The sequence below is a fragment of the Sphingomonas corticis genome (genome assembly GCF_012035195.1).
Classification (GTDB): domain Bacteria; phylum Pseudomonadota; class Alphaproteobacteria; order Sphingomonadales; family Sphingomonadaceae; genus Sphingomonas; species Sphingomonas corticis.
Genome location: NZ_JAAVJH010000009.1, coordinates 1 through 109,494 on the forward strand (window position 1 = coordinate 1; position 109,494 = coordinate 109,494).

The 109,494-nt window shown below is 71.3% G+C and carries 117 protein-coding genes and 3 pseudogenes (1 of these 120 only partly in view); 67 read left to right on the forward strand and 53 right to left on the reverse strand.

The features are described from left to right. Window positions 1-318: 318 nt before the first annotated feature. From HBH26_RS21355 to HBH26_RS13800, 3 genes and pseudogenes are all read left to right on the forward strand, one after another. Window positions 319-1,593, forward strand: a pseudogene (locus HBH26_RS21355) (GAF domain-containing protein); the annotation flags it as partial. A 27-nt stretch (window positions 1,594-1,620) separates the two neighbouring features. After that, window positions 1,621-3,138, forward strand: coding sequence for an ATP-binding protein (locus HBH26_RS21360; RefSeq protein WP_476712836.1), 1,518 nt, complete (start codon window positions 1,621-1,623; stop codon window positions 3,136-3,138). A 56-nt stretch (window positions 3,139-3,194) separates the two neighbouring features. Continuing rightward, window positions 3,195-3,371: a DUF2256 domain-containing protein gene (locus HBH26_RS13800; protein WP_168135218.1), complete on the forward strand. Its 177-nt coding sequence runs from the start codon at window positions 3,195-3,197 to the stop codon at window positions 3,369-3,371. Here HBH26_RS13800 and purH read toward each other — a convergent pair. Beyond that, on the reverse strand, window positions 3,343-4,929 hold the full coding sequence (gene purH, locus HBH26_RS13805) for a bifunctional phosphoribosylaminoimidazolecarboxamide formyltransferase/IMP cyclohydrolase (protein WP_168135219.1): 1,587 nt from the start codon (window positions 4,927-4,929) through the stop codon (window positions 3,343-3,345). The genes HBH26_RS13800 and purH overlap by 29 nt on opposite strands. Window positions 4,930-5,082: 153 nt before the next feature. Between purH and HBH26_RS13810 the strand changes: the two genes are divergently transcribed. The 3 genes from HBH26_RS13810 to HBH26_RS13820 are packed head-to-tail and all read left to right on the forward strand — an operon-like array spanning window position 5,083 to window position 6,813. Continuing rightward, window positions 5,083-5,715 carry a DUF2491 family protein gene (locus tag HBH26_RS13810; RefSeq protein ID WP_209308569.1) on the forward strand — a complete coding sequence of 211 codons (633 nt, stop codon included), beginning with the start codon at window positions 5,083-5,085 and terminating at the stop codon, window positions 5,713-5,715. Window positions 5,716-5,728: 13 nt separating this feature from the next. Next, window positions 5,729-6,145 (forward strand): DUF350 domain-containing protein, encoded by a 417-nt coding sequence (locus tag HBH26_RS13815; RefSeq protein WP_168135220.1) that lies wholly within the window; start codon window positions 5,729-5,731, stop codon window positions 6,143-6,145. Between the two features lie 5 nt (window positions 6,146-6,150). After that, window positions 6,151-6,813, forward strand: a complete 663-nt coding sequence (locus HBH26_RS13820; protein WP_168135221.1) for a DUF1190 domain-containing protein — start codon at window positions 6,151-6,153, stop codon at window positions 6,811-6,813. 81 nt (window positions 6,814-6,894) lie between these two features. On the opposite strand, the gene rpoZ is transcribed toward HBH26_RS13820, so the two are convergent. Next, window positions 6,895-7,239, reverse strand: a complete 345-nt coding sequence (gene rpoZ, locus HBH26_RS13825) for a DNA-directed RNA polymerase subunit omega (protein ID WP_168135222.1) — start codon at window positions 7,237-7,239, stop codon at window positions 6,895-6,897. Between the two features lie 117 nt (window positions 7,240-7,356). Here rpoZ and HBH26_RS13830 point away from each other — a divergent pair, with 117 nt between their 5' ends. Beyond that, complete coding sequence (locus HBH26_RS13830; RefSeq protein WP_168135223.1) at window positions 7,357-8,544, forward strand: phospholipase D-like domain-containing protein; 1,188 nt, start codon at window positions 7,357-7,359, stop codon at window positions 8,542-8,544. Window positions 8,545-8,815: 271 nt separating this feature from the next. On the opposite strand, the gene HBH26_RS13835 is transcribed toward HBH26_RS13830, so the two are convergent. After that, window positions 8,816-9,430 carry a class I SAM-dependent methyltransferase gene (locus tag HBH26_RS13835; protein WP_168135224.1) on the reverse strand — a complete coding sequence of 205 codons (615 nt, stop codon included), beginning with the start codon at window positions 9,428-9,430 and terminating at the stop codon, window positions 8,816-8,818. A 204-nt stretch (window positions 9,431-9,634) separates the two neighbouring features. Between HBH26_RS13835 and HBH26_RS13840 the strand changes: the two genes are divergently transcribed. Then, window positions 9,635-10,924 carry an MFS transporter gene (locus HBH26_RS13840; protein WP_168135332.1) on the forward strand — a complete coding sequence of 430 codons (1,290 nt, stop codon included), beginning with the start codon at window positions 9,635-9,637 and terminating at the stop codon, window positions 10,922-10,924. A gap of 2 nt (window positions 10,925-10,926) precedes the next feature. On the opposite strand, the gene ubiG is transcribed toward HBH26_RS13840, so the two are convergent. Next, on the reverse strand, window positions 10,927-11,673 hold the full coding sequence (gene ubiG, locus HBH26_RS13845) for a bifunctional 2-polyprenyl-6-hydroxyphenol methylase/3-demethylubiquinol 3-O-methyltransferase UbiG (RefSeq protein WP_168135225.1): 747 nt from the start codon (window positions 11,671-11,673) through the stop codon (window positions 10,927-10,929). A 51-nt stretch (window positions 11,674-11,724) separates the two neighbouring features. On the opposite strand from ubiG, the gene HBH26_RS13850 reads away from it, so the two are divergent. Beyond that, a complete protein-coding gene (locus HBH26_RS13850) occupies window positions 11,725-12,984 on the forward strand; it encodes an aspartate kinase (RefSeq protein WP_168135226.1) in 1,260 nt (419 codons plus the stop codon). A 35-nt stretch (window positions 12,985-13,019) separates the two neighbouring features. On the opposite strand, the gene HBH26_RS13855 is transcribed toward HBH26_RS13850, so the two are convergent. Beyond that, a complete protein-coding gene (locus tag HBH26_RS13855; RefSeq protein ID WP_168135227.1) occupies window positions 13,020-13,436 on the reverse strand; it encodes a secondary thiamine-phosphate synthase enzyme YjbQ in 417 nt (138 codons plus the stop codon). A 23-nt stretch (window positions 13,437-13,459) separates the two neighbouring features. Here HBH26_RS13855 and HBH26_RS13860 point away from each other — a divergent pair, with 23 nt between their 5' ends. Next, window positions 13,460-14,488, forward strand: a complete 1,029-nt coding sequence (locus HBH26_RS13860; RefSeq protein WP_168135228.1) for an NAD(P)H-dependent flavin oxidoreductase — start codon at window positions 13,460-13,462, stop codon at window positions 14,486-14,488. Between the two features lie 122 nt (window positions 14,489-14,610). On the opposite strand, the gene HBH26_RS13865 is transcribed toward HBH26_RS13860, so the two are convergent. Together HBH26_RS13865 and HBH26_RS13870 are read right to left on the reverse strand one after the other, a co-directional pair. Next, window positions 14,611-15,237 carry an HAD family hydrolase gene (locus HBH26_RS13865; RefSeq protein ID WP_168135229.1) on the reverse strand — a complete coding sequence of 209 codons (627 nt, stop codon included), beginning with the start codon at window positions 15,235-15,237 and terminating at the stop codon, window positions 14,611-14,613. Continuing rightward, entirely contained in the window at window positions 15,234-15,512 is a 279-nt protein-coding gene (locus tag HBH26_RS13870) for a DUF3572 domain-containing protein (RefSeq protein ID WP_168135230.1), read from the reverse strand. Before HBH26_RS13870 ends, HBH26_RS13865 begins: the two co-directional genes overlap by 4 nt. 65 nt (window positions 15,513-15,577) lie before the next feature. On the opposite strand from HBH26_RS13870, the gene HBH26_RS13875 reads away from it, so the two are divergent. Together HBH26_RS13875 and HBH26_RS21210 are read left to right on the forward strand one after the other, a co-directional pair. After that, entirely contained in the window at window positions 15,578-15,940 is a 363-nt protein-coding gene (locus HBH26_RS13875; RefSeq protein ID WP_168135231.1) for a response regulator, read from the forward strand. A gap of 257 nt (window positions 15,941-16,197) precedes the next feature. Continuing rightward, complete coding sequence (locus HBH26_RS21210) at window positions 16,198-16,599, forward strand: hypothetical protein (RefSeq protein ID WP_338057397.1); 402 nt, start codon at window positions 16,198-16,200, stop codon at window positions 16,597-16,599. A 222-nt stretch (window positions 16,600-16,821) separates the two neighbouring features. Here the strand turns inward: HBH26_RS21210 and rpmG are convergent, their stop codons facing one another. After that, window positions 16,822-16,989 carry a 50S ribosomal protein L33 gene (gene rpmG / locus HBH26_RS13885; protein WP_168135232.1) on the reverse strand — a complete coding sequence of 56 codons (168 nt, stop codon included), beginning with the start codon at window positions 16,987-16,989 and terminating at the stop codon, window positions 16,822-16,824. A gap of 164 nt (window positions 16,990-17,153) precedes the next feature. Here rpmG and HBH26_RS13890 point away from each other — a divergent pair, with 164 nt between their 5' ends. From HBH26_RS13890 to HBH26_RS13910, 5 genes are all read left to right on the forward strand, one after another. Further along, on the forward strand, window positions 17,154-17,474 hold the full coding sequence (locus HBH26_RS13890) for a hypothetical protein (protein ID WP_168135233.1): 321 nt from the start codon (window positions 17,154-17,156) through the stop codon (window positions 17,472-17,474). 10 nt (window positions 17,475-17,484) lie between these two features. After that, window positions 17,485-18,048, forward strand: a complete 564-nt coding sequence (locus HBH26_RS13895) for a TMEM165/GDT1 family protein (RefSeq protein WP_168135234.1) — start codon at window positions 17,485-17,487, stop codon at window positions 18,046-18,048. 64 nt (window positions 18,049-18,112) lie between these two features. After that, window positions 18,113-18,610, forward strand: a complete 498-nt coding sequence (locus tag HBH26_RS13900) for a ferritin-like domain-containing protein (protein ID WP_168135235.1) — start codon at window positions 18,113-18,115, stop codon at window positions 18,608-18,610. Between the two features lie 32 nt (window positions 18,611-18,642). Then, window positions 18,643-19,794, forward strand: coding sequence for a GNAT family N-acetyltransferase (locus tag HBH26_RS13905; RefSeq protein ID WP_168135236.1), 1,152 nt, complete (start codon window positions 18,643-18,645; stop codon window positions 19,792-19,794). A 114-nt stretch (window positions 19,795-19,908) separates the two neighbouring features. Beyond that, window positions 19,909-22,059 carry a M3 family metallopeptidase gene (locus tag HBH26_RS13910; protein WP_168135237.1) on the forward strand — a complete coding sequence of 717 codons (2,151 nt, stop codon included), beginning with the start codon at window positions 19,909-19,911 and terminating at the stop codon, window positions 22,057-22,059. 95 nt (window positions 22,060-22,154) lie between these two features. Here the strand turns inward: HBH26_RS13910 and HBH26_RS13915 are convergent, their stop codons facing one another. Then, window positions 22,155-23,351 carry a spinster family MFS transporter gene (locus HBH26_RS13915; protein WP_168135334.1) on the reverse strand — a complete coding sequence of 399 codons (1,197 nt, stop codon included), beginning with the start codon at window positions 23,349-23,351 and terminating at the stop codon, window positions 22,155-22,157. 53 nt (window positions 23,352-23,404) lie between these two features. Next, window positions 23,405-25,648, reverse strand: coding sequence for a TonB-dependent receptor (locus tag HBH26_RS13920; RefSeq protein WP_168135238.1), 2,244 nt, complete (start codon window positions 25,646-25,648; stop codon window positions 23,405-23,407). Window positions 25,649-25,753: 105 nt separating this feature from the next. Here HBH26_RS13920 and HBH26_RS13925 point away from each other — a divergent pair, with 105 nt between their 5' ends. Continuing rightward, window positions 25,754-26,371 carry a TetR/AcrR family transcriptional regulator gene (locus HBH26_RS13925; RefSeq protein WP_168135239.1) on the forward strand — a complete coding sequence of 206 codons (618 nt, stop codon included), beginning with the start codon at window positions 25,754-25,756 and terminating at the stop codon, window positions 26,369-26,371. 147 nt (window positions 26,372-26,518) lie between these two features. Here the strand turns inward: HBH26_RS13925 and HBH26_RS13930 are convergent, their stop codons facing one another. The 5 genes from HBH26_RS13930 to rpmF all read right to left on the reverse strand — a co-directional run bounded on the left by HBH26_RS13930 (window position 26,519) and on the right by rpmF (window position 29,468). Beyond that, the gene (locus tag HBH26_RS13930) at window positions 26,519-26,839 is read right to left on the reverse strand and encodes a MerR family transcriptional regulator (RefSeq protein WP_168135240.1); all 321 of its coding nucleotides are present in this window, start codon (window positions 26,837-26,839) and stop codon (window positions 26,519-26,521) included. A gap of 19 nt (window positions 26,840-26,858) precedes the next feature. Further along, window positions 26,859-27,158, reverse strand: a complete 300-nt coding sequence (locus tag HBH26_RS13935) for an integration host factor subunit alpha (protein WP_168135241.1) — start codon at window positions 27,156-27,158, stop codon at window positions 26,859-26,861. A gap of 71 nt (window positions 27,159-27,229) precedes the next feature. Further along, window positions 27,230-28,198 (reverse strand): beta-ketoacyl-ACP synthase III, encoded by a 969-nt coding sequence (locus HBH26_RS13940; protein WP_168135242.1) that lies wholly within the window; start codon window positions 28,196-28,198, stop codon window positions 27,230-27,232. Further along, on the reverse strand, window positions 28,195-29,256 hold the full coding sequence (plsX, locus tag HBH26_RS13945; protein ID WP_168135243.1) for a phosphate acyltransferase PlsX: 1,062 nt from the start codon (window positions 29,254-29,256) through the stop codon (window positions 28,195-28,197). The genes HBH26_RS13940 and plsX overlap by 4 nt, the downstream gene beginning before the upstream one ends. Window positions 29,257-29,288: 32 nt before the next feature. Further along, window positions 29,289-29,468: a 50S ribosomal protein L32 gene (rpmF, locus tag HBH26_RS13950; protein WP_168135244.1), complete on the reverse strand. Its 180-nt coding sequence runs from the start codon at window positions 29,466-29,468 to the stop codon at window positions 29,289-29,291. Between the two features lie 199 nt (window positions 29,469-29,667). On the opposite strand from rpmF, the gene HBH26_RS13955 reads away from it, so the two are divergent. Continuing rightward, window positions 29,668-30,054, forward strand: coding sequence for an MAPEG family protein (locus tag HBH26_RS13955; RefSeq protein ID WP_168135245.1), 387 nt, complete (start codon window positions 29,668-29,670; stop codon window positions 30,052-30,054). Between the two features lie 35 nt (window positions 30,055-30,089). Here HBH26_RS13955 and HBH26_RS13960 read toward each other — a convergent pair whose 3' ends face one another. Together HBH26_RS13960 and HBH26_RS13965 are read right to left on the reverse strand one after the other, a co-directional pair. Next, on the reverse strand, window positions 30,090-30,752 hold the full coding sequence (locus HBH26_RS13960; RefSeq protein ID WP_338057383.1) for an MBL fold metallo-hydrolase: 663 nt from the start codon (window positions 30,750-30,752) through the stop codon (window positions 30,090-30,092). Next, window positions 30,749-32,713, reverse strand: coding sequence for a S9 family peptidase (locus HBH26_RS13965; RefSeq protein ID WP_209308570.1), 1,965 nt, complete (start codon window positions 32,711-32,713; stop codon window positions 30,749-30,751). The genes HBH26_RS13960 and HBH26_RS13965 overlap by 4 nt, the downstream gene beginning before the upstream one ends. A gap of 124 nt (window positions 32,714-32,837) precedes the next feature. Here HBH26_RS13965 and pabB point away from each other — a divergent pair, with 124 nt between their 5' ends. The 4 genes from pabB to msrA (HBH26_RS13985) all read left to right on the forward strand — a co-directional run bounded on the left by pabB (window position 32,838) and on the right by msrA (HBH26_RS13985) (window position 36,837). Next, a complete protein-coding gene (pabB, locus tag HBH26_RS13970) occupies window positions 32,838-34,571 on the forward strand; it encodes an aminodeoxychorismate synthase component I (protein WP_168135246.1) in 1,734 nt (577 codons plus the stop codon). 71 nt (window positions 34,572-34,642) lie between these two features. Further along, entirely contained in the window at window positions 34,643-35,842 is a 1,200-nt protein-coding gene (locus tag HBH26_RS13975; protein WP_168135247.1) for an aminotransferase class I/II-fold pyridoxal phosphate-dependent enzyme, read from the forward strand. Between the two features lie 161 nt (window positions 35,843-36,003). Next, window positions 36,004-36,141 (forward strand): hypothetical protein, encoded by a 138-nt coding sequence (locus tag HBH26_RS13980; RefSeq protein WP_168135248.1) that lies wholly within the window; start codon window positions 36,004-36,006, stop codon window positions 36,139-36,141. A gap of 54 nt (window positions 36,142-36,195) precedes the next feature. After that, window positions 36,196-36,837 (forward strand): peptide-methionine (S)-S-oxide reductase MsrA, encoded by a 642-nt coding sequence (msrA, locus tag HBH26_RS13985; protein ID WP_168135249.1) that lies wholly within the window; start codon window positions 36,196-36,198, stop codon window positions 36,835-36,837. Here msrA (HBH26_RS13985) and HBH26_RS13990 read toward each other — a convergent pair. Both HBH26_RS13990 and HBH26_RS13995 read right to left on the reverse strand, forming a co-directional pair. Beyond that, entirely contained in the window at window positions 36,834-37,379 is a 546-nt protein-coding gene (locus HBH26_RS13990) for a YceD family protein (RefSeq protein WP_420824991.1), read from the reverse strand. The genes msrA (HBH26_RS13985) and HBH26_RS13990 overlap by 4 nt on opposite strands. After that, complete coding sequence (locus HBH26_RS13995) at window positions 37,376-37,903, reverse strand: ubiquinol-cytochrome C chaperone family protein (protein ID WP_239024806.1); 528 nt, start codon at window positions 37,901-37,903, stop codon at window positions 37,376-37,378. Before HBH26_RS13995 ends, HBH26_RS13990 begins: the two co-directional genes overlap by 4 nt. A 132-nt stretch (window positions 37,904-38,035) precedes the next feature. On the opposite strand from HBH26_RS13995, the gene HBH26_RS14000 reads away from it, so the two are divergent. The 8 genes from HBH26_RS14000 (at window position 38,036) to HBH26_RS14035 (ending at window position 46,074) form a co-directional block, all read left to right on the forward strand. Continuing rightward, window positions 38,036-38,509 (forward strand): outer membrane protein assembly factor BamE, encoded by a 474-nt coding sequence (locus HBH26_RS14000; RefSeq protein WP_168135251.1) that lies wholly within the window; start codon window positions 38,036-38,038, stop codon window positions 38,507-38,509. 160 nt (window positions 38,510-38,669) lie between these two features. Next, window positions 38,670-39,233, forward strand: a complete 564-nt coding sequence (locus HBH26_RS14005; RefSeq protein ID WP_168135252.1) for an RcnB family protein — start codon at window positions 38,670-38,672, stop codon at window positions 39,231-39,233. A 288-nt stretch (window positions 39,234-39,521) separates the two neighbouring features. After that, window positions 39,522-40,895, forward strand: a complete 1,374-nt coding sequence (locus HBH26_RS14010; RefSeq protein ID WP_168135253.1) for a glycosyl transferase family protein — start codon at window positions 39,522-39,524, stop codon at window positions 40,893-40,895. Continuing rightward, a complete protein-coding gene (locus HBH26_RS14015; RefSeq protein ID WP_239024807.1) occupies window positions 40,888-41,886 on the forward strand; it encodes a hypothetical protein in 999 nt (332 codons plus the stop codon). Before HBH26_RS14010 ends, HBH26_RS14015 begins: the two co-directional genes overlap by 8 nt. Window positions 41,887-41,948: 62 nt before the next feature. Further along, on the forward strand, window positions 41,949-42,863 hold the full coding sequence (locus HBH26_RS14020; protein WP_168135339.1) for a sulfite exporter TauE/SafE family protein: 915 nt from the start codon (window positions 41,949-41,951) through the stop codon (window positions 42,861-42,863). After that, window positions 42,860-43,618, forward strand: a complete 759-nt coding sequence (locus HBH26_RS14025) for a TIGR02186 family protein (protein WP_168135254.1) — start codon at window positions 42,860-42,862, stop codon at window positions 43,616-43,618. The genes HBH26_RS14020 and HBH26_RS14025 overlap by 4 nt, the downstream gene beginning before the upstream one ends. 64 nt (window positions 43,619-43,682) lie before the next feature. Beyond that, entirely contained in the window at window positions 43,683-45,320 is a 1,638-nt protein-coding gene (locus HBH26_RS14030; RefSeq protein WP_168135255.1) for an ATP-binding protein, read from the forward strand. Between the two features lie 76 nt (window positions 45,321-45,396). Then, window positions 45,397-46,074 carry a LemA family protein gene (locus tag HBH26_RS14035; protein WP_168135256.1) on the forward strand — a complete coding sequence of 226 codons (678 nt, stop codon included), beginning with the start codon at window positions 45,397-45,399 and terminating at the stop codon, window positions 46,072-46,074. A gap of 21 nt (window positions 46,075-46,095) precedes the next feature. Here HBH26_RS14035 and HBH26_RS14040 read toward each other — a convergent pair whose 3' ends face one another. Continuing rightward, complete coding sequence (locus tag HBH26_RS14040) at window positions 46,096-47,559, reverse strand: M23 family metallopeptidase (protein WP_168135257.1); 1,464 nt, start codon at window positions 47,557-47,559, stop codon at window positions 46,096-46,098. Between the two features lie 444 nt (window positions 47,560-48,003). Between HBH26_RS14040 and HBH26_RS14045 the strand changes: the two genes are divergently transcribed. The 8 genes from HBH26_RS14045 (at window position 48,004) to HBH26_RS14080 (ending at window position 55,372) form a co-directional block, all read left to right on the forward strand. Beyond that, entirely contained in the window at window positions 48,004-50,463 is a 2,460-nt protein-coding gene (locus HBH26_RS14045; protein ID WP_168135258.1) for a helicase-related protein, read from the forward strand. A 17-nt stretch (window positions 50,464-50,480) separates the two neighbouring features. Then, window positions 50,481-50,738 (forward strand): RNA-binding S4 domain-containing protein, encoded by a 258-nt coding sequence (locus HBH26_RS14050; protein WP_168135340.1) that lies wholly within the window; start codon window positions 50,481-50,483, stop codon window positions 50,736-50,738. Window positions 50,739-50,844: 106 nt separating this feature from the next. Next, window positions 50,845-51,186 carry a ferredoxin FdxA gene (gene fdxA, locus HBH26_RS14055; protein WP_168135259.1) on the forward strand — a complete coding sequence of 114 codons (342 nt, stop codon included), beginning with the start codon at window positions 50,845-50,847 and terminating at the stop codon, window positions 51,184-51,186. Between the two features lie 187 nt (window positions 51,187-51,373). After that, window positions 51,374-52,405 carry an alpha/beta fold hydrolase gene (locus tag HBH26_RS14060; RefSeq protein WP_338057385.1) on the forward strand — a complete coding sequence of 344 codons (1,032 nt, stop codon included), beginning with the start codon at window positions 51,374-51,376 and terminating at the stop codon, window positions 52,403-52,405. 189 nt (window positions 52,406-52,594) lie between these two features. Further along, a complete protein-coding gene (locus HBH26_RS14065; RefSeq protein WP_168135260.1) occupies window positions 52,595-53,128 on the forward strand; it encodes a CarD family transcriptional regulator in 534 nt (177 codons plus the stop codon). 64 nt (window positions 53,129-53,192) lie between these two features. After that, window positions 53,193-53,918 carry a head GIN domain-containing protein gene (locus tag HBH26_RS14070; RefSeq protein WP_168135261.1) on the forward strand — a complete coding sequence of 242 codons (726 nt, stop codon included), beginning with the start codon at window positions 53,193-53,195 and terminating at the stop codon, window positions 53,916-53,918. A gap of 54 nt (window positions 53,919-53,972) precedes the next feature. Next, window positions 53,973-54,686, forward strand: a complete 714-nt coding sequence (locus HBH26_RS14075) for a head GIN domain-containing protein (RefSeq protein WP_168135262.1) — start codon at window positions 53,973-53,975, stop codon at window positions 54,684-54,686. Beyond that, on the forward strand, window positions 54,674-55,372 hold the full coding sequence (locus HBH26_RS14080) for a GIN domain-containing protein (RefSeq protein ID WP_168135263.1): 699 nt from the start codon (window positions 54,674-54,676) through the stop codon (window positions 55,370-55,372). The genes HBH26_RS14075 and HBH26_RS14080 overlap by 13 nt, the downstream gene beginning before the upstream one ends. 9 nt (window positions 55,373-55,381) lie before the next feature. Here HBH26_RS14080 and HBH26_RS14085 read toward each other — a convergent pair whose 3' ends face one another. Both HBH26_RS14085 and HBH26_RS14090 read right to left on the reverse strand, forming a co-directional pair. After that, the gene (locus HBH26_RS14085) at window positions 55,382-55,921 is read right to left on the reverse strand and encodes a histidine phosphatase family protein (protein ID WP_168135264.1); all 540 of its coding nucleotides are present in this window, start codon (window positions 55,919-55,921) and stop codon (window positions 55,382-55,384) included. Continuing rightward, entirely contained in the window at window positions 55,918-58,698 is a 2,781-nt protein-coding gene (locus tag HBH26_RS14090; protein ID WP_338057386.1) for an ATP-dependent DNA helicase, read from the reverse strand. Before HBH26_RS14090 ends, HBH26_RS14085 begins: the two co-directional genes overlap by 4 nt. 227 nt (window positions 58,699-58,925) lie before the next feature. Here HBH26_RS14090 and sucC point away from each other — a divergent pair, with 227 nt between their 5' ends. The 6 genes from sucC to HBH26_RS14120 all read left to right on the forward strand — a co-directional run bounded on the left by sucC (window position 58,926) and on the right by HBH26_RS14120 (window position 64,560). Further along, on the forward strand, window positions 58,926-60,125 hold the full coding sequence (sucC, locus tag HBH26_RS14095; RefSeq protein ID WP_168135266.1) for an ADP-forming succinate--CoA ligase subunit beta: 1,200 nt from the start codon (window positions 58,926-58,928) through the stop codon (window positions 60,123-60,125). 196 nt (window positions 60,126-60,321) lie between these two features. Next, window positions 60,322-61,071: an electron transfer flavoprotein subunit beta/FixA family protein gene (locus HBH26_RS14100; RefSeq protein ID WP_168135267.1), complete on the forward strand. Its 750-nt coding sequence runs from the start codon at window positions 60,322-60,324 to the stop codon at window positions 61,069-61,071. A 120-nt stretch (window positions 61,072-61,191) separates the two neighbouring features. After that, window positions 61,192-62,121, forward strand: coding sequence for an electron transfer flavoprotein subunit alpha/FixB family protein (locus HBH26_RS14105; RefSeq protein ID WP_168135268.1), 930 nt, complete (start codon window positions 61,192-61,194; stop codon window positions 62,119-62,121). Window positions 62,122-62,359: 238 nt separating this feature from the next. Further along, window positions 62,360-63,004, forward strand: coding sequence for a peptidylprolyl isomerase (locus tag HBH26_RS14110; RefSeq protein WP_168135269.1), 645 nt, complete (start codon window positions 62,360-62,362; stop codon window positions 63,002-63,004). A 47-nt stretch (window positions 63,005-63,051) separates the two neighbouring features. Beyond that, entirely contained in the window at window positions 63,052-63,222 is a 171-nt protein-coding gene (locus tag HBH26_RS14115; protein WP_168135270.1) for a hypothetical protein, read from the forward strand. 108 nt (window positions 63,223-63,330) lie between these two features. Continuing rightward, window positions 63,331-64,560 carry a dipeptidase gene (locus HBH26_RS14120; protein WP_239024808.1) on the forward strand — a complete coding sequence of 410 codons (1,230 nt, stop codon included), beginning with the start codon at window positions 63,331-63,333 and terminating at the stop codon, window positions 64,558-64,560. A gap of 37 nt (window positions 64,561-64,597) precedes the next feature. Here the strand turns inward: HBH26_RS14120 and HBH26_RS14125 are convergent, their stop codons facing one another. Continuing rightward, a complete protein-coding gene (locus HBH26_RS14125) occupies window positions 64,598-66,058 on the reverse strand; it encodes a S41 family peptidase (RefSeq protein ID WP_239024809.1) in 1,461 nt (486 codons plus the stop codon). Window positions 66,059-66,185: 127 nt separating this feature from the next. On the opposite strand from HBH26_RS14125, the gene HBH26_RS14130 reads away from it, so the two are divergent. Beyond that, window positions 66,186-66,551 carry a hypothetical protein gene (locus HBH26_RS14130; protein ID WP_168135272.1) on the forward strand — a complete coding sequence of 122 codons (366 nt, stop codon included), beginning with the start codon at window positions 66,186-66,188 and terminating at the stop codon, window positions 66,549-66,551. A gap of 3 nt (window positions 66,552-66,554) precedes the next feature. Continuing rightward, a complete protein-coding gene (locus HBH26_RS14135) occupies window positions 66,555-67,229 on the forward strand; it encodes a phosphatase PAP2 family protein (protein ID WP_168135273.1) in 675 nt (224 codons plus the stop codon). On the opposite strand, the gene HBH26_RS14140 is transcribed toward HBH26_RS14135, so the two are convergent. Beyond that, complete coding sequence (locus HBH26_RS14140; protein ID WP_338057388.1) at window positions 67,226-68,059, reverse strand: HpcH/HpaI aldolase/citrate lyase family protein; 834 nt, start codon at window positions 68,057-68,059, stop codon at window positions 67,226-67,228. The genes HBH26_RS14135 and HBH26_RS14140 overlap by 4 nt on opposite strands. Continuing rightward, window positions 68,056-69,054, reverse strand: coding sequence for a UDP-glucose 4-epimerase GalE (galE, locus tag HBH26_RS14145; RefSeq protein WP_168135274.1), 999 nt, complete (start codon window positions 69,052-69,054; stop codon window positions 68,056-68,058). Before galE ends, HBH26_RS14140 begins: the two co-directional genes overlap by 4 nt. A gap of 62 nt (window positions 69,055-69,116) precedes the next feature. Between galE and msrA (HBH26_RS14150) the strand changes: the two genes are divergently transcribed. Continuing rightward, a complete protein-coding gene (gene msrA / locus HBH26_RS14150; protein WP_168135275.1) occupies window positions 69,117-69,659 on the forward strand; it encodes a peptide-methionine (S)-S-oxide reductase MsrA in 543 nt (180 codons plus the stop codon). Between the two features lie 78 nt (window positions 69,660-69,737). Here msrA (HBH26_RS14150) and HBH26_RS14155 read toward each other — a convergent pair whose 3' ends face one another. From HBH26_RS14155 to HBH26_RS14240, 18 genes are all read right to left on the reverse strand, one after another. Next, window positions 69,738-70,136 carry a flagellar export chaperone FliS gene (locus tag HBH26_RS14155; RefSeq protein WP_168135276.1) on the reverse strand — a complete coding sequence of 133 codons (399 nt, stop codon included), beginning with the start codon at window positions 70,134-70,136 and terminating at the stop codon, window positions 69,738-69,740. Further along, window positions 70,136-71,596, reverse strand: a complete 1,461-nt coding sequence (gene fliD / locus HBH26_RS14160; protein ID WP_168135277.1) for a flagellar filament capping protein FliD — start codon at window positions 71,594-71,596, stop codon at window positions 70,136-70,138. The genes HBH26_RS14155 and fliD overlap by 1 nt, the downstream gene beginning before the upstream one ends. A gap of 34 nt (window positions 71,597-71,630) precedes the next feature. Next, a complete protein-coding gene (locus HBH26_RS14165) occupies window positions 71,631-72,761 on the reverse strand; it encodes an EscU/YscU/HrcU family type III secretion system export apparatus switch protein (RefSeq protein WP_168135278.1) in 1,131 nt (376 codons plus the stop codon). Next, window positions 72,761-73,534: a flagellar biosynthetic protein FliR gene (gene fliR / locus HBH26_RS14170; protein ID WP_338057389.1), complete on the reverse strand. Its 774-nt coding sequence runs from the start codon at window positions 73,532-73,534 to the stop codon at window positions 72,761-72,763. The genes HBH26_RS14165 and fliR overlap by 1 nt, the downstream gene beginning before the upstream one ends. Window positions 73,535-73,645: 111 nt before the next feature. Further along, a complete protein-coding gene (gene fliQ, locus HBH26_RS14175) occupies window positions 73,646-73,927 on the reverse strand; it encodes a flagellar biosynthesis protein FliQ (RefSeq protein ID WP_168135279.1) in 282 nt (93 codons plus the stop codon). 125 nt (window positions 73,928-74,052) lie between these two features. After that, window positions 74,053-74,802 (reverse strand): flagellar type III secretion system pore protein FliP, encoded by a 750-nt coding sequence (fliP, locus tag HBH26_RS14180; protein WP_168135345.1) that lies wholly within the window; start codon window positions 74,800-74,802, stop codon window positions 74,053-74,055. Between the two features lie 146 nt (window positions 74,803-74,948). After that, window positions 74,949-75,215 carry a flagellar biosynthetic protein FliO gene (locus HBH26_RS14185; protein ID WP_168135280.1) on the reverse strand — a complete coding sequence of 89 codons (267 nt, stop codon included), beginning with the start codon at window positions 75,213-75,215 and terminating at the stop codon, window positions 74,949-74,951. A gap of 17 nt (window positions 75,216-75,232) precedes the next feature. Further along, the gene (gene fliN, locus HBH26_RS14190) at window positions 75,233-75,523 is read right to left on the reverse strand and encodes a flagellar motor switch protein FliN (RefSeq protein WP_168135281.1); all 291 of its coding nucleotides are present in this window, start codon (window positions 75,521-75,523) and stop codon (window positions 75,233-75,235) included. After that, window positions 75,520-76,461, reverse strand: coding sequence for a FliM/FliN family flagellar motor switch protein (locus HBH26_RS14195; protein WP_168135282.1), 942 nt, complete (start codon window positions 76,459-76,461; stop codon window positions 75,520-75,522). The genes fliN and HBH26_RS14195 overlap by 4 nt, the downstream gene beginning before the upstream one ends. Before the next feature lie 6 nt (window positions 76,462-76,467). Next, a complete protein-coding gene (locus tag HBH26_RS14200) occupies window positions 76,468-77,124 on the reverse strand; it encodes a flagellar basal body-associated FliL family protein (protein WP_168135283.1) in 657 nt (218 codons plus the stop codon). Between the two features lie 20 nt (window positions 77,125-77,144). Further along, window positions 77,145-79,304: a flagellar hook-length control protein FliK gene (locus HBH26_RS21215; RefSeq protein WP_168135284.1), complete on the reverse strand. Its 2,160-nt coding sequence runs from the start codon at window positions 79,302-79,304 to the stop codon at window positions 77,145-77,147. 38 nt (window positions 79,305-79,342) lie between these two features. Continuing rightward, window positions 79,343-79,765 carry a hypothetical protein gene (locus HBH26_RS14210; protein ID WP_168135285.1) on the reverse strand — a complete coding sequence of 141 codons (423 nt, stop codon included), beginning with the start codon at window positions 79,763-79,765 and terminating at the stop codon, window positions 79,343-79,345. Further along, the gene (locus tag HBH26_RS14215; RefSeq protein ID WP_168135286.1) at window positions 79,758-81,074 is read right to left on the reverse strand and encodes a FliI/YscN family ATPase; all 1,317 of its coding nucleotides are present in this window, start codon (window positions 81,072-81,074) and stop codon (window positions 79,758-79,760) included. Before HBH26_RS14215 ends, HBH26_RS14210 begins: the two co-directional genes overlap by 8 nt. Then, window positions 81,068-81,844, reverse strand: a complete 777-nt coding sequence (locus tag HBH26_RS14220; protein ID WP_239024810.1) for a FliH/SctL family protein — start codon at window positions 81,842-81,844, stop codon at window positions 81,068-81,070. The genes HBH26_RS14215 and HBH26_RS14220 overlap by 7 nt, the downstream gene beginning before the upstream one ends. Next, window positions 81,837-82,859 (reverse strand): flagellar motor switch protein FliG, encoded by a 1,023-nt coding sequence (gene fliG, locus HBH26_RS14225; protein ID WP_338057390.1) that lies wholly within the window; start codon window positions 82,857-82,859, stop codon window positions 81,837-81,839. Before fliG ends, HBH26_RS14220 begins: the two co-directional genes overlap by 8 nt. Next, on the reverse strand, window positions 82,856-84,574 hold the full coding sequence (gene fliF, locus HBH26_RS14230) for a flagellar basal-body MS-ring/collar protein FliF (protein ID WP_168135287.1): 1,719 nt from the start codon (window positions 84,572-84,574) through the stop codon (window positions 82,856-82,858). Before fliF ends, fliG begins: the two co-directional genes overlap by 4 nt. A gap of 4 nt (window positions 84,575-84,578) precedes the next feature. Next, complete coding sequence (gene fliE, locus HBH26_RS14235) at window positions 84,579-84,938, reverse strand: flagellar hook-basal body complex protein FliE (protein WP_168135288.1); 360 nt, start codon at window positions 84,936-84,938, stop codon at window positions 84,579-84,581. Beyond that, complete coding sequence (locus HBH26_RS14240) at window positions 84,935-86,206, reverse strand: sigma-54 interaction domain-containing protein (protein ID WP_168135289.1); 1,272 nt, start codon at window positions 86,204-86,206, stop codon at window positions 84,935-84,937. The genes fliE and HBH26_RS14240 overlap by 4 nt, the downstream gene beginning before the upstream one ends. Before the next feature lie 268 nt (window positions 86,207-86,474). On the opposite strand from HBH26_RS14240, the pseudogene HBH26_RS21220 reads away from it, so the two are divergent. The 4 genes and pseudogenes from HBH26_RS21220 to HBH26_RS14255 form a co-directional block, all read left to right on the forward strand. Continuing rightward, window positions 86,475-87,713 (forward strand): annotated as a pseudogene (locus HBH26_RS21220) (flagellin N-terminal helical domain-containing protein); the annotation flags it as partial. A gap of 123 nt (window positions 87,714-87,836) precedes the next feature. After that, window positions 87,837-88,115, forward strand: a pseudogene (locus tag HBH26_RS20790) (flagellin); the annotation flags it as partial. 268 nt (window positions 88,116-88,383) lie between these two features. After that, window positions 88,384-88,599, forward strand: coding sequence for a helix-turn-helix domain-containing protein (locus HBH26_RS14250; protein WP_209308571.1), 216 nt, complete (start codon window positions 88,384-88,386; stop codon window positions 88,597-88,599). Then, window positions 88,599-89,900, forward strand: a complete 1,302-nt coding sequence (locus tag HBH26_RS14255) for a type II toxin-antitoxin system HipA family toxin (protein WP_168135292.1) — start codon at window positions 88,599-88,601, stop codon at window positions 89,898-89,900. The genes HBH26_RS14250 and HBH26_RS14255 overlap by 1 nt, the downstream gene beginning before the upstream one ends. Before the next feature lie 11 nt (window positions 89,901-89,911). On the opposite strand, the gene HBH26_RS14260 is transcribed toward HBH26_RS14255, so the two are convergent. From HBH26_RS14260 to HBH26_RS14295, 8 genes are all read right to left on the reverse strand, one after another. Further along, window positions 89,912-90,625, reverse strand: coding sequence for a sigma-70 family RNA polymerase sigma factor (locus tag HBH26_RS14260; protein WP_168135293.1), 714 nt, complete (start codon window positions 90,623-90,625; stop codon window positions 89,912-89,914). Next, entirely contained in the window at window positions 90,622-92,691 is a 2,070-nt protein-coding gene (gene flhA, locus HBH26_RS14265) for a flagellar biosynthesis protein FlhA (RefSeq protein ID WP_168135294.1), read from the reverse strand. Before flhA ends, HBH26_RS14260 begins: the two co-directional genes overlap by 4 nt. A 4-nt stretch (window positions 92,692-92,695) precedes the next feature. After that, window positions 92,696-93,550: a lytic transglycosylase domain-containing protein gene (locus HBH26_RS14270; protein ID WP_168135295.1), complete on the reverse strand. Its 855-nt coding sequence runs from the start codon at window positions 93,548-93,550 to the stop codon at window positions 92,696-92,698. A 112-nt stretch (window positions 93,551-93,662) separates the two neighbouring features. Next, window positions 93,663-93,974 carry a flagellar protein FlgN gene (locus tag HBH26_RS14275; protein ID WP_168135296.1) on the reverse strand — a complete coding sequence of 104 codons (312 nt, stop codon included), beginning with the start codon at window positions 93,972-93,974 and terminating at the stop codon, window positions 93,663-93,665. Continuing rightward, on the reverse strand, window positions 93,961-94,197 hold the full coding sequence (locus tag HBH26_RS14280) for a flagellar biosynthesis anti-sigma factor FlgM (RefSeq protein WP_239024811.1): 237 nt from the start codon (window positions 94,195-94,197) through the stop codon (window positions 93,961-93,963). Before HBH26_RS14280 ends, HBH26_RS14275 begins: the two co-directional genes overlap by 14 nt. A 124-nt stretch (window positions 94,198-94,321) precedes the next feature. Next, window positions 94,322-94,816 (reverse strand): flagella basal body P-ring formation protein FlgA, encoded by a 495-nt coding sequence (locus HBH26_RS14285; protein ID WP_168135298.1) that lies wholly within the window; start codon window positions 94,814-94,816, stop codon window positions 94,322-94,324. Then, on the reverse strand, window positions 94,813-95,337 hold the full coding sequence (locus HBH26_RS14290) for a flagellar motor protein MotB (RefSeq protein WP_338057393.1): 525 nt from the start codon (window positions 95,335-95,337) through the stop codon (window positions 94,813-94,815). Before HBH26_RS14290 ends, HBH26_RS14285 begins: the two co-directional genes overlap by 4 nt. Then, window positions 95,334-95,993 (reverse strand): motility protein A, encoded by a 660-nt coding sequence (locus HBH26_RS14295; protein ID WP_168135299.1) that lies wholly within the window; start codon window positions 95,991-95,993, stop codon window positions 95,334-95,336. Before HBH26_RS14295 ends, HBH26_RS14290 begins: the two co-directional genes overlap by 4 nt. 180 nt (window positions 95,994-96,173) lie before the next feature. On the opposite strand from HBH26_RS14295, the gene HBH26_RS14300 reads away from it, so the two are divergent. From HBH26_RS14300 to HBH26_RS14370, 15 genes are all read left to right on the forward strand, one after another. Further along, a complete protein-coding gene (locus tag HBH26_RS14300; RefSeq protein ID WP_168135300.1) occupies window positions 96,174-96,509 on the forward strand; it encodes a flagellar basal body rod protein FlgB in 336 nt (111 codons plus the stop codon). A gap of 3 nt (window positions 96,510-96,512) precedes the next feature. Then, window positions 96,513-96,923 carry a flagellar basal body rod protein FlgC gene (gene flgC / locus HBH26_RS14305; RefSeq protein WP_168135301.1) on the forward strand — a complete coding sequence of 137 codons (411 nt, stop codon included), beginning with the start codon at window positions 96,513-96,515 and terminating at the stop codon, window positions 96,921-96,923. A gap of 2 nt (window positions 96,924-96,925) precedes the next feature. Further along, window positions 96,926-97,609: a flagellar hook assembly protein FlgD gene (locus HBH26_RS14310; protein WP_168135302.1), complete on the forward strand. Its 684-nt coding sequence runs from the start codon at window positions 96,926-96,928 to the stop codon at window positions 97,607-97,609. Between the two features lie 25 nt (window positions 97,610-97,634). Further along, the gene (locus tag HBH26_RS14315) at window positions 97,635-98,903 is read left to right on the forward strand and encodes a flagellar hook protein FlgE (protein WP_168135303.1); all 1,269 of its coding nucleotides are present in this window, start codon (window positions 97,635-97,637) and stop codon (window positions 98,901-98,903) included. 24 nt (window positions 98,904-98,927) lie between these two features. Continuing rightward, window positions 98,928-99,680, forward strand: coding sequence for a flagellar basal body rod protein FlgF (locus tag HBH26_RS14320; protein WP_168135304.1), 753 nt, complete (start codon window positions 98,928-98,930; stop codon window positions 99,678-99,680). Window positions 99,681-99,780: 100 nt separating this feature from the next. After that, the gene (flgG, locus tag HBH26_RS14325; RefSeq protein ID WP_168135305.1) at window positions 99,781-100,563 is read left to right on the forward strand and encodes a flagellar basal-body rod protein FlgG; all 783 of its coding nucleotides are present in this window, start codon (window positions 99,781-99,783) and stop codon (window positions 100,561-100,563) included. Then, window positions 100,560-101,246 (forward strand): flagellar basal body L-ring protein FlgH, encoded by a 687-nt coding sequence (locus HBH26_RS14330; RefSeq protein ID WP_420824992.1) that lies wholly within the window; start codon window positions 100,560-100,562, stop codon window positions 101,244-101,246. Before flgG ends, HBH26_RS14330 begins: the two co-directional genes overlap by 4 nt. Window positions 101,247-101,278: 32 nt before the next feature. Beyond that, window positions 101,279-102,373, forward strand: a complete 1,095-nt coding sequence (locus HBH26_RS14335; RefSeq protein ID WP_209308590.1) for a flagellar basal body P-ring protein FlgI — start codon at window positions 101,279-101,281, stop codon at window positions 102,371-102,373. Further along, the gene (locus HBH26_RS21225; protein ID WP_168135307.1) at window positions 102,370-102,708 is read left to right on the forward strand and encodes a rod-binding protein; all 339 of its coding nucleotides are present in this window, start codon (window positions 102,370-102,372) and stop codon (window positions 102,706-102,708) included. The genes HBH26_RS14335 and HBH26_RS21225 overlap by 4 nt, the downstream gene beginning before the upstream one ends. Next, on the forward strand, window positions 102,705-104,039 hold the full coding sequence (gene flgK, locus HBH26_RS14345) for a flagellar hook-associated protein FlgK (protein ID WP_168135308.1): 1,335 nt from the start codon (window positions 102,705-102,707) through the stop codon (window positions 104,037-104,039). Before HBH26_RS21225 ends, flgK begins: the two co-directional genes overlap by 4 nt. Continuing rightward, complete coding sequence (locus tag HBH26_RS14350; RefSeq protein ID WP_168135309.1) at window positions 104,039-104,932, forward strand: flagellin N-terminal helical domain-containing protein; 894 nt, start codon at window positions 104,039-104,041, stop codon at window positions 104,930-104,932. The genes flgK and HBH26_RS14350 overlap by 1 nt, the downstream gene beginning before the upstream one ends. A gap of 185 nt (window positions 104,933-105,117) precedes the next feature. Next, on the forward strand, window positions 105,118-105,981 hold the full coding sequence (motA, locus tag HBH26_RS14355) for a flagellar motor stator protein MotA (RefSeq protein WP_168135310.1): 864 nt from the start codon (window positions 105,118-105,120) through the stop codon (window positions 105,979-105,981). Window position 105,982: 1 nt separating this feature from the next. Next, window positions 105,983-106,891 carry a flagellar motor protein MotB gene (locus HBH26_RS14360; protein WP_168135311.1) on the forward strand — a complete coding sequence of 303 codons (909 nt, stop codon included), beginning with the start codon at window positions 105,983-105,985 and terminating at the stop codon, window positions 106,889-106,891. Between the two features lie 56 nt (window positions 106,892-106,947). Further along, a complete protein-coding gene (locus HBH26_RS14365; protein WP_168135312.1) occupies window positions 106,948-107,211 on the forward strand; it encodes a BrnT family toxin in 264 nt (87 codons plus the stop codon). Then, a complete protein-coding gene (locus HBH26_RS14370; RefSeq protein WP_168135313.1) occupies window positions 107,201-107,473 on the forward strand; it encodes a BrnA antitoxin family protein in 273 nt (90 codons plus the stop codon). The genes HBH26_RS14365 and HBH26_RS14370 overlap by 11 nt, the downstream gene beginning before the upstream one ends. Before the next feature lie 27 nt (window positions 107,474-107,500). On the opposite strand, the gene HBH26_RS14375 is transcribed toward HBH26_RS14370, so the two are convergent. Both HBH26_RS14375 and HBH26_RS14380 read right to left on the reverse strand, forming a co-directional pair. Continuing rightward, a complete protein-coding gene (locus HBH26_RS14375) occupies window positions 107,501-108,472 on the reverse strand; it encodes an isoaspartyl peptidase/L-asparaginase family protein (protein WP_239024812.1) in 972 nt (323 codons plus the stop codon). A gap of 22 nt (window positions 108,473-108,494) precedes the next feature. Next, window positions 108,495-109,494, reverse strand: partial view of an acyltransferase family protein gene (locus HBH26_RS14380; protein WP_168135314.1) — the 3' portion only. Its footprint extends 179 nt past the window's final position; 1,000 of the gene's 1,179 nt are visible here — the last part of the coding sequence; the start codon falls outside the window, past its right edge — the gene reads right to left on this strand; the stop codon is at window positions 108,495-108,497.

Genomic DNA, 109,494 nt, shown 5'->3' on the forward strand with positions numbered 1-109,494 from the left:
CTCTTGGGAAAGAACGGCCGCAGCCGCTCCATCTGCTCGTCGGTCAGCCAAAACAGGTCGCTCATTCCGGTCTCCTTGCGGAGCCTGAATCAGATCGCAACGCTCACATCAATGGGTCCTGACCCTAGACTCCCGTGAATGTCCTCCTCCTCCCCATCGCGCGGATGAGCGCGAGCGCCGATGTCGGTCGCCGATGAACCTGATCCCGCGCTCGCGTTCCTGGCGGGCGGCGGCGAGATGGGCGCGCGGATCCGCGCGCATGACTGGTCCGAGTCGCTGGGCGAGCCGCGATCCTGGCCGCAGTCGCTGCGATCGGCGATGTCGATCTGCCTCCACTCCAGCTTCCCCACTGCGATCTACTGGGGAGCGGAGCTCCGCCTGCTCTACAACGACGCCTGGCGACCCGTGGCGGCGGAACGTCATCCCCGGGCGCTCGGGCGGCCGGGCGTGGAGGTGTGGAGCGACATCTGGAGCGTGATCGACGCGCAGTTCGCCCAGGTGCTGCGCACCGGCGAGGGCTTCTCGACCTACGACCAGCTGCTGCCGATGGTGCGCGGCGGCGTGGTTCAGGAGACCTACTGGAACTACAGCCTCACGCCGATCCGCGGGGAGGACGGCACGGTGGCCGGCGTCTTCAACCAGGGGCATGAGACGACCGAGCGGGTGCTGGGCGAGCGACGCTCGCTCGCCGAGCGGGACCGGCTGCGCTTCCTGGCCGCGCTGGACGACCAGCTGCGCACGTCGCGCGATCCGGCCGGGGTGATGCACGCCGCGGCGGCGCTGCTGGCGCGCCACCTGGGCACGTCGCGCACCGCCTATGCCGACGTGGACGACGACAACGACCGCTTCAGCATCCGCGACGATTACACCGCCGCCGGCGTCGATACGTCGATCGGCAGCTACAGCCTGGACCTGTTCGGCCCGCGCGCCGCCGCCGACATGCGCGGGGGCAGCACGCTGGTGATCCGCGACGTGGCGGCGGAACTCGCGCCCGGCGCGGGGCGCGACATGTTCCGCTCGATCGGGATCGAGGCGATCGTGTGCTGCCCGCTGCTGAAGGACGGCCGCCTGGCCGCGATGATGGCCGTGCACCAGGACGCCCCGCGCGACTGGCAGCCGGAGGAGATCGCGCTGGTCGAGGCGGCGGTGGAGCGCTGCTGGGCCTATATCGAGCGCGCCGGGGCGGAGGCGCGCCTGCGCGAGATGAACGAGACGCTGGAGGAGCGCGTGTCCGCGGCGCTCGCCGAGCGCAAGATCCTGTCCGACCTGTTCGAGACAACGACCGCGTTCGTGCAGATCCTCGACCGCGACTATCGCTTCCTCGCGGTCAACAAGGCGTCGGCCGACGAATATGGCCGGGTGTTCGGCTTCCGCCCCTCCGCCGGCGACAACCTCCTCGATCTGCTCCGCGACACGCCGCAGCGCGAGCCGGTCCACGCCCTGTGGCGCCGGGTGCTGGCGGGCGAGACGTTCAGCCACGTCGCGGAGATGGGCGAGGCGCGGTTGGGACGCGCCTGGTACGACATGAAGTTCGCCCCGGTCCTGAACGCCGCCAGCGACATCATCGGCGCCAGCCTGTTCGGCTACGACGTCACCGGGCGCGTCCACGAGCAGCAGCAGCTGGCGGCGACGGAGGCGGCGCGGCGCGAAGCGGACGCGCTGTACCGCGCCTATTTCGAGCATACGGCGGAGGCGCTGTTCGTCGTCGGAATCCGCGACGACGGCGGCTTCTCGATCGAGGAGCTCAATCCGACGCACGAGCGGCTGACCGGGCTGAGCACGGACGCGCTGAAGGGCAAGCCGATCGAGGAGCAGCTGCCCGCCGACGTGGTGGACGCGGTATCGGCCAACTTCCGCCGCGCGGTCGCGGAAGGGCAGCCGATCAGTTACCGCGAGGTGGTCGACCTGCCCAGCGGGCGGCGTCACTGGGACACGATCCTCGTGCCCGTCGACGGGCCGGAGCGGCGGGTGACGCGCATCATCGGCAGCTCGCGCGACGTGACCGCGCGGGTGCAGGCCGAGGAGCAGCTGCGACAGAGCCAGAAGCTGGAGGCGATGGGCAGCCTGACGGGCGGCGTCAGCCACGATTTCAACAACCTGCTGACCCCGATCATCGGCGCGCTCGACCTGTTGCAGCGCAAGGATGTGGGCGGGGACCGGGAAAAGCGGCTGATCGACGGCGCGCTGCAATCGGCGGAGCGTGCGCGCGTGCTGGTGCAGCGCCTGCTCGCCTTCGCCCGGCGCCAGCCGCTCCAGGCGGTGTCGGTCGACATTGCGGAGCTGGTGAACGGCATGGCCGGCCTGATCGGGTCGACGCTGGGACCGCAGATCAAGATCGTCGTGGAGGTGGGAGACGACCTGCCGGTCGCCTCGGCCGATCCGAACCAGCTGGAGATGGCGCTGCTGAACCTGGCGGTGAACGCGCGCGACGCGATGCCGGACGGCGGAACGCTGCGCATCACGGCGCGCGGCGAGGATGTCGTCACCGGGCGGTCCGACCACCTCGCTCCGGGCCGCTACGTCCGCCTGTCGGTGGCGGACACGGGCATCGGCATGGAGGCGGAGACGCTGAAGCGGGCGGTCGAGCCCTTTTTCTCGACGAAGGGCATCGGCAAGGGCACCGGGCTGGGGCTCAGCATGGTCCACGGCCTCGCCGCGCAGCTCGGCGGCGAGCTGACGATCGCCAGCCGCCCTGCGCTGGGCACCAACGTCGAACTGTGGCTGCCGGTCGGCAGCGCGCCCGCGGCGTCCTCGCCGACCGGGGGCAGGGACGCTGCCGCGCCGCGGCGGAACGGCACCGCGCTGCTGGTCGACGACGAGCCGCTGGTCCGCGCCACCACCGCCGACATGCTGGCGGAACTGGGCTTCACCGTGGTGGAGGCGGGGTCGGCCGAGGAGGCGCTGGACGCCATCGACCGCGGCCTCCGGCCCGACGTCATCGTCACCGATCACCTGATGACCGGCCGCTCGGGGAGCGAACTGGCGGCGGAGACGCGCGGGCGCTTCCCCGACCTGCCCGTCCTGCTCGTCTCCGGCTACGCCGACGTCGCCGGCGTCGATCCCGACCTGCCGCGGCTGGTGAAGCCGTTCCGGCAGGTCGATCTCGCCGCGCGCCTGGCGGAGCTGACCGGCCGCTAGACCAGGGCGGGCGACGCCCGACGGGACACCGCCGATCGCTCGCGCGTTGGCCGGCGATGGCGCATCGAAAGCCCCATCTGCCGACGAAGACATGCGCCGCCTGCGCCCGCCCGTTCGCGTGGCGCAAGAAGTGGGCGCGCGACTGGGACGCTGTGCGCTACTGCTCCGACCGGTGCCGCGGGGCCGGTGCGTCGAAGAACGGCGTCAGTGGCGGAAGTGACGCATCCCGGTGAAGACCATCGCCAGCCCGGCCTCGTTCGCCGCCGCGATCACCTCGTCATCGCGGATCGACCCGCCCGGCTGGATCACCGCCGTCGCGCCCGCCTCCACCGCGGCCAGCAGCCCGTCGGCGAACGGGAAGAAGGCGTCGGACGCCACCGCCGAGCCGATCGTCCGCGGTGCGCCCCAGCCCGCCTTGTCGGCCGCATCCTTCGCCTTCCACGCGGCGATGCGCGCCGATTCCAGCCGGTTCATCTGCCCCGCGCCGACGCCCGCGGTGGCGCCGTCCTTCGCGTAGACGATGGCGTTCGATTTCACGTGCTTGGCCACGGTCCAGGCGAACAGGCAGTCGGCCAGCTCCTGCTCGGTCGGCTGGCGCTCCGTCACCACCTTCAGCTCCGCCGCGGTGATGCGCCCGGCATCGCGCGACTGGACCAGCCAGCCGCCCGCGATCGACTTGGCCGACAGGCCCGCGCGGCCGGGATCGGGTAGCTCCCCCGTCAGCAGCAGGCGCAGGTTCTTGCGCGCGGCGAACAGCGCGAGGGCCTCCTCGTCGGCGTCGGGGGCAATCACCACCTCGGTGAAGATGCCGGTGATCGCCTTTGCCGTCTCGCCGTCGAGCGGGCGGTTGACCGCGATGATGCCGCCGAACGCGCTCACCGTGTCGCAGGCGAAGGCCTCGGCATAGGCTTCGCCCAGCGTCGCCGCGGTGGCGACGCCGCAGGGGTTGGCGTGCTTCACGATGACGCAGCTGGGCTGGGCGTCGCGGAACTCTGCGACCAGTTCCAGCGCCGCGTCCGCGTCGTTGTAGTTGTTGTAGCTCAGCGCCTTGCCCTGCACCTGGCGCGCCTGGCCGACGCCGCGCGCGCCAAGGTTCGTGCCCGCGCCGGTCGCGGCGTAGAAGGCGGCGGTCTGGTGCGGGTTCTCGCCGTAGCGAAGCTCCGGCCCCGCGCGCTTCAGCGTCAGCGGCAGCGTCTCGGGGAAGCGCTCGCCCTGGTCGGCGAAGCCGAACCAGCTGGCGATCGCCGAATCATATTCCGCGGTGCGCGCGAACGCCTTGGCGGCCAGCCGCTTGCGCGTCGCCAGCGTGGTCTCGCCGCTCTCGACCAGCGGATAGTCCGCGGGATCGGTGACGATCGCCACATAGGCATGGTTCTTCGCCGCCGAGCGCACCATCGACGGCCCGCCGATGTCGATGTTCTCGACGATCTCGTCCCGGTCCGCGCCCTTCGCCACCGTCTGCACGAAGGGGTAGAGATTGACGACGACGAGGTCGATCGCGCCGATGCCGTGCTCCTGCATCGACGCGGCGTGGGCGGCGTCGTCGCGCACCGCCAGCAGGCCCCCGTGGACCTTGGGATGCAGCGTCTTGACGCGACCGTCCATCATCTCCGGAAAGCCGGTCAGGTCGGAGATGTCCTGCACCGCCAGCCCCGCGTCGCGCAGCGCCCGGGCGGTGCCGCCGGTGGACACCAGCTCCACTCCCTTCTCGGACAGCGCGCGGGCGAGATCGACGACGCCCGTCTTGTCGGAAACGGAGAGGAGCGCGCGGCGAATGGGGATGCTGGTCATGCGCGGCGCGATAGGCGCGGGGGGCGGGGAGGGCAAGGTTGGCGGCCCGCCGCGCCCGACGTCGTGTCGGCCTCTCCCCGGGGCGACGGATCGAGCGACCCGGCATGCAAAGCGCTTCACCTGCCCGGCCCGTCCCTCTAGAAGGGTACGGGCATGATCTGGAACCGGCTCTTCGGCGGGGAGGCTCCCGCGGCCAGCGGCGTCGCCGTGGTGCGCGACATCACGATCGGGCGGCAGGTGCGGCTCGACCCGCTGGCCTGGCGGCGGCTGGCGGGCGCGGCATTCACGCTGGATCGCGACACGCTGGAGATCACCGCGCAGGGCGTCGTGAAGCTGGACGAGGGCGGCTACGTCCACCGCTTCTACACCGACGACGAGCTGATGCTGCAGGCCGTCAGCCAGAAGGCGGATGGGTCGGACGCGGACGATTTCACGCTGTTCCGTCCGTGGACCTCCACTTATCCCGCGGGGCCGTGGGACACGACCTTCGACGAGCGGCTGAGGAAGGCCGTGTGGGACGAGCCCGGGCTGCCGCGCTTCACCCGGTTCTGGTATCCCGGCGACGATCGCGAGCAGCCGCCGGTGCAATTGTGGGAAGCGGTGCACTGGGAGCGCGACGCCCCGCCGGTAAAGCACGTGCGCCAGCGCTGCATGCTCTACGCGCGCGAGGTGGACGGCGCCGGGCAGGAGCTGCTGCTCGCCATCGCGATGCAGACGGAGGGCGGCGACCTGACGCACGAGATCATGGTCGGCCTGCCGCTGCTGCCGGCCGAGTTCGGCGCCTGACGGGGAGAGGGCAATGGGGTTCGACGCGCGCTACTTCATCGACGGGGCGGGGCATTTCGTGCTCGCCTTCGGCGTCGCCTGCGTGCTGCTGGCGGTGTTCAAGCGGGTCTATCAATGGTCCACCCCCTATGACGAGCGCGCGCTGCTGGCCGCAGGCAACAATGCCGCCGCCGCCGCGCTGGGCGGCGCGATCGTCGGCTTCGCGCTGCCGCTCGCCTCGGCGCTGACGGTGACGGCGGATCCGGTCGAGTTCCTGGCCTGGGCAGTGCTGGCCGGCGTGGTGCAGGTGGTCGCCGCCTTCGTCATCCGTCGCTTCGTCGTGCGCGACCTGACGCGGCGGATCGAGGAGGGGAACGTCGCCACCGGGCTCTACGCCGGTGCCACCTCGATCGCGGTCGGCCTCATCAACGCCGCCAGCATGACCTATTGAGGCGGATGATGAGCGATCCCTTCCTTCCCCGCCGCCGCAAGCGCTCCGCCGCGCCCGCGCTGACCGCGGCAGGCGCGCTGGCGATGCTGGGCGGATGCGACCCCGCGCCGTCCGAGCAGCAGGTCTCGCGCGAGCGCTACGGCGCGCCGACCGAGGTCGCCGCGTTCGCCACGCCGGCCGAGTGCAAGGCGAGCGGCGATTTCGCCGCCGTCACCTGCGACGAGGCCGCGGCCGCGGCAGCCAAGGACGACGGCGCCACGGCGCCGCGCTTCGAATCGAAGCAATTGTGCGAGGAGCAGTTCGGCGAGGCGATGTGCTTCCAGCGCGACGGGCAGCAGGCGTCCGGCGGGGGCGGCAGCTTCTTCGTGCCGCTGCTAACCGGCTTCATGATCGGGAACGCGCTGAACGGCGGCGGCTATCGCTACCAACCCTTGTACCGCAACCGCGACGACGGCCGCTACTACACGCCGTCAGGCGCCTGGCTGTTCAACGGCGGCTACGGCGGACGAGCGCACGGCTATCAGGTGGGATCGCGGGCGATCAGCACGCCGGTGACGACGCAGCGCATCCAGACGCGCAGCTCGGTCGTGTCGCGCGGCGGCTTCGGCGGGCGCGTGTCGGCGCGGTCGAGCGGCGGCTGGGGCGGCGGGCGCTCGTTCGGCGGCTGAGGCCCGATACTTCCCCGGCGACGAGAAAGGCCGGCCGCCCCATCGGACGACCGGCCCCCGAACTCCCGGCACCTCGGGCGATCAGCCGTCGTAGTCGGCACCCAGGTTCTGGTTGCGCGGCGGCGCGACCGCGGTGAGGCGCAGCGCTTCGGCCGAGGCGGCGAGGCTGCCGACCGCGTCCGCCTCTTCCTCGTCGTCGACGCGCACGCGCTGGAGGCCGGTGATCGCGGATTCGTGCAGATCGCCCGGACGGATCGTCTCCTCCGCGATCTCGCGCAGCGCGACGACGGGGTTCTTGTCGCGGTCGCGATCGATCGTCAGTTCCGCACCGCCCGACACCTGGCGCGCGCGCTGGGCGGCGAGCAGGACGAGATCGAAGCGGTTCGGGATCTTGTCGACGCAATCCTCGACGGTGACGCGCGCCATCGACGCACTCCTTTGATTTGAGAAGCTGGCGGAAGAACGGACGCAGGTAGGCCGCGACCCCGCCAAAGTCAAGAAAAGCGCGCTTGCGCCGCCGCGCGACGGGCCGCACAGCGGGGCATGGATGCGCCCGCCGACCAGCCGACCTTCACCGTCGACGGCAACCGGCTGACGCTGCTGGACACCGGGCCGCGCCGGCTGGACGCGGTGCTGGCGCTGATCGAGCGGGCGCACACCTCGCTGCGGATGATCTTCTACATCTACGCCGACGACCACGCCGGGCGCCGGGTCAACGCCGCGCTGACGGCGGCGGCGCGGCGCGGGGTGAAGGTGGCGCTGATCGTCGACGGCTTCGGCGCGGACCGGGCCGATTTCTTCCGGCCGCTGGAGGCGGCGGGGGTGGGTGTCTGCCGTTTCTCGCCGCGGTTCGGCCGCCGCTACCTGTTGCGCAACCACCAGAAGCTGGCGCTGGCCGACGCGGAGACCGCGGACGCGCGCATCATCACCGGCGGCTTCAATATCGAGGACGATTATTTCGGCACCCCCGCGGATCAGGCGTGGCGCGATCTGGGCTTGCTGCTGGAGGGACCGGCGGCGGCGCGGATGGCGGGCTATTTCGACGCGCTGGAGGAGGGGATCCGCGGCGGCGGGCGGGTGCGGCGGCTGAACAAGGCGCTTGCGCAGTGGAGCGAGCGGACGGGACGCCTGCGCTGGACGATCGGCGGGCCGACGCGGCGGCTGTCGCCATGGGCGCGTGCGATCAAGCACGACATGCGCCGCGCTCGCCGTATCGACCTGATCGCCGGCTATTTCATGCCCAGTCCCATGCTGCTGCGCCGGATCGAGCGCGCCGGCGTCGGCCGCGGGCGGCGCCATCGTGCCGAGGTGCGGGTGGTGACGGCGGCGAAATCGGACAACAACGTGACGATCGCGGCGGCGCGCTTTACCTATGCCGGGCTGCTGCGCCGCGGCGTGCGCCTGTTCGAGTACCAGCCGACGAAGCTGCATACCAAGCTGTACGTGGTCGACCGCGCGACCTGGATCGGCAGCGCCAATTTCGACATGCGCAGCCTGTTCATCAATCTCGAGCTGATGCTCCGCATCGAGGACCGCGCCTTCGCGGACCATTGCCGCGCCTATATCGACGGCGAGGTGGCGCAATCGGTGGAGGTCACCCGCGACGCCTATCGTGCGGCGACCGGCTGGTGGCAGCGCGCAAAGCAGTTCGCCGCCTATCTGCTGACCGCGGTGGCGGACCCGGCGATCTCGCGGGGGTTGAACTTCGGTATCGACGAGGATGACGGTTGAGGTTCACGCGAAGGCGCGAGGACGCGAAGAAGAAAGATTGGTTCGCGCGGAGGCGCGGAGGCGCAGAGAGGGGGCGTTCGTGGCGATCGTCTCGCGTCAGCGAGACAGGGGATCTTGCGGCAGCCATAAGCTGAGCCGCCTGCCGCGGCTCGGAATATCACCGCAGGTGCGACACCTCCGCGTCCCCGCGCCTCCGCGCGAACAGATCTTCTTCTTTTCCCTCGCGTCTTCGCGTGAACCCGTTCTCTCACACCGACGCACGAACCCGCCTTTACTCCTTCCACCCCCAGTAGAGCTGCGCCGGCGGCACGTTCCACCATTCCATGTCGTGGTCGATCCGCTCGAAATGCGGCGCGATGAAGTCACGCACCTTGGGGCTGAACTGATAGACCAGGAAGGCGCCGCCGGACCGCAGCACGTCGTGCGTCGCCTGCGCGATCGCCGGCCCGACGCCGTCGGGCAGCGTGGAGAAGGGCAGGCCGGACAGGACGTAGTCCGCGCCGTCATGCCCGTGCTCGGCGACGATCCGCTCCACGTCGGCGGCCGATCCGTGCACGGCGGAGAAGCGCGAATCGGTGATCGTGTGGTCGAGGTAGCGGATGAAGTCCGCATTGGTGTCGATCGCGATCAGCGTCGCGTCGGGCGCCATCTTCTCCAGGATCGGGCGGCAGAAGGTGCCGACGCCGGGGCCGTATTCGACGAAGAGCTTGCACGAGGCCCAGTCCACCGGCCGCAGCATCTTCGCGATCAGCCGGTCCGACGACGGGATGATCGACCCCACCATCACCGGATGCTTCAGGAAGCCGGACAGGAACATCTGCCAGGGCGAGGGCACGCCGGCGGCCTTGGTGCGGTCGCGCCGCAGCGCGTTGATCTGGCTGGGCATGGAAAAGGCGAGACTCCCCGGTACGTGATCGCGGGCCTTCACGATGCGGCAGCCTCGCTGAAAAGGCTGAACGTCGCAAAAGCACGAGGGTTGCCATAGCGGCCTTGCGCCCCGCCCCCAAGCGCCTAATCGGGTGGCGATGCGGGACGAACCGGGCGAGAGGAGCGGGCAGTGACGCGCGGGTTCGACCGCAGCTTCGCGCTGATGTTCCTCGTCATGCTGACGATCGCGGCGGGCAATACGGCGCTGCAATCGGTCCTCCCCGCGCTCGGCCGCTCGCTCGGCGTCGCCGACAGCGCGGTGGCGGCGGCCTTCTCCGTGTCCGCGCTGCTGTGGGTGCTCGCCGCCCCGTTCTGGGCCAACCGGTCCGACCGGCACGGGCGGCGCGTGATGATCCTGCTGGGCATGGGCGGCTTCTGCGTCAGCCTCGCGCTGTGCGGCGTCTTCCTGGCCGCGGGCATCAACGGCGTGATCGGCGGCACCACGGCGTTCCTGCTCTTCATCCTCGGCCGGCTGATCTACGGCACGTTCGGTTCCGCCGCGCCGCCCGCAGTGCAGGCGCTGGTGGCGGGCAACACGACGCGCGAGGAGCGGACGCGCGCGCTGACGCTGCTGGCGAGCGCGTTCGGCCTCGGCACCATCCTCGGCCCCGCGATCGCGCCCTATCTGATCCTGGGCCAGTGGGGTGCGGTGGAGGTGGGGCTGGCCGGTCCCGCCTTCGTCTTCGCGGTGTTCGGCCTCGTCGTCTTCGTCACCGTGCGCCGCACGCTGCCCGACGACCGCGACATCGCCGCGGGCGTCGGCGGGGCGGCCAACGCCTATCCGTCGATCGGCGGGCAGTCGACCGGCGCCAGCGTCACCGCCGCCACCGAGCCCAAGGGGGGCGACGCGGTCGGCTACCTCGATCCGCGCATCCGCGCGTGGATGATCGCGGGGCTGGTGATGGGCCATGCGCAGGCGATGACGGGGCAGGCGATCGGCTTCCTCGTCATCGACCGGCTGGGCCTGCCGCCCGCGCTGGCGCTGGAGCCGACCGGCATCGTGCTGATGATGGGCGCGGGGGCGGCGCTGCTGGCGCAATGGGGATTGATCCCGCTGCTGAACCTGAAGCCGCGCGCGCTGGTGCTGGTGGGCCTCGTCCTCGCCGCCGCGGGAACGGCGCTGACCGGGCTGGCGACGTCGCTCTACGGCATCGCCACCGCCTATGCGCTGGCCAGCCTCGGCTTCGGCTTCACCCGGCCCGGCTTCACCGCGGGGTCGAGCCTGGCGGTCGGCCCGCGCGCGCAAGGGGCGGTCGCGGGCAAGGTGACGAGCGTGAACGGCGCCAGCTTCGTGCTCGGCCCGTCGATCGGCGTAGGCCTGTACGAGTGGCACCACCCGCTTCCGTATCTGGTCGCGGGTGCCGGGTGCGTGCTGCTGGCGATCTACTGCTGGCGCGCGCTGACCGAGCCCGCCGCGGCGGAGGTCGCCGCCTTCGACGATCCCGTCGTCTGATCTCAGCGGCGGGTGGCGGTGACGAAATAGTCGAGCGCGGTGGAGGCGCCGAGCGTGAAGCCCGTGGCACCCAGCGTCATCCCGGTGACGTCGTCGACGCGCATCCCCGCGTCCTCCAGCATCGCGGTCAGTTCCGCGGGCGTCAGGAAGCGGTCCCAGTCGTGCGTGCCGCGCGGGATCGCGCCCAGCCGCTCCGCCCCCTCGACCAGCGCGACGCGCGACCAGAAGGTGCGGTTGGGCGTCGACATCACCAGCAGCCCGCCCGGCGCCACCCCCGCCGCCAGCGCGGCGACGAAGGCGGCGGGATCGGCGACGTGCTCCACCACCTCCAGCGAGCAGACGAGGTCGAACGCCTCGCCCGCCACCGCGTCCGTCCCGCCGACGCGATAGTCGATCGACAGGCCGCGCCGCCCGGCGTGCGCGCGGGCCACCGCCACGCTCTCCTCCGCCGCGTCCACCGCGGTGACGGCGGCGCCCAGCCGCGCCAACGGCTCGGCCAGCAGCCCGGCGCCGCAGCCCATGTCCAGCGCGCGCCGGCCCGCCAGCGGCGCGAAGCCCGCGTCGTCGCCGTCCCAATGCCGGTCCGCCGCGGCACGGATGTAGCCGAGCCGCACGGGGTTCAGCCGGTGGAGCATCGCCGACGTGCCCGCCGGATCCCACCATTCCGCCGCCAGCCGGCCGAAATGCGTCGCCTCGCGCGCGATGATGGAGCGATCGCTGGTTGCGGCTGATACGGTTGCGTGCGCCATGACCGGTCCCTATCAGCACCCCCGTTTTCCCACCAGCGCGAAGGGCGGTCCGTGGCACGCATCGTGATGAAGTTCGGCGGCACCTCCATGGCCGGCATCGAACGCATCCGCAGCGTGGCCGCGCGCGTGAAGCGCGAGGCGGAAGCCGGGAACCAGGTCGCCGTCGTCGTCTCCGCCATGGCCGGGGAGACCGACCGGCTCGTCGGCTTCTGCCGCGAGGCGTCGCCGCTCTACGATCCCAGGGAATATGACGTCGTCGTCGCCGCGGGCGAGCAGGTGACGAGCGGCCTCCTGGCCATCGCGCTGCAGGCGATCGGCGTGCCGGCGCGCTCGTGGCTCGGGTGGCAGCTGCCGATCCACACCGACGACGCCTTCGCCAAGGCGCGCATCGGCACGATCGACACCGCCGCCCTGGACGAGAGCCTGGCGCGCGGCGAGGTGGCGGTGATCCCCGGCTTCCAGGGGAAGAGCGTTGACGGGCGTGTGACGACGCTGGGCCGCGGCGGATCGGACACGTCCGCGGTGGCGGTGGCCGCCGCGATGAAGGCGGACCGCTGCGACATCTACACCGACGTCGACGGCGTCTACACCACCGACCCGCGCATCGTGCCGCGCGCGCGCAAGCTCGCCAAGGTGACGTACGAGGAGATGCTGGAACTGGCGTCGGTGGGCGCCAAGGTGCTGCAGACCCGCTCGGTCGGCCTCGCCATGAAGGAGAAGGTGCGCGTCCAGGTGCTGTCCAGCTTCACCGACGCCGACGCGCCCATGGCCGACACATTGCCCGGCACGATGATCGTCGCCGAAGAGGAGATCACAGAGGTGGAACGCCAGCTCATCACCGGCATCGCGCACGACAAGAATGAGGCGAAGATCACGCTGACGGCGGTTCCCGACAAGCCGGGCGCGGTGGCCGCCATCTTCGAGCCGCTGGCCGCGGCGTCGATCAACGTGGACATGATCATCCAGAACATCGCGCACGGATCGGCGTCGACCGACGTCACCTTCACCGTGCCCTCGGCCGATCTCGCCCGCTCGATCGAGGCGCTGAACCAGGGGCGGGAGGCGATCGGCTTCGGCGAGCTGATCCACGACACCCGCGTCGCGAAGATCAGCGTCGTCGGCGTCGGCATGCGCAGCCACGCCGGCGTCGCCAGCACGATGTTCACCACGCTGGGCGCGCGCGGCATCAACATCCAGGCGATCTCGACCAGCGAGATCAAGGTCAGCGTCCTGATCCACGAGGACGAGACCGAACTGGCGGTTCGCGTGCTGCACACCGCCTATGGCCTGGATGCGGAAGAGGCGGCGTAAGTCGACGCCGCCCCTGCTCCGGCGCGGATGAGGCGCTACTCCCCCATCACCTGCACCGCCACCCGCCGCCGGTGCGGCGCCGTCCGGTGTTCGAACAGGTACACGCCCTGCCACGTGCCGAGCGCCATCGCGCCGGCGATGACGGGGATCGACAGCGACACGTCGGTCAGCGCGGTGCGCAGGTGGGCGGGCATGTCGTCCGGCCCCTCGTCGTCGTGCTCGTAGGCGCCGCTCTCCGGCGCGACGCCGGCGATCCAGCGTTGCAGGTCGCGCTTTACCGCGGGCGCGGCGTTCTCGTTGATCGTCAGCGAGGCGCTGGTGTGGCGGCAGAACAACGTCAGCAGCCCCGCGCCGATGCCCTGCGCCGCCAGCCAGTCCGCCACCTCTCGCGTGATCTCGTGCAGGCCCTGTCCGCGCGTCGCCACGGTCAGCTCCCCGGTTGCCTGTCTCATCGCGTCTCCCTACGGCAGGCATCATGACCGACACGACCGCCGGCTCCGCCCGTCTGTCCGCGCTGATGCAACGCGGCAACGACTTCCTTGGCTCCCGCTTCGCCGTGCTGGGCGGGGCGATGTCGTGGGTGAGCGAGCGGCACCTGGTCGCGGCCATCAGCGAGGCGGGCGGCTTCGGCGTGATCGCATGCGGCGCGATGACTCCCGAGCTGCTCGACGCGGAGATCGCGGCGACGAAGGCGCGCACGGGCACGCCCTTCGGCGTCAACCTCATCACCATGCACCCGCAACTGACCGAGCTGATCGCGGTATGCGCGCGCCACGGCGTCGGCCACGTCGTGCTGGCCGGCGGGCTGCCGCCCAAGGGCTCGCTGGAGGCGATCAAGCAGGGCGGCGCGAAGGTCATCTGCTTCGCGCCGACGCTGGCGCTGGCCAAGAAGCTGATCCGCAGCGGCGTCGACGCGCTGGTGATCGAGGGGATGGAAGCGGGCGGCCACATCGGCCCCGTGTCGACCAGCGTGCTGGCGCAGGAGATGCTGCCCGAGATCGCCACCGTGCTGCCCGTCTTCGTCGCGGGCGGGATCGGCCGGGGGGAGGCGATCGCCGGCTATCTCGAGATGGGCGCGGCGGGCGTGCAGCTGGGCACGCGGTTCGTTTGCGCAACCGAATCGATCGCCCATGCCAATTTCAAGAAGGCGTTCATCCGCGCCAGCGCGCGCGACGCGGTGGCCAGCGTGCAGATCGACCCGCGCCTGCCCGTCATCCCCGTGCGCGCGCTGAAGAATTCGGCGTCGGAGCTGTTCGCCGCGAAGCAGCGCGAGGTGGCGCAGTCGCTGGACGAGAGCCGCGTCGCCATGACGGAGGCGCAGTTGCAGATCGAGCACTACTGGGCGGGCGCGCTCCGCCGCGCGGTGATCGACGGCGACGTCGAGCATGGCAGCGTCATGGCGGGGCAGTCGGTCGGCATGGTGACGAAGGAGGAGCCGGTCGCCGACATTCTCGCCACGCTGATGGACGAGGCCGCCGCCGCGCTGACGCGCCGGGCGGCGTAGCGGCGGAGGCGACTGCTCGCGCGATCAGAATCCACGTTTCCGTTCGTGCTGAGAAGAGGCTGACAAGCCTCGTCTCCAAGCACGAGCGTGACGGTCGTCCCACGTGCTTCGAGGACGCCGGCCTAAGCCGCCGGCCTGGCCTCTGCAAACCTTGCCGCGATCCAGTCCGCCGCCTGTTCCCAGTCGTCGATCCGCGCGTGCGCTGCGGGGGAGGTGGGGACGCCGGGCGACAGCTCGGGTTCGCTCACCATGTGGAGCCGCCACACGCCGGGCGCGTGCTCCGCCACCGACTGGTGATGGTGCGGCAGGTCGTCGACGAAGACGGTGACGGGGTCGCCGTATTCCGCCACCAGTCGCGCCACGGGGCCGCCCTTGCCGCCCTGGTTGCACTCCACGCGATGCGCGATGCCGAACGCGGCCAGCTGCTCCACGCGATGCGCCTGGCAATGGTCCTGCAGGTTGGTGAGGATGACGACGTCCGCCACCTGCGCCAGCCGCGCCAGCGCCTCCCGGGCGCCGGGCACCAGCGTCTGCCGGTGCATCTCCGCCGGGAAGAAGCCGCCGAGGAAGCCGAACATCTCCTCCTGCGTCAGCGCGGGGCCGCCGCCGCGGCGCTTCATCGACTTGGCCAGCTCCCACGTGCCGATGGTGAAGTCCACCTCGTGCGCTTCGCCCAGCCACGTCGCGAAGTGGCGCACCATGTGCAGCAGCACCTCGTCGCAATCGGATATCAGGAGCGGGCGCGTCATGCGGTATCCTCCAGCGCGGCACGCGCGCGGACCAGGGCGAGGGGGGCGACGTCGAGCGCATCGGCGCAGGCGAGAAGATCGGGCTCGTGCGACTCGAGGAAACCCAGCGCCGCGGCCAGCACCGCCGGCTCGCCGATGCGCGCGCGCAGCCCCGCCCCGTCGAGCCCGGTCAGCGCCAGCAGCCGCGCGGCGCGATCCTCGTCGCTGAGCGTCCACGCGATCGCGCGCAGGGCCGTGGTCTCGGCGGCTTCTTCGTTTGAACTGGCTGGGTGCATGGCCTATCGTCGCGGACGGGGAAAAATGATGCCGGATCCCTTGGGAAAGTAGGGAGCAACCGCGGGTGGCAAAAAGGGTGCTCGTTGTCGAGGACAACGAACTGAACCTGAAGCTGTTCTGCGACCTGCTGCGGGCGCATGATTTCGCGGCCGAACCGGTGCGCGACGGCCGCGAGGCGGTGGATCGCGCCCGCGCCTTCCAGCCCGACCTGATCGTGATGGACATCCAGATGCCCCACGTGACCGGCTATGAGCTGATCCTGGAGATCAAGGCGGACGAGACGCTGCGCACGATCCCGATCATGGCCGTCACCGCCTATGCCGGGCGCGAGGACGAGGATCGCATCCGTGCCGCCGGCGCCGACGCCTATGTGTCCAAACCGATCAGCCTGGCGCGCTTCATCCAGGCGGTCGGCGCGCTGACGTGACGCTGGACGTGCGCGAGGCGGAACGGCGGGTTCTCCGGCTGTTCGCGCAGGGGCATAGCGCGAAAAGTGCGGCGGTCGAACTCGGCCTCTCCGTCAATGCGGTGAACGAACGGCTGCGCGACGCACGTCGCCGCACGGGCGTGGGCAGCAGCCGGGAATTGGCCCGGCTCCTGTGCGCACAGGAAAATCGTGACGATGTTTCTGGGCTTCCCGCGGCGGCCGGCCCGGCGCCATCCCCGCCGCTCAATCGCGGGAGGATGACGATGATGATGATCGCCGGAATGATCGGTGCGGGCGTAACGGCGGCGGCGATGCTGGCCGCCTCCGCGGGCGAGACACCGGCGGCGCCGCCGCGCGTGCTGCGTATCGTGCCCTCCAGCGGCGCGACCGTGCCGGCCGGACCGCTGGAGGTGACGGTGACGTTCGACCGGCCGATGCGCGGGGACGGCTGGTCCTTCACCACCAGCGACCGCGGCCGCTACCCGCGCTGCGCGGCCGTCCCGCGCCTCTCGCCCGATCGGCGCACCTTCACGCTCGCCTGTACGGTGGAGGCGGGCGGCCGCTACGCGATCGGCATCAACGGCGGGCGATACCGCAACTTCGTCGGCGAAAACGGGATGCCGGCGACGGCCGCGCAGACGATGTTCCGGGCGCGGTGAGACGGCCTGCCTCCGGTCGTGCTGAGCCCGTGGAATCACTGACGTTCTTCGCGCCGCCTTCACGATGGCAGAACGGCGCTTCGACAAGCTCGGCGCGAAGGGACGGGTCCGCTTTGCCGCCAACGGCAAAGGCCGCGGGGCGTCGCCGCCCGCGGCCCTGGATCCCGGCCCCAGGAGATGTGGGCCGGGATGACCGAACGGTCGCTTACGCAACCCGTACGGTCACTTGATCTTGGCTTCCTTGAACTCGACGTGCTTGCGCGCGACGGGGTCGTACTTGTTGAAGCTCAGCTTCTCCGTCTTCGTGCGCGGGTTCTTCTTCGTGACGTAGAAGAAGCCGGTGTCGGCGGAGCTGACGAGCTTGATCTTGACGGTGGTCGGCTTGGCCATGACCGGTTCCTGAAAAACGATGAATGAAAAGGGCGACGGAAACTGGCCCGTCGCCGCACAAGGTGGGGCGCATGGCGCAAGGCCGCGGCGGAGTCAAGCCGCCGGCGGTTTTACGCGGCCTTTACCCGGCGCTGCCATGGTCGTCCGGTGAGGAGGCTGCGGCGATGATGGACGGCACCGGAACGAGCACGCTGGCGACGGTGAGGGCGGACCTTTCCCGGCGGATCGGCGCGATCGAGTGGCGCGCGGGGCCGCGCGGCGTCGCCGTGGAGGTGGATGCGATCCGCGCCATCGCGCACCGCCACCACATGCTGCCCGCCGTCACCGTCGCGCACCTGCTGGAGGGCGCGCTCGCCCGCGGCGAGCATGGCGCGCTGGTCCACGGCTGGCTCGCCATGCTGCGCGACGCGGTGGCCAGCGACCGGCAGGACGAGGCCGCCTCGCGCGCCTTCGCTGCCGCCTGCTCGGTTCGCTTCGCCGCCTGACCCTTCCGTCATGGACGCGCTGATGGCCGCGCTCGTGCTGGCGGCACTGACGCAGGCGTCCGACCGCACGCCGTGGCTCGCCGCGATCCTGGCCGACCGGCTGGGGCGCGGCACGGTGGTCGTCGCCGGCCTCGTCGCGCTCGCGCTCAGCTACGCCATCGGCGTCGCCGGCGGACGGCTGCTCGCGCCGGTGATGACGCCCGCGGCGACGCTGCTGCTGCTCGCGCTCGCGCTCGTGCTGGCGGGCGTGGGCACCGGCTGGCGCGTGGCGCGGCCGGAGGCGCTGGAACGCTGGCGCCTGCCCGCCCCCGTCACCGCCGTGCTCGGCCTGTTCATCATGGCGTTCGGCGACCGGATGCAGTTCGTCGTCGTCGCGCTGGCGGCGCGCAGCGACCTGCCCTGGGCGGCGGCGGTCGGTGCGACGATCGGCGCGGGGCTGGTCGCGGGTGCGGCGGCCCTCGCGGGGGAGGCGGCGTGGCTCGCCCTGCCGCTCCGCGCCGTCCGCCTCGCCGCGGCGCTGCTGCTGACCGGCGCGGGGCTGGTGACGGGCGTGGCGGCGGTGGGGCTCGTCTGAGCGGGGAGCGTTTGCGCGCGACCGTCGTTGTCGTGGCGAAATCAAATCCGAAGGGAGCCGCCCCGTGGCCGACATCAATCCCGCGCTGAACACGCCGACCGACCTGGCGCGCAACGACACACGCACGGTCGCCGACGCGCTGAACGCCTCGCTGGCCGATTGCTACGCGCTGTACCTGAAGACGAAGAACTTCCACTGGCACGTCTCCGGCCCGCACTTCCGCGACTACCACCTGCTGCTGGACGATCAGGCCACGCAGATCCTGGGCGTGACGGACGCGATTGCCGAGCGGGTGCGCAAGACGGGCAACACCACGCTGCGCTCCATCGGCGACATCTCCCGCCGGCAGGGAATCGTCGACAACGACCGCGACTTCGTGTCGGCGGAGGACATGCTGTCCGAGCTTCGCGACGACAACCTGAAGCTGGTGGAACGGTTCAGGGAGGTGAAGGACGCCGCCGAGGAAGCGAAGGACAACGCCACCAGCGGCATCGTCGACGAGTGGACCGACCAGGCCGAGGAGCGCGCCTGGTTCCTGTTCGAGGCCAGCCGGAAGGGCTGACGCCGGCCCGTGCCGCGACCATATAGGCGGCGATGACACCTCTCACCGCGCGCATCGCCGCCGGCGTTGCGGACATCCCGGCCGCCGACTGGGATGCCTGCGCCGGCGGCGGCAATCCCTTCGTCGGTCACGCCTTCCTCGCCGCGCTGGAGGCGTCGGGCAGCGTCGGCGGGCAGAGCGGGTGGCAGCCGGTCCCCATCGTCGTCGACGGGGCGGACGGCCGCCCCGCCGCGGTCGCGCCCGCCTACGCCAAGTCGCACAGCCAGGGCGAGTACGTCTTCGACCACGCCTGGGCCGACGCGTGGGAGCGGGCCGGCGGCGCCTATTATCCCAAGCTCCAGGTCGCGGCGCCCTTCACCCCGGTCCCCGGCCCGCGCCTGCTGCTGCGCGCCGATGGCGAAGGGCAGGGGGCGGGGCCCGCGCTGATCGCCGCGCTGGAGGCGGTGGTGCGCCGGCACGATCTGTCCTCCGCCCACGCCACCTTCGTCGATCCCGCGCAGCTCCCGCTGTTCGAAGCCGCCGGCTGGCTGGTGCGCGAGGGCACGCAGTTCCACTGGACCAACCGCGGCTACGCCAGCTTCGACGATTTCCTCGGCGCGCTGGCCAGCCGCAAGCGCAAGGCGATCCGTAAGGAGCGCGCCGCCGCGGTGGAGGGGCTGACGATCCGCCACCTCCCCGGGCCGGCGATCGGCGCGCGCGAGTGGGACGCCTTCTGGTCCTTCTATCAGGACACCGGCAGCCGGAAGTGGGGTCGTCCCTACCTGACCCGCGCTTTCTTCCCGCTGCTGGGCGAGGTGCTGGGAGACCGCGTGCTGCTGATCCTGGCGGAGCGGGACGGCGTGCCGATCGCGGGCGCGCTGAACCTGGTCGGCGCCGACGCGCTGTACGGCCGCTACTGGGGCTGCGTGGAGGAGGTGCCGTTCCTCCACTTCGAGCTGTGCTACTATCAGGCGATCGACGCCGCCATCGCGCGCGGCCTGTCCCGGGTGGAGGCGGGGGCGCAGGGCGAGCACAAGCTGGCGCGCGGTTACGAGCCGGTGCCGACCTGGTCCGCGCACTTCCTGCCCGATCCCGGCTTCCGCCGCGCGGTCGCGGATTTTCTGGTGCGCGAGCGCGAGGCGGTGGCGATGGACCGCACGCTGCTGTCCGATATGGTGCCGTTCCGCCGCGGCGACACGCCGTAGCGGCCGCCCGCTTCAACCCGCGTTCAGCCGCGATCCGCTAGCCGCCTCCACCACTTGCATCGGACAGCCTGCCTGCCCTAGTCCGGTGACACACCCCTCCGCCGAGGAACATCGATGCGTCCCTTTTCCCTTGCCGCCGTTGCCGTCCTGATGACCTCCACTGCCGCCCCTTCAACTGCCGGCGCACAGACCCTGCCCGCCGCCAATCCCTTCGCGAAGCCGAGCACGCTGCCGTACCACGCGCCCGCGTTCGACCGGATCAAGGACACCGACTACCAGCCGGCGATCGAGGCGGGCATGGCGGAGCAGCGTCGCGAGATCGCCGCCATCGCCAACAACAGGGCGGCGCCGACGTTCGAGAACACGATCGTGGCCATGGAGCGCTCGGGCCAGCTGCTGGAGCGCGCGGGCAATGCCTTCAACGGCGTGACCGGTGCGAACACCAACGACACGCTCCAGGCAGCGGAGGCCGCGCTCGCGCCCAAGTACGCGGCGCACGGCGACGCCATCGCGCTCGATGCGAAGCTCTTCGCGCGGGTGAAAACGCTGTACGACAAGCGCGCCGCGCTGAATTTGACGCCGGAGCAGACCCGCGTCCTGGTCAAGACCTACGAGAACATGGTTCGCGCCGGCGCGCAGCTGACCCCGGCGCAGAAGACGCGGATGACCGCGCTGAACGCCGAGCTGGCGCAGCTGACGAACACCTTCAACCAGAAACTGCTCGCCGCGACCAAGGCCGGCGCGCTGGTGGTCGACGACAAGGCGAAGCTGGCGGGCCTGTCCGAGGCGGAGATCGCCGCCGCCGCGGATGCGGCCAAGGCGCGCGGGCTGGACGGCAAGTGGGCGATCCCGCTTCAGAACACGACGCAGCAGCCGCTGCTGGCGAAGATGACCGACCGGCCTACGCGCGAGGCGTTGTTCAAGGCGAGCTGGACCCGCACGACCAAGGGCGACGCCAACGACACCCGCGCCATCATCGCGCAGATCGCGCAACTGCGCGCGGAGAAGGCGAAGCTGCTCGGCTATCCCACCTACGCCGACCTGTCGCTGGCCGACAGCATGGCGAAGACGCCGAAGATCGCGAGCGACTTCATGCGCCAGCTCGCCACCCCGCTGGCCGTGGAGCAGAAGCGCGAGGCGGCGGAGCTGCAGGCGCTGGTGAAGCAGGAAGGCGGCGACTTCACGCTCCAGCCGTGGGACTGGGACTTCTACTCGGAGAAGCTGCGCAAGGCGCGCTACGACCTGAACCAGGACGAGCTGAAGCCGTATTTCGAGATCACGAAGGTGCTGGAGAACGGCGTCTTCGAGGCGGCCCGGCAGATGTACGGCCTCACCTTCAAGAAGCGCACCGACATCCCCGTCTACCATCCCGACGTGACGGTGTACGAGGTGTTCGAGGCGAACGGTCAGCCGCTGGGTCTCGCCTATTTCGATTACTGGAAGCGCGACAACAAGCGCGGCGGCGCCTGGATGTCGAACTACGTCAACCAGTCGAAGCTGTTCGGCACCAAGCCGGTGGTCTTCAACGTCGGCAATTTCACGAAGCCCGCCGCGGGGCAGCCCGCGCTGGTGACGTTCGACGACGTGTCGACCATGTTCCACGAATTCGGCCACGCGCTGCACGGGCTGTTCGCCAATCAGACCTATCCGTCGGTGTCGGGCACCGCGACGGCGCGCGACTTCGTGGAATTCCCGTCGCAGTTCAACGAACATTGGGCGCTCGATCCCGCTGTTCTGCCCAAGTACGCGGTCCACTATCAGACCGGGCAGGTGATCCCGCCCGCGCTGGTGGAGCGGATCAAGCGCGCGTCCACGTTCAACTCGGGCTATAGCGTCGGCGAGGCGCTGGCGGCGGCGCAGATGGACATGAGCTGGCACGCGCTGACCGCGGACCAGCCGCGGCAGGACGCCGACGCGTTCGAGACGAAGGCGCTGGCCGCCACCGGGCTGGACACGGCGAACGTGCCGCCGCGCTACCGTTCCAGCTATTTCCAGCACGTCTTCGGATCGGGCTATGCCGCGGGCTATTACGCGTACCAGTGGACGAAGATGCTCGACACCAATGCCTATGAGTGGTTCGAGCGCAACGGCGGCATGACCCGCGCCAACGGTCAGCGCTTTCGCGACATGGTGCTCTCGCAAGGCGACACGCAGGATTACGCGACCATGTTCCGCGCCTTCTACGGCCGCGATCCGGAGATCGCGCCGATGCTGAAGGACATGGGGCTGAACGCCGACGGCAGCCGGATCGGCGAGGCGAAGTAGCACCGCTCTCCGTTCGTGCCGAGCGAAGTCGAAGCACCGCCGCGGTCGAACCGTAGCCTTCGACTTCGCTCAGCCCGGACGCATGTTCGTGCGTGTCAATCCACCCAGTCGCGCACCAGGCGCCGGCTGGCCAGCGCCATCAGCACGCCCGCCACCACGTAGAGCAGCAGCGCCGCCGCGATGGCGTAGCGTAGCGCCTCGCCGGCGTAGGCCGGCGTCAGTGCGTCGGACAGGCGCCCGATCAACCAGCTGCCCAGCCCCAGTCCGATCAAATTGTTGACCAGCAGGAAGCTGGCGGAGGCGGTCGCGCGCATCCGCGCGGGCACCAGGTGCTGCACCGCGGTCAGCACCGGGCCGAGCCAGACGTAGACCAGCGCCTGCGGCACCAGGAACAGCGCGAAGGCCGCCGCCGCGCTGCCCGACAGCACGCCCGCGACGAACAGCGGCGTGCCCGCGACATAGGCGAGCGCGGGCAGCAGCGCGTACCAGCGCCGGTCCCGCGCGCCCAACCGGTCGCCCAGCACGCCGCCCAGCAGGATGCCCGCGACCCCGCCGGTCAGCAGCAGCGCGCCGATGAACTGCCCGGTCTCCACCAGCGACAGGCCGAAGCTGCGCTGCATGAGGCTCGGCAGCCAGAAGGCGACGCCGTAACCGCACATCGACCCCGCCGCCGCGCCGAAAGCGAGCAGCCAGAAAGCGGGCTTTCCGGCGAGGATCGCGAAGACGCGGCCCATCGGCTCCGCCACCGGCGCGGCGGCGCGCGGCGGATCCTTGACGAGCCAGCGGAACAGCGGTGCGATCAGCAGCCCGGCGACGCCCACGACGACGAAGGCCACGCGCCACTGCACGGCGGCGGCGATGTACCCGCCCAGCAGCACACCCGCCGCGGCGCCCAGCGGGATGCCCAGCGAGTAGATCGACAGCGCCCGCGCGCGCCGCTCCGCCGGAAAGGTGTCGGCGATCAGCGCGTAGGAGGGCGCGACGCCCCCCGCCTCGCCCACGCCCACGCCCAGGCGGAAGGCGAACATTTGCGCGAAGTTCTGCGCCGCGCCGCACAATGCGGTGAAGGCGGACCACACACCCAGGCTGATCGTGATGACCCACGTCCGGCTGGTCCGGTCCGCGATCAGCGCCAGCGGGATGGCCAGCGTGGAATAGAGGATCGCGAAGGCGAGCCCGCCCAGCATCCCCAGCTGCGCGTCGGACAGCCCCAGATCCGCCTTCACCGGCTGCGCCAGGATGGAGAGGATCTGCCGGTCGAGGAAGTTGAAGGTGTAGACCAGCAGCAGCATGGCCAGCACCACGCCCGGACGCGAGCGCCCCGGCGTGGGCGAGGACGGGTGGGTCAGAAACGTACCTCCACGGTGGCCGTCGCGGTGCGCGGCGGGCCGTAATAGCCGATGATCGAATTGCCGAAGAGCGCGCCCGGGAAGTTGTAGCCGCCGACGCGGTATCGCGCGTCGGTCAGGTTGCGCAGCGCCATGCCGACGCGGTAGCGCCCGTCCGGCGACAGCCAGTTGACCGACGCGTTGGCCAGGACGTAGCCGTCCTGGTCCAGCGCGGGCGTGGGGATCTCGAACAGCGTTACATCGCTGCGCAGCGCCACGTCGGGCGTGACGGACAGCGTCCCGCCGGCGAAGTCGGTCGAGGCGGTGACGCTAGCGTTGACGGTGAACTTCGGCGTGTTCTGGAACACGCGCTGGTCCGCCACGTCGACCGGCGTGGTGCCGCCGCCGATGACGGTCAGGAACTCCTTGTAGTCGGCGTTGGTGTAGCCGAACGACAGCTGCGCGGAGAAATCGCGCGACGGCACGATCCGCGTCTCCAGCTCCAGGCCGTAGATGTCCGCCTTGCCCGCATTGTCGACGAAGCTGGCAATGCCGCCGGCCACGTTGGGCACCTGCACCGTCACCTGCTGGTCGGTGTAGCGCGAGTAATAGCCGGCGAGGTTCACGAACAGCGTGCGGTCGAGGAACGCGCCCTTCATGCCCAGTTCGTAGCTGCTGATCTTCTCCGGCTCGTAGCCGTTGACGGTCGTCGGCGTGAACACCGCGTCGCCGCGCATGTCGAACCCGCCCGACTTGAAGCCCTTCCCCCACGAGGCGTAGAGGTTCAGGTCGTCGCGCGGCTCGAAGCTGATCGAGACGCGTGGCGTGAACTGGTCGAAGCTGCGGTCGTTGGTGTAATCCGTGCGGATCAGACCCGGCACCGCCGCCGCATTGCCGAACAGCGGGCTGCGGATGCCGGTGTAGTTGCGGCGGAACACCGTGCCGCGCTTGTCGTCCTTGGTATAGCGCAGCCCGCCCGACAGCTTCAGCTTGTCGGTCACGTCGAAGCTGACGTCGCCGAACGCGGCGTAGCTCTTCGTGCGCACCTCGCCCGAGGTCAGCGTGGTGGTGTTCAGCAGCCCGACCACGGTGTCGAACGCGCCCGATGCCTTCGCGTCGAGATAGTAGAGGCCGAGGACACCCTGCACCCGGTCCGCCTCCACCAGCAGCTGCACTTCCTGCGTGAATTGCCAGTCGTCATACTCCGCCGGCACGTCCAGCGTCGGCAGCGCGGTGTTGTCGAAGTCGATGACGGTGTTGGTCGATCCGTCGCGATAGGCGCTGATCGTCTTGAAGGTCAGCGCGTCGGACAGGCCGAACTCGCCCGTCAGCGACAGGCCCTGCGCGACTACCCGGTTGCGATCGCCGATCCCGGCGCGGGTGTCGTAGACGCTGCGGGTCGGCGCGTAGACCGGATCGGTGCCGTTGGGCAGCAGCCGCGTGCCGTGGCGCGGATTGGAGCGGTCGAGCGTGCGGTCGCCCGCCACGCGCACGAAGATGTCGTCGGTGGGCGACCATTCGGCGGAAACGCGCGCGGCGAGCACGTCCTTGTCATATTGCTCCGCACCCGTCGTCAGGTTGCGGCCATAGCCGTCGCGCCAGTATTTCGCGACCGCCGCGCCGACCGACAGCGTATCCGTCAGCGGGATGGTCAGCTGCCCGACGAGGTCGATCTGGTCGTACGAGCCGTAGCTGGCACGCGCCTGGCCCGCGAATTCGTTGCCCAGCCGCTTCGTCACGTACTTGATCGCGCCGCCGATAATGTTGCGGCCGTAGAGCGTCCCCTGCGGCCCGCGCAGCACCTCGACGCGCGACACGTCGAAGATGTCGAGAACGGCACCCTGCGGGCGCGCGACGTAGACGTCGTCGATGTAGAGGCCGATGCCCGGCTCGAACCCCCACAGCGGGTCCTGCTGCCCCACGCCGCGGCTGAAGGCGATCAGCGTGGAATTGGAGCCGCGCGCGATCTGCAGCGTCAGGTTGGGCGTGCGATCCTGCAGCGCGGTGATGTCCACCGCGCCGGTCTGTACCAGCGTGTCGCCGGACACCACCGACATGGCGATCGGCACGTCGATCAGCGTCTCCTCGCGCCGCCGGGCGGTGACGACGACGTCGCCCACCTCCTCCGCCGCGGTTTCCGCGGGCGTCGTCGCCTGCGGCTCGCCGACCGTGGCGGCGGCGTCCTGCGCCATCGCCGGCGTCGCGGCGATCGCCGCCAGGCTGGCGCCCAGGTGCAGCCACGTGCGTGTGATTCGCGCCATCGTCATCCTCCCCTTGCCACGTCTTTGCGACGCGCTTGCCCTTCGTGGCGCCGGTCTATACTGAAACCTGAACCGGGTTTCAACTTGGCTCGGCAAGGAAGCACGATGGACGTGACGGGGGAGGGGGCGGAGGAGGCCGAGCGCAAGGCGCCGCGCACCGACCGCGGACGGCGGACGCAGCGCGCGATCCTGGACGCGGCGCTGGCGGAGTTCGGCGAGCGCGGCTTCCACGAGGCATCGATCAGCGGGATCACGCGGCGCGCGGGCGTGGCGCTGGGCAGCTTCTACACCTATTTCGATTCGAAGGACGCGCTCTTCCGCGCGCTGGTGAACGACCTGTCGGCGCAGGTGCGCGACCATGTCGCCCCCGCGATCCGCGGCGCGCAGGACCAGGTGGCGGCGGAGCGCGCGGGCCTGGCCGCCTTCCTCGACTTCGTGCGCGCGCACCAGGAAATCTACCGCATCATCGACGAATCGGAATTCGTCGATCCCGACAGCTTCCGCCGCCATTATTCCTCTACCGCGGAGCGGATCGAGGCGCGACTGCGCGCCGCCGCGGCGCGGGGCGAGATCGTCGACACGGTGGACGAGGTCCACGCCTGGGCGATCATGGGGATGAACGTGTTTCTCGGCCTGCGCTACGGCGTGTGGAGCAACGACCGGCCGGTGGCGGATGTCGCCGACGTGGTGGCCGCGATGCTGGCGCGCGGCATCGGGCGGTAGCGGGACCGGGCCTGGGCGCAGTGCCCCCGATGCATCGTCATGCCGGCGCGTTCCGGCATCCACGCTGCACCAGGCGCCCAGCCGCTCGTTACGCGGCACGATGGACCCCGGCACAGGTCCGGGGTGACGGACGGGTGCGAGGCCGGCTCAGCTCTCCGCCAGAGCCCGCGCCAGCAGCTCGCGGATCGCGCGCAGGTCGTCGGGCGGCGCCGCCACCGCGGGTTTCGCCTTCAGCAGCTTCTGCACGCCGGCGAGCGTATAGCCCTCGTGCTGGAGCAGGCTGGCGATGCGCTGCACCAGCGCGACGTCTTCCGGCCGGTAGTAGCGGCGATTGCCCGCGCGCGTCACCGGCTTCAGCTGCGGGAACCGCGCCTCCCAATAACGCAGGACGTGCGGCGCGACGCCGGTCGCGGCCGAAACCTCGCCGATGGTGCGGAACGCGGCGGCGGATTTCTCGTCCGACGCCACGCGGACCGATCGCCCGGCGTCAGCCGGCGTCGATGATGCGCTCGCGCATCATCTGGCTGGCGCGGAAGGTGAGGACGCGCCGCGGTGCGATCGGCACCTCGACCCCGGTCTTGGGATTGCGCCCGACGCGCTCGCCCTTGTCGCGCAGCACGAAGGTGCCGAAGCCGGAGATCTTCACGTTCTCCCCACGGCCCAGTGCGTCGCACATGCAGCTCAGCACCTGCTCCACCATGCGCGACGAATCGGCGCGAGAAAGTCCGATGTTCTTGTGCAGCGATTCGGCGAGATCCGCCCGCGTCAGCGTCCCGGCTTCGGTCATGTCCTAGCTTCTCCCCTCAGAAGGTGGCCATTTTCACGCGGAGATCCGCGCTCCGCAACGAAATTCGTCGATCAGTAGCGCAGCACCGCGGCGCCCCAGGTGAAGCCGCCGCCCATCGCCTCCAGCACCACGATCTGTCCCGGCCGGATCCGCCCGTCGCGCACCGCGGTGTCGAGCGCCAGCGGGACCGATGCGGCGGAGGTGTTGGCGTGCTGGTCCACCGTGACGACGACGCGCTCGGCGGGCAGCGACAACTTGCGCGCGGTGGCATCGAGGATGCGCGCGTTCGCCTGGTGCGGCACGACCCAGTCGACGTCGGCGGGCGTCAGGTCGATGCCCTTCAGCGCCTCCTCCATGACGGAGGCGAGGTTGACGACGGCATGGCGGAACACCTCGCGGCCCTTCATGCGCAGCTTGCCCACGGTGCCGGTGGTCGAGGGGCCGCCGTCGACGTAGAGCAGTTCGTTGTGGCGCCCGTCGGCGTGCAGCTTGGCGGCCAGGATGCCGCGCCCCGCCTTCTCCTCGCTCTCCTGCGCCTCCAGCACGATCGCCCCCGCGCCGTCGCCGAAGAGGACGCAGGTGGTGCGGTCCTCCCAGTCGAGGATGCGGCTGAACGTCTCGGCACCGATCACCAGCGCGCGGCGGTGCGCGCCGGCGCGGATCATGCTGTCCGCCACCTGCACCGCGTAGAGGAAGCCGGAACAGACCGCCGCGACGTCGAAGGCGACGCAATCGTCGATGCCCAGCATCGCCTGCACCTTCGTCGCCGTCGCCGGAAAGGTCTGGTCGGGCGTGGCGGTGGCCAGCACGATCAGGTCGACCTCGGCCGCCGCGGTGCCGGCGGCGTCCAGCGCGCGGCGGCACGCCTCCGCCGCCAGCGTCGCCGTGGTCTCGCCCTCGCCCGCGATGTGGCGGAAGCGGATGCCGGTGCGCTCGACGATCCACTCGTCGGTGGTGTCCACCTGCTTCGCCAGTTCCGCATTCGACACGCGGCGCGCGGGCAGCGCAGAGCCGGTGCCGGTGACGACCGAACGGATCATGCCGCAGCCCTCGCGTCGAAATTGCCCAGGTCCTCGGCGATGCGGCGGGCGAGGTCGGCGCGGACCATCTTCACCGCATTGCCGATCGCCGTCGCCACGCCCAGCTCGTTGGCGCTGCCGTGGCTCTTCAGCACCAGCCCGTTGAGGCCGAGGAAGACCGCGCCGTTGTGATTGTTCGGATCGAGATGGTCGCGCAGCAGCTCGGTCGCCGGACGCGAGATCAGGAAGCCGAGCTTGGACCGGACCGAGCTGGTGAAGGCGCGCTTCAGCAGGTCGCCGACGAAGCGCGCCGTGCCTTCCGCGGTCTTCAGCGCGATGTTGCCGGAGAAGCCGTCGCACACGATCACGTCGTGCTCGCCGCGCGACAGCCGGTCGCCCTCGACGAAGCCGGTGAAGGTCATCGGCAGGTGGGTCGCCGCGCGCAGCGCGCCGGCCGCGTCGCGGATCTCCCCGGTGCCCTTCTGGTCCTCGCTGCCGATGTTCAGCAGCGCGACGCGCGGGGAGGCGAGGTCCAGCGTGGTGCGCGCATAGGCCGCGCCCATCACGGCGAACTGCATCAGGTTCTTCGCGTCGCACTCGGTGTTGGCGCCGAGGTCGAGCATGACGACGTCGTTGTCGCCCAGCGTGGGCAGCAGCGCGGCCAGCGCAGGCCGATCGATCCCCGGCATCGTGCGCAGCGACAGCTTGGCCATCGCCATCAGCGCGCCGGTGTTGCCCGACGACACCGCGGCACCGGCGCGGCCCTGTTTCACGCAGTCGATCGCGACGCCCATCGACGTCGTCCTCGCACGGCGGATCGCCTGGCTCGGCTTCTCGTCGCCCGCGATCACGTCGGGCGCGTGGACGATCTCCGAGTGACGCTCGAGATTGGGGTGCGCGGACAGGCCGGCGCGAATCGCCGCCTCGTCGCCGACCAGCAGGAAGCGGATTTCGCCGCCCTGCGCCTCGGCGGCGCGACGCCGCGCGCGCGCGACGCCGGCGAGCATCACCGCCAGCCCCTCGTCACCGCCCATCGCATCGACGGCGATGCGCGGAACGTTCCCGGGGCTGTCGGTCATGGCAAATCCTGCTCCTGTCGTGCCCGAAGGGTTCAGGCGTCGACGGAGATAACCTCGCGACCGTTATAATGGCCGCACGCGGTGCACAGATTGTGCGGGCGCTTCAGCTCGCCGCAGTTCGGGCATTCCTGGAACGCCTCGACCGACAGGGCGTCGTGCGCGCGGCGCATGCCACGGCGGGAGGGGGAAGTCTTTCGCTTGGGGACGGCCATCGCGGCACCTTGTCTTTCAACGTTATCGGTTGCGATGGGCCGGGCCGACGCCCGCGCGGCCGACACGAGAGCCGGCCGCGGCAGAGCAGCCGGGCATCGGCACGCATCGCGAAGCAGCCGCGCCTATACCGATTTCCGGGCACGTTGCAACCCGATGCGCGGGGTGGCACGCTCGCGCCATCGATGGGGAGGGGGATGGATGCCGTTACCGGTGACGCTGACGATCGCGGCCGCCTGCGCGATCGCCAACCTGTGGCTGGCCTCGCGCGTGGTGCCCGGGCGCCTGAGGGGCGTGGCGGTGGGCGACGGCGGCGATCCGGGCATGACGGCGCGGATGCGCGCGCACGCCAATTTCGCCGAGTACGCGCCGATCGTGCTGGTGCTCCTGGCCGCGATCGAGCTGTCGGGCGGGGCGCGGTGGTGGCTGTGGTGCGCGGGCGCGGTGTTCGTGGTCGGGCGACTGGCGCACGCGATCGGCATGACCCGCCCTTCGCCCAACCCCTTCCGCGCTGGCGGGATCCTGTCGACCTGGGCCGTGACGGCGGCGCTCGCCGGCTGGGCGCTGGTGCTGGCGTACGGTGCGTGACTGCTCCCTCTCCCCATTGGGAGGGAGCCGGGGAGCTACGCCGAAAGCGCCGAATCGCTGACGAACATGTTCCACTGCCGCTCGTGCGCGAAGGTGGAGGGCTTGCCGTGGCCGGGAATGAAGGCGGTCTCGTCGCCGAGCGGCCACAGCTTCGTGACGATCGATTCGATCAGCTGTTTGTGGTTGCCCTGCGGCAGGTCGGTGCGCCCCACCGATCCCTGGAACAGCACGTCGCCGACCTGCGCGAACCTCGACGGGGCGTGGTGGAAGATGACGTGGCCGGCGGTGTGGCCGGGCGTGTGGTAGACGTCCAGCGTCAGGTCCCCCACCGTCACCGTGTCGCCGTCGGACAGCCAGCGGTCGGGCTCGAACGGAACGCCGCGGATGCCCCAGTTCTTCCCGTCCTCCTCCAGCCGCGCCAGCCAGAAGCGGTCGTCCTCGTGCGGGCCCTCGATCGGGACGCCGAACGCGTCGGCGCACGGCTTCGCCTCGCCCGCGTGATCGATATGGCCGTGGGTGAGCAGCACCTTCTCCACGGTGAAGCCCGCCTGCGCCACCGCCGCCTGGATCTTCGGCAGGTCTCCGCCGGGATCGACGATCGCGCCGCGCATCGTCGCCGTGCACCAGATCAATGTGCAATTCTGCTCGATCGGCGTCACCGGCACGATGGCGGCGCGCAGCGGGGGCAAATCGGTCACTTCACTTCCTCTCCGAGCAGATGGCGCTGCCAGAACGCGAGTTCGGCGAGAAAGGCGTAATCGCGATTCGCTTTCTTCGCGAAGCCGTGGCCCTCGTCCGCGGCGACGATGTGCCACGCCTGTCCGCCGTTGGCGCGCACGGCCGCGACCATCTGGTCCGCCTCCGATTGCGGCACGCGCGGATCGTTGGCGCCGGTGACGACCATCAGCGGGATGGTCAGCTCCTTCGACCGCGTCATGGGCGAGATCGCGAGCAGCTTCGCGCGCTGCCGGGGGTCGCGCTCGTCCCCGTACTCGACCCGGCGCAGGTCGCGGCGGTAGCTCTGCGTGTTCTCGAGAAAGGTGACGAAATTGGAGATGGCGACGATGCAGTTCGCCCCCTTCAGCCGCGCGCCGTAGCGGATCGCGGCGGCGTAGCACATGTACCCGCCGTAGCTGCCGCCCTGCACGCCCACGCGCGCGGCGTCGATGCCTGGGTCCCTGTCCAGCCGGTCGAGGAAGGCGCCGATGTCCTTCAGCGGATCCTCGCGCTTGAACGGGCCGTTGTCCATCGCCACGAACCGCTTGCCGTAGCCGCTGGAGCCGCGGACGTTGGGGTAGAAGACGGCGATGCCCAGCTCGTTGGGATAGTAATTGCCGGCGCCCGAGTAATAGGGCCGCTCCTGCCCCTCCGGCCCGCCGTGGATGTCGATCAGCAGCGGGCGCTTGCCGGGGAATCTGGCGGGATCGGGCCGGTACAGGAAGCCGGAGACGGGCGTGCCGTCGAAGCTCCTCACCTCCACCAGCTCGGGCGCGCGATTGGTCGCCGGGTCCAGCCCCCCGGTCTCGCTCTGCGTCCAGCGCGTGACCGCGAGAGTGGCGGGATCGATCGCGAAGCTGTCGCCCGGCGTCGTCGCGCCGCTGACGCTGACCGCGATGGTGCCCCAGGGCGCGACGGTCAGCCCGCCGGCCACGCCCGCGGGCAGGCCGGACACCTCGCGCACCGCCCCCGTTTTCGGATCGAGCAGCCGGATGCGGCTCAGCCCCGCCTCGTTCACGTTGTAGACCACGAAGCTGCCGTCGTCGGCCACGTCGAACTCGTCGACGTCCCACTTCGTCTCCGCCGCTATCGGAGCGAACTTGCCCGTCTTCGGATCGAGCGTGCCGAGCCGCTGGAAATCCGAACCCTTGTCGCTGGTGACGAACAGCGTGCCGTCCGGTGCGTAGCGGGCATCGCCCCAGGCGACCGTGGCCTTGGGATCGGTGATCGCGGTCAGCTTCCCCGTCGACAGGTCGAGGTCGTAGAGCGTCGACTTCTGTATCGACTGGTAGTTGCCGACCACCGCGTGGGCGCCGTCCGGCGCGAAATCCAGGATCGACCAGCCGCCGCCCTGCACCTGCGCGACCAGCCGGTCCGTCTTCGGATCGCGCGGGTCCATGACGTACAGGTCGGTGTCCGCGCCGTTGCGGCGGGTGGAGCTGTAGCCGACGAGGCGCCCGTCCTTGCTCCACGCGCCGAAGGTGTTGCGGCTCTTCCCGTCGGTCAGCAGCGAGAGGCGGCCATCCTTGAGCGAATACAGCTGGAAGAACTCGCCCCCGCCGGTGTCCTTCTGCACGACCAGCACGTCGCCGCTCTTCGAGTAGCTGCCGCTCGAGACGCGGTCCGCCTCGAACGTGATCTGCCGCCGCATCGCCAGCGGCTGCGCCACCGTGTGCAGCTGCGCCACGTTGGCGAAGCGCGTGGTGACCAGCAGCGAGCGGTCGACCGGGTTCCAGTCCACCGGCGCGGCCGAGCGCGATTCGAGATAGGGGCGCACGCGATCGGCGAGCGCGACCGGCAGCGCGGGCACGCCGTCCGCGGTGATCGCGGCGGGCACCGGGACGGCCGGCGCGGCGGCGGGAGCGGGAGCCCGCGCGAGGGCGGGCGCGGCGAGCGCCAGGGCGAGAGCGTGCGCCAGCGGCGTCACGAGCGAGCGGTGCATCCTTGATCCCCCTGGTCGTCGTCGCGCGAAGGCTAGTCGCCGTGCCGCGCGCTGGCAATCGGCGCGAGCGTTCCGCGGCCGCGCCGCTTGCCGCGCCGGGGCGGGGCGGGCATCACCGCCCGCCATGCTGCCCCCGCCCCCCTTCGTGCTGCTCGACGACGCCCGCGACGGCGCCGCCCCCGCGCGGCTCTACGCGCGGCCCGTCGCCGTGCTGGAGGCCGATACGCCCGCGGCGGTGCACGGCGTGCTGGAGGAGATCCGGCGCTCGGTCGGCGAACCGGGCCGGCACGCCGCGGGCTTCCTGTCCTACGAGGCGGCGGGGGCGTTCGAGCCGCGAGCGGCGCTGGCGGGCCGCGCCGCGCCGCTCGCCTGGTTCGGCCTGTTCGACGGCTACGCGGAGGTGGACGCCGCCGCGCTGCTGCCCGATGCGGCGGGCGGCTGGGCCGGCGCGCCCGAGCCGCAGGTGTCGCGCGACGATTACGATGCGATGTTCGCCCGCGTGCAGGCGCTGATCGCGGCGGGCGACCTCTACCAGGCGAACCTCACCTTCCGCGCGCGGGTGCCGGTCGCGGGCGACCCGCTGGCGCTCTACGCCGGGCTGCGGCGGGCGACGGGCGCGGGCTGGGCCGCGGTGGTGCACACCGGGCGCGACCTGCTGCTGTCGCTGTCGCCCGAACTGTTCTTCGCGCTCGACGGCGACCGGCTGACGTGCCGGCCGATGAAGGGCACCGCGCGGCGGCAGGCGGACCCGCACGCGGACGCCGCGGCGGCGCGCGCGCTGGCGGCCGATCCGAAGCAGCGCGCGGAGAACCTGATGATCGTCGACCTGATGCGCAACGACCTGTCGAGGGTCTCGCGCCCGGGGACGGTCGCGGTGCCGAAGCTGTTCGACGTGGAGCGCTATCCCACGGTGCACCAGATGACCTCCACCGTCACCGCCCGGCTGGCCGGGGGGCGCGACGCGGTGGACGTGCTGGCCGCGCTGTTCCCGTGCGGCTCCATCACCGGCGCGCCCAAGCTGCGCGCGGTGGCGGCGCTGGACGCGATCGAGCACGACGCGCGCGGCGTCTACACCGGGGCGATCGGGCGGATCGATTCGCGCGATGATGCGATGTTCAACGTCGCCATCCGCACGCTGGCGATCCGCGGACAGGAGGCGACGATGGGTTTGGGAGGCGGCATCGTGGCGGATTCCACGGCGGACGCGGAGTGGGACGAGGCGCTGGCCAAGGGCGGCTTCGTCGCGCACGCGCAGCGCCCGCTCGACCTGATCGAGACGATGGCGTTCGACCCGATGGAGGGCGTGCTGCGGGTCGAGCCCCACCTCGAGCGGATGAAGGCCAGCGCGGCGGCGCTGGGCTTCGCGTTCGACCGCCACGGCGCGCGCAACGAATTGCAGGCGGCGACCTTCCGGCTGCGCACGGCCGCGCGCGTGCGGCTGGTGCTGTCGCGCGCCGGCACGGTGGCGATCGAGGTGTCGCCGCTGCCCGTCAGCCCCGCCGTGATGCGCGTCGCGCTGGCGCCCCTGCCGGTGCCGCCAACGGACCTGCGGCTGCACCACAAGACCAGCGACCGCGCCTTCTACGACGCGGCGCGGATCGCCGCGGGGACGGACGAGGTGGTGTTCGTCCGCTCCGACGGCGCGCTGACCGAGGGCAGCTTCACCAGCCTGTTCGTGGAGCGCGACGGCCTGCTGCTGACGCCGCCGCTGACGGACGGGCTGCTGCCCGGCGTCCTGCGCGGCGAGCTGATCGGCGCGGGGCGCGCGCGGGAGGAACGGCTGACGGCACGGGACCTTGGCGACGGCTTCCTGCTCGGCAACGCGCTGCGCGGCCTGGTGCCGGCACGCCTGATCTGACGGCGGCGGTTGCGAAACAAGCGTGCGCCGTCCATAGGCGCGCGCGCATTTTCCGAACAAGGACGCCCCCCGTGAAGCCTTCCGCCGCGCTCGACCGCATCAGCCCGTCGCCCACGCTCGCGATCACCAGCCGCGTGCTGGAGCTGAAGCGCGCCGGCGTCGACGTGATCGGGCTGGGCGCGGGCGAGCCCGATTTCGACACGCCCGACTTCGTCAAGGAGGCGGCGATCAAGGCGATCCGCGACGGCCAGACGAAGTATACCAACGTCGACGGTACCGCCGAGCTGAAGGACGCGATCGTCGCCAAGTTCGCGCGCGACAACCGCCTGACCTACACGCCGCCGCAGATCAGCGTGAACGTCGGCGGCAAGCACACTTTGTTCAACGCGCTGGTGGCGACGCTGGACGCGGGCGACGAGGTGATCGTGCCCGCGCCCTATTGGGTCAGCTATCCCGATGTCGTGCAGTTCGCCGGCGCCGTGCCGGTCATCGTCGCGGCGGGGGCGGACCAGGGCTACAAGCTGACGCCGGCGATGCTGGAGGCGGCGATCACGCCGCGGACCAAGTGGGTGATCCTCAACTCGCCCTCCAATCCAACGGGTGCGGCCTATACCGCGGACGAGCTGCGCGCGCTGGGCGCGGTGCTGGAGCGGCATCCGCAGGTGTGGATCTTCGCCGACGATATGTACGAGCATATCGTCTACGACGACTTCGCCTTCGCCACGATCGCGCAGGTCTGCCCCTCGCTCTACGACCGCACGCTGACGGTGAACGGCTGTTCCAAGGCCTATGCGATGACCGGCTGGCGCATCGGCTTCGCCGCGGGCGCGCCGTGGCTCATCAAGGCGATGGCGAAGCTGCAGTCGCAATCGACCAGCAATCCCTGCTCGATCGCGCAGGCCGCGGCGGTGGCGGCGCTGACCGGCGACCAGTCCTTCCTGAAGGAGCGCGCGCGCGCCTTTCAGGTGCGCCGCGACCTCGTCGTCGACATGCTGAACGCGGCCGAGGGCATCACTTGCCCGCGGCCCGAAGGCGCCTTCTACGTCTATCCCGACGTGTCCGGCGCGATCGGCAAGTCGACGCCCAAGGGCGCGCGGATCGAGAGCGACAGCGACTTCGTGACCTATCTGCTGGACGACGCGCGCGTGGCGGCGGTGCAGGGCGTCGCGTTCGGCGTGTCGCCCGCCATGCGGATCAGCTACGCCACGTCGGAGGCGCAGCTGACGGAGGCGTGCACCCGCATCCAGCAGGCGTGCGCCGCGCTGCGGTAACCACCGGGTTTCGCCACGGAAACGATCCTGTTCCCGCACTGACATGGCGCGGGAACCCGTGCGCCGCTATCTGGCGCGCCGATGAACGCCGCGACCAGCCGGCGTTCAGTCGCGCCCGCGTACATCCGGCCGCATCGTTCGTTGCCTGTAGGAAAGAGATCATGTCCCGTTTCGCCCGCTCCAGCTTCCTGTGGCAGTTCGCCGGCGGCTTTCTGCTCGGCACGATGGGCATGGGCGCGCTGTACGTCTCGCACGACGCGCCGCCGTCCACCCCCGCCGCGATCTACGCGCAGCGCTGATCGCGACGCGGGAGCGGACTGGCACGGCGCGCGGTGCGCCACCATATCGGCCGCATGACCCGCGCCATCCTCCTTCCCGCCCTGCTGCTCGCATCCTGCGGTCCCGCCGCGGCGGAGCGCGCCGTTCCCATTCCCGCCGCGCGCAGCGACGTGCCCGCCGCCGCCGGCACGCAGGTCGCCGTGCTGGCGGGGGGATGCTTCTGGGGAATGGAAGCGGTGTTCGAGCAGGTGCGCGGCGTGAGATCCGTCACGTCGGGCTATGCCGGCGGCACCCGCGGCACCGCCAATTACGATGCGGTCAGCACCGAGCGGACGCGCCACGCCGAGGCGATCCGCATCGTCTACGATCCCCGGGTCGTCAGCTATGCCACGCTGCTGCGCGTCTATTTCTCCGTCGCGCACGATCCGACCCAGGTGAACCGGCAGGGGCCGGACAGCGGCCCCAGCTACCGTTCCGCCATCTTCCCGCAATCGCCGCAGCAGCGCGCCGTCGCGACCGCCTATATCGCGCAGCTGAACGCGGCGAAGGCGTTCCCCGGCGCGATCGCGACGCGGATCGAGGGCGGCGCCTTCTACCCGGCGGAGGCCTATCACCAGGACTTCTACCGCCGGAACCCGACGCATCCGTACATCGTGCGCTGGGACAAGCCGAAGGTCGCCGCCTTCCGCGCCGGTTTCCCGAAGCTCGCGGCCTAGGCGCGCGACTTCTTCTCCAGCGCCTGCTTCAGCCCGGCGAGCGCGCCGAGCGGCCGGGCGTCCTCCTCGCTGAGCACGCCCGCCTCCCTCAGCGCCGCCGCCGCCGCAGGGCTGCGCGAATAGGGATCGAGCGCGAGCGCCACCGTCTCCGCCGCCGCCTCGCCCAGGTCGATGCCGCCGCCGGTAATCTCCACCGTGTCGAGCGCGTCGGCGGCCAGCTCCACCTCGTCCTCCCCGCCCGCGCCCGGCTCGACGAACAGCAGCGACACCGGCTCGTCGATCGCCTGCGTCAGCGGCTCGCCCGTCACCGCGCAGGCCTGCACCACCGCCGCCTCCACCCGGCCGCGCGCGGCGATGCCCGCAGCCTCGCGGCGGATCGCGAAGCTCGCCTCCAGCCGCTCGATCGCGACCAGGCCGAATCGCTGCGCCAGCGCCGCGCGCTCCTCCGGCGTGGCGGCGATGGCGACCGTCCGCTCCTCGCTGCCGATCGCGTCCAGCCGCTCGATGCGCGGGAACTCGGCCGGGGACACGGGCGACGTCACGGCAGCTTCCCTTCGTCCAGTGCGGCGCGCGGCCAGTCGGCCAGCGCGGTGTGGAGCGCCTTCAGCTCGTCGCGCACGTGCGCCAGCGCGGCGGCGTCGGGCGCCTCGCCGCGGTAGAGGTTGCGCACCAGCGCGGCATCCAGCGCCGCATCGTCCTGCGCCAGTCCGTCGCGATAGGCGCCCAGCCGCCCGCCCAGCATCCCCATCATGCGGCCGACATGCTTGCCCACCACCATGTCGCCGAACCCGATCTGCCGCACCTGCGCGTCCATGTCGTCGACGAACCGCTCGGTCAGCGGGATGGTCGCGGCGACCGCGTCCTCCTCCCGCTCCAGTCGCAGCAGCACGATCGACAGGATTGCGGCGACCATGTCGAACCGGCCGTCCAGCGTGTCGGGCACGTGCCCGTCGAGGTACCAGTGCGGCCGCCGCGCGCGGGCGATGACCGCGTCGTACAGCGGCAGTGCGGCGGTGGGGTCGTGCCGCCCGAACAGGCGGGGGAAGAGGCGGGCGAGGAAGGTCAAAGGGGCTCCGGCAGCGACGGGGAAGGTGATCGACGCGCGCGCCGCTTGTGTCGGCCGCGCGGCATCCATATTGGTGCGCGCGAGCGCCGCTGTCCATGACGGGCGTTTCCAGTCGCGTCTCGCGGAGTCCCCATGCGCCCCCTTCTCGCCTCCAGTCTCCTTCTCGCCGGCCTGCTCGCCGCCGGCTGCACGCCGCTTCGCTCGCACCAGGGCTATATCGTCGATGCGGACCTGGTGAACGCGATCCAGCCGGGGGTGGACAATCGCCAGTCGGTGCTGGCGACGCTGGGCACGCCCAGTTTCGCGAGCCAGTTCAACCAGGGCGACTGGTATTACGTGTCGCGCGACAGCCGCAACTTCGCGTTCAATCCGCCCTCGCCCAGCGACCAGCTGACCGTGCAGATCAGCTTCGACCAGAGCGGCAACGTGTCGGCGATCCGCCGCTCGGGCGTGGAGCAGGTGGCGAAGGTCGATCCGTACGGCAAGACGACGCCGACGCTGGGCCGCGAGCGCGGCTTCTTCGCCGAGCTGTTCGGCAACATCGGCGCGGTGGGCGCGCCCGGCATGGGCGGCGCGCAGGGCGGCGGCGGGCGCGATCGCCCCTGATTCCTGCGCGCCCCTGATTCCTGCGAGCCCCTGATCCCCGCAAGCATCGTGATCTGCCTGTCGTTTCGCTGACGATCGCATTCGCGGGCGGTTCAGCGCGCCCGGCATAATCCCGTCCCCAGGTGGGCGCCCGTCGGCGCCCGCATGGAGGACAAGGAAGATGCGTACCTTCTTCACCGCCGCACTGATCGCCGCCATGATGGCGCCCGTGTCGGCCGGCGCGCAGACGCGCGAGCTGCACCGCAACCGCCAGGACATCCGCCAGGAACAGCGCGAGTTGCGCGACGCCTGGCGCCGCGGCGACCGCCGCGACATCAGGGAGGAACGCCGCGACCTGCGCGAGGCGCGGCAGGAATATCGCGAGGACAGGCGCGATTATCGCCGCGACGTGCGCGACGATTGGCGCCGCGACCGGCGTGACGACTGGCGCGATGACCGGCGACGCAACTGGGGCCGCGACGATTGGCGCGGCTATCGCAACGATCACCGCGCCGTCTACGCCCGCGGCAACTGGCGTGCGCCGTTCCGCTACCAGTCGTTTCGTGCCGGCACGCGCATCGCCCCGGCCTATTACGGCGGGCGCTACGCCATCGTCAGCCCGGCGCGATACCGCCTGCCGCCCGCCTATGGCGCGACGCGGTGGGTACGCCACTACGACGACGTGCTGCTGGTCGACGCGCGTCGCGGCGTCGTGCTGGACGTGATCCGCAACTTCTTCTGGTGAGGGAACAAAGGGAAGCGGGCTCGCGCACCGCTTCCCTTCCCCTGTTGCACCTGCTCCCCAATCGACTCGCCGGGCTTCGGCCCATGCCGGTTCGGCCGCGTCGCGGAAAACGCCACGACGCGGCCAGTACCGGCTTGGGGTCGGCACCGGTCCCGAAAGGGGAAAAGGGACCGCTGCGCCCAACGAGCCGGGCCGGTTTTTGTTCGTCCTCTCCGACACTTTCGCGACCGATGTTGCGCGGGTGCCACACCTCGCGCACAAACCCGATCGCTGGGGGGCGCGGGAACGATGGGGTCGGTGGGTGATGGCTGGCTGATCGCGCTCGACGCGGGCCTCGGCGAGGCGCTGCTGTTCGCGGGCGTCCTGTTCCTCGTCGGCGGGCTGGACGATCTGGCGATCGATCTCGCCTGGGCGCGGATGCGCCGGCCGCCCGCGCGATTCGAGGACCTGCCGCCCGCACCGCCGTGCCGCCTCGCCGTGTTCGTGCCGGCGTGGGACGAGGGCGCGGTCATCGCGGCGATGCTGCGCGCGACGCTCTCCCGCTACCGCCACGACGATTATCGCCTGTTCGTCGGTTGCTATCCCAACGATCCCGCCACCATCGCCGCGGTCGCGACCGTGGCGCAGGAGGACGCCCGCGTCCGCCTGGTGATCGGCGAGGCCGACGGGCCCACGACGAAGGCGGCCAACCTCAACGACCTGTGGCGCGCGCTGCGCCGCGCGGACGCGCGCGACGGGCGCGCCACCGACGCGGTCGTGCTGCACGATGCCGAGGACGTGGTCGATCCGTTCGAGCTGGCGCTGGTGGAGCGGCTGCTGCCGCGCTTCGCGCTGGTCCAGCTGCCGGTGGTGCCGCTGCTGGACCGGGGTGCCACGCTCGTGGCGGGCACCTATGCGGACGAGTTCGCGGAGAGCCACGGCCGGACGCTGGTGGTGCGCGGCGCGCTGGGCGTGGCGCTGCCGCTTGCCGGCGTGGGCTGCGCGCTCCGCTGCGACGCGCTGGCGGCGATCGCGGGCGCGGGGGACGCGCCGTTCGATCCGCGCACGCTGACCGAGGATTACGAGCTGGGCCTGCGACTCGGCGCGCTCGGCCTGCCCGCCTGCTTCGCGCGCGTCACCGCGCCGGGGCGGGGCGCGCCGATCGCCACCCGCGCCTATTTCCCCGACCGCGTGCGCCCCGCGGTGGTGCAGAAGGCGCGCTGGATGGTGGGCATCGCCTTCGCCGGCTGGGACCGCACCGGCTGGGGCGCGGGGTGGCGGCCGGCGGAATGGTGGATGCGGCTGCGCGACCGGCGCGCGCCGCTGGCGGTGATCGCGCTGGCGGTCGCCTATGCCGCGCTGGCGGGGAGCGCGCTGTCCTGGGCGGCGCATGCGTGGCGCGGCACCGCCATGCCGTGGCCGCAGGGAGCGCTGCGCTGGCTGCTGGCGATCAACGCGCTGCTGCTGGCGTGGCGGCTGGCGATGCGCGCGGGGGCGACGGCGCGCGTCTACGGCTGGCGCGAGGGGATGCGCGCGGTGCCGCGCGCGGTGGTGGGCAACATCGTCGCGATGCTGGCGGCGCGGCGTGCGCTGGTCCGCTACTGCCGGATGCTGGCGGGGGACGAGGCGCGCTGGGACAAGACCGCGCATCGTTTCCCGGCGACGGTGCCGGGCGATGCGTGACGCCGCGCATTCCGCGCGGCGCGGACGCCCGCTGCGCGCGCTGGGGCTGGTGCTCGGCGGCTGGATCGCGATGCGCGTGGCCTGGCTGTGGCCGCACGCGTCGACGCCGCCCCGCCACGCCTCCATCCCGCCCCCGGCCTCGGCCCCGGCGACGCAGCCGGCACCGCCCCTTCGGCTCGCGCTGGGGATACCGGGTGAGGTGCCCGCGGTGCCGACCCGCCCGTTGCGCGAGCGGACGTTCGCGCCGACGCCCGTCGTGCCCCCTCCTCCGACCACGCTTTCCCCCGCTCCCGCGATCGCGTTGCCGCGCCCCCCGGTGGAGCACGTCCTCGCGCTGCTCGGCCTCGTGCGCTACGGCACGCCGGATCCGGCGCCGCCCGGCCCTTCGCGCTGGTCGGGCAGCGCCTGGGCGATCGTGCGCGGCGCGGGCGGGGCGGGCGGAGTGGCGACGCCGCAGCTGGGCGGTAGCCAGGCGGGTGCGCGGCTCGCCTACGCGCTGGACGACCGGTTCGCGCTCGCCGCGCGCGTGGCGGGCGCGCTGGGCACGCGGCAGCGCGAGGCGGCAATCGGCGTCGAGTGGCGCCCCACCGCCCTGCCGCTGCGCGTGGTGGCGGAGCAGCGGATCGGGCTGGCCGCCACCCGCGGCGGGCCGGCGCTGGGCCTGGTCGGCGGCGTCTCCGACCGGCCGCTGCCGCTCGGCCTCGCGCTCGACGGCTATGCGCAGGCGGGGGTGATCGCGCGCGACGGCGGCGAGGGCTATGCCGACGGCGCGATCCGTGTCGGCCGGGCGGTGGGCGCGCTCGACCTGTCGCTCGGTGCCTGGGGCGCGGCGCAGCGGGGCGCGGCGCGGCTGGACCTCGGCCCCTCGGCGGCGGTGGTCGTGCCGGTGGCGGCGGCGCGGGTGCGCGTGTCGCTCGACTGGCGCCAGCGGGTGGCGGGCAACGCGCGGCCGGCATCGGGCGTGGCGCTGTCGCTGGGAACCGATTTCTAGCCGACCGGTCGCCGCGGGGCGCTATGCCGCGCGGCGCGAAGCGGCTAATCCCCGTCGTCGCCATGGACCTCTACCTGCCGATCGCGAACCTGTCGGTGAACGCGCTGGTGATGATCGCGCTGGGCGCCGGCGTCGGATTGCTGTCGGGCATGTTCGGCGTCGGCGGCGGGTTCCTGACGACGCCGCTGCTGATCGTCTACGGCATCCCGCCCACGGTCGCCGCCGCCTCCGCCGCGACGCAGGTGACGGGCGCCAGCGTCTCCGGCGTGTTCGCGCACATGCGGCGCGGCGGCGTGGACGTGCGCATGGGCGGCGTGCTGGTGGCGGGCGGCATCCTCGGCTCGCTGTTCGGCGCGTGGCTGTTCCGGCTGCTGCAGCAATCGGGACAGATCGATACCGCTATCGCCGTCACCTATGTGCTGCTGCTCGGCTCCATCGGCCTGTCGATGCTGCGCGAGGCGGTGGCGGCGATCCTGGTGGCACGCGGGCGGCGCCCGGCGAAGCCGCGGCGGCGGCGCCACCACCCGCTGGTCGCGGCGCTGCCGTTCCGGATGCGCTTCTACGCCAGCGGCCTCTACATCTCGCCGCTGGCGCCGCTGCTGCTCGGCTTCGCCACCGGCATCCTCACCATCCTGCTCGGCATCGGTGGCGGCTTCGTGCTGGTGCCGGCGATGATCTACCTGCTTGGCATGGCGACCGGCGTGGTGGTGGGCACCAGCCTGTTCCAGATCCTGTTCGTCACCGCGGCGGCGACGATGGTCCACGCGACGACGACCAAGGCGGTGGACATCGTCCTTGCCGCGCTGCTGCTGGTCGGCTCGGTCGCGGGCGCGCAGCTGGGCGCGCGGCTGGCCAGCCGCGCCAAGCCCGAATACCTGCGCCTGGCGCTCGCGCTAATGGTGCTGGCGGTGGCGTTCCGCATCGGGCTCGGGCTCGGCTGGCGGCCCGACGAGATCTACACGGTCGAGCTGAATTGAGGCGCGCGCTGCTCCTCCTTGCCGCGCCGCTGCTGGCCGCGCAGGCCAAGCCCGTGCTGGTGCCCGACGTGTCGCAGCGCGAGGTCGAGATCGCCTACAGCTTCACCGGCGCGGAGCTGCTGCTGTTCGGCGCGATCCTCTATCCCGGCGGGCGCGTGCCCGCGGACGACCGGCGCACCGACGTGGTGGTCGTCGTCAAGGGGCCGACCGAATCGATCACGATCCGGGAAAAGGAGAAGGTGGCGGGCGTGTGGATCAACGCGCAGGCGCTGCGCTACCGCTCGGCGCCCAGCTTCTACGCCGCCGCCGCTTCCCGCCCGATCCGCGACATCGTCGACGCGCGCACCCGCGCCATCTACGAGATCGGGCTGGACAGCCTCCAGCTCTCCCCCGCCTCCAACGCGCCGGCGGAGGTGCAGGATCGCTTCACCCGCGGCCTCGTCGAGCAGCGCCGCCGCGCCGGGCTGTTCACCGAGACGCCGGGCGCGGTGGAGATCACCGGCGGCGTCCTCTATCGCGCGCGCATCCGGGTGCCCGCGCAGGTGACCGTCGGGCGCTTTACCGCGGAAACCTTCCTGATTCGCGACGGCCGCGTCCTGGCGGCGGCGGTACGCGACATCGACGTGCGCAAGTCGGGCTTCGAGCGCTTCGTCGCCGAGGCGGCGGACCGCCATGCCATCCTCTACGGCCTCGCTGCGGTGGCGCTGTCGGTGCTGCTCGGCTGGGCGGCGGGGCGCATCGCCCGGCGCGGCTGATCCGTCCACGCTTCCTTTACCGCGCGCGCCTAGGCTGGCGGGGAACGAGGGGGCGTGCTGCACGATGAACCATTTCTCTTCCGGCGCCTTCGTGCCGGCCGCGGACGTCAGCCGCGAACCGATCGGCTATGTTGCGGAAATCGCCGGATCGCGCAGCGAGATGGTGTTTGATCTCGCCGCCTTGCAGGCGCTGGTGGGACACGATGACCCGGTGATCGCGTCGGCGGGGCAGGTCGGCGGGCAGGTGAAGGTGCGCGTCGGCCAGTCGTGGCTGCTCGCCAACATCCGCTCGCTCGGGCTCGCGCCGGGACAGATGGACCGCGTGGTCGCCACCGTCGATTTCCTCGGCGAGGGGGACGAGGAGCGGCTGACCGGCAAGCTCTACAACTTCCGCCGCGGCGTCACCCGCTATCCCATGCCGGGGGCGGAGGCCTATGCCGCCACCGGGGCGGACCTCCAGCAGGTCTATGCCGCGTCGGACCGGCCCAGCGTGGAGATCGGCCTCGTCTATCCCACCCGCGACGTGCGCGCCTCGCTGTTCGTCGATTCGATGCTCGGCAAGCATTTCGCGCTGCTCGGCTCCACCGGCACCGGCAAGTCGACCAGTGCCGCGCTGATCCTGCACCGCATCTGCCAGCTGGCGCCGCAGGGCCATATCGTGATGGTCGATCCGCACGGCGAATATGCCGCCGCGTTCAAGGGGAACGGCGCGATCTACGACGTGTCGAACCTGCAGATGCCCTATTGGCTGATGAACCTGGAGGAGCATTGCGAGGTGCTGCTCACCTCCACCGGGTCGGACCGGCAGGTGGACGCCGACATCCTCGCCAAGTGCCTGCTCGCCGCGCGGTCGAAGAACCGCCTGGGGCAGGAGATCCCCAAGCTGACGGTCGACGCGCCGATCCCCTATCTGCTCAGCGACCTGACCCAGCTGATCCAGCTGGAGATGGGCAAGATGGATCGTGCCGGCGACACCGCGCCCTATCTGCGGCTGAAGAACAAGATCGACGAGGTGAAGGCCGATCCGCGCTTCGGCTTCATGTTCTCCGGCATGCTGGTCGCCGACACGATGGCCGGCTTCGTCAGCCGCGTCTTCCGCCTGCCGGGCGAGGGCAAGCCGATCTCGATCATCGACGTGTCGGGCGTGCCCAGCGAGATCACCAGCGTGGTGGTGGCGATGCTGAGCCGGATGGTGTTCGACTTCGCCATCTGGTCCCGCAACGAGCCGCAGCGCCCGATCCTGCTCGTGTGCGAGGAGGCGCACCGCTACATCCCGCGCGACGACACCGGTTCGTCGGTCGCGCGCATCCTCGGTCGCATCGCGAAGGAGGGACGCAAGTACGGCGTGTCGCTGGGCCTCATCACGCAGCGCCCGTCGGACCTGGCCGAAGGCGTGCTGTCGCAGTGCGGCACGATCATCTCGATGCGCCTCAACAACGATCGCGACCAGGCGTTCGTGCGCGCCGCGATGCCGGAGGGTGCGCGCGGCTTCCTCGATTCGATCCCCGCGCTGCGCAACCGCGAGTGCATCATCTGCGGCGAGGGCGTCGCGATCCCGATCCGCGTCGCCTTCGATCCGCTGGAGGCGGACAAGCGCCCGGCGTCGGACGATCCGCTGTTTTCCGAGCTGTGGAAGGAGAGCGGGGGCGAGGAGCAGATCATCGCCCGCACGATCCAGCGCTGGCGCAGCCAGGGGCGCTGAACGCACGCGGACGGTAGGCGAGCGGCCACGGCGCCGCTATGCGTTGATCGACATCAACTCCGTAGGGAGCCGACGTTTGACCCTGATCCTGCTCATCCTGATCGGTGCCGCGGTCTGGCTGTTCCTGTCGTACAACAAACTGCGCGCGCTGGCAGAGAACGTGAAGCGGCGGCAGGCCAACGTGGCCGCCAGCGTCAAGAAGCGGCTCGACATCGCGCAGCGGCTGGCGGACATCGCCGCGGGCTATGGCGAGCATGAGAAGCTGGCGCATTTCACCGTCGTGGAGGGCGAGGCGAACATCAGCGCCGCGAACGCGGCGGCGGCGGACGCCTCGCGCGTGATCGGCAACGTGCAGATGCTGGCGAACCGCTTTCCGGACCTGAAGGCGAATGCGACCTATCAGCAGCTGATGCGGCAGCTCGACGAGATCGAGACCGCGATCCTCGACCGGCGCGAGGCGTACAATGCCGCGGCGGAAGGCTATAACGCGACCCGCGGCAGCCTGCCGCACCTGTTCTACGCCGATGCGATGGGCTTTTCCGAGGCGACCTATTTCGCGGTCGACGACGACGGCGCGGAGCGGCTGGTCGAGTTCCGTACCGACGACGGGCGCATCCTGCGCGAGACGATGGGGCGGATGGCGACGGTGGCGACCGCCCATGCGCAAACCGCCGCCGGGCGCCTGCGCGCGGCCAACGAGCGGCCGAAACTGAACGACGCGGAGGCCGACGACGCGCGGGGCGAGGCACCATAGCGCGATCTGGCTTCGCTCCGGCTACCGCGCCGGCGTGGCCAGCAGGTTCGCGATCTTCGCCCGCATCGCGCGCAGCGTGTCCGCCGACAGCGTCTGCACGCTGGCGAGCGAGATCGAGCGCGGGTTCACCGGGCGGCCGTTCTTCCACACTTCCCAGTGCAGGTGCGGTCCGGTGGAGATGCCGGTCGAGCCGACGTAGCCGATCACCTGCCCGCGGCGCACGCGCTGTCCCGGGCGCACCGCGATGCGGCTCATGTGGCCGTAGCCGCTGGCGAGACCGGCGGGATGCGCCAGCTTCACGAAATTGCCGTAGCCGCCGGATCGGCCCGCGAACGCGACCACGCCATCGACCGCCGCCAGGATCGGCGCGCCATAGGGGGCGCCGATGTCCATCCCCTTGTGCATCCGCATGAAGCCGAGCAGCGGGTGCATCCGCATCCCGAACGTGGAGGTGACGCGGCCCGCGACGGGCATCCCCATCGTGCCGCGCGTCTCGTAGCGGCCGGCGGCATCGAAGAACGATCCGGCGCCGTCGCCCCAGCGCACGAGCTGGAGCTTCTTGCCGCCCTGGTCCAGCGAGGCGAGCTGGAGCTGGCCCACCTCCACCTCGCCGGTCGCGGCGCGGCGCTGGTCGGCGACCAGGTCGAACGTGTCGGACGCGGCGACGCTGCCGATCGGGATGCGGGTCGCCAGCGCCTTGATGTACGCTTCGACCACGCGCGCGGGCACGCCGGCGGCGCGCGCGGAGCGATACAGGCTGGGGCCGACCAGGCCGCGCACGCGCAGCGGCGTGCGGTCGATCGCGATCGGACGGCGATCCAGCGTCAGCCCCTCGCCGGAGCGGTTGACGGCCAGCTCCAGGTCGAAGGCGGCGCGGAACGCGAGCTTCTCCAGCGGCCGGGGCTGAAGCTTCGTGGGCCGGCGGCCGAGCGTCAGGGACAGGACGGTGCCGGGCTTCAGCGAATCGATGCGAACCGCGTCGGAGACGAGGTTCGCCACCGTCGCCGCCTCGCCGCGGCCGATGCCGGCGCGCTGGAGCGCGGCGGGCAGGGTGTCGCCGTCGGAGAGCGCGGCGGTCAGCTCGATCGTCGGGCGCTCCGGCGTCTCCTTCAGCTGGCGCACCAGCGCGGACGCGGCCATGCGCCGCCCGGTGGTGGCGCCATAGGCCAGCGGGGCGATCCCCTGCGTGCGCGTCTCCTCGAACGCCGCGCCTCCGACCGCGGGCGCGGCATAGCCCAGGATCGGCCGCCAGCCCGGCGACAGCATCCACGCGGCGCCGCACAAAGCGGTGCAGGTGGCGAGACCGCGCCACCAGTCGCGCGTGCCGATGCGCTGGCCCAGGTCCGGCACCCAGTCGGTCTGCAACGCGGCGACGCGCAGCCGCTCGATCCAGGGCTGCTCCACCACGGGCACCAGCGCGCGGCCGAAGCTGCGCGCCCCGGCGGCACCGGCGAGTTCCAATCCTTGCGGTTCGCGCAGGAACATGAGTGGCGAGGACCCCCGTACGCTCGCCGATCAACCCCCCGGCGATGGGTGGAAGCGTTGTGAGGCCAAGGTCCTAAAGTCAAATTAACCGCGGGGTTGCGCGATTCCCGCTGCGGTGGGGCGTTTGCCGCGCGCGGTGGGGTGAAGAGGGGGCTTACACAAGGGCACGAAGACACGAAGGAAGAAGGGCGTCACGCGGAGGCGCGGAACTTTGCCGCAGGCGGCGTCTCGCGCCAGCGAGACAGGATCGCCCCACGCCGGCCATGTCATGAGCCGCCGGTGGCGGCTCGGGTCTCGTCCGCCCAGCATCAATCCGCGTCTCCGCACCCCCCGCGCGAACCCACCTTCTCCTTTTCCTTCGTGTCTTCGTGCCTTCGTGTGAGCACCCCTTCTTCCGAAAACCGCATTGCAAACCCGCGTCCCCGCCCCGATGTTGCCCCCACCATGGGCGCACAGGACACGGCGCGGGTCACGGCGGTGTTGGGTCCCACCAACACGGGCAAGACCCATCTCGCGATCGAGCGGATGTGCGCGCATTCCAGCGGGATGATCGGCTTCCCGCTGCGCCTGCTGGCGCGCGAGGTCTATGACCGGGTCGTCGCGATCAAGGGCAAGGAGCGCGTGGCGCTCGTCACGGGCGAGGAACGCATCGTGCCCAGGGACGCGCGCTGGTTCCTGTGCACCGCGGAGAGCATGCCGCTGCACCGGGACTTCGCCTTCGTCGCGCTGGACGAGGCGCAGCTCGGCGCCGACCGGGAGCGCGGCCACGTCTTCACCGACCGGCTGCTCCACGCCCGCGGGCGCGAGGAGACGATGATCCTCGGCTCCGATGCCTTGCGCGGCGTCGTCCGCGCGCTGGTGCCCAAGGTGGAGATCGTCGAGCGGCCGCGCTTCTCCACGCTCTCCTACGTCGGCGCGAAGAAGCTCTCGCGCCTGCCGCGCCGCTCCGCCATCGTCGCCTTTTCCGCCGAGGAGGTGTACGCCACCGCGGAGATGCTCCGGCGACTGCGCGGCGGAGCGGCGGTGGTGATGGGCTCGCTCAGCCCGCGCACCCGCAACGCGCAGGTGGCGATGTTCCAGGCGGGCGAGGTCGACTATCTGGTCGCCACCGACGCGATCGGCATGGGGCTGAACCTGGACGTCGGCCACGTCGCCTTTGCCGGCCTCTCCAAGTTCGACGGCCAGCGCCGCCGTCGGCTGACGGTGGCGGAAATGGCGCAGATCGCGGGGCGCGCCGGGCGGCACCAGCGCGACGGGACCTTCGGCGCGCTGACCGAGGAAGGACCGGATGCCTTCGACGCGGAGGAGGTGGCGGCGATCGAGGGGCATCGCTTCCCGCCGCTGGAGACCCTGTTCTGGCGCGACGGCGCGCCCGACCTGTCGACGCTCGACGCGCTGGTCGCATCGCTGACGCGCCGGCCCGACCACGAGCGGCTGCGCCCCGCGCCCGAAGCGCTGGACCTGAAGGTGCTGAAGCGGCTGGCCGAGGACGCGCAGGTACGCGCGCGGGCGAAGGGGCAGGTCGACCGGCTGTGGTCCGCCTGCGGCGTTCCCGATTTCGAGAAGCTGGGCGTCGATCCGCACGCGCGCTTCGTCTCGCGCGTGTTCGGCTACCTCGCGGAGGGCCACGTGCCGCACCAATGGTTCGCCGACGAGGTCGCGCGGCTCGACAAGGTGGACGGCGACGTGGAGACGATCGCGGGGCGCATCGCGGCGATCCGCAAGTGGGCATACATCGCGCAGCGCCCCGACTGGCTTGCCGATCCCGCGCACTGGGCGGCGCGCACGCTGGCGGTGGAGGAGCGATTGTCGGAGGCGCTCCACGCCAGCCTGACGCAGCGCTTCGTCGACAAGCGGACCAGCGCGCTGATGAAGACGATCGGCGCCGGCGCGGGCGAGCTGCCGGTGGAGATCGATGCCGGGGGCGAGGTGACGATCGAGGGGCATCCGATCGGCCGCCTCGACGGCTTCCGCTTCAGCGTCGCGGCGGAGGCCCGCGCCACGGACAAGCGCCGCCTGCTCGCCGCGGCGGAAAAAAGGCTGGCGGGCGAGCGGCGGCGGCGCGGGCAGGCGCTGGTCGCCGCGGCGGACGAGACTCTTGCGCTGGGCGAGGACGGCGCGCTCGCATGGGACGGGCTGGCGGTGGCGCGGCTGGCGCGTGGGCCGTCGCTGGCGCGGCCCACGGTGGTGCTGGACGCTGCGCTCGACTGCCTCGATCCCGCGCTGCGCGAGAGCGTGGCGGCGCGGCTGCGGCGCTGGGTGGCGGACGCGATCGCGCGCGCTCTCCCCTCGCTGGCGGCACTGTCCGAGGCAACCCGCGCGGCGGCGGCGGGGCCGGCGCTGCGCAGCGTGGCGGGGGCGCTGGAGGCGGGGGCGGGGGTCGCAGCGCGCACGCCGCTGGTTGCCGCGCTGGCCGACCTGACGCCGGAGGCGCGGCGATGGCTGCGGCAGCGGCGGATCACGATCGGCGCGCTCGACCTGTTCGACGCGCGGCTGCTGAAGCCGGGTGCGCAGGCGTGGCGGCGCGCGCTGCTGGCGGCGGCCAACGGCGTCGCGCCGCCCGCGCCGCCCGCCGGCGCCACCACGCTGCCGCGCGGCGCGCCCGGCGCGGTGCCGCTGATGGGCTTTCGTCCGCTCGGCGCCCAGGCGATCCGCGTCGATCTGGTGGAGCGGATCGCACGCGCCGCGCACGACGCGCGCGAAGGGCGGCAGGCGTTCGTGCCCGACCCCGCGCTCGCCGTCTCGATGGGGCTGGAGCCGGGCACGATCGCGCGGCTGATGGCGGAACTGGGCTTCCGTCCCGCGGGGGAGGGCTATGCCTGGCGCGGGCGTGCCCGGCCCCGGCCTGCGCCGGCGGCACCCACCGGCGCCTTCGCCGCGCTGGCCGGGCTGGTCCGCCCGTGAGCGTGGCCGCCGACGCAATGCGGCTGGACGTCTTCCTGTGGTACGCGCGGCTGGCCAAGACGCGCAGCGCGGCGCAGGCGCTGGCGGTGGAGGGGCGGCTGCGGCTCGATGGGCGCGCGATCGATCGCGCGCACGCGCCGGTTCGCGTGGGCAACGTGCTGACCTTCGCGCAGGCGGGCCGCGTCCGCGTGCTGCGCGTCGAGGCGCTGCCGCACCGCCGCGGCCCGGCGCCCGAGGCGCAGGGCTGCTACCAGGAACTGGTCGCCGGATCGTGAGGAAGCGGGGTGAGAACGTCTCGCATCAGGGCCCGACAGGTTGACGCCCCTGTGCGGCAGGCATAGCAGCCGTGCCGTTCGTTCGCACAACAGGGCAGTTCCCGCCATGACCTACGTCGTCACCGATGCCTGCATCCGCTGCAAGTACATGGACTGCGTGGAAGTGTGTCCGGTCGACTGCTTCTACGAAGGGGAGACGATGCTGGTCATCAACCCCAGCGAGTGCATCGACTGCGGCGTGTGCGAGCCGGAATGCCCCGCCGAGGCGATCCTGCCCGACACGGAGAGCGGGCTGGAGCAGTGGCTGGAGCTGAACAACACCTTCTCCGCACAATGGCCCAACGTGACGCGAAAGGCGGACCAGACCCCCGCCGACGCCGACGAGCACAAGGGCGAAGAGGGCAAGTACGACAAGTATTTCACGCCCGAGCCCGGCGCGGGGGATTGAGGCGCAGGGCGCACGCCGGCAGCGCCGCTGCGGGCGAGGCGCCCAGGCCCGGCCCGCCTTGGCACCGCCGGGGAACGACGACGCGGCTTGGCCGCGGCGCGGCGCGCGATCCCGTCCGGCCTGACCGGTCGAAGGTCGCGTTTTGCGGCACTCCCCGGCCAGGCTCGGCACGAACGGGGTAGGCGCGGTGACGATCGGCGGGAGAGCGCGGCGCGGGATACGCCGGAACAGTCCGAACCGCCGCGACCTGCTGGTCGCCGCGGCGGCCGTACCGCTCGCCGCGGCGGCCCGCGCCAAGGGCCTGGCCGCCGTTCCGCCGCCCACCCGCGAGGCGATGGTGCCGGTGGAGGGCGGGCGCGTCTACGTCCGCGTGAACGGCCATCTGTCGGCGCCGCGGTTGCCGCTCATCCTGGCGCACGGCGGCCCCGGCGGCACGCACCTCCACAATCTCGAAGCCTTGCCGCTCGCCGACGAGCGGGCGGTGATCCTCTACGACCAGCTCGGCACCGGCCTGTCCGACCGGCCCGACGATCCGCGGTTGTGGACGGTGGCCCGCTTCACCGACGAGCTGGAGGCGATGCGCCGCGCACTGGGCATCGCGCGCTGGCACATGGGCGGGTTCAGCTGGGGCGGCACGCTCGCGCTGGAATATGGCGCGCGACGGCCGGCGGCACTCGCCGGGCTGGTGCTCGGCAGCCCGCTGGTCTCGACGCGGGCGTGGATCGCCGACACCGACGCCTGGCGCGCGCGTCTGCCCGCCGACGTTCAGGCGACGCTGTCGGCGTGCGAGCGGCCGGCTCCGCCCTCGCCCGACCGTTGTACCGTGGCGCAGGACGCCTTCTACGCGCGTCACATGGTGCGCACGCAGGGCAATCCGGTGACCGCGGCCTATGCCCGCGCCCGACGCATCCGCGGCAATCCGGCGATGTACCGCGCGATGTGGGGGCCGACCGAGTTCACCGCGACGGGCACGCTGCGCGCCTATGACGGCACGCCGCTGCTGCGCCGGCTGGACGGCGCCCGCGCGCTGTTCGTCACCGGGCAGTACGACGAGGCGCGCCCCGCCACCGTCGCTGCCTTCGCCGCGGCGGCAATGGCCGCGGAACTGGCCGTGATTCCCGGTTCGGGCCACGCGCTGTTCGAGGATCGGCCCGACGAGACGCTGGCGGTGCTGCGCGCGTTTCTCGGCCGGCAGGATAGCTTCACCGCACGGGGGTGAGACAGCGTTCCTGTCCAACATGGGCTGGTAATTTTGTTACCGTCGTGTTATTGCCCGCCCACCGACAGGATCGAGCTTCGTTCCGTCGGCCCGGAGACGTCTTAGAACCCCTTTCCCCGCCGAACCGATCCTGCGCGTCGTGGCGCCGGGTCTTCGATCGCGGGGATGATCTGAACGGAAAGGCCACCCATGGCTGCCAAGGCTCTGCATTTCGATGTCGGTGATTATGTCGTTTATCCCAAGCACGGCGTGGGCCGGGTCATCGAGCTGCAGAAACAGGAAATCGCGGGCATGCAGCTGGAGCTGTACGTGCTGCGCTTCGAGAAGGAGCGCATGACGCTGCGCGTGCCCACGAACAAGGCCGAGTCGGTCGGCATGCGCAAGCTGTCCAGCGACAAGACCATGCGTGAGGCGATGGAGACGCTGAAGGGCAAGCCCAAGGTGAAGCGCACCATGTGGTCGCGCCGCGCGCAGGAATATGAGGCCAAGATCAACTCGGGCGACCTCGTCTCGATCGCGGAGGTGGTGCGCGACCTGTTCCGTGCCGACGACCAACCTGAGCAGAGCTATTCCGAGCGCCAGATCTTCGAAGGGGCGACCAGCCGCCTGGCGCGCGAGCTGGCCGCGATGGAGCAGATCGACGAGCCCGCCGCGCAGGAGAAGATCCTGGATATCCTGCGCAAGGCCGCCGCGATCTACAACAAGGACAAGGTGCCCGCCTGAGCATCTGTTTACAACTGTAATCGAACGCGCTAGAAGGCGCATCGTCCCCGTTCGGAGAGTGACGATGCGCCTTCTTTCCTTCCTGCCGCTGCCCCTCGTGCTGGTCGCCACCCCCGCCGCCGGCGACCACGGACCCGGCCTCGTGCCGCAGCGGCAGGGCGACGCGTCCCTCTACACCGTCCGCGACTTCGATCGCGTGTCGTTCGGAACGCCGGGGACGGCGCAGGTCCGCGTCGGGCCGTCCTGGTCGCTCCGCGTCACCGGTCCGGCCGCCGCGCTGGAGAATGTGCGCGTCGTGGTGGAGCGCGGACGGCTGGAGATCGGACCGCGCTGGCGCGAGCGGAAGGTGTCCGACGCCGACCGCCGCGTGCGCATCGAGGTGACGATGCCCCGGCTGGCGGAGGTGGCGCTGGGCGGCTCCGGCCGGGTGGCGGTGGACGAGGTGACGGGCGACCGCTTCGCCGCCGCGCTGGGCGGCAGCGGAACGATCGCCTTGCGGAAGCTGGCCGTCGGGCAGGCCACATTCTCCATCGGGGGATCGGGCGAACTGGCCGCCGCGGGCACCGCGCGGTCGCTCGACGTCAATCTCGGCGGGTCGGGCAAGGTCGTCGCGCCCGAGCTGCGCGCCACCACCGCCACCGTTTCCGCGGCGGGATCGGGCAGCGTGCGTGCCACCGTGGACGGCACCGCCACCGTCTCGCTGGTGGGCAGCGGCGGCGTCGACCTGGGGCCGCAGGCGCGCTGCCGCGTCACCCGGATGGGCAGCGGCCGGGTACGCTGCGGCGGTTGATTCGACCGCGTCCAGCGTGTATTGCTGAAACAATACACAGGGGGAGGATGCCCGATGCGCAAGTTCCTGATCGCCGCGCTGCTGCCGCTGGCAGCGTGCGGCAACGGCGGAGATGAGGGCGAGGGCATCGTCGGCACCGGCAGCGGCAACGCGCGCAGCTACGCCGCGTCGGGCTTCACGCGCATCCTGGCGGCGGGCAGCGACGCGGTGGACGTGCGCGTCGGCCCCGCCTTCTCCGTCCGCGCGGAGGGCGACGAATCGGTGCTGGAGCGGTTGAAGATCGAGCGTGACGGCGACGCGCTGAAGATCGGGCGGCGCGGCTCGGGTTTCCTCTCTTCGGGCAACGCGCGCGTCTTCGTCACCATGCCGGCGCTGCGCGGCGCCAACCTGGCGGGATCGGGCGACATCGCGATCGACCGCGCGCAGGGCGAGAAGCTTGAGGCCAAGATCGCCGGATCGGGCAACATCACCTTCGCGCAGGTGGACGTGGACGCCGCCTCCTTCGCCATCGCCGGGTCGGGCGACATCGCGGTGGCCGGCACCGCGCGGTCGCTGAACGTCTCGATCGCGGGGTCGGGGGACGTGAAGGCGAAGGACCTCACCGCGTCGCAGGCGCAGGTCAAGGTCGCCGGATCGGGCAGCGTGCGCGCGACGGTGAACGGGCCGGCTACCGTGCGGGCGATGGGCTCGGGCGACGTCGACCTGGGTCCGGGCGCGCGCTGCGACTCGAAGGACATGGGCTCCGGCGAGGTGAAGTGCGGCGGCTGATCGCGCTCGCCGTCGTCGTCACGGCGGTGCCGACGGCGGCGGAGGAGCGGACGTGGCCGGTCGCATCGTTCGACCGGCTGCGCGTGGAAGGCCCGATCGACGTCGACGTGACGCGCGGCAGCCCCACCGCGCGCGCGGCCGGGGATCGCGCGACGCTGACGCGGCTGTCGATCGTGCGCGAGGGCATGACACTGGTGGTGCGGCTGGCGGGGGCGCCGCCCGCGGGCCTCGCCGCCGCGGATGCGACGCTCGCGCCCGTGCGCGTCGCACTGGCCACGCCGCGGCTGGCGGCGGTGACGCACCAGGGAACGGGGCGGGTGACGGTGGCGCGGCTCGACGGCGACCGGGTCGACGTGGCGGCGACCGGCGGCGGCGAGGTGGCGGTGGCGGCGGTGGAGACACGGCTGCTGGCGGCGACGATCGTCGGCGGCGGCGGCGCGACGCTGGCAGGGCGCGCCGCACGCGCGCGACTGACGCTGAACGGCGATGGCGCGGTCGACGCCGCCGCGCTGGTGGCGGACGAGGCGAGCGTCTCGCTGGTCGGCGCGGGCGAGATCCGCGCCGCCGCCCGCTTCGCCGCGCAGGTCGTCGCCGGGCCGGCCGAGGGGCGAGTGACCGTCACGGGCCGCGCGAGATGCGCGGTGCGCTCGACCGGCAAGGCGCAGGTGCGCTGCGGCGCCGGGTAGCGCGCGGCGTCAGTCCTCGTCGGGCCCCAGTGTCGCGTCCAGGTCGCGCGGGCGCACGAAGCGGACCAGCGTCGCGCCGCCGGGCGCCACGTCCGCCCAGCGCGCCACGTCGAACGTCATCTGCGCCAGCGTGGCGGTCGGATATTTCTCCTCCACGCTGTCGCGCAATCCGCCGGGCAGGTCGGGCACCAGATCCAGCACCAGTTCCTCCAGCCCCGGATTGTGCCCGACGAGCAGCAGCGAGGCATGCGCCGCGTCGGTCTCGCGCACCAGGTCGAGCAGCATCGCGCTGCTGGCGAGATAGGCGCGCTTGTCCCACGCCGGCGCCAGCGCGCGGCCGTAGCCGCCCTCCACCTCCGCCACCGTCTCCATGACGCGTACCGCGGGGGACGCGACGACATGGTCGAACGCCAGCGACAGGCCGCGCAGGTGGCGCCCCATCAGCGCGGCGGCGCGCCGCCCCTTGGCGTTGAGCGGCCGGTCGAAATCGCGAGCGACGGGATCGTCCCACCCCGATTTGGCATGGCGCAGCAGCGTCAGCGTCTTCACCGGGGTTGATCCTCGTCAGGAAGGGCGGGGCCTGCTGCGTAGGGGAGCGCGCGCGCCGCGGCAATGCCCGCGATGCCCGCCGTTCCCTGCCCAGCCATTTGGCGGGCCGTTCGCCCCGCCATGCGCGCGGCGATGCGCGCCGCCGCTTCCTCCAGCGGCACGCGCGCGATCGGCACCCCTGCGGGAAAGGCGTCGAGCAGGCGAGAGGGCATGGCCGCGGACAACAGCACGAAGGTGCCGCCATCGCCTTCGCGCCGCACCAGCCGTCCGAACGCCTGCGCCAGCCGCGCGCGCACGATACGGTCGTCGAAGGCGCTGCCGCCGCCCGCCAGCCGCCGCGCGGCGTGGAGCACGTTGGGCTTGGGCCAGGGCACCCCCTCCATCGCGACCAGCCGCAGCGAATCGCCCGGCACGTCGACGCCGTCGCGCAGCGCGTCGGTGCCGAACAGGCTAGCGTGCGGATCGTCGCGGAAGATGTCGACCAGCGTGCCGGTATCGACCGGGTCGACGTGCTGCGCGTGCAGCGGCAGGCCCGCGCGCGCCAGCCGGTCGGCGACGCGCGCGTGCACCGCGCGCAGCCGGCGGATCGCGGTGAACAGGCCGAGGACGCCGCCCCCCGCCGCCTCGACCAGCCGGGCGTAGGCGTTGGCCAGCGCGGGCACGTCGCCGCGCTTCACGTCGGTCACGATCAGCACCTCGGCGGAGGCGGCATAGTCGAACGGGCTGTCGACGGCGAACCGGTCAGGCGCGCGGGCCAGGTGCGGCGCGCCCACGCGCGCCTCTGCGGTGGACCAGTCGCCGCCACCAGTCAGCGTGGCGGAGGTGACGAGCGCGCCGTGCGCGGGCTTCAGCACGATCTCCGCGAAAGGCTTGGTCGGATCCAGCCAGCGCCGGTGCAGCCCGGCGTCGATCTCGCGCCCCTCGATCCGGTCCACCGCCAGCCAGTCGACGAAGGCGGGATCCGCCGGGCCGCCGATCCGCGCCAGCAGCGACAGCCACGCCGCCACCGTCTCCGCGCGCCAGCCCAGCGACGCGATGGCGCCCTCGACGCGGGCGCGCGCGGGCGCGTCGAGCCAGTCGGGCGCGTCCGCCAGCACCGCCTCCATCCGCTTGCCCAAGGCGACCATCGGGCGCAGCAGCCGATCGAGCCCCTGCGCACACGCCGCCGCCGCCTCGACCAGATCGGGCGAGGGTTCGGCCAGCTCTGTCTCCAGCCCGTAGCCGGCGTCCGCCTCCTGCTCGGCGCGGGCGAAGACGAGGCCGCGCACCGCCGCCAGCAGCTGCTCCACCGCGCCGAACGGCTGGTTCTCCGCCAGCCGCGCGAGCCACCCGTCGCTCGCCAGCGCCTGCGCCGCGGCGACGATCTCGCCGATCGCGACACCGCCCTGCTCGTCGTAGCTGGCGAGGTCGGACAGCCGCGCCTGCAATCCGCGCCGCCGCCCGCGCGATCCGCCCTCCGGCCCGACGATCCAGCGGCGCAGCTCGATCGTCTCCTGTCCGGTCAGCGCGGTGCCGAACATCGCGTCGGCGGCGTCGAACAGGTGGTGCCCCTCGTCGAAGACGTAGCGGGTGGGCCGCGTCGACAGCTCGCGCCCGCGCGCGGCGTTCACCATGACGAGCGCGTGGTTGGCGATCACGATGTCCGCCTCCGCGCTGGCCCGCGCCGCGCGCTCGATGAAGCATTTGCGATAGTGCGGGCAGCCCGCGTAGACGCACTCGCCGCGCCGGTCGGTCAGCGCGGCGGAGCCGTTGCGGCGGAACAAGGTGGTCAGCCAGCCGGGCAGGTCCCCGCCCACCATGTCGCCGTCCGCGGTATAGGCCGCCCAGCGTGCGACCAGATGCGCCAGGATCGCGGCACGGCCCGCGAACCCGCCCTGCAACGCGTCCTCCAGGTTGAGCAGGCACAGATAGTTCTCGCGCCCCTTGCGCGTCACCACGCGGGCGCGCCGCTCCGCCGCGTCGGGATGCAGCCGCCGCGTCTCGTGTCCCAGCTGGCGTTGCAGCGCCTTGGTATAGGTGGAAATCCACACCGCGCCGCCCGCACGCTCCGCCCACAGGCTGGCGGGGGCGAGATAGCCCAGCGTCTTGCCGATTCCCGTGCCCGCCTCCGCCAGCATCAGGTTCGGCGCGTCGCGTCCCATGCGCGGGGCGAAGGCGGCGGCGGCCGCCTCGGCATAGGCGCGCTGGCCCGCGCGCGGCTCGGCCCCCGCGCCGGTCAGCCGGTCGAGCCGGGCGAGCACGTCGGCGTCGGCCAGCGTGACGCTGCGCGGCGTAGGGCGGGGGGCGGCCTCCTCCCACTCGGGCAGGCGCGCGAACAGCCAGCGCTCGTTGCGCCCGGGCTTGGCGATCCGCAGCAGCGGCGCCCAGGGCCAGCGCAGCCGTGCCAGCGCCTGCGCCCCGCTCCACGCGCCCTCGCGCTCCGGCCAGTCGCTTTCCGCCACCGCCAGCAGCCGCGCCGTCGCCGCCAGCAGGAAGGCGGGAATGGCGGCGTCGTCGGCGGGCACGGCGAGCCCGGCGGCGGCGGCCAGCCCCTTGGGGGTCGGCACCATGAAGCGCGCCGGGTGCAGGAAGGCGAACAGCTCCAGCACGTCGAGACCCGACAGCTCGGCATAGCCCAGCCTCTGGCCCACCAGCGGCGCGTTCATCATCACCACCGGCGTATCCGCCGCGATGCGGATCGCTTCGCCCCGCGACACCGCGCGCGTCTCCCCGCCGTGCGCGATCCAGATGCCGGCGTGGCTGGCGTGCAGCGCGGGGTAGGGAAAGGATTGCGGCACGGGGGACAGGTGTGACGTCGCGAACAGATTGGCAACGGGGAAAGTGCGGCGTCCGGCCTCTTCCCTCCGGCACCCGTGGCTTGCCCACGGCAGCGATTCCGGCATGACGACGAATAATGCTACTGCGAACCGTTATCCTTACATGAAAACGCGGGGTGGATTCATCGGGCGGCCTGTGCTTAAGCGACGGCGATCTTTCCGCCGTCCGATCGAGAGGACCCGCTGCGATGAACATCCACGAATATCAGGCCAAGGAGCTGCTGGCCAAGTTCGGCGTCCCCGTCCCCGCCGGCTTCGCCGCGTTGAGCGTGGACGAGGCGGTCGACGCGTCGAAGAAGCTGCCCGGCCCGCTCTACGTCGTGAAGGCGCAGATCCACGCCGGCGGCCGCGGCAAGGGCAAGTTCAAGGAGCTGCCGCCCGAGGCGAAGGGCGGCGTGCGCCTCGCCCGCACCGAGGACGAGGTGCGCACCGCCGCGCAGGAGATGCTCGGCAACACGCTGGTGACGATCCAGACCGGCGACGCGGGCAAGCAGGTGAACCGTCTGTACGTCACCGACGGCGTCGACATCGCGAAGGAATTCTACCTCGCGCTGCTGGTCGATCGCGCGACCGGGCGCGTCGCCTTCGTCGTCTCGACCGAGGGCGGCATGGACATCGAGACCGTCGCGCACGACACGCCGGAGAAGATCCACACCTTCTCGGTCGACCCCGCCACCGGGTTCCAGCCGCACCACGGCCGCGCCGTCGCCAACGCGCTCGGCCTGACCGGTGATCTCGCCAAGCAGGCGCAGAGCCTGGCCTCAAAGGTCTACGACGCCTTTCTCGGCACCGACGCCTCGCAGATCGAGATCAACCCGCTGGCGATCACCGAGGACCAGAAGCTGATGGTGCTCGACGCCAAGGTCGGCTTCGACGGCAACGCCATGTTCCGCCACAAGGACCTGGCCGAGCTGCGCGACGAGACCGAAGAGGATCCCGCCGAGCTGGAGGCGTCGAAGTACGACCTGGCGTACATCAAGCTGGACGGCGACATCGGCTGCATGGTGAACGGCGCGGGCCTCGCCATGGCGACGATGGACATCATCAAGCTGAATGGCATGTTCCCCGCCAACTTCCTCGACGTCGGCGGCGGCGCGTCGAAGGAGAAGGTGACGGCGGCGTTCAAGATCATCCTCGCCGACCCGAACGTGAAGGGCATCCTCGTCAACATCTTCGGCGGAATCATGAAGTGCGACATCATCGCCGAGGGCATCGTCGCCGCGGCGAAGGAAGTGAACCTGTCCGTGCCGCTGGTCGTCCGGCTGGAGGGCACGAACGTGGACAAGGGCAAGGAGATCCTGGCCGGATCGGGCCTCGCCATCGTCCCCGCCAACGACCTGGGCGACGCGGCGAAGAAGATCGTGGCGGAGGTGCAGAAGGCGGCATGACCCGCGACGGCATCGACTGATTCGCAAGGGGGCCTGCACGCATCGCCGCGCGGGCCCCTTTTCTTTGCACCCGGCGCGCCCGCCGGACGTTACGGCATCGCGGGCACGGCATACCGCACTTGCGAAAAGCACGGCTTCCCGCCATGGGAACCGGCAAACGCGATCCTGCAAGGACGAACGAGAGGAAGGACCCTCGATGAAGGTTTTGGTCCCGGTCAAGCGCGTGCTTGACTATAACGTGAAGCCCCGCGTGAAGGCGGACGGCAGCGGGGTCGATCTCGCCAACGTCAAGATGAGCATGAATCCATTCGACGAGATCGCGGTCGAGGAGGCGATCCGGCTGAAGGAAAAGGGCACGGTCACGGAGATCGTCGCCGTCTCGATCGGCGAGGCGAAGGCGCAGGAGACTCTGCGCACCGCGCTCGCGATGGGCGCCGACCGCGCGATCCTGGTGACCGCGGAGGAGAAGGTGGAGCCGCTCGGCGTCGCCAAGATCCTGGCGAAGATCGTCGAGGAGGAGCAGCCGAGCCTGGTGATCCTGGGCAAGCAGGCGATCGACGACGACAACAACCAGACCGGGCAGATGCTCGCCGGGCTGCTCGGCTGGGGCCAGGGCACGTTCGCGTCCAAGGTGGAGCTCTCCGCCGATAGCGCGAAGGTGACGCGCGAGGTGGACGGCGGGCTCGAAACGGACACGTTCAGGCTGCCCGCGATCGTGACGACGGACCTGCGCCTCAACGAGCCGCGCTACGCCAGCCTGCCCAACATCATGAAGGCGAAGTCGAAGCCGCTCGCGCAGAAGACCGCGGCCGATTACGGCGTCGACGTCACCGCGCGCGTGAAGACGCTGAAGGTCGCCGAACCCGCCAAGCGCACCGCGGGCGTGAAGGTGGCCGACGTCGACGAACTGGTGAACCGGCTCAAGTCGATGGGCATCGCGAAGTAGGGCATCGTGCCCACCCTCCGTTCGGGCTGAGCGCAGTCGAAGCCCACGCACCACGTCCGCCGCTTGCCCTTCGACTTCGCTCAGGGCGAACGGAGGTGGGATTGAAGGAAGGCTGAGAAGATGAAGACTCTCGTTTGGGTCGAGCACGACGGCTCGGCCGTCAAGGACGCCACCCTCTCCGCGGTCACCGCCGCGGCGAAGCTGGGCGAGGTGCACCTGCTGGTCGCCGGCCAGGGCGTGGACGGCGTCGCGCAGGCGGCGGCGAAGATCGCCGGCGTCGGCAAGGTCCACGTCGCCGACGACGCGGCCTACGCCCACGCGCTGGCGGAGAATGTCGCGCCGCTGGTGGTCGAGCTGATGGGCCACCACGACGCCTTCGTCGCGCCCTCGACCACCAACGGCAAGGCCATCGCGCCGCGTGTCGCCGCGCTGCTGGACGTCATGCAGATCAGCGACGTGCTCTCCGTGGAGTCGGAGGACACGTTCACCCGCCCGATCTATGCCGGCAACGCCATCGCCACGGTGCAGACCTCGGACGCGAAGAAGGTCATCACCGTGCGCGGTACCGCCTTCGAGAAGGCCGCGGCCGAGGGCGGCAGCGGCACCGTCGAGGCGGTCGCCTCCACCGGCGACAAGGGCCTCGCCACCTTCGAGGGGCAGGAGATCGCCGCGTTGACCCGGCCGGAGCTGACCAGCGCGAAGATCATCGTCTCGGGCGGCCGCGCGCTCGGATCGGGCGAGAAGTTCGCCGAACTGATCGAACCGCTCGCCGACAAGCTGGGCGCGGGCGTCGGCGCCAGCCGCGCCGCGGTGGACGCGGGCTACGTGCCCAACGACTATCAGGTCGGACAGACCGGCAAGATCGTCGCACCGGAAGTCTACGTCGCAGTCGGCATCTCCGGCGCGATCCAGCACCTCGCCGGCATGAAGGATTCCAAGACCATCATCGCCATCAACAAGGACGAGGACGCGCCGATCTTCCAGGTTGCCGACATCGGCCTGGTGGGCGACCTGTTCAAGATCGTGCCGGAGCTGACGGAGAAGCTCTAGGCGCACCTGCGCGCCGGTGCGAGCGCCGGCAGGCGCTCGCACGGATTCGTTCGGCGGCGGGTCGGCTTGTCCGAACCCGTCCGACGACGCGGGACTTGCTCCCGCGTCGGCCGCTCGGCAACGACGAAACCCGGCCATGGCGGTCTCGATCGCCGGCTCGTGCACCCGCGGCCAGTCGGCTTGCAGCGCGCGGACAGCCGGCCTTGTCCACGCCGTCACCCGCCGCTAGCCCGCGACGATGCGCCTTCTCCTCCCGCTTCTCGCCCTCCTCGCCCCCGCCGTCGCCCAGGCGCAGCGCGCCGACCGGGCCACGCCCGGCTGGGTCCGCGTGCGGCTGGAGACCGCCGATGGCCCGATCGTGCTGGCGCTCAACCAGCGCCGCGCGCCGATCACCACCGCCAATTTCCTGCGCTACGTCGATGACGGCCGCTTCGACGGCGTCAGCTTCTATCGCACCGCCCGCAACAAGCGGTCGCCGCAGTTCGGCTTCATCCAGTCGGGCATCCGCACCGACGCGCGCCGCTTCCTCGACATGATCCCGCACGAATCGACGCGGCAGACGGGCATGAAGCACCTCGACATGACCATCTCCATGGCACGCAAGGGGCCGCCCGGGTCCGCCAACGGCAATTGGTTCATCACCGTCGGCCCGATCGCGGCGATGGACTGGACGCCGCAGAACCCCGGCTATGCCGCGTTCGGCCGTGTCGTCGGCGGGCAGGCGACGGTGAAGCGCATCCTCGCCGAGCCGACGGGCCAGCAGATGAACGGCACGCTGATGCTGCGCCCCGTCCGCGTGAACCGCGCGGTGCGGCTGGACGGCGTCGCGAAGCCCACCGGCCGCCCGCGCCCCTGGCTGATCGAGCGGCGCAAGGACGGCTGAACTCTCGCCGTCACGCATCGTTCTGTTTCTTCCAAGGAGAACGAGCGATGCCCGATCAACCCAACAAGCCTGGCGGCGACTTCCGCGACGACGGCAAGGTGCGCGACGCCGGCGACGAGCAGGCGGTGAAGAACCAGGGTGGCACCACGCCCGACGCCTATCCGGACAAGTCGTCCGGCAAGAACGCCGGCGGCGACCTCTACGACAAGGATTCGTGACCGCCCGCTCCCCGGTCAGGGCCGGGGAGCGACGTCCATATCCGCCGCGACTGGCCTCCCGCGCGCTTCGCGCTTGCCCCGGCGCCCGGTTCGCGCATGATCCGCGCCATGCTCGCGCTCCTCCTCGCCGCCGCGCAGGCGGCCGCTTCCGCCCCCGCTCCAGCCCCGCCCCGCATCGAGCGGCTGCTGGAGCGCACGCCGATCATCGACGGTCACAACGATCTCGCGTGGGAATTGCGCGAGCGCTACGGCTCTCTCACCGATGCGGTCGCGGGCGACACGTCGAAGGCGGCGTGGCCGCTGCAAACCGATCTCGCGCGGTTGAAGCGGGGGCATGTCGGCGGGCAGTTCTGGTCGGTGTGGATCCCCGCGACCGCGCAGGGGCCGCGCGCGGTGGAGATGACGGTCGAGCAGATCGACCTCGTTCGCCGCATGGCCGCGGCTCACCCCGCCGCGCTGCGCCTGGCGACGACGGCGGCGGAGGTGCGCGCGGCGATGAAGGCGGGCCGCGTCGCCTCGCTGATCGGCGTGGAGGGCGGTCACCAGATCGACGCGAACCTGGCCGTCCTGCGCCAGTTCAAGGCGCTGGGGGTCGCGTACATGACGCTCACCCACTCGCAGTCGCTGGAGTGGGCGGACAGTTCCACCGGCACCGTGCGCGCCGGCGGCCTGTCGCCGTTCGGCCGGCAGGTGGTGGCGGAGATGAACCGGCTGGGCATGATCGTCGACGTCAGCCACGTCGCCGACACGACGATGGCGCAGGCGCTGGACGTGTCGAAGGCGCCCGTCATGGCCAGCCACTCCGGCGCGCGCGCGGTATCGGACGTGCCGCGCAACATTCCCGACGACCTGCTGCGCCGCATCGGTGCCGGCGGCGGCGTGGTGATGGTGAACTTCTACCCCGCCTTCGTCTCGCCGCGCTGGCGCGCCTGGGATCGTGAGCGGAGCGCCTATGCCCGCTCGGTCGGCGTGCCGGACGACGTCTACGACGACCGCGCGCCGGCGAAGCTGCTGGAATGGCAGCGCACCCATGCCGAGCCGGCGGTGACGGTGTCCGACGTCGCCGACCATGTCGACCATGTCGCGCAGGTCGCGGGCAAGGCGGCGGTGGGGCTGGGCGGCGACTTCGACGGGATCAGCGGGACCGGGCCGATCGGGCTGAAGGGCGTGGAGGGCTATCCCGCGCTGTTCGCCGAACTCGCGCGTCGCGGCTGGAGCGACGCGGACCTCGTCGCGCTGGCGCAGGGCAACGTGCTGCGCGTGATGGAGCGGGTGGAGGCGGTCGCGCGCGAGATGGCCGCGGTTCCCCCCGCGGTGGTGCCGACGACGCTGCGCTGACGGTGCGGCGCCCGGCCGCGGCCTCGCGGTCGGCGGCTCAGAACAGGCCGGGCGTCTCCCGCTGCGCCACCGTGGGCGCGCGCGGCGTCAGCGGCTCGCGCTCGCGGCCGAACGCCGTCCGCGCCGATGCCGCGCTGGCGCCGATTGGCGTACAGCCGCGCCCGGCGAGAAAGCTCAGCGCCGCCGCCACCGACGCCTCGGAGGCGTCGCCCAACGGGCGGGAGAGGTCGTCGCCCGCCTGGCACGTCGCCTCCATGCGGCTCGCCAGCCCGTTGTAATAGTCGCCGGTGCCCGCCGCGTTGGTCAGCGCGAAGGCGATCACGCGCAGCCGGTCGTCGCTGCACGACGGATTGTCGAGCGCGATCTGCCCCACCGGCTTGCCGAAGGTATTGGACCCCACCAGCGCGGCATTGGCGTGCAGGTACGGGACGAAGGCGTTGATGACATACTCGCTGGCCGATGCGGTGGCACCGGTGCCAATAAAGGCAATCTTCATCGCCGGGATCGCCTCCGTCTCGCGCTGGAAGTAGCGGAAGCGGTCGTTCGACGCCTTCGACGCGCGATATTTCGTGGTCGCCTGCAGATCGCTGGCCTGGCGGTTGCCGCCGAGCAGGTCGGCGAACACCTCCGCGGTGGAGAGCAGCCCGCCGCCGTTGTAGCGCAGGTCGACGATCACGTCCGTCACGCCCGCCGCGCGGAACGTGGCGAACGCCTGGCGCAGCTGCGCGTCGGCGGTGGAGATGAAGGTGCGCAGGTTGACGTAGCCGACGTTGCGCCCGCCGTCGGCGATGATGCGGCTGCCGTAGCGGGGGGAGACGGGTTGCAGCGCATAGTCCGCCTTCCTGACCGTCACGTCGCGCGTCCCCGCCGCGTCGGCGATCCGCAGCACGCGCGTGGTGCCCGCGGTGGTGGGGCCCAGCGCGTCCGCCACCGCGCCCTCGCCTCCACTCGCCAGCAGGTCGGACACGGAGCGCAGGTCGGCGGCGGAGGTGCCGATCGCCAGCAGCTGCGTGCCCCGGTCCAGCCCGGCGGCATAGCCGGGCGCGTTCTCGAACGCCTCCATCACCACCACGCGCTGCCCCGGCACGTCGTAGCTGAGGCGGATGCCGAAGCCCGCGGAGGAGCCCGCGTCGTAATAGGCGTCCTCCTCCGCGACGGAGGTGACGTAGGTGAAGTAGCGGTCCTTGTTCTGCGCGCGCGCCGTGGCGGTCAGCTGGTCGACATAGTCCTGCAATGCGTCGAGATCGCGCTGTCCCGCCGCCGCGACCGGCGCGGCGAAGGCGGCGGGCAGCGTTTCCGGAAACAGGTACCACTCGCTCATCCGGTCGTAGACCCAGCGCCCGCGCGCGGCGAGCGTGCAGCCGGCCGCGCCCGCGGTGGGGGAGGGCGACGGCGCGGACGCCACCGGCGTTCCGCCGCTCCCGCCGCCGTCACCCCCGCCGCATCCCGCCAGCACCGCCGCCAGCGCCAGCATTCCCGCCGTCCGATTCGTCCTCATGTCGCGCCCGCTCACGTCCTGGTATCGGCGTGGACCCTGCTCGCGACCGCGAGCCGTGCCGCAACAGGCTCGCAACCGCGCGGCGTCCGCGCCGTTGTCGATCTTAGCCGATCCACCGGGAGGTTCCATGCCGCGCCTATTTCTCTGTCCCGCCCTCGCCCTGTCGCTGCCGCTGTCGCTGATGGCCTGCGGCGAGGTGCGCCAGGGGAACGAGACCACCGCCGTTACCGTGCCCGACAACGGCTATAGCGCGCGCATGGCGGCGCTGAACGAGGGCGAGCGCAACGCGGTGCTGTTCCGCGCCATCCGCGACGCCGGCCGCGATTGCCAGGGCGTGGCGCGCTCGCAGACGGTGGATCCGGTACAGGGCAAGCCGGCGTGGCTGGCCAGCTGCGAGGACGACGGCCAGTGGCTGGTCGTGATGGGCAACGACGGAATCGCCACCGTCACCAACGCGCGCGAACTGGCGGGGGCGCGCCGGACCGGCGGCTGAGGCATGGCGTCGACGCTGTCCACGGCCGAGCCGCCCGCGCCCGCCACGCGCCGCCCGCCGCGCCTGCTGCTCGCCGCGGCCGCGGGCAGCGGGCTGATCGCGCTGCTGCTGTTCGCCTCCATGCTGACCGACGCGGCGCCGTTCGGCTGGGACCGTACGATCCTGCTCGCCGTGCGCGGTGCGGGCGGGGCGGCGTGGGTGCGCGCGGCGATGATCGATCTGACCGCGCTCGGCGACGGGCTGGTGCTGACGCTGGTGGTGCTGGTGGCCGCCGGCTGGCTGCTGGTGGCGCGCCGCCCGCTGACCGCGGGGCTGGTGGTGGCGGCCACGGCGAGTGGCGGGTGGCTGGCGGCGCAGGCCAAGCTGTTCGTTGCGCGGCCCCGGCCCGACCTCGTCGACCATCTCGTCCCCGTCAGCGGGCTCAGCTTCCCCAGCGGCCACGCGACCAACAGCGCGATCGTCTACCTGACGCTGGCCAGCCTGGTGACGCAGGTCGAGCGCGGGCGGGCGGAGCGGCGCTACATCCTGCTGGTGGCGCTGGTGCTGGTCGGCGCGATCGGCGTCAGTCGCGTGTACCTGGGCGTCCACTGGCCATCCGACGTGCTGTCGGGCTGGTGCGTGGGCACGCTCTACGCGCTGCTGTGGTGGTGGATCGGCGCGCGGCTGCGGCGGCGTTAATCGACCTGCTCCAGCAGCCGCTCCGCCGCCTTCAGGTGCGGCGCGTCCACCATCCGCCCGTCGAGCTGGAGCGCGCCCGCGCCGGGGTTCGCGGCGAACAGCGCCACCACCGCCCGGGCGTGCGCGACCTCCGCCTCGCCGGGCGTGAAGGCCGCGTTGATGATCGCGACCTGCGCGGGGTGGATCGCCATCATCCCGGTGAAGCCGTCGCGCCGCCCGCGCGCGGCATAGGCGGCGAGGCCGTCGGTGTCGCGGAAGTCGGGATAGACGGTCTCGATCGCCGGCACGCCCGCGGCGTGGGCGCCGAACAGCGTCAGCGCGCGCACCACCTTGTAGGGGTCGGTGTAGCCGCCGTCCGCCTCGCGCGCGCTGCTGGCGCCGATCGCGGCGGGCAGGTCCTCCGCCCCCCAGGTCAGTCCGGCGAGGCCATGGCCGTCATAGTCGCCGAGCGTGAACACCGCGCGCGGGGTCTCGCTGGCGACAGGCAGGATGCGGTAGCCGCCGGGCAGCAGCGCGCGCAGCCGCGCGACGGAGGCGCGCCCTTCCGCCTTGGGCAGCACCAGCCCGTCGAACCCCGCCCCGCGCAGGGCGGCAACATCGTCCGCCACCAGCGTTCCGTCGAGCGGGTTGACGCGCACGAACAGCGCCGGTCCGCCATCGCGCGGCGCGTCGAGGAAGGCGCGCACCGCGTCGCGGGCCTCCCCCTTGCGCGACGGGGCGACCGCATCCTCCAGGTCGAGGATCAGCGCGTCCGCGCCGAGACTCAGCGCCTTCTCCATCCGCTCGGGCCGGTCGCCCGGCACGAACAGGAGCGAGCGCAGCCGCCTCACCGCCCGCTTTCCGCCAGGTGCCGCTCCCACGCCAGCGCGTCGCGCACGATGCCGTCCAGGTCCGCGCGCTTCGGCGCCCAGTCGAAGGTCGAGAGGATCGCCGCATTGTCCGCCACCAGCTCGGCCGGGTCGCCGGCGCGGCGCCCCTCCATGCGGCGGTCGAGCGTGCGGTTGGTCACGCGGTCCACGGCGTCCAGCACCTCCAGCACGGAGAAGCCGCGGCCGTAGCCGCAGTTCAGCGTCACGCTCTCGCGCGGGTGCGCCACCAGCCAGTCGAGCGCCGCGACGTGCGCCTCGGCCAGGTCCGCGACGTGGATATAGTCGCGCACCCCGGTGCCGTCGCGCGTGTCGAAATCGGTGCCGTAGACGCCGACATGCGCGCGCTTGCCGATCGCGGCCTCCACCGCGATCTTGATGAGGTGGGTCGCGCCCAACGTCGATTGCCCGCTTCGCCCCTGCGGATCGGCGCCGGCCACGTTGAAGTAGCGCAGGCAGGCGTAGTTCAGCGGATGCGCGGCGGCGACGTCCTTCAGCATCGCCTCGCTCATCAGCTTCGACATGCCATAGGGATTGATCGGCTGCGTCGGATCGCCCTCCGCGATCGGCACCCTGGCCGGCGTGCCGTAGGTGGCGGCGGTGGAGGAGAAGATGAAGTGCGGCACGCCCGCGGCCACCGCGCTCTCGATCAGCGCACGCGTCGCGGCGGTGTTGTTGCGATAGTATTTCAGCGGGTCGCTGACCGATTCGGGGACCACCACCGATCCCGCAAAGTGCATGATCGCGGCGACACGGTGTTCAGCGACCACCTCGCCGATCCGCGGGTCCTCCACCGCCATCTCGACCAGCGTCGCGCGGGGGTCGACCGCCCAGGCGAAGCCGGTGACCAGATTGTCGACGACGACCACCTCGTATCCTGCGTCCAGCAGCGCCAGCACCGCGTGGCTGCCGATATAGCCCGCGCCGCCCGTCACCAGCACCTTTCCGTCCAACGCCATACGCCGTCCTCCTTTGCGGGCGCGGTAGCCGGTTCCTACATAAGGCGAAAGGAGATAGGTTGATGACCGACTATGCGACGCTGGCAGGCGGCTGCTTCTGGTGCACGGAGGCGGTGTTCAAGGACGTGATCGGCGTCGAGAGCGTGGAGAGCGGCTACATCGGCGGGCACGTCGCCAACCCGACGTACAGGCAGGTGTGCGGCGGCGATACCGGTCACGCGGAGGCGATCCGCATCGGCTTCGATCCCGCGCAGGTCAGCTATGCCGACCTCCTGGACATCTTCTTCGCCACGCACGATCCCACGCAGCTGAACCGGCAGGGCAACGACGTCGGCACGCAGTACCGCTCGGCCATCTTCCCCGCGTCCACCATGCAGGAGGAGCAGGCGAACCAGGCGATCGCGCGCGCGCAGGCGGAGCAGTCGAAGCCGATCGTCACGACGATCGAATATGCGGACGACTGGTATCCGGCGGAGGATTACCACCAGGAATATTGGGAAGGCGAGGGACAGCGGAACCCCTATTGCCTGGCCGTCATCCCGCCCAAATTGCAGAAGCTGCGCAAGAGCTTCGCCGCGCGCACGAAATCCGCCGCCGTGGCGTAACGGCGCCGGCGCAGTCGGAGCGCCGCCTTCCCCCTCCGGCGCCAGGGCGACCGGACACGAGGAAGAGCGGCCCTCCCGTCACGCCGCCCGCGCCTGCTTCCACGCCTGCGCGATCTCGTCCAGCTCGGCGGCCACGCGGCGGAAGGGCGCCCCGTCGGTGCCGATGGCGGCTTCCACCACCTGGCGGCGGCAGCCGGCGTAGAAGCGTTGCAGCGCGGCGCTGACGTCGCCGCCCTTGTCGTGGTCGAGGTTCGCTTCCAGCGCGAACAGGATCGCGGTGGCGCGGGTCACGCGCTCGCTGCGCGTCTGGTACTGGCGGTGCTCCGCTGCCCAGGCGGCGACGCGCAGCGCCTGTCCCAGCTCCTCGTAGAGCACCTGCACCAGCGCGGGTCCGTCCGCCGCGGCGGTGCGACCGGCCAGGTCGATCTCGCGATAGGTGCGCGCGGGGTCGCGCAACAGGGCGGAAGCGTAGGCCATCAGCTCGACTTCGTCCACATGTCGACCTGCTGCTGCAGGTAGGCCTGCGTCGCCTTGTAGGCGGACACGCGGCTGTTCATCGACGAGAATTGCTGCGTCATGCGCGTCGTCATCTTCTCCGCCGCCTCGGTCAGCTTCGCCTCCTGCTTCGCCAGGTCCGTCTTCGCCGCGGCATAGGAGCTGCCCGACGCGCCCAGGCCGTAGATCGTGCTGGAGGCGTTGAACTGGAGCGACTGCATCGCCGCGTAGAGGCCGGTGCCCGCCGTGGCGGACACGGCGAACATCTGCTCCACCGCGGCGGGCGACTTCTGCAACGCGGCCGTCAGCGCGGTCTCGTCCACCTCCAGCGTGCCGTCGCGCTTCGTGCGCACGCCGATCGCCGCCAGCGTCGCGGGTTCTCCGGGCGCGGCGGCGGGCATCAGCACCTTGCTGGCCAGCCCGCGCAGCATGTTGGTGAGCTGGCGTGCGGCGGGGTCGCCGCGCAGCGACCCGGTGACGGGATCGGTCTGCTCCTTCAGGATGCCGAGCACCTCGTTGTACGTGGCGGCGAAGTCCTTCACCGCGCTGGTCAGCGCCGGCGTGGGCGTGGCCGTCGTCAGCGTCACCGCGGTGGTGGAGGGCGCCACCAGGGTCAGCTTCATGCCGTCGATCGCGTCGGAAATCTCGTTCGACGCGCGCTGGATCGGTACGCCGTCGACCGTCAGCTCGGCGTTGCGCGCGGACTGGATCACGCTGGTGTTCGTGGCGGTCGGGCCGACGTCGATGCCGGACAGGTCGCCGCCGGCATCGCTGACGCTCGACAGCGTGAAGGCGCTGGCGGCGCCGGTCGCGCCGCGCAGCGACAGGTACGCCTTGCCGCTGGCGTCGGTGACGACGGAGGCGGTGACGCCCGTCTTGGCGCGGTTGATCGCGCCCGCCACGCCCGACAGCGTCTTGTCCGCCTCGTCGATGCGGATCGACACGGGCGTGCCGCTGCCCACCGTCAGCGACAGCGTGCCGGTGCCCAGCACCTGCGAGGCCGCGTCGAACGGCACGGTGGAGCGGGTGGTCTGCGCCAGCGCCAGCTTCTCGACGGTGACGGTTGCGGTCCGTCCGGCGATCGCGGCGCCGGACGTGGCGACGGCGGTGAGCGTCGACGGGGCGGAACTGACCGGCTGGGTCGACAGCGTGCCGCCCTTCACCAGGCTCTCCAGCGCCTTGTTGAACTCCGAAATGGTGTTCTTCAGCGTGGCCACGCCGGAGATCTGCGCCGTCAGCGTCTCCTGCTTCTTCGCCAGCTGCGCCTTCTTCGCCGCGAACTGCGCGTCGACCAGCGAGGGGACGAGGCTGCCGAGATCGACGTCGGAACCGGTGCCGAGCGACTTCAGCAGCGAGGCCGCCGCGCTCTGCGACGCGCTCCTGGTCGACGCGGCCGTGGCCGTGGTCGTCGTCGCGATGGTGCTGGTCGTCGTGGTGGCCATGTCGATCTCCTAAACGACCGCGCGCGGGCGGACTTTACGCCTGCTGGACGCCATTTTCGTCGAACCGCGCGGTGGCGGGCACGTCGATGCGCGGCGGGACGGCGCGTCCGCCCTGCTGCGCGTTGATGCCGAAGACGAAGGCGAGGACGGTGGCGATGGCGAGGTACAGGTCGTCGCGCACCTCCTGCCCTTCCTTGCTGGTATAGTAGACGGCGCGGGCGAGCGCGGGATATTCCAGCACCTGCTTGCCCATCTCCCCCGCGGCCTGGCGGATGGCGAGGGCGGTGGCGCCGCGGCCCTTGGCGACGACGACGGGCACCTGGTCGCGCCCGCGGTCGTAGCGCAGCGCGACGGCGAAGTGCGTCGGGTTGGTCAGCACCACGTCCGCCTCCGCCACCGCCTGGCGCATGCCCCCGGACAGCACCTCGCGCTGCTTCGCGCGCAGGTGGCCCTTCATTTCCGGATTGCCCTCGCTCTCCTTGTGCTCGTCGCGCACCTCCTGCTTGGTCATGCGCAGCTTCTTCAGCAGCTGCATGATCTGCGTCGGCACGTCGAACATCGCGATCGCGACCAGGCCCAGCGCCATCACGAGCAGCACACCCATCAGCGTCGAGCCGAGCGAGCCGAGTGCCACGCGCAGGTCGGTGGAGGCGAGGCCGAAGCTGAAATGCGCGGTCTTCCACAGCATGTACGCGCCGATCGAGCCGAGGAGGATCACCTTCAGCAGCGACTTGCCCAGCTCCATCCACCCGTTCAGGCCGAAGATGCGCTGGAGGCCGGAGGCCGGGTTCAGCCGGTTGCCCTTGGGCGCCAGCAGCGATCCGTTGAAGGAGAGGCTGCCGAGCGCCCCCTGGCTGACGATCGCGGCGACGACGGCGATGGCGAACAGCGTGCCCAGCGACGGCGCGAGCCGCCACCCTGCCTCGATCAACGGGTCCATCGGGCGGAAATCCTCCACCTCGCCGCGGCCGAAGGTGAAGCTGGCGCGCATCACCTCGCGACAGGCGGCCACCAGCTTCGGCCCGAACAGCATCATCCAGGCGACGCCCGCCAGCACGACCAGCGCGGTGGCGAGGTCGCGGCTCTTGAGGATATCGCCCTTCTTGCGCGAATCGTCCTTGCGCTTCTGTGTCGGGGCTTCCGTCCGATCGCCGCCCTCCGACATCAGCGCAGCACCAGCCGCTGCGTCATGTCGAGGCCCTCGCGCACGATCACCAGCATGAAGTCACCCATCGCCGGGAAGGCGATGGCGAGCGCGACGACGCCCGCGGCCAGGCTGGCGGGAAGGCCGATCGCGAACAGGTTCAGCGCCGGTGCGGAACGCGACAGCATGCCGAGCACCAGGTTGAGGCACAGCAGCAGGAAGCCGACCGGCAACGCCAGCAGCAGCCCGGCCAGGAAGGCGTAGCCGCCGAACAGCGCGATGTCGCGCAGCTGCCCCGCGGTCAGCCAGGCGGCCCCCGGCGGCAGCGCGCGATAGGAGCGCAGTACCATATCCACGAGGACGAGGTGCCCGTCGAGCGACAGGAACAGCAGCGTCAGCAGGATCGACAGGAACTGGCCGATCGCCGGGCTGGAACGGCCGGAATTGGGATCGATCATGTTGGCGAAGCCGATGCCCATCGACCCGCCGATGATCTCCCCCGCGATCAGCGGCGCGGCGAAGGCGATCTGCAACACGAAGCCGAGCGCCAGCCCCACCAGCGCCTCCGCGGCCACGGCGACGAAGGTGGCCAGCGCGAACACCTGGGCTGGCGGCGTCACCGGATTGGCGCCCAGCACCAGCACGCCGATCGCCCCCGACAATGCGACACGCACCGGCAGCGGCACGGAGACGTTGCCGAACACCGGCGCGAACACGAACGCCGCGCCCACGCGCACCATCACGAAGAGGAGCGCCCACAGCTGCGGCTCGATGGCTAATCCAAAACCGAGCACGTCAGCGCCCTACCTCCGTTCGCCCTGAGCGAAGTCGAAGGGCACGCGCCACAGATTGGGCATGGGCTTCGACTTTGCTCAGCCCGAACGGATGCTGCGCGTTGGTCACGATTAACGCACCAGATCCGGGATGCGCGCGAAGATCTCGTTGGTGAAGTCGCTCAACAGGCCGAGGATCATCGCGCCGAACACCATGATCGACACGGCGACGACGATCAGCTTGGGCACGAAGCTCAGCGTCTGTTCCTGGATCGACGTCGCCGCCTGCACCATGCCCAGGATCAACCCCGACAGCAGCGCCGGGATCAGGATCGGCGCGGCCGCCAGCGCCAGCACCCACATGGTCTGGTTCGCCAGCGTCAGGAAATAGTCGGCATCGACGAGCGGGTTCATCACGTTCCTCACAAATCCGTTCGTGGTGAGGAGGGGCTGAGCTGCGTCGAAGCCCCGTCTCGAACCACAGCCGTCCTTCGAAACGCCGCTGCGCGGCTCCTCAGGACGAGCGGCATGCTCCATCGCTACGTCGCGAACGAATTCGCCAGGCTGCCCATCGTCAGCGCCCATCCGTCGACCAGCACGAACAGCAGCAGCTTGAACGGCAGCGAGATGATCGTCGGCGACATCATCATCATGCCCAGCGCCATCAGCACCGTCGCCACCACCAGGTCGATGACGATGAAGGGCAGGAAGATCAGGAAACCGATCTGGAACGCGGTCTTCAGCTCGCTGGTGACGAACGCGGGCAGCAGCACCGAATAGGGGACGTCCGCGGTGCTGCGGTACGGACCGGACTTCGCCATGTCGGCGAACATCGTCAGGTCCTTCACGCGCGTCTGCTTCGCCATGAAGGCGTGGAGCGGCGCGCCCGCGGTCTGGATCAGCTGCGTGCCGTTCAGGCGACCGGCGGCGTAGGGCTGGATCGCCTGCGTGTTGATCTGGTTCACCGCCGGCGCCATCACGAAGAAGCTGAGGAACAGGCTGAGGCCGACCAGCACCTGGTTGGGCGGCGTCTGCTGCAGCCCCAGCGCCTGCCGCAGGATCGACAGCACGATGATGATCCGCGTGAAGCTGGTCATCATCAGCACGATGCCCGGCAGCACGCTGAGCAGGCCCATGATGATGAGCACTTGCAGCGACAGCGACAGCGATCCGCCGCCGGTCGTCGACGAGGCGTCGCCGCTGGACAGCTGACCCAGCGCGCGGTCGACCGCATCGCCCACGCCCGGTGCCGCAGGTGCGGCGGGTGCCGCCTGCGCGAAGGCGGGCATGGCGACGAACAGCGCGACGATGATGGCGAGGAGGGCGAAACCGATCTTCCCCGCGCTCGTCACCCCGGACCTGTTTCGAGATCCACGGCCGGAGGGTCCGGCATGACGGAAGAGGGGGGTGGCGCCCCGGGTCCGGGTCACGATCGTCACAGCTCGCTGCCCGCCTTCGTCTTGTCGACCAGCTGCACGCCGCCGCGCCCGACGGAGACCAGCAGGCGGCTGCCCTCGAAGTCCACCACCGCAAGGCGCAGGCCCGGCGAGATCATCATCGTCTCCTTGACCGCGATCATGCGCGTCTGCGCGCGGCCCGGCATCCGGCCTTCCAGCCGGCGCCACAGGTACAGCGATCCGATCATCAGGCCGCACACCAGCGGCAGCAGGACGATCAGCTTCAGGACGTAGGACCACATCATCTCAGATCAGCTCCGGATCAGCCGCGCTTCTCGGGGGCGACCAGCTCGGTCATCTTCACGCCGAAGCGCTCGCCCACCGTCACCACCTCGCCGCGGCCGATCAGCGTGCCGTTGACGAACACGTCCAGCAGCTCGCCCGCGTTGCGGTCCAGCTCGATCACGCTCGCCTCGCCCAGCGCCAGCAGCTCGCGCAGGGAGAGCGTGGTGGAGCCGATCTCGACGGTCAGCTTGACGTCGACGTCCTGCAGCAGCCGCAGGTTGGCGGCGACCGCGGCGTCGACCGGGAACCCGCCGGTCATGTCGTTCATGCTTCAAATCCTTCGAGCTTGGTAAGGCGGATCGCGGCCTTGCCGTTGGACGTGCCCACGGTGCCGCTGCCCAGCAGCGACGCGCCCACCTTCACGGGCACGTCGTTGCCGAAATCGATCGGGATGACGTCGCCGGGTTTCAGCGCCATCAGCCGCTGCAGGCTGACGACCGGCTCGGCCAGCACGGATCGCACCGGCATCCGCACCGTCATCGCGGCGCGGGTGAGGGCGGTGCGCCACTCGGGTTCGACCTCGACGGGCTTGGCCACCACCTTGCCGGTCAGCTCGGTGGCGTGCGGCTTCAGCGTGGCGACCGGGTACAGGACGTCGACGAACACCGGCTTCGCCTCGCCGCGCGCCACGCCGAAGCGGGTGACGACCACCACGTCCTCGGCATCCGCGCCGTTGACGTTGGCGGCGTTCGATTCGCAGCGGCCGACGGAGAAGGCGGCGCGGGCCAGCGGCTCCCACGCGGTCTCCAGCGCCTGCGCGATGCCGGTGCCGAACCGCTCCGCCAGCGCTTCGGCCGCGGGGGAGAATTCGCGCGGCAGCGTCGCGGGCTCGTCGCCGGAGCCGCCGAAGAACAGGTCCAGCAGCACCAGCAGCAGCGCGCCGTCGACCACGCACAACACCGGCCGCCCGTCCATGCCGAGCGACGTCCACGCCGTCAGCAGCTCGGCGCGGCCGGCGCGATAGTCGCCCAGTCGCACCACTTCCAGCGGCTCGGCCCAGGCGCGGCATTCCTTGCGCAGCAGCCCCTCGAACGTTGCGCGCACCCCGCGCGCGGCGCGCGCGCTGAGATGCTGGAGTGCGTGGAGGTCGCCGAACGGATGCAGCTTGGGCGCACCCAATACGCCCGACGCCGCCACGGCCTCGGCGCGCGCGGACGCGCGGCGCTCGGGCGCGGGTGATTCGGCGGTTTCGGGCGCGTTAACCATGCCCGGTCACTGAACAACGAAATTGGTAAAGTAGACGTTACTGATCCCGCCGAATCCCTCCTTTTCCTTCAGCACCTGGTTGATCGCCGCGACGAGCCGCTTCTGCAGCAGCTTCTTGCCGTCGGAGGAGAACACCTGGTCCTCGGTCGTGTCGCCCAGCGCCATCAGGATCGCCGATCGCACGGCGATGTCGTTGGTCTTCAGGTTGGTGATGACCTTGTCGTCATAGGGCGTGGACACCGCCACGCCGACCTGCACCACGTGCACCGATTCCTGAAGGTTGGAGGTGAAGTCCTTCTCCATCGCGTAGTAGTTGGAGGCGAACTTCTCCCCGCCGGATCCGGCCGGCGTCGGCGCGCCATGGTTCTCGGACGCGGCGGCCTCGCCTTCGCCCTCGCCGCCGCCGCCATGCTCGCCGCCGCCCTCGCCGCCTTCGCCGCCCTCGCCGGCGTGCTTCTGCTCCGACTTGGGCACCAGCTTGGGCTTGTTCGGATCCTCGGCCGGGCCGGCGTGCGCGCCGCCGCCGATCAGGCCGGAGCCTGCGGCGTACAGGCCGGCGCCCACGCCGCCGCCGATCAGGATGCCGGCGCCCAGCACGGCGACGAGGATCTTCTTCATCTTGCCCTTCTTCTTGGGGGCGGGCTCTTCGGGCTTGTCACTCATGGCGGGTCCTCTTCGACGGGTCAGGCGACGCGGTCGGCGTCGGATGGGGTGGCGGTGTCAGCGGCCCGGCGCCGCGCGGAGGGCGGGGCGGCGGGCTGCTGCTGCTGGGGCGCCTGCTGCTGCGGGCGCTGGTTGGACGTGCCGGTGCCGGCCGCGTCGCTGCCGGGCTGGTGCAGCCGCACGCCGCTCTTCTCCGCCAGCTCGGCCAGCTTGGGCGCGGCCTCGGCCAGCAGCTGGCGCGTCTGCGCGTGCTCGGCGGTGATCTGCACCTGCACCGTGTCGCCGTCGCGCTTCAGCGAGACGTCGACGGTGCCCAGCGCGTCGGGCACCAGGCGGATCGACAGGTCGTCGCGGGTCGCGCGGCTCTCCGCCACCATCTCGCGGAACGCCTCGATCCGCTCGACCAGCCGCGTCGGCCAGTGCGCGTCGCGCAGGTCGAGCGGCGCGGGTGGAGCCATCGCGGTCGGGGCGGCGGGGGCGAGCTGGACCGGCGCCGCCGGCGCGGCGACGGGCTGCGACGGAGCCTCGGCGGAGACGGCGCGGTGGATCGCCTGCGCGAAGGTGCGCGCCGCGATCTCGACGCGCGGGGCGACGGGAGCGGGTGTCGGCGCGGTCGCGGGCGCCGCGACGGCGGAGCGCCGCTCCGCCGCGTGCGGCTCCACGGTTTCCGGCGGCGCGGGCTCGGCATCGGCGATGGCGACCGAAGGCACGACACGCGTGCCGGCGGCGGGGCGCGGCGCGGAGGCGGTGGCAAGGGACGGCGCCGGGAGAGGCGCGGGAGCCGTCGCGACCGGACCGGCCGGAGCGGGAGTCGCCGGGACAGCCGTCACCGGGACAGCCGCCACCGGGACAGGCGCCACCGGCGCGGGAACGATCGGCACGGGAGCGGACAGCGCGATCGTCGCGGCGACCGTCGGCATCGGCGTGGCTGCGACCGGCAGCGGCGGGGTCGGCAAGGCCGCGGCGCCCGTCGACGGCGGGAGCGGGGCGTCCGCGGCCTCCCGCTTGGGCGCATCCGCGCGTGTCCGCTCGCGGCTCGCCGTCATGGCGGGCTGCGTCGGCACGCCGGACCACGACGCCGCCGCGGGGGCGGGGGCGGGGGTCGGCTGGGTCGCCGGCCGGTTCGTGCCGGGGACGGCACCGGGTGCGGCCGCGGCACGATCCGTCATCGCGGCCGTGGCCTCGTTGCCGGGCGCGGGCGGAGACCCCTCGCTCCGACCCGATGCGGGGCGTGGCCCCGCCGGCAGGGTTTCGAAGGGCAGGGTCTGGGCCGGTGCGGCGGCCGCAGGAGCCTCCCGGTCCGGCGCAACGGATACCGGCACGGGCGGGGACGGCACGACCGCCGCTGAAACCGCGACGGGCATGGGGGGCAGCGTCGATACCTCCGCCACGGCGACTGGCGCGGGTCCGGCCGGCTGCTCCTTCGTCGCGGGTGTGGCGGGGGCATCGGGCAGCGCGGCGACCGGCTGGGCGGCGGGAAGCGAGCGCGCGATCATCGCCGCGCGCAACTCGGCGCGCCTGGCCGCGCGCGCGGAAGGCGTGGGGGCGGGGGTCGCGGCTGCGGCGTCCTCGCCCGCCGGCACCGTGCCGTCCGGCAGGACGGGCGCGGGCGAAGGAGGCGGGTCGACCGGCTGGAGAAGCGAGGCGGCGAGCGGCGCGGGCAGCGGAGCGCGGCCGGTCGGCGTCGCGGCAGGCAGCGTCGCGGCAGGCAGCGCCGTCGCAGGCAGCGTCGCGGCGGGCAGCGGGTTGCCCGGCAGGGTCGTGGCGGGCAGCGTGATGGTCGGCGCGGACCCGGGCGCCGCGACGACCTCGGGCAGGCTGGCGGCGAGCCACGACAGCGGATCGTCCCCGGCCGGCCCGGCATCCGGCAAGGCCTTGCCGCTGGTGGCGCCATCCTGCCGCGCGACGGTGCCGGTCACGATCGAGAGCGCGGGCGGGGTGGCGGCCGGGAACTGACCCGGCATCGGATCGGGCATGGCGGCGAGGTCGAGGAACGAGGCGACCGGCGCGCCTTCCGCACCCGTCCGGAACCCGCTCGCCGCCGTGGTGCCCTCCGCACCCGGCACACCCGGCTGAAGCAGGCCGGGCAGCGCGACGGCGACCGCGGCAGGCGCGCCGGCAGACGGCATGCCGGGCGCGGTCAACGCGCTGGTGACGGACAAAGCGGCAATGTTGGTCACGGGGTAGGTTCGCCTCGCCGGTTGATACCGGCGGACCATCAGCAAGGATCGTGCCGAACCTTCCGAGCGGTCGCCGGCGCGTCCTGCATCGCGCGGATCTCCGCCGCGATTTCCGCCGTGGCGGCGCGCGCCATCAGCTTCTCGACCGCGCTCTGGTCGCGCATCGCGCCCTTGGTCGCCTCCGCGGTGCGGTCCGCGGCGGCCTGGGCCGTGCGGACGCGGTTGGCGGCGGCGTCGGCGGAACGGTGCAGCCGATCGCGGTAATGCGCCGCCGCGGCCAGCGCGGTCGCGTCGAAGCGCTCGGGCGTGGGGCCGACAGCGGCGGCCAGCCGCCCGATCCGCTCGGCCAGCGCGGCCTCGCTCGCCAGTCCGTCGCGCGCGCGCGCCTCCTCCGCCCGGGCGAGGCCCAGCTGGAGCGTGCGGACGCGGTGCAGCCGCGCCAGGCGCTTGGGGTCAGTCACCGAAGACGCCGATCAGCTCGGCGGCGGCCTCGTCCAGTGCGACGCTCTGGTGCGTGTCCTGCCGCACATATTCGATGATCGCCGGGTGATAGGCGATGGCATCGTCGATCCGCGCGTCGCTGCCGCTGCGATAGGCGCCCATCAGCACCAGGTCGCGGTTCTCCTCGTAGGTGGCGAGATGGCGGCGCAGCGCGCGCGCGGCGCGCTGGTGCTCCACCGGCACGATGTCGTTCATGACGCGGCTGACCGACTTCGACACGTCGATCGCGGGATAGACCGCCTGCTCGGCCAGCGCGCGGGACAGCACGATGTGCCCGTCCAGAATCGATCGTGCCGAATCGACCACGGGGTCGTTGCCGTCGTCGCCGTCGGCCAGCACGGTGTAGATCGCGGTGATCGAGCCGCCGCTGTGCACGTCGGTGCCCGCGCGCTCGATCAGGTTCGGCAGCATCGCGATGGCGGACGGGGGGTAGCCGCGCGCGGAGGCGGGCTCGCCCAGCGCCAGCCCGATCTCGCGCCCCGCATGCGCCACGCGCGTCAGCGAATCGATGATGAGCAGCACCTTCCTGCCCTCGTCGCGGAAGGCCTCCGCGATCGCGGTGGCGCGCAGTGCACCGCGGATGCGCAGCACCGGCGAATGGTTCGCGGGCACGGCCACCACCACCGATCGCGCGCGCGCCTCGCCCGCGACCTTGGTCTCGAGGAAATCGGCGACCTCGCGGCTGCGCTCGCCGATCAGGCCGATGACGATCACGTCCGCGGCGGCCGCCTTCACCATCATGCCCAGCAGCACGGACTTGCCGACGCCGGACCCGGCCATGATGCCGACGCGCTGGCCCTGGCCCACCGTCAGCAGGCCGTTGATCGCGCGCACGCCGACGTCCAGCGGGGCGAGCACGCGCCCGCGGTCCAGCGGCGACTGCATCCGCCCGGCGAGCGGCCAGCGGCCCGCGCCGCGGATCGGGCCCAGCCCGTCGATGGGCGCCCCCGCGCCGTCGACCACACGGCCCAGCATCGCCGCGCCCACCTCCGCCTCGCCCGGCTCGCCGAGCGGGCGGACGGGGGCGTGCGGCAGCAGCGCGGCGGGGCCGCCCAGGTTCATCATCAGCGTGCGGCCGTTGCGGAAGCCGATCACCTCCGCCTCCACCTGGTCGCCCACCGAGCATACGGTGCCGACCGGCAGCGTCAGGCCGACCGCCTCCATCAGCAGCCCGTCGTACGAGGCGAGACGGCCCGACACGCGCGGACGCGGCCGGAAGGCGGTGGTCTCCAGCGTGTGCAGGTAATCCTGCGCGAAGCGGTTCAGCATGCCGGCAGCGCGGCGCGCTCGATCGCGGCTTCCAGCTGCTCCAGCCACATCGCCGGCCCGTCCTCGACGATGGTCGAGGCGGCCTCCATCACGAAGCTGCCCCGCGCCACCGCGGCGTCGCCGACCGGAAAGACGGTGGCGGGCAGCCGGCCGTCCAGCAGCGCGACATCGTCGGGATGGACGCGCAGCATCGCCGATTCGCTGGCGTCCGCCAGGCAGTCGGTCGCCGCCTCGACGCGCGCGGCCAGCAACTCGCCCGACACGCCCGCCTCCCCGACGATGCGAGTCACCAGCGACAGAACCGTGCGGCGCAGCTGCTCGGCCAGCAGCGCGCGATCCACCGCGCCGCCGCCCACCGATGCGGCGACGCCGGCCAGCAGCGCGTCGTCGCGCGCCGCCGTCTCCTCGATCGCGGCGACCGCGGCGGCGTAGCCCTCGTCGTAGCCGGCCGCGCGCGCGGCCTCGACGGGATCGGGCGCCGGCTCCCGGCACGCCTCCAGCGGATCCCATCCCTCCGTCGGGTTCGCCTCGCGATCCTGCGGGTGGAAATGGCGCGGGCGCGGCATGCCGCCGCTCGCGCCGAACGCTTCCTCGATCCGCGCGATCAGGTCCGCCGGGCTGAAGCCGGCGACCGGCGCCTGCGCGCGGCGTTCCTCCAGCGCGGCCTCCGCGGCGGCGTCGCGCCGCGCGGGGAAGCCGACGACGAAGCCGCCGTCGCGACGGTCGTCTCCCGGCAGGCCGAACGCGCCCTGCGACATGGCGTCAGACATAATCGTCCTCGCCCCCGCCCATCTGGATCGTGCCGTCCTTCGCCAGGTTGCGCGCGATCTGGATCATGGCCTTCTGCGCGTCCAGCACCTCGGACAGCTTCATCGGCCCGCGCGCCTCCATGTCGTCGCGGATGCCGTCCGCGGCGCGCGCGGACATGCTGCCCAGGATGCGGTTGCGCGCCGCCTCGTCGCAGCCCTTCAACGCGCGGGTCAGGATGTCGCCGTCGACGTTGCGGATCAGCGTGGACAGGTTCTTGTCGTCCAGTTCCAGCAGGTTCTCGAAGACGAACATCGCCTCCTCGATCGCCTTCGCCACGTCCTTGTCCATCTTGAACAGCTTGGGCATCACGCGCAGCTCGGTCGCCTTGCGCGCGCCCTGCAGCAGCTTCGCCGCCTCGCGCGTGCCGCCCAGCTGAACGCCCGCGGCGGTCGGCGCACGCGTCGCGCTGCGCCGCTGGATCATCTGGCGTAGCGTCTCCACCGCCTCCGGCGTGATCGGCCCCAGCTTGGCGATGCGGTGCAGGATGTCGGGCTGCGACGCCTCGGGCAGCAGCTCCAGCACCTGGCTGCCCACCGCCGGATCCAGGTTCGCGATCAGCACGGCGGCGATCTGCGGATGCTCCTTGTTCAGCATCTGCGCGATCTCCTTGGCATCGAGCCACTCGAGCATCTCGATCTCGCACACCGCCTCGGTTGGCGTGATGCGGGCGAGCACGCTTTCCGCCTTCTCCGGACCCAGCGCGCGGTTCATCACCGTCGTCACGTGCGGGCGCGGGTCGAAGGTGATGCCGGTGCGCTCGCGCGCGCGGCCGACGAAATCGTCCAGCACGCTGCCGACCTCCTCCTCGCTCACGTCGGCGACGTCGAACATGGCGGCGCCCAGCTTGCGCACCTCCTCGGGATCCAGCTTCTGCAGGATGGCCGTGGCCTCGTCCTCGCCGACCAGCATCATCAGCACCGCGGCGCGCTCGACGCCGGTGAAGTGACGGGGGGCGGCGGCAGTCGCGGCGGTCACGACTTGTCGTCCGCGGCGATCATGTCGCGCACGGCAAGCGCGGCGCGCGCCGGATTGTCGCGGGTGAAGCCGCGCACCGCGCCGACCCGTCCTTCGAAGCTGCTGCTGGTCTCGATCTGGTCGAGCGCCACCGGATCGGCGACGGTGATGCCCGCGGGCAGCGGGCCCGCGCCGCCGGCCGGCGCCGCCGTCCCCATCGGCAGCGCCTCGGCGGCGCCGGCGGTCGCGGCGGGCGCGACGGCGTCCTCCCGCTTCTTCATCAGCGCCTTGGCGAGCGGGCGCACGCCGAGCAGCAGGACGAGGAGCGCGATGACGATCGCGGTCGCGTTGCGCGCCAGGACGGGCAGCCACGCATTGTCATACCATGCCGGGCCGTCCGCCGCGGCGCCCGCGGCGTCGGCGAACTTGCGGCTGATGACGGTGACGTTGTCGTTGCGCGCCTGGTCGAACCCGACCGCGCTCTTCACCAGATCGCTGATCTGGTTGATCTCCATCGCGGTGCGCCGGCCCTTGTCGGGGTCGCGCAGCAGCACGGCGACAGACAGCCGGCGCACGCCGCCGGGCGCGTTGCGCGTGACGGACACTTCCTTGTTGAGGTCGTAGGAGCGCGCGAACTGGTCCGACTGCTTGTTGGCGTCGGGCGCGGGGCCGCCGGCGACGGGCTGCGGCGTCGGCACGCCGGGGTTGCCGGTGGCGGGCTGCGGCGTCGACAGCTGGCTGGCGGGGGGCGGTGTGTTGCTCAGCGCGCCGGGAATGCCGCCGGGGGTCTGCTGCCCGCCGGCCATGTTGCCGGTCCAGTTGCCGGTCTCGGCGCGCAGGCGGCCGTCCTTGTCGAAGCTCTCGCGCGTGGCGCTGGTCTCGTCCAGATTGACGTCGGCCTGCACCTCGGCGGTGAAATTGCCCGCGCCGACCAGCGGCGTCAGCAGCTGGATCAGCTGTTGCCGGTACTTGTCCTCCACCTGACGCTGGAAGCGGATGCGGGTCTCCGACCCGTCGGTGTTCGCGCCGTCCTTGCTGAGCAGCCCGCCGAGCTGGTCGACCACGGTCACCGCGTCGGGCTTCATGCCGGGCACGCTGCTGGCGACCAGGTTGACGATCGAGGCGACCTGCGCGTCGCTCAGCGCGCGTCCCGCCTGCAGCTTCAGCACCACGGAAGCGGACGGCTGCGCATTGTCGCGCAGGAACACGCTGGCCTCGGGCGTGGCGAGATGCACGCGCGCCTCTGCCACCGCGTCGATCTCCTGGATCGATCGCGCCAGCTCGGTCTCGCGCGCCTGGCGCAGGCGCTCGCCCTCCACCGCGCGGCTGACGCCCATCGGCAGCTGGTCGAGGATCGCGTAGCCGCCCGGCGCGGCCTTGGGCAGGCCCTGCCCGGCGAGCAGCAGCCGCGCGCGGGAGTAATCCTCCTCCGCCACGGTCAGCGCGCCCGACGAATCGTCGATGTGGCTGTCGATGTTGCCGGCGGACAGCGCCTGCGTCACCGCCGCCTTGTCGGCATCGGCGAGACCGGAGAACAGCGTCTTCTGCGGCGGTGCCGACAGCGCGGACCAGGCGAGCGCCGCGGCGCCGACCAGGCCGACCATCAGCGCCATCGGCCCGGCGCGGCGCACCGCGGGCTGGGCGAGGACGCCCTGGATCTGCTTCAGCGGGTTGGCGAACCGCTCCGGCACCAGCGGTGAGGGGGCGGGGTTCATGGGGGCGAGGGCGTTGCTCATCGCATTACACCGGCATGCTCATGATGTCCTTGTAGGCGGACAGGATCTTGTTGCGGACCTGCAAGGTCGCCTCGAAGCCGACCGAGGCTTCCTGGCGGGCCAGCATCACCTTGGCGATGTCGATCGTCTCGCCGCGCTCATAGGCGTCGGACAGGGCGCTGGCGCGCTGCTGGCCGGCGTTCACCTTCTCCAGCGCGGTTTGCATCGTGTCGGCGAAGCTGGTGCCGCCCGCCTCCTTGGCCTCCACCGGCGCGGGCGTGCCCGCCGCGGCGTTGGCGCGGCCCAGCGCGGCGTTGCGCTCCAGGATCTGCTGGCGCAGCGCCATCACGCGGTCGATGCCGCCGACTCCGGCGATGCCGCTCATGCCGTCGCACTCCGCACCAGGTCGTCACCCTGCTCGCGCGCCTTGGCGAGGCGGTAGCGCAGCGTCCGCTCGGAGATGCCGAGCCGCTTCGCCGTCTCGATCCGGCTGCCGCCGCACGCCGCCAGCGTCTCTCTGATCGCGGCGAATTCCGACAATTGCACCACCTTGCCCAGCGTCTCGCCTGCGTCGTTCGCGACGGGGCGGGCCAGCGGCGCGAACGCGACGGGCGCGGCCGGACGGTCGAAGACGATGTGCGCCGCCTCGATCGTGTCGCCGCCGCAGAACAGCATTGCGCGCTGGATCACGTTCTCCAGCTCGCGCACGTTGCCCGGCCAGTCGTGCGCCAGCAGCGCCGCGATCGCGTCGTCGGACGGCCACGGCACTACGGGGCGCGCCCCGGCATGGCGCAGGATCATCGTCGCGGCCAGCGCGGGGATGTCCTGCGGGCGGTCGGCCAGCGGCTTGGTGGTCAGCGGGAAGACGGACAGGCGGTAGTAGAGGTCGGCGCGGAAGCGCCCGGCCGCCACCTCGGCCTGGAGATCGCGGTTGGCGCAGGCGACGACCCGCACGTCGACGGCCACCGGCTGAGTCGCGCCGATCGGCACCACCTCGCGCTCCTGGAGGACGCGCAGCAGCTTGGCCTGGAGGCCGAGCGGCATCTCCGCGATCTCGTCCAGCAGGATGGTGCCGCCGTCCGCGGCGCGGAAGAAGCCTTCGCCCGCGGCGGAGGCGCCGGTGAAGGCGCCCTTCTGGTGGCCGAACAGCATCGCCTCCAGCATCGTTTCCGGCAGCGCGGCGCAGTTGATCGCGATGAACGGGCCGTCGCGCCGCGGCGAATTCAGGTGGATGGTGCGCGCCAGCACCTCCTTGCCGGTGCCGGTGGGGCCGTTGACCAGCACGGTGATGTCCGCCTGCGCGACCCGATCGGCCAGTGCGAACAGCGCCAGCGTCTCCGGATCGGCGGCGGTCGGCAGCTCCGGCCCGCCGACCAGCGCGCGGGCGAAGGCGTTGCCCACCGCCGCGTCGGCGTGGCCGTAGGCGATGCGTGCCGGGTTGCCGTCGCGGTGCGGCATCACCGTGCGGCCGGCGGAGCCGACGATCACGGTGCGCGACGGCACCGCCATCGCCTCGCCCGCGGCGACGAGGTGCATCGCGCCGGGCGCGGCGCGCTCCCCCGCCTTGCCTACCGCGAAGCCCTGCGCGCGCAGCGACGAGACGAGCGTCAGATGCTCCTTCTCCACCACCGGCGACGGCACGATCGAACGCATGAGAGAATCCCCGTTAAGTGCGGGGACGGCAATGCGGCGCAAATGGTTAACGCCCGGTATAATCTGCCGGCAGCCGGCAACATTTTTCCGGGCGCGCGAGCGCCTGACGCGCGCCCGTACGTGTGCCGCGCGCGGGGCCGCGCGAGGCGGCGGCGGGCCGAAAAAACATCGCTAAAGCCCCCGCGCCACCGGCCGTTTCATGCCTCCGACGGCTCGGCCCTTCGCTCGGGGGGGCAGCGTGAGGTCGTCGATCAGTGGAGACACCGACATGACTGTTATCGGAACCAACATCTCGGCGCTGCGGTCGGCGAACGCTTCGGCGTCCGCGTCCTCGTCGCTGTCGCAGGCGATGGAGCGCCTGTCGACCGGCAAGCGCATCAACTCGGCCAAGGACGACGCCGCCGGCCTCGCCATCGCCAGCCGCATGACCAGCCAGGTCAAGTCGATGGCCGTCGCGATCCGCAACGCCAACGACGGCATCTCGATGACGCAGACCGCCGAAGGCGCGCTGGGCGAAGTCACCAACATGCTGCAGCGCATGAAGGAACTGGCGACGCAGTCGGCCAACGGCACGCTGGGCTCGTCGGAGCGCAAGGCGCTGCAGGCGGAGACCAACCAGCTGCTCTCGCAGATCAACGACATTTCGAAGACGACGAACTTCAACGGCCTCAACCTGCTCGACGGTTCGGTGAAGAACCTGAAGCTGCAGACCGGCACCAACGCCGGCGAGACCGTGGCGCTCAGCATGGACGCGATCTCGTCCGACAAGCTGGGCCTGTCCAACGCCAGCGGCCAGACCTCGGGCCGCATCACCGCCGACGCCGCCTTCGCGGTGGGGGGCATCACGCTGAACGGCATCAGCGGCTTCGCCGGCACCGGCACGGTCAACATCGCGTCGGCGGAGGACCTGGCCAAGGCGATCAACACGAACAGCGACCGCACGGGCGTCGTCGCCACGGCGTCGAACAGCGTCACCACGGCGAAGCTGACGGATCCGATCGCCGCCGGCGCGATCAAGATCGGCGGCAAGTCGGTCGGCGCCGCCGCTTCTGCCGAGGACCTCGTCAGCCAGATCAACAACAACGACTTCGGCGTCACCGCGACGCTGAACGAAGACAAGTCGATCACGCTGTCGAACACCACGGGTAAGGACATCGACCTGACGAACAGCGCCACCGCGACGGTGGGTACGGGCCAGGCCACCGCGATGAAGGGCTTCATCACCCTCAACAGCAAGGACGGGTCGAACTTCACCGTGGGCGGCACCAACCTGGGCGATGCCGGCCTGAACGTTTCCGACGGCGTCAGCATCTCAGGCACGGCGGTGACGGGCGCGGCATCGACCGACCTGTCGGGCGTCTCGATCAACGGGGTCGCCTTGGGAACAGTGACGGACGGCGGCGCCGCCGATGCGACCTCCACCGGCAACGCGATCCGCGACGCGATCAACGCTTTGTCCGAAAAGACCGGGGTGAAGGCTTCGGCCGCCGCGGGCGTCCTGACGCTGTATTCCACCAACGGTGGGCCGGTCCGACTGGAGGGCACCACGGCGAACGTCGCGAAGCTGGGCCTCAACGCGCAGGGCGGCATCGCCGGCATGCCGCAGAGCCTGGACATCTCGACCCAATCGTCCGCTTCGAGCGCGATGGCCAAGATCGACAAGGCGCTTGACTCGATCTCGGCGACCCGCGGCAATCTGGGCGCGGTGCAGAACCGCCTGGAGGTGACGGTCAACAACCTGACCACCACCACCGCCAACCTGTCCGAGGCGAAGAGCCGCATCGAGGACGCGGACTTCTCCGCCGAATCGACTGCCCTCGCCAAGGCGCAGATCCTGAGCCAGGCGTCGACCGCGATGCTGGCGCAGGCCAACCAGTCGCAGCAGGGCGTGCTGAAGCTGCTCTCGTAAGCGACCGTGCGCCCGCGCCGGCGCCGCCCCCCCGAGAAGGGTGACGGCGCGGCGCACACTTCGCCCGGTGTATGGGGCGAAGCTTCGAACCCCGTCGGCGAGAGCCGGCGGGGTTCTTCGCATGGCGATATACGGTGTCGCGTATGCGGAGATAAAATGCGCTTTTGCGTATGCGAGAAATATATACGGATTTCAGTATATAGTTGCTTCATACGAAGAATCGTATAACGAACGGTTCATGCAACACGTCGTGCGATCATCCCGTACCATGGGCGATGCCATCCGGCGATCACGTCGCATGGCGGGAATGACACAGGCCCAGCTCGCCACGCGAACGAACCTTCGGCAAGCCACCATCTCCCATCTCGAGAACGGGGAGGGTGGCACGCTGGAGACGCTCTTCGCCGTGATTACGGCCTTGCGCCTGGAACTGCATCTGACCGAGCGATCCACCAGCCTCCCGGCGCTCGACGACCTCTTCTGATGCGACGGCGCTCCTCCGCGCTGGCGGTGCTGCTGAACGGACGGCGGGTCGGACGATTGTCGCGCGCTGCGGATGGCGCCATCGACTTCCGCTACGCCGGCGAGTGGCTCGACTGGGAATATGCCCTACCGGTCTCGCTGTCGCTGCCGCTGGACACGCGGCGCTACACCGGCGCGGCCGTCACGGCGGTGTTCGACAATCTCCTTCCCGACAACGATGATATCCGACGCCGCATCGCCGGACGGGTGGCTGCCGACGGGATCGACGCCTACTCGCTGCTCGCCGCGGTGGGTCGCGACTGCGTCGGTGCGCTACAATTCCTGCCGGAAGGTCACGAGCCTGCCCCGCCGGGAACGATCGATGCCGAGCCGCTGGACGAGGATGACGTCGCCGCGATCATCCGCGATCTCGGTCGTGCGCCGCTGGGGCTGGATCCCGACGATGCCTTTCGCATCTCGATCGCCGGCGCGCAGGAGAAGACCGCGCTGCTGTGGTGGGAAGGCCGGTGGCACAAGCCGCTCGGCACCACCCCCACCACCCATATCCTGAAACCGCAGATCGGCACCCTTCCCAACGGCATCGACCTGTCGAACAGCGTCGAGAACGAGCATCTGTGCCTCACCTTCCTGGCCGAGCTGGGACTGGACGTCGCCTCGACCCGCATCGATCGTTTCGGCGGCCGGCCGGTGCTGGTGGTGGAACGGTTCGATCGATGGCTGTCCCGGGACGGGCGGTTGCTACGCCGCCCGCAGGAGGACCTCTGCCAGGCGCTGTCGGTGCCGCCGACGCGCAAGTACGAGGATCACGGTGGCCCCGGTGTCGGCGACATCATGCGGCTGTTCGCGGAAAGCGACCGGCCCGACGTGGACCGCCGCGCATTGATGAAGACGATCATCGCTTTCTGGCTGATCGGTGCAACGGACGGACACGCGAAGAACTTCAGCATCTTCCTGTCGCCGGGCGGCCGCTTCTCCGCCGCCCCCGCCTATGACGTGCTGTCGGCCGAGCCGAGCCTGGCGGCGCATCAGATCGAACGGCGGCAGATGAGGCTCGCAATGGCGATCGGCGACCGGCGCCGCCACCGTATCGACCAGATCGCGCCGCGACACTTCGTGCAGACAGCGGTCGCCGCCGGCTACGACGAGGAATCGACGCGAGCGGTGTTGGAGGAATTGCGCACCACGGCGGGTCCGGCGTTCGCGGCGGCGGCCGGTGCGATGCCGCCCGGCACCCCGGCCGCGCTGACCGATCCCGTCGCAGCCGCGATCGCCCGGCGCTGCCGGACGATCGAGCTGATGTAAGATCCCGCGGTCTAGCCGCGCGCCATCGCCTTCTTCAGCCGCGTGTGCGCCTGCGCCTTGATCTGGCAGACGCGCGCCGCGCCGACGCCCAGCACCTGGCCGATCTCCTCCAGGTTCAGCTCCTCCACGTGGTACAGCTGGATCACCATCTGCTCGCGCTCGGGCAGGCTGGCGATCGCCGCGATCAGCCGGTCGCGCGTCTGCGCTTCGGACAATTGCGCGAAGGCGTCGGGCGTGTCGTCGGCGAACCACGGCTGGTCGTCGGCATAGACCTCGTCCAGCGATTCGTAGCGGACCGCCTCGGCGCTGGCGTAGTCCTGCCGCAGCTTCTCGACGGAGAGCCCCATCTGCGCCGCCGTCTCCGCGTCGGTCGGCTGGCGGCCGAGCACGCCGGCGAGCGACGAACGCACGCGCGCATAGTCGCGGCGGCGGCGGATCGCACCGCGCGTCATCGCGGCGTGGCGCCGCAGCTCGTCGATCATCGCGCCGCGGATCCGCGTCGCGAGATACTGCTTCAGCGTCACCTGCCCGCGATCCTCGAACGCGGCGACCCCCTCGACCAGCGCGACCAGGCCGACCTGCACCAGGTCCTCCACGTCGATCGCGGTCGAGACCGAGCCGTGGACGTGCCACGCCAGGCGGCGGACCAGCGGCAGGTGCGTCTGCACCAGCGCGTTCTCGTCGCGCGCCCGCGTGGTGCGCGAATAGGTCAGCGCGCCGGTCATGCGGCCAGCGCCTGCGGCTGGGGCTGGCCGCCGATCACGGCGACGACCTCGACGGCCTTGTCCTCGGGAACCTCGAAGAAGCTCATGACGGGGGTATCCGGCAGGATGGAACGGACCAGCTTGCGGATCGCGACGCGGATCGCGGGCTGGACGACGAGCGCGAAGGGCTTGGCCTCCGCGATCAAAGGTTGCGCGGCGGCCTGCAGCGCGTCGACGATGCGGCGGCCCAGCTCGGGCTCGATCACCGCGCGCGACGGATCGGCGCGCATCGCCTGGCCCAGCAGCTGTTCCAGCCCGCCCTCCAGCGTCATGACGCGCAGCGGCTCGCGCACGCCGGCCAGCTTCTGGATGATGAGCGGGCCGAGCTCGGGACGGATCAGCTCGACGATCTCGTGCGCTTCCGCCGTGCGCTGCGCCGCATTGGCGACGGCGGCGGCGATGCGGCGGAACTCCTTCAGCGGCACGCCCTCGGACAGCAGGGCGCGCAGCACCGCCGTCAGGGTGGTCAGCGGCAGCGGCGCCAGCGCGGCGACCAGCTGCGGGTTGCGGTCCTTCAGCCCGTCGAGCAGCGCCTGCACCTCGTCCGCGCCGAGCAGGTCGGACGCGTGCGTGCCCAGCGCGTGGTTCAGGTGCGTCGCCATCACGGTGCCCGCGTCGACGACGAGATAGCCCTGGCCGGTCGCCGCATCCGCGTCGCCGGGCGCGATCCACGTCGCCTCCAGCCCGAAGGTCGGGTCGACCGCCTTCTTGCCGGTGAGCTGGCCGAAGCCCTGCCCGGTGTCGAGCGCCAGCATCTCGTCGGGCGAGACCTGGTCCTCGCCCACGCACACCCCGCCCAGCATCAGGCGATAGGTATAGGGCGCCAGGTTGATGTCGTCGCGCACGCGCACCTGCGGGACGACGAAGCCCAGTTCCTTCGACAGCTGGCGGCGCACGCCGGTGATCCGCGCCATCAGCGGGGCGCCGCGGCGCTCGTCCACCAGCGGCACCAGCCCGTAGCCGATGTCGAGATTGACCATCATCCCCTCCGTCACCTCGTCCCAGCCGATCTTCGACGGGTCGGCGGGCTCCGCGGCCTCGGCGGCGGGCGCCTCCTCGATCACGGGGCGGGCGGCGATCTGCTTCAGCTTCCACGCGGCGAAGCCGGCGGCGGCGGCCATCGGCAGGATGACCAGGTGCGGCATCCCCGGCATCACGCCCAGCAGGAACAGGATGACCGCGACGGGCGTCCACGTCCGCGCCGATCCGAACTGGCTGCCGATCTGGCCGGCAAGATCCTTGTCGGATTTCACGCGGGTGACGATGGAGGCGGCGGCGATCGACAGCAGCAGCGCGGGCACCTGCGCGACCAGCGCGTCGCCGATCGCCAGCATGGTGTATTTCTGCGCGGCGTCACCGATACCGAGACCGTGGCTGACCGGGCCCAGGATCAGCCCGCCGACGACGTTGGCGGCCAGGATCAGCAGGCCCGCGACCGCGTCGCCCTTCACGAACTTGGACGAACCGTCCATCGAGCCGTAGAATTCGGCCTCGGTGGCGACGTCGACGCGGCGCTTCTTCGCCTCGTCGGGGGTGATGAGACCGGCGTTCAGGTCGGCGTCGATCGCCATCTGCTTGCCGGGCAGCGCGTCCAGCGTGAAGCGCGCCGACACCTCGGACACGCGGCCCGCGCCCTTGGTGACGACGATCAGGTTGATGATGACGATGATCGCGAAGACGAACAGGCCGACGACATAGTCGCCGCCGATCACGAACGTGCCGAACGCCTCGATCACGTGGCCCGCCGCCGCCTCGCCCTCGTGCCCGTGCACCAGCACGACGCGGGTGGAGGCGACGTTCAGGCCCAGCCGGAACAGCGTGGCGAAGAGGAGGACGGTGGGAAAGGACGAGAAGTCGAGCGGCCTCTCCGCATTCAGCGCCACCATCAGCACGGCGAGGCTGATCGTGATGTTCATGATGAAGAAGATGTCGAGCAGGAAGGCCGGGATCGGCACCACCATCAGCACGACCAGCAGCAGGATCGCGAAGGGCAGGGCGCCGGCGCGCGCGTTGGCGAGCAGCTTCATCGGCTCAGCCCCCCATGCTCGCGAGCATCATATAGGCGAGCCGGGCATTGTCCGGCGACGGGCGCAGCAGCGAATCCTTGCGGGCGAGGGCATCCCTGGCCCAGCCCAGCGCGTCGCTCGCGCTCTCGCCGCTGCCGGTGACGACGGTCGCGTCGTCTCCCCCCTCCATCTTCAATGCCAGCGCCTGCGCAGCGAAGTCGAAGCGGTTGCGCACGGCGTTGCCGGCATCGCCCGCGCCCCCGGGACCTTCGGCGCCCAGCTTGCCGGCGAAGCGCTGGTACACCTCGCTCAGCGAGCGGGCGCTGCCGTCGCGCTCGAAGAAGACGCCGCGATTGGCGCGCGCGGCGGCGGGGAACAGCGACGCGGCGCTGCGCTCGGGCGTGCGCTGCATCGCCGACAGGAACTGCCGTGCGCCCCCCAGCCCCAGGAAATGCGCCATGTAGAGGTCGGTGCCGTTGGCCTCGCGCCCCAGCGATCCCTCCAGCGACGCCTTGTTGTCGCCGGCATGTTCCGCCGCCATCAGCGAGGCGACCTCGGGATTGTTGCGCAGCGCCAGGATCGCGGCGCGATTACCGCCGGAAACGGTGTAGCGCCCGCCCGCGGTCTTGCCGATGCTGTCCGCGGCCCAGCCGAGGCCGTGCTCGGCGCCATGCTTCTTCACCACGGCCAGCCAGCTGGATTCGATGAACTGGTAGAGGCCGGTGGCCGACGAGGTGCCGGCGCGCGCATTGGCGTTCAGCCCGCTCTCCAGCCTGGCCTGTCCCATCAGATAGTCGAAGTCGACGCCGGTGCGCGCCGCGGCGGTCTGGATCGCCGAAGTGACGCGCTGGGTGGCGGAGGTGATCGCGGAAACGGTCATGCCCCCGCATTCAGCAAGGGGCGTGCCACTTTGCCATGTGGCGAAGGTGACGGCGACCTCCGTTCGTGCTGAGCCTCAGGCCGAACGGCGGTTGGGAATGCGGCTGCGCAAGCTAGGCGAACGCCATCCCGCTCCGGCCATAGGCGTTGCCGCCCTCGCCGGTCAGGATTTGCAGGCGGCGGCGAACATTTGCCGCCATCAGGTTCACGTAGATGCGGCAGGTGTCGTTCAGCCGGTCGGCTTCTTCCGCCAGGCCGCGCAGTTCCTGATCGGCCGGGCCGTCGCCCAGCGATTGCAGCACGTCGATCGCGCGCAGCTTGCCCGCGGTGGCGCGTTCCAGCGCGGCGACGTCGTTCGCCTTCAGCGCGTCGATCTCCGCGTGCAGCGCGTCGATCACGCGGACCAGGGCGTCACGACGGGTCATTCGACATCCACTCGTACTTGGCGGCGATCAGGCGGTCCGCGACGGTCGCGGGGGACAGCGGGAACATGCCCTTGGCGATCGCGTCCTTGATGAGGCGGATGCGATCCGCGTCCTGCGGCGCGGACGCGGCGAGTTGCCGCGCCAGCGTGGGTGCCGGGGCCGGCGTCGCGGTCGTCGCCGGGTCGGCCGCGGGCGCGGCGGCACGCGGGGTACGCGCCACCATCCCGACCCGAAGGTCGGCGCTCGTTACGGTCGTTGATCGAACTGCATCTACCATGCCCGCACCTATGGAGGTTCGCTGACATCGGCTCAAACGACCGCTTGCAGGGCGGCTTTAGAACTTTTTTTCAGTCGTATCCGGGCAGCGTCGCGCGCCCGGTGTCCACCGCCACCGCCTGCACCGGCTTCGTGGCGCCGGCGACCTGCACGGGCAGGCGCGCGCCCGGGGCGGCATCCGCCATGGCGATGCCGTCGCGGGTGATGGAGAAGCCGTCGGAACCCGCCTCGATCGTCACCGGGTCGCCGCGCTTGATGACCGGCGCGGCCATGCGCGGCGCGGCGGCCATGGGGGCCGCGGGCGCCGGCGCGGGACGCGGCGCGGCGATGACGGGCACGAACAGGCGCCATGCCGGGCCGGCGCAGGCGACTACGACCGCGTCTTTCGCCTCCGTCCGCCACGACAGCGCGACGGTGGAACAGGGCGCGAGCCGCAGCCGCGGGTCGATCGCGGCGCGCGCGCCTCCCTCGACGCCCTGGGGGCGGCCGGTGAAGGCGCCGACCGCACGGTCCAGGGCGGCGGTGTCCTGGAAGGCGGCGGCGGCCGCGAGAGCGAGAAACATCATGTCTTGGATTCCTTCTCGCCCGCGAACGCGAGCGTGACGAGGACGCGGCGGCCCGCGGGACGGGCAGCGGTGGCGAGGGAGATGCGCGCGACGGGCACGCCAGCGCGGGCGAGCGCCGCCAGCACGGCGCGCGCGCGGTCCGCCGCCAGGATCGCGGCGCTGCCGGTGATCGGGTCGACGTCGCCGGGCGACCCGTCCACCGCGCCGGTGACGGTCAGCGCCACGCGCGGGTCGCGTGTCGCCGCGATCGCCCAGGCGAGCACGTCGGCCGGCACCTCGGCCGGAGCCGCCGCGCCGGGCGCGAAGCCCGCCACGCCGTGCGCGTCCACCGCGATGACGGGATCGGGCGCGGGGGTCGCGATACCGAACCCGTCGGCGATGCCGCGCGCCAGGTCGCGCGACGGCGTCGTGTTCGCTTGCAGGAGGACGAAGAAGCCGACCAGCAGCAGCGCGAGGTCGGCCAGCGTCACCAGCCACGTCGGCCGCGCCGGCGCCACGTCGAAGGGGTCGTCGGTCGTCACGCGGCGATGCTCGCGGCGGGCATGCGCGCGCGCGCGGGCGCCTCGCGCAGGGCGAGCGCCAGCACCGGCGCGGCGAGGCGCGCGCGCCCTTCCGCTTCCGCCCGCGCGGCGTTGCGCAGCCGCGTCGCGATCGGCAGCGCGACCAGGTTCGCGACCAGCGCGCCGTACAGCGTGGCGAGCAGCGCCACCGCCATGGCGGCGCCGATCGCCTTCGCGTCGGTCATGCGCGCGAACATCGCGACCAGCCCGACCAGCGTGCCGATCATCCCCATCGCCGGCGCCGCGTCGGCGATCCCCGCCCAGCAATCCGCCGCGGCGCGATGGCGTGCGATGCGCTCCTGCCGTCGCAGCTCCAGCGCGGCGGCGATGTCCGCCGGCGGATCGCCGTCGACGATCGCGGCCATGGCGGCGGCGAGATCGGGATCGGCGACGATGCTGCGGTCCAGCGCCACCACGCCCAGCTTCTGCGCGATCCGCGCCTGCGCCGCGACCTGCAGCAGCAGTGGCTCCGCATCGAAGCGCCTGCGCCACAGCGTGGCGAGCGCCGCGACCGCGCGGGCGAGATCGCGCAGCGGCGTGCGCAGCACGGCCGCCGCGGCGGTGCCCCCCAGCACGATGGCGAGCGCGGCGGGATCGAGGAAGGTGCCCGGTGTCATGCGTGGCGGCATTGCAGGGGCCGTGCCAGTTGCCTCCGCTCTCGCGCGTGAGCCGGGCGGCAAGGCGGTTTGCCGGCAACCGGCAAGCCGTTGCCGCCCACGCTGCCGCCGCGCTGCCGCCGCGCATTTGGCACGCCCCTTGCTGGTCTTTTCCCGCATCTCGCACGAAAGGACCGGCACATGGCCGAGGGATTGTTCGGAGTACACGGCGCCGCGCTGCAGATCAGGGCGCAGCGCATGGGCGTGCTGGCGTCGAACATCGCCAACGCCTCCACGCCCGGCTTCAAGGCGCGGGACATCGACTTCAAGGGCGCGCTCGCCGCGTCCGAGGGGCAGGCGAGCGTGGACGCCGGGCTGAAGTACCGCGTGCCGACGCAGCCCAGCATGGACGGCAACACCGTGGAGCTCGCCACCGAGCAGACCGCCTTCGCCGAGAACGCCGTGCAGTACCAGACCACGCTGTCGTTCCTGAACGGCCGCATCGCGCAGATCACGCGCGCGCTGAAGGGAGAATAAGCCATGGCGGGCACGCCCCTGTCAGTGTTCCAGGTATCGGGCCGCGCCATGTCGGCGCAGCTGATCCGCATGAACACCACCGCGTCCAACCTCGCCAACGCGGGCGGCGTCGCCGGTTCCGCGGAAGCGGCGTACAAGACGCTGAAGCCGATCTTCCGCACCAGCTTCGACGCCGCCAGCGGCATGTCGACGGTGGACGTGCAGCAGATCGTCACCGCCGGGGAGGCGCCGACGAAGCGCTACGACCCGGCGAACCCGCTGGCAGACAAGGACGGCAACGTCTTCGACGCCGCGGTCGACGAGACGCGCGAGCTGGTCGACATGATGGAGACCGCGCGCACCTATCAGAACAACGTCGAGGTGATGCAGACCGCCAAGTCGCTCATCATCGACACCCTCAAGCTGGGACGCTGACCATGGCGACTTCGACGTTCGACGCGACCATGTCCAACTTGGGCATCACGCGCACCGCCGCCGGCACGAAGGTGGTGACCAAGGCCGAGGCGGAGACGCTCGACCAGTCCGACTTCCTGAAGCTGATGACGGCGCAGATGAAGAACCAGGACCCGTTCTCGCCGGTCGACAACACGCAGATGGTCGCGCAGATGGCGCAGTTCAGCCAGCTGTCCGGCATCAGCGAGATGTCGTCGACGCTGAAGGCCATTCAGGAGAAGCTGGCCGGCGGCACCGCGGCGGACGCGATGGCCTATGTCGGCCGCACCGTGCTGACCGCCGGCGCCACCGCCTATGGTCGCAGCGCGGGCGGCCTCGCCGGCGCGGTGGAGCTGCCGAGCGACGCCGGCAACGTCATCGTCACGATCAACGACGCCAACGGGCAGACGCTGAAGACGCTGTCGCTCGGCAAACAGGCCGCGGGCACCGTCACCTACGACTGGGACGGCAAGACCGACGCGGGCGAGGATGCCGGCAACGGGCCGTTCACCGTCGGCACCGTCGCGCAGAAGGACGGCAAGACCGTGCCGTCCACCGGTCTGGTGTGGGCGCCCGTCCACGCCGTGTCGAATGCCGGCGGAGAGACGAAGCTGGTCGTGCCGGGAATTGGCACGATCCCTGCTAGCTCGGTTCGTCAGATCGGTTGATCCGTCTTTTCAGGAGTAACGCCCCATGTCCTTCTACACCTCGCTGTCGGGCCTGCAGGCCGCGCAGACCGACCTGTCGACGATCAGCCACAACCTGGCCAACGTCTCGACCAACGGTTTCAAGAAGTCGCGCACCGAATTCGCCGACGTGATGGCCACCTCGGTCACGACGTCGCCGACGTCGCAGATCGGTTCGGGCACCGTCGTGCGCGCCAACCGGCAGCAGTTCGGCCAGGGTCCCTCGCAGCAGTCGACCAGCGGCCTCGACCTCGCCATCTCCGGCGACGGCTTCTTCGCCGTGAAGCCCAACGTCGACATCAACAAGGTGAACTACACCCGCAACGGCGGCTTCAGCGTGAACGACGATCATTACGTCGTCGACGCGAACGGTGGCCACCTTCAGGTGTATCCGGTCGACGGGTCGGGCGCGGTCGTCGCCAGCGATCTCGACAACGCCATCTCGCTGAAGCTGCCGGAGACCAGCGGCGTCGCGGTGCCGACCACCTCGGTCAAGTACACGACGAACTTCTCGTCGAACGCCGCGCTGCCGACCCAGTCGACGTTCAGCCGCTTCGACCCGAAGAGCTACAATCAGTCGACCTCCTCGACCATCTACGACAGCAGCGGCAACGCGATCACGATGACCAGCTACTTCGCGCGCGAGTCGATCAGCGACGGCACCACCGACAGCACGTGGCGCGTCTATTCCTTCATCGGCGACGATCAGCTGAAGTCGGGCAACGGCGCCAACAGCTACCAGACGATGACGTTCGACAAGGACGGCGTGCTGAAGAGCGGCGGGAGCGTGCTGTTCGACGACTTCACGCCGTCGGGCGCCACCATGCCGCAGGCGATCACGCTGGAATTCAGCAACAAGACGACGCAGGTCGCCGCTCCCTTCAGCGTCAGCGACAAGAGCCAGAACGGCATGTCGGTGGGCGCGCTGGAAGGCGTGACGGTCGACGGCGAGGGCATGGTAAAGGCCAGCTTCTCGAACGGCGACGTGCAGAACCTGGGCAAGGTGATGCTGGTGAAGTTCTCGAATCCCTCGGGCCTGCGCCAGCTGGGCAACAGCTACTGGACGCAGACCGGCATCTCGGGCGAGGCGCAGACCGGCGCCGCCGGCAGCCCGGGCTACGGCAACATCATGTCGAACATGGTGGAGCGGTCCAACGTCGACATCACCGAGGAACTGGTCGCACTGATCGCGGCGCAGCGGAACTTCCAGGCCAATTCCAAGGCGCTGGATACCGCCAGCCAGATCTCGCAGACCATCTTCAACATCCGCTCGTAAGCACGGGCAAGCGGGAGCGGATAGGTGGACAAGCTGGTCTACACCGCGGCGACGGGCCTGCGCGCGCATATGCAGGCGCAGGCCGCGATCGCCAACAACATGGCGAACGCCTCCACCACCGGCTTCCGCGCCGACCGCGTCGTCTTCGACCGCATCATGCTGTCGGACGGCACCACCGCCCTTTCCGCGCGCCAGCCGACGGGCGAGGAGATCCGCGACGCGGACCGCTCCGCCGGCACGATGCAGCACACCGGTCGCGCGCTGGACGTGGCGGTCGAGGGGCGTGACGCCTGGATCGCGGTGCAGGCGGGCAACGGCGAGGAGGCGTACACCCGCCGCGGCGACCTGTCGGTCAGCGAGAGCGGCACGTTGCAGACCGGCGACGGCTTCCTCGTGATGGGCCAGTCGGGCCCGATCACGCTGCCGCCGTACCGGTCGCTGACGATCGGCGCGGACGGCTCGATCTCGATCGTGCCGCAGGGCGACGCCACCGGCACGCCGCAGGTGATCGACAAGCTGAAGCTCGTCTCCGGCAAGGGCTCCGACACGGTGAAGGGCCTCGACAACCTGATGCGCGTGCGCGGCGGCGGGGTGCTTCCCGACGATCTCGACGCCAAGGTCGCGTCGGGCACGCTGGAAGGCAGCAACGTCAACATGACCCAGGCGCTGGTCGACATGATCGAGAACCAGCGCAGCTACGAGGTGCAGGCGAACCTGATGAAGGAAGCGCGCACCATGGACGAGGCGAGCGCGCAGCTGATGCGCGTGACGGGCTAGAAATGATCAACGAAACCGTTCGTGCTGAGCTTGTCGAAGCACGTGCCCGGAACACGCCCTTCGACAGGCTCAGGGCGAACGGGCTGGAAGGAGGCCAAGAATGACCACCGCCGCCATGCACATCGCGCGCACCGGGCTCGACGCCCAGGACACGCGGATGCGCGTCATCTCGAACAACCTGGCCAACGTGAACACCACGGGGTTCAAGCGCGATCGCGCCGCGTTCGAGACGCTGAGCTACCAGGTCGTCACCGCCGCCGGCGCCAATTCCACCGCGGAGACGCGCTACGCCACCGGGCTGAACCTGGGCACCGGCGTTCGCGTGCAGGGCACCGCTCGGATCGACACGCAGGGGTCGATGAACCAGACCGGCAACAGCCTGGACCTGGCGCTGGACGGCGACGGCTACTTCCAGGTGCAGCTGCCCGGCGGCCAGCTGGGCTACACCCGCGCCGGCAATTTCTCGCGCTCGCCCGAAGGCACGCTCATCACCAGCGAGGGCTATCAGGTGATGCCCGGCATCACCGTGCCGGAGGGTGCGACGCAGATCACGATCGGCGGCGACGGCACCGTCTCGGCCACGGTCGGCGGGCAGACCTCGCAGCTGGGGCAGATCCAGGTGGCGAGCTTCCCCAACGCCGCCGGGCTCCAGTCGGGTGGCGACAACTACCTGATGGAGACGGTCGCCAGCGGCGCCGCGAACCTGGGCGTCGCCGGCCAGGACGGCCGCGGCCAGGTGCGCCAGGGGATGCTGGAGGCCAGCAACGTGAACGTCGTCGAGGAGCTGGTCGACATGATCGAGACGCAGCGCGCGTACGAGGTCAATTCGAAGATGATCTCCGCCACCGACGACATGCTCAAGTACGTGAACCAGAACCTGTGACGCACGCGCGCCTCTTCCCCGGCCTCGTCGTCCTCGTCGCCACCGTGCTGGCGCCCGGCGCCGCCGGCGCCTGGCCGTTCAAGGCCAAGGCGAAGGAGGATTTCACCGCCGCGCGCGCGCCGCTCGCGCCGGTCGCCCCGCCGGTGGCCGACGGCGCGATCTTCCACGCCGCGGACGGCTATGCCGCGCTGCACGAGGGCTGGCGCGCGCGCCGCGTCGGCGACCCGCTGACGATCGTGCTGGTCGAGCGCACGGCGGCGTCCAAGTCGGCGTCGTCCAAGCTCAATTCGGACGGCAGCTTCGGCATCACGCCGCCCGCCACCGGTCCGTTCAACCTGTTCAACCCCAGCGATATCGGCGCCAGCGGCAACCGCGGCTTCAACGGCACCGGCGCGGCGGACCAGTCCAACTCGCTGTCGGGCGAGGTCAGCGTGACGGTGAAGGAGGTCTATCCCAACGGCACGATGCTGGTGCAGGGGCAGAAGCGCGTGACGCTGAACCGAGGCGACGAGTTCGTGCAGATCAAGGGGATCGTCCGCACCGCCGACGTCGATCGCGACAATCGCGTCGCCTCCACCCGCGTCGCGGACGCGCAGATCGCCTACACCGGCAAGGGCGACGTCGCCCGCGCCAGCCGCCAGGGCTGGCTCTCCCGCTTCTTCCAGGTCGTGAGTCCGTTCTGATGACGCACACGCTTCCCGTCCGCCTGCGCGCGATGATGTGGTTCCTCGCCGCGATGGCGATCGGCCTGGTCTTCATCCAGCCCGCCTACGCCGACCGGATCAAGGATCTGGGCGGGTTCCAGGGGGTGCGATCGAACCAGCTGACCGGCTACGGCGTGGTCGTCGGCCTGCCCGGCACGGGCGACGACAATCTCGAATATACGGTGCAGTCGGTGAAGGCGGTCGCCAGCCGTTTCGGCCTGCAACTGCCGCCGCAGGCGAACCCGGGGCTGAAGAACGCCGCTGTGGTGATGATTACGGCGGAACTGCCCGCCTTCGCCAAGCCCGGCCAGCGCATCGACATCACGGTCGCCAGCATGGGCAAGGCGAAGTCGCTGCGCGGCGGCAGCCTGGTGCTTGCCCCGCTGCTCGGCGCCGACGGACAGGTCTACGCGATGGCGCAGGGCAACCTTGCGGTGGGCGGGTTGGGCGCAGAGGGCGCGGACGGGTCGAAGATCGTCGTCAACATCCCCTCCACCGGCCGCATCCCGGAGGGCGCGACGGTGGAGCGTACGGTCGCGACCGGCTTCGCCGACACGCCGTTCCTGACGTACAACCTGCAACGCGCCGATTTCACGACCGCGCAGAACGTCGCCGCCGCGATCAACCGCCGGCTCGGCCTCGGCACCGCCCAGGCGGTGGACGCGGTGTCGGTCGCGGTGCGCGCGCCGGCGGGGGCGGACGTCCGCTCCGCGCTCATGTCGCAGATCGAGAATCTCAGCGTCGATTCGGCCGAGCCGTCGGCGAAGGTGATCGTCAACGCGCGCACCGGCACCGTCGTCATCAATTCCGCCGTGCGCGTCGGCCCCGCCGCCGTGACTCACGGCAAGCTGACGGTCCGCATCGACGAGAACCAGCGCGTCAGCCAGCCCGCGCCGCTCAGCGGCGGGCAGACCGCGCTGGAGCGCAAGTCGAACATCGACGTCGACGAGGAGAAGAAGCCGATGTTCGTCCTCGCCCCCGGTCCCAAGCTCGCCGACGTGGTGAAGGCGGTGAACGCGATCGGCGCCAGCCCCGCGGATCTCGTCGCGATCCTGGAGGCGCTGAAGGAAGCCGGCGCGCTCAAGGCGGAGCTCGTGGTCCTGTGACGGCCCCCGTCTCCATCACCGGCCAGACCGGCATCGCCTCCGGCCTCGACCGCACCCAGTCGAAGGACAGCCTGAAGAAGGCGGGCCAGCAGTTCGAGGCGGTCTTCACCGGCATGATGCTGAAGTCGATGCGGCAGGCCAAGCTCGCCGATCCGCTGTTCAGCAGCCAGGCGCTCGACACCTTCCGCGACATGTCCGACCAGAAGGTCGTGCAGCAGATGGCGGACCACACGCCGCTCGGCATCGGCAAGGCGATGACCGATTTCCTGTCGCGATCGATCCCGGCGCCTTCTCAACCCGATCTTAACCAAGGGTCGGCTACGCGAGTCGAATGAGCGACCTGCTCTCCATCGGCGCCTCGGGCGCGCGCGCGGCGCAGACCTCGCTGACGACGGTGTCGGAGAACATCGCCAACAGCGGGGTCGCCGGCTATTCGCGTCGCGCCGCGGTGAATGCTGAGCTCGCCACCACCAATTCGCTCGGCACCAACGGCTTCGGCGTCCGCGTATCGGGCATCCAGCGTTCGGGCGACATCTTCAAGACGCAGGCGGTGCGCACCGCGGGCACCGATCTCGCGCGCACCAACACCGCCTCCACGCTGATGACGGACATCCAGACCGCGCTGACCGGCGCGGAACTGGACAAGCGCGTCACCGACTTCTTCGGTCAGGCGACGAAGCTGGCCGCCGACCCGTCCTCGCTGACGCAGCGGGCGACGATGCTGGAAAGCGCGCGCGCCACCGCCATGTCGTTCAATCAGACCGGCCAGGCGCTGGTGCGGGCCACGGCGGACATCGACGCGCAGGCCGATGCGGAGACCGCACGGCTGAGCCGGCTGGCCGAAGGGCTGGCGAAGGTGAACACCGGCCTGGCGCGCGCACAGCCGGCCACCGCCACCGCGGCGGCGCTGATGGACCAGCGCGACCAGCTGCTGGAGGAGATGAGCGGCATCGCCGACGTGTCGACCAGCTACGACGGCTACGGCCGGGTCGCGGTGAAGCTGGGCGGTGCCACCGGGCCCACGCTGGTCGAAGGAAACCTGGCCGGCGACGTGGGCTATGCCCGCAACGACGAAGGCGCGGTCCAGTTCGTCGTCAACCGGCAGTTCACGACATCCTCCTTCGTGCCGACGGGCGGGAGCCTCGCCGGCCTCGCCGACGCCGTCGGCAAGGTCACCACCGCGCGCAAGGAAATCGACTCGCTGGCAGCGGCCTTCGCCGACGGCGTCAACGCCGCGCAGGCCGGCGGCCGCGACATGGACAATGTCGCGGGCGAGAAGATCTTCACCTTCGACCCGCTGCGTCCCTCGCAGATGACGATGACGCTGGAAGATCCCCGCGGCATTGCCGCCGCGGCGGCGGACACGGGGCCGCGCGACGGCAGCAACCTGGCCGCGTTCCAGACGCTGCGGACGACCAGCGGCGTCGAGGCGAAGCTGACCCGGCTGGTGTCCGACAACGCCGCCGCGATCGAGAGCCGCGCCACCGTGGCGGCGGCGCAGACCGCGATCCTGGACGGCGCGGTGGCCGCGCGCGATTCCGCCAGCGGCGTCAATCTCGACAACGAGGCGGTGGATCTCATCCGCTTCCAGCAGGCCTTTCAGGCGTCCAGCCGCGTGATCCAGGCCGCGCGCGACATCTTCCAGTCGATCCTGGAGATCCGGTGATGTCCTTCGGCGTCTCCACTCGCGGCTTCTACGACCGGTCGACCAGCGTGATGACCGGGCTGCAAAAGCAGGCCGACAAGGCGATGGTCCAGATCTCCACCGGCAAGCGCCTCCAGGTGCCGTCCGACGATCCGGTCGCCTATCAGCGCCTTCAGGTGCTGCGCCGCGCGAGCGCGGACGAGGCGGTGTACGGCGCGAACGTGAAGGTGGCGCAGGCGACCCTGCAACAGGCCGACACGCAGCTCGACGAGATCTCGACCCAGCTGCAACAGGTGACCGAGCGCGCGCTGCGCGCCGCCAACGGCACCATGTCGGCCAACGACCGCGCCTCCATCGCGATCGAGCTGCGCAGCATCCTGGAGACGATCGTCGCCGCCGCGAACGTGAAGGACGCGCGCGGCCTGCCGCTGTTCGGCGGGCAGGGGAACGAGCCGTCGGTGGCGTCGAAGCCGGACGGCAGCCTCGATTTCGCACCGGGCAGGCAGACCGCGATCCCGATCGGCGACGGTCAGGCGGTGGAGCCGGGCGTGAGCGCGGGCGAGGTGCTGAAGATCGGGAACGGGCGGGACATCGGTGCGGTGGTCACCGCGCTCATCACCTCGCTGGCGGCCGGTGAGGCGCCGGCCGACGCGGATCGCGCCGATCTCGCCGCACTTTCCGAGCAGGTGATCCAGGCGCAGACCAGCGTCGGCGCCCGCGCCGCGCGCGTCGATCTGCAGGCCGGCTATTTCGCCACCGCCGCGCTGGAGCGCGAGGACACGCGCTCTGGGCTGGAGGATGCGGATCCGGCGCAGGCGATCACCGACCTGAAGCGCGCCATGACGATCCTCGAAGCGACGCAGGCGAGCTTCGGCAAGCTGTCGCAGATGTCGCTCTTCGACTACATCCGATAGGCGAAATTCCTTTCGCCGATCCGCGCCCGCGCATCCGGGCGCCTCGCCGCCCGCCGACAGCTCGAACCGCGCCGCCGCGCCGATCCGCCCGGCACCTTGCGACCGGCAGGAAATCGCCGCCGCGGGTAACGGTTTCCCAACCCTCGCGCGGTTAACAGGGCGCGTACCACAAATGGGAATCGTCCATGTTTCCGGCCATCGGCATCGTCGTCCTCATCGCCATGGTGTTCGGCGGGTTCGCCATCACCGGCGGCGCCCTCGGCCCCGTCATGCACGCCATCCCGCACGAGATGCTCATCATCGGCGGCGCCGCCGCGGGTGCGCTCATCATCGGCAATTCGGGCAAGGAGCTGAAGGCGATGGGCGGCGGCCTCGCCAAGGTGTTCAAGGGGCCGAAGTACAAGAAGCAGGACTATCTCGACGTCATCTTCCTCGTGTCGAAGCTGATGAAGATGCTGCGCATGGAGGGCCCGATCGCGGTCGAGCCGCACGTGGAGGATCCCAAGTCCTCCGCCGTGTTCGCCGAATATCCGCGCCTGCTGGCCGACCACACGCTGGTGAACCTGATCGCCGACACGCTGCGCCTCGTCGTCGTCTCCTCCGGCACGCTGGACGTGCACGCGGTGGAGGAGGTGATGGATCATTCGATCAAGAACCATCACCACGACGTGGAGGGGCCGCAGCACACGCTGACCAGCCTCGCCGATTCGCTGCCCGCACTGGGCATCGTCGCCGCCGTGCTCGGCATCGTGAAGACCATGGGCTCGATCGACAAGCCGCCCAGCGTGCTCGGCGGGATGATCGGCTCCGCGCTGGTCGGCACGTTCATGGGCGTGCTGCTGGCCTATGGCGTCGTCAATCCGCTCGCCAACCGGCTGCAGCAGGTGATCGACGCCGACGCCGCGATCTACGACGTGGTGAAGCAGATCATCATCGCCTCCCTCCACGGCCATCCGCAGCCGCTGGTGATCGAGGCGGCGCGCGCCGGCATCGCGCACAAGAACCAGCCCGGCTTCGCCGAGGTCTTCGACGGATTGCGGGGCAAGTAACGTGGCGAAGGCGGCACCGCACGGGAAGAACGAACCGCCCAAGGTGGTGGTCGTCAAGAAGATCACCGTGGTCGCCGGCGGCCATCACGGCGGCGCGTGGAAGGTCGCCTATGCCGATTTCGTGACGGCGATGATGGCGTTCTTCCTGCTGCTGTGGCTGCTGGGCGCCACGACGGAGAAGCAGCGCAAGGGCATCGCCGACTATTTCGCGCCGACGCTGCTCGACAACCGCTCGCTCGGCATCGGCGGCAACGGCCCGTCGGGTGGCGAGTCGCTGGTGTCGGAGAACAAGATCGGCCCCCAGCCGGGACAGGCGATGCAGCAGGCGATCATGGTGAAGCCCGTGGCGGGCGGCGGCAGCATGAAGGGCTACGGCGACAAGGGCTCGCTGCGCTCCACCCTGCGCGAGGTGCAGGCGGAGGACCGCAAGAACTTCGCGAAGCTGAAGGCGGAGGTGATCCGCAAGATCGCCGAGACCAAGGCGCTGGCGAAGCTGGGCAAGCACATCCGCTTCACGATGACGCCGGACGGGATGCGGATCGACCTGATCGACGATGCCGATTACTCGATGTTCGCGCTGGGCACGACCGCGTTGGAGCGCGACGCGTCGAAGCTGATCGGCATGGTGGCGGAGGGGATCCGCGGCACCGCCAACCCGATCATGATCCGCGGCCACACGGACAGCGTCCCCTTCGGCGATCCGCGCGCGATGAACAACTGGATGCTCGCGTCCGGCCGTGCCGAGGCGACGCGGCGCCGGCTGGCCCTGGGCGGCATCCCCGAGGCGCGCTTCAACCGCATCGAGGGCGTCGCCGACCGCGAGCCGATGATCGCCAACGATCCGATGGACCCGCGCAACCGGCGCGTGGCGGTGACGCTGCTCTACCGGCCGGGGACGTTCGGGCAGTAGCGCTCGACCACGAACGCGGCTTGAACAAGCGACTTTTCGCATCTACGTTTATCGGCGTGGACATCACGTTCGACCCGGCCAAGGACGATGCCAACCGTCTGAAGCATGGCTTGTCGCTCGCCGATGCCGCGGCGTTCGAGCTGTCTCAGACGATCGTCGAAGCGGACAGGCGGCGTGACTATAGCGAGGCGCGGTTTCGTGCCTTTGGACGGGTCGAGGGCGGGGCCGGATGCCTGGTCTTCACCGTGCGCTCGGGCGAGGTCCGGGCGATCAGCTACCGTCGTGCCCACGCGAAGGAGATGCGGCGTTATGATCTATGATGAAGAGCGTCCCGTCGTGTTCGACGAGGACAATCCCGAGTGGACCGACGAGGATTTCGCTCGCGCGCGACCGGCGCACGAGGTTCTCCCGCCCGAGGTGATCGCCGCTTTCGGCAAGGGTCGTGTCGGCCGCCCCGTCGGCACCACCAAGGACCAGGTCTCGCTCCGCATCGATCGCGACGTGATCGCGCGATTCCGCGCCGGCGGGCCGGGATGGCAGTCGCGGATGAACGCTGCGCTGCGCGCCGCCGTCGGGCTGTAGGGCGGCGCGGGGCGCGATCCCCGCCCGCTACTTCTCGTCGCCGTAGATCGCGACCTTCCGCTCACCGGCCGCGGTTGCGACGCCGCGGTACATCCCCGGCGTGTTGAAGCTCCAGGCGACGTCGCCGTTCGGGCCGGTGACGATCACGCCGCCGGTGCCGCCCATCGCCTTCACGGTCGCCATCACGGTGTCGGCGGCCTGTTGCAGCCCTTCGCCGGCGAAGCGGACGCGGGCGCAGATCTCGTGCGCCACGCCCTCGCGGATGAAATATTCGCCCGATCCCGTGGCGGACACGGCGCAGGCGCGATCGTCGGCGTAGGTGCCGGCGCCGATCAGCGGCGAATCGCCCACCCGGCCCCAGCGCTTGCCGGTGACCCCGCCGGTGGAGGTGGCGGCGGCGACATGGCCTTTCGCGTCGCGCGCGACCGCGCCGACGGTGCCGTACTTCATGTCGACGTCGAACCAGCCGACGCGCCGCGCCTTCAGTTCGTCCAGCTGGCGTCGGCGCTCGGGCGTCGCGAACCAGCTGGGATCCACCTGCTCCAGCCCCTGTTCGCGGCTGAAGGTGTCGGCGCCCGCACCGATCAGGAACACGTGCGGGCTCGCTTCCTTCACCTTGCGCGCCAGGCTGATCGGGTGGCGTGTCCGCGTCACGCCCGCCACCGCCCCGGCGGAACGGTCGCGCCCGTCCATGATCGCGGCGTCCAGCTCGTTGGTGCCCTCGTAGGTGAACACGGCGCCGCGCCCGGCGTTGAAATGGGGATCGTCCTCCAGCACCTTCACCGCCGCTTCCACGGCGTCGACGGCGGGGCCGCCCTTCGCCAGCACGGCCCGGCCGGCGTCCAGCGCCTGCGCCAGTGCGGCACGAATCGCACGGTCCTGCTCGGGCGTCAGCCGCTCGCGCTCGATGACGCCGGCACCGCCGTGGATGACGAGCGACCAATGGGGGGCGGGATCGGCGGCGGCGGACATCAGCAGGGCTCCGAGGATCAGCGACATGGGGTTCTCATGGGGACGGCGCTCATACGATCGCGGGACGGGGATCGACATGGGTGCGCCGGGATGCGTGGCGGCGCAAGCCGATCAGCGGGCGCAGCCACGGCACCGCGCGGCCGCCGAAGTAGAAGGCGAGGCACGATGCGATCGTCGCCGCGACCAGCAGCAGGAAATCGGCCCACGCGGGCAGCCCCGCGCCCATCAGCCACCACGCGCCCAGAACGATCGCGGTCTGGTGGATGATGTAGAAGGGGAACACCGCCTCGGTCAGCATTGGGCGCCAGCGATGGTCGCGGTTCCAGTGGCGGTCGGCGAACCCGATCAGCGCGGCGACCGCGGTCCACCCCTCCACCGCGCGCGCGACGGAGAAGATCGTGCCGAACGGCCGCGGCATCGTGCCGCCGGGCCAGCGGAGCTCGATCCCGGCGACCACGGCATAGGCGAGGAGCGCGATACCCGCGCTCGCCGGCCACCAGCGGCGCAGGTCGGCCAGCGTGGCGGGGGCGGCGGCCATGCCGAAGCCGAACAGGAAGGCGGGCAGGTAGCTGAAATGCGCCACCCAGTCGCCCGCCAGCGCGTGCGTCTCCCGCCCGCCGGGGAACAAGATGAAATTGACCAGCACCATCCAGCCAAGCGGCACGACGAGCAGCGCCGGCCCCCGCGCCACGCGGTCGAACCCCCGCTGCACGCCGCGCCGCACCGCCGCCGGCAGCGCGCCGACCAGCAGCGCGAGCGCCATCGAATAGCACCACAGGTACCCGACGAACCACAGGTGGTTCCACGTCGGCAGCACGATCGGCCCCACCGCGCCGAAGCGGAAATAGTCGTGCACGTAGAAATGCGCGAAGCCGTGCGCGTAGCCGTACTTGCTGGTCAGCTCGACCCACGGCTGCGGCGGCACCACCAGCGCGACGCCGAAGGCGAGCGGCACCAGCAGCCGCAGCGAGCGCTGCCGCGCGAACTTGCCCGCGGTGGCGTTGCGCTTCAGCAGCGCGCGGCTGGCATAGCCGGACACGACGAACAGC

Excerpts from the sequence above, each read along its gene's own strand:
- HBH26_RS13800 (WP_168135218.1), top strand. The coding sequence starts at position 3,195 with ATGGCGCATCGAAAGCCCCATCTGCCGACGAAGACATGCGCCGCCTGC.
- purH (WP_168135219.1), bottom strand. The coding sequence starts at position 4,929 with ATGACCAGCATCCCCATTCGCCGCGCGCTCCTCTCCGTTTCCGACAAG.
- HBH26_RS13810 (WP_209308569.1), top strand. The coding sequence starts at position 5,083 with ATGATCTGGAACCGGCTCTTCGGCGGGGAGGCTCCCGCGGCCAGCGGC.
- HBH26_RS13815 (WP_168135220.1), top strand. The coding sequence starts at position 5,729 with ATGGGGTTCGACGCGCGCTACTTCATCGACGGGGCGGGGCATTTCGTG.
- HBH26_RS13820 (WP_168135221.1), top strand. The coding sequence starts at position 6,151 with ATGATGAGCGATCCCTTCCTTCCCCGCCGCCGCAAGCGCTCCGCCGCG.
- rpoZ (WP_168135222.1), bottom strand. The coding sequence starts at position 7,239 with ATGGCGCGCGTCACCGTCGAGGATTGCGTCGACAAGATCCCGAACCGC.
- HBH26_RS13830 (WP_168135223.1), top strand. The coding sequence starts at position 7,357 with ATGGATGCGCCCGCCGACCAGCCGACCTTCACCGTCGACGGCAACCGG.
- HBH26_RS13835 (WP_168135224.1), bottom strand. The coding sequence starts at position 9,430 with ATGCCCAGCCAGATCAACGCGCTGCGGCGCGACCGCACCAAGGCCGCC.
- HBH26_RS13840 (WP_168135332.1), top strand. The coding sequence starts at position 9,635 with ATGTTCCTCGTCATGCTGACGATCGCGGCGGGCAATACGGCGCTGCAA.
- ubiG (WP_168135225.1), bottom strand. The coding sequence starts at position 11,673 with ATGGCGCACGCAACCGTATCAGCCGCAACCAGCGATCGCTCCATCATC.
- HBH26_RS13855 (WP_168135227.1), bottom strand. The coding sequence starts at position 13,436 with ATGAGACAGGCAACCGGGGAGCTGACCGTGGCGACGCGCGGACAGGGC.
- HBH26_RS13860 (WP_168135228.1), top strand. The coding sequence starts at position 13,460 with ATGACCGACACGACCGCCGGCTCCGCCCGTCTGTCCGCGCTGATGCAA.
- HBH26_RS13865 (WP_168135229.1), bottom strand. The coding sequence starts at position 15,237 with ATGACGCGCCCGCTCCTGATATCCGATTGCGACGAGGTGCTGCTGCAC.
- HBH26_RS13870 (WP_168135230.1), bottom strand. The coding sequence starts at position 15,512 with ATGCACCCAGCCAGTTCAAACGAAGAAGCCGCCGAGACCACGGCCCTG.
- HBH26_RS21210 (WP_338057397.1), top strand. The coding sequence starts at position 16,198 with ATGACGATGATGATGATCGCCGGAATGATCGGTGCGGGCGTAACGGCG.
- rpmG (WP_168135232.1), bottom strand. The coding sequence starts at position 16,989 with ATGGCCAAGCCGACCACCGTCAAGATCAAGCTCGTCAGCTCCGCCGAC.
- HBH26_RS13890 (WP_168135233.1), top strand. The coding sequence starts at position 17,154 with ATGATGGACGGCACCGGAACGAGCACGCTGGCGACGGTGAGGGCGGAC.
- HBH26_RS13895 (WP_168135234.1), top strand. The coding sequence starts at position 17,485 with ATGGACGCGCTGATGGCCGCGCTCGTGCTGGCGGCACTGACGCAGGCG.
- HBH26_RS13905 (WP_168135236.1), top strand. The coding sequence starts at position 18,643 with ATGACACCTCTCACCGCGCGCATCGCCGCCGGCGTTGCGGACATCCCG.
- HBH26_RS13910 (WP_168135237.1), top strand. The coding sequence starts at position 19,909 with ATGCGTCCCTTTTCCCTTGCCGCCGTTGCCGTCCTGATGACCTCCACT.
- HBH26_RS13915 (WP_168135334.1), bottom strand. The coding sequence starts at position 23,351 with ATGCTGCTGCTGGTCTACACCTTCAACTTCCTCGACCGGCAGATCCTC.
- HBH26_RS13920 (WP_168135238.1), bottom strand. The coding sequence starts at position 25,648 with ATGGCGCGAATCACACGCACGTGGCTGCACCTGGGCGCCAGCCTGGCG.
- HBH26_RS13925 (WP_168135239.1), top strand. The coding sequence starts at position 25,754 with ATGGACGTGACGGGGGAGGGGGCGGAGGAGGCCGAGCGCAAGGCGCCG.
- HBH26_RS13935 (WP_168135241.1), bottom strand. The coding sequence starts at position 27,158 with ATGACCGAAGCCGGGACGCTGACGCGGGCGGATCTCGCCGAATCGCTG.
- HBH26_RS13940 (WP_168135242.1), bottom strand. The coding sequence starts at position 28,198 with ATGATCCGTTCGGTCGTCACCGGCACCGGCTCTGCGCTGCCCGCGCGC.
- plsX (WP_168135243.1), bottom strand. The coding sequence starts at position 29,256 with ATGACCGACAGCCCCGGGAACGTTCCGCGCATCGCCGTCGATGCGATG.
- rpmF (WP_168135244.1), bottom strand. The coding sequence starts at position 29,468 with ATGGCCGTCCCCAAGCGAAAGACTTCCCCCTCCCGCCGTGGCATGCGC.
- HBH26_RS13955 (WP_168135245.1), top strand. The coding sequence starts at position 29,668 with ATGCCGTTACCGGTGACGCTGACGATCGCGGCCGCCTGCGCGATCGCC.
- HBH26_RS13965 (WP_209308570.1), bottom strand. The coding sequence starts at position 32,713 with ATGCACCGCTCGCTCGTGACGCCGCTGGCGCACGCTCTCGCCCTGGCG.
- pabB (WP_168135246.1), top strand. The coding sequence starts at position 32,838 with ATGCTGCCCCCGCCCCCCTTCGTGCTGCTCGACGACGCCCGCGACGGC.
- HBH26_RS13980 (WP_168135248.1), top strand. The coding sequence starts at position 36,004 with ATGTCCCGTTTCGCCCGCTCCAGCTTCCTGTGGCAGTTCGCCGGCGGC.
- msrA (WP_168135249.1), top strand. The coding sequence starts at position 36,196 with ATGACCCGCGCCATCCTCCTTCCCGCCCTGCTGCTCGCATCCTGCGGT.
- HBH26_RS14000 (WP_168135251.1), top strand. The coding sequence starts at position 38,036 with ATGCGCCCCCTTCTCGCCTCCAGTCTCCTTCTCGCCGGCCTGCTCGCC.
- HBH26_RS14005 (WP_168135252.1), top strand. The coding sequence starts at position 38,670 with ATGCGTACCTTCTTCACCGCCGCACTGATCGCCGCCATGATGGCGCCC.
- HBH26_RS14010 (WP_168135253.1), top strand. The coding sequence starts at position 39,522 with ATGGGGTCGGTGGGTGATGGCTGGCTGATCGCGCTCGACGCGGGCCTC.
- HBH26_RS14015 (WP_239024807.1), top strand. The coding sequence starts at position 40,888 with ATGCGTGACGCCGCGCATTCCGCGCGGCGCGGACGCCCGCTGCGCGCG.
- HBH26_RS14020 (WP_168135339.1), top strand. The coding sequence starts at position 41,949 with ATGGACCTCTACCTGCCGATCGCGAACCTGTCGGTGAACGCGCTGGTG.
- HBH26_RS14030 (WP_168135255.1), top strand. The coding sequence starts at position 43,683 with ATGAACCATTTCTCTTCCGGCGCCTTCGTGCCGGCCGCGGACGTCAGC.
- HBH26_RS14040 (WP_168135257.1), bottom strand. The coding sequence starts at position 47,559 with ATGTTCCTGCGCGAACCGCAAGGATTGGAACTCGCCGGTGCCGCCGGG.
- HBH26_RS14045 (WP_168135258.1), top strand. The coding sequence starts at position 48,004 with ATGGGCGCACAGGACACGGCGCGGGTCACGGCGGTGTTGGGTCCCACC.
- HBH26_RS14050 (WP_168135340.1), top strand. The coding sequence starts at position 50,481 with ATGCGGCTGGACGTCTTCCTGTGGTACGCGCGGCTGGCCAAGACGCGC.
- fdxA (WP_168135259.1), top strand. The coding sequence starts at position 50,845 with ATGACCTACGTCGTCACCGATGCCTGCATCCGCTGCAAGTACATGGAC.
- HBH26_RS14065 (WP_168135260.1), top strand. The coding sequence starts at position 52,595 with ATGGCTGCCAAGGCTCTGCATTTCGATGTCGGTGATTATGTCGTTTAT.
- HBH26_RS14070 (WP_168135261.1), top strand. The coding sequence starts at position 53,193 with ATGCGCCTTCTTTCCTTCCTGCCGCTGCCCCTCGTGCTGGTCGCCACC.
- HBH26_RS14075 (WP_168135262.1), top strand. The coding sequence starts at position 53,973 with ATGCGCAAGTTCCTGATCGCCGCGCTGCTGCCGCTGGCAGCGTGCGGC.
- sucC (WP_168135266.1), top strand. The coding sequence starts at position 58,926 with ATGAACATCCACGAATATCAGGCCAAGGAGCTGCTGGCCAAGTTCGGC.
- HBH26_RS14100 (WP_168135267.1), top strand. The coding sequence starts at position 60,322 with ATGAAGGTTTTGGTCCCGGTCAAGCGCGTGCTTGACTATAACGTGAAG.
- HBH26_RS14105 (WP_168135268.1), top strand. The coding sequence starts at position 61,192 with ATGAAGACTCTCGTTTGGGTCGAGCACGACGGCTCGGCCGTCAAGGAC.
- HBH26_RS14110 (WP_168135269.1), top strand. The coding sequence starts at position 62,360 with ATGCGCCTTCTCCTCCCGCTTCTCGCCCTCCTCGCCCCCGCCGTCGCC.
- HBH26_RS14115 (WP_168135270.1), top strand. The coding sequence starts at position 63,052 with ATGCCCGATCAACCCAACAAGCCTGGCGGCGACTTCCGCGACGACGGC.
- HBH26_RS14120 (WP_239024808.1), top strand. The coding sequence starts at position 63,331 with ATGCTCGCGCTCCTCCTCGCCGCCGCGCAGGCGGCCGCTTCCGCCCCC.
- HBH26_RS14125 (WP_239024809.1), bottom strand. The coding sequence starts at position 66,058 with ATGAGGACGAATCGGACGGCGGGAATGCTGGCGCTGGCGGCGGTGCTG.
- HBH26_RS14130 (WP_168135272.1), top strand. The coding sequence starts at position 66,186 with ATGCCGCGCCTATTTCTCTGTCCCGCCCTCGCCCTGTCGCTGCCGCTG.
- HBH26_RS14135 (WP_168135273.1), top strand. The coding sequence starts at position 66,555 with ATGGCGTCGACGCTGTCCACGGCCGAGCCGCCCGCGCCCGCCACGCGC.
- galE (WP_168135274.1), bottom strand. The coding sequence starts at position 69,054 with ATGGCGTTGGACGGAAAGGTGCTGGTGACGGGCGGCGCGGGCTATATC.
- msrA (WP_168135275.1), top strand. The coding sequence starts at position 69,117 with ATGACCGACTATGCGACGCTGGCAGGCGGCTGCTTCTGGTGCACGGAG.
- HBH26_RS14155 (WP_168135276.1), bottom strand. The coding sequence starts at position 70,136 with ATGGCCTACGCTTCCGCCCTGTTGCGCGACCCCGCGCGCACCTATCGC.
- fliD (WP_168135277.1), bottom strand. The coding sequence starts at position 71,596 with ATGGCCACCACGACGACCAGCACCATCGCGACGACGACCACGGCCACG.
- HBH26_RS14165 (WP_168135278.1), bottom strand. The coding sequence starts at position 72,761 with ATGTCGGAGGGCGGCGATCGGACGGAAGCCCCGACACAGAAGCGCAAG.
- fliQ (WP_168135279.1), bottom strand. The coding sequence starts at position 73,927 with ATGAACCCGCTCGTCGATGCCGACTATTTCCTGACGCTGGCGAACCAG.
- fliP (WP_168135345.1), bottom strand. The coding sequence starts at position 74,802 with ATGCCCGCCTTCGCGCAGGCGGCACCCGCCGCACCTGCGGCACCGGGC.
- HBH26_RS14185 (WP_168135280.1), bottom strand. The coding sequence starts at position 75,215 with ATGATGTGGTCCTACGTCCTGAAGCTGATCGTCCTGCTGCCGCTGGTG.
- fliN (WP_168135281.1), bottom strand. The coding sequence starts at position 75,523 with ATGAACGACATGACCGGCGGGTTCCCGGTCGACGCCGCGGTCGCCGCC.
- HBH26_RS14195 (WP_168135282.1), bottom strand. The coding sequence starts at position 76,461 with ATGGTTAACGCGCCCGAAACCGCCGAATCACCCGCGCCCGAGCGCCGC.
- HBH26_RS14200 (WP_168135283.1), bottom strand. The coding sequence starts at position 77,124 with ATGAGTGACAAGCCCGAAGAGCCCGCCCCCAAGAAGAAGGGCAAGATG.
- HBH26_RS14215 (WP_168135286.1), bottom strand. The coding sequence starts at position 81,074 with ATGCTGAACCGCTTCGCGCAGGATTACCTGCACACGCTGGAGACCACC.
- HBH26_RS14220 (WP_239024810.1), bottom strand. The coding sequence starts at position 81,844 with ATGTCTGACGCCATGTCGCAGGGCGCGTTCGGCCTGCCGGGAGACGAC.
- fliF (WP_168135287.1), bottom strand. The coding sequence starts at position 84,574 with ATGAGCAACGCCCTCGCCCCCATGAACCCCGCCCCCTCACCGCTGGTG.
- fliE (WP_168135288.1), bottom strand. The coding sequence starts at position 84,938 with ATGAGCGGCATCGCCGGAGTCGGCGGCATCGACCGCGTGATGGCGCTG.
- HBH26_RS14240 (WP_168135289.1), bottom strand. The coding sequence starts at position 86,206 with ATGCGTTCGATCGTGCCGTCGCCGGTGGTGGAGAAGGAGCATCTGACG.
- HBH26_RS14250 (WP_209308571.1), top strand. The coding sequence starts at position 88,384 with ATGGGCGATGCCATCCGGCGATCACGTCGCATGGCGGGAATGACACAG.
- HBH26_RS14255 (WP_168135292.1), top strand. The coding sequence starts at position 88,599 with ATGCGACGGCGCTCCTCCGCGCTGGCGGTGCTGCTGAACGGACGGCGG.
- HBH26_RS14260 (WP_168135293.1), bottom strand. The coding sequence starts at position 90,625 with ATGACCGGCGCGCTGACCTATTCGCGCACCACGCGGGCGCGCGACGAG.
- flhA (WP_168135294.1), bottom strand. The coding sequence starts at position 92,691 with ATGAAGCTGCTCGCCAACGCGCGCGCCGGCGCCCTGCCCTTCGCGATC.
- HBH26_RS14270 (WP_168135295.1), bottom strand. The coding sequence starts at position 93,550 with ATGACCGTTTCCGCGATCACCTCCGCCACCCAGCGCGTCACTTCGGCG.
- HBH26_RS14275 (WP_168135296.1), bottom strand. The coding sequence starts at position 93,974 with ATGACCCGTCGTGACGCCCTGGTCCGCGTGATCGACGCGCTGCACGCG.
- HBH26_RS14280 (WP_239024811.1), bottom strand. The coding sequence starts at position 94,197 with ATGGTGGCGCGTACCCCGCGTGCCGCCGCGCCCGCGGCCGACCCGGCG.
- HBH26_RS14285 (WP_168135298.1), bottom strand. The coding sequence starts at position 94,816 with ATGATGTTTCTCGCTCTCGCGGCCGCCGCCGCCTTCCAGGACACCGCC.
- HBH26_RS14295 (WP_168135299.1), bottom strand. The coding sequence starts at position 95,993 with ATGACACCGGGCACCTTCCTCGATCCCGCCGCGCTCGCCATCGTGCTG.
- HBH26_RS14300 (WP_168135300.1), top strand. The coding sequence starts at position 96,174 with ATGGCCGAGGGATTGTTCGGAGTACACGGCGCCGCGCTGCAGATCAGG.
- flgC (WP_168135301.1), top strand. The coding sequence starts at position 96,513 with ATGGCGGGCACGCCCCTGTCAGTGTTCCAGGTATCGGGCCGCGCCATG.
- HBH26_RS14310 (WP_168135302.1), top strand. The coding sequence starts at position 96,926 with ATGGCGACTTCGACGTTCGACGCGACCATGTCCAACTTGGGCATCACG.
- HBH26_RS14315 (WP_168135303.1), top strand. The coding sequence starts at position 97,635 with ATGTCCTTCTACACCTCGCTGTCGGGCCTGCAGGCCGCGCAGACCGAC.
- flgG (WP_168135305.1), top strand. The coding sequence starts at position 99,781 with ATGACCACCGCCGCCATGCACATCGCGCGCACCGGGCTCGACGCCCAG.
- HBH26_RS14335 (WP_209308590.1), top strand. The coding sequence starts at position 101,279 with ATGATGTGGTTCCTCGCCGCGATGGCGATCGGCCTGGTCTTCATCCAG.
- flgK (WP_168135308.1), top strand. The coding sequence starts at position 102,705 with ATGAGCGACCTGCTCTCCATCGGCGCCTCGGGCGCGCGCGCGGCGCAG.
- HBH26_RS14350 (WP_168135309.1), top strand. The coding sequence starts at position 104,039 with ATGTCCTTCGGCGTCTCCACTCGCGGCTTCTACGACCGGTCGACCAGC.
- motA (WP_168135310.1), top strand. The coding sequence starts at position 105,118 with ATGTTTCCGGCCATCGGCATCGTCGTCCTCATCGCCATGGTGTTCGGC.
- HBH26_RS14370 (WP_168135313.1), top strand. The coding sequence starts at position 107,201 with ATGATCTATGATGAAGAGCGTCCCGTCGTGTTCGACGAGGACAATCCC.
- HBH26_RS14375 (WP_239024812.1), bottom strand. The coding sequence starts at position 108,472 with ATGTCGCTGATCCTCGGAGCCCTGCTGATGTCCGCCGCCGCCGATCCC.